The sequence below is a fragment of the Acinetobacter sp. TR11 genome (genome assembly GCF_027105035.1).
GTDB lineage: Bacteria > Pseudomonadota > Gammaproteobacteria > Pseudomonadales > Moraxellaceae > Acinetobacter.
On record NZ_CP114256.1, the window covers coordinates 173,015 to 288,357 of the forward strand.

A 115,343-nucleotide genomic window follows, 5' to 3' on the forward strand; every position below is an offset into this window, starting at 1 on the left:
AAAAACGTTGCTAGGTTCAGACATGTTAACTTCCTTCGAGGTTATCTGCTCATCTTAAGCGTTCATTTTAACTGTTATCAAGGAAGAGATGATAAAGGAACTATTTAAGGACGGTTTCAAGAGGTTTTTTATGCATACGCGTCGTATTTTACTTGCATTCTCACTCGCTGCTTCAGCCGCTTCGGTTGCTTTTGCAGATTATCAAAATATTGGTCAAGCAACAGATGGTGACCGCCTAGAGCAATTATCTAAAACCTTAGCACAAGGTTCTTATAGCCATCCTGATGATATTGATTTGCCTGCCGTATCGAATGTATCAGTTAAATTGCGCGAAAAAACCATTGAATTGAATAATGCTACGATCGAAAGAAAATATGGTCGTTCAGCGATTTCATCGACTGCCGAAGATAATGCACCATCTTTTTCAGCAAATACAGGTTATTCGTGGCTAGTTAATCATCCACTTCAAGAAGGGCGAGTAAGTTCAACATGGGGCAATCGCACCTTATTAGGAACGACACGTCATCATTCGGGTGTTGATTTAGCAGCACCATCAGGTACACCTATTTATTCAACGGGTTCTGGTGTTGTAACCAAATCAGGTTGGGGGTCAGGTTATGGTCAATATGTTGAAATCGATCATGGCAACGGTTATATCACTCGTTATGCACATGCTTCACGCTTAATGGTGAATGCGGGTGATCGCGTTAGTGCAGGCGAACATATTGCCAATGTAGGCTGTACTGGACGTTGTACAGGACCACATTTGCATTTTGAAGTTGTCAAAGATGGTCAACGTAAAAATCCAACAACTTATCTTGCCATGTTGCCTTAAGCTAATTTGTTAACAGTTGTATATTAATTTTTAAAAGAAAGCGCCTTAATTGGCGTTTTTTTATATTTTTTGTTTCATTTAAGTCAATGACTATTTAGCAAGAAAATATTAAGGGATTTTGTATTCATTTGGGGCGATACCTCCATAGCGCCAAAACATGATAAATATATAAGGTCAAAATAACTTAAGGGAAAAGGTGAATTGTATGGCGTTTTATGGCGACTCAGACGCGCAGGAAACCCAAGAATGGCAAGAAGCATTTGATTCAGTATTACAACATATGGGCACGGAACGCGCCGCATTCTTATTAGAAAAACTTTATCAACAGGCTATTGCAAAACATGTTCCGATCCAACGCTTAAATACACCTTATCTCAATACGATTTCTGTTGAAGAACAACCCGCGATGCCAGGCGACCAAGATATGGAACGCCGTATCCGCGCATTGATCCGCTGGAATGCTTTGGCAATGGTATTACGTGCGAATAAAACGGGCGATGACCTCGGTGGTCACCTTGCAAGTTTCGCATCGTCTGCAACCTTATATGATGTTGGTTTTAACCATTTCTTCCGCGCAAACAGTAATAACTTTGGCGGCGACATGATTTATTACCAAGGTCACTGTGCCCCTGGTATCTATGCACGTTCATTCTTGGAAGGACGTTTAACTGAAGATCAATTGAATAATTTCCGCCGTGAAGTCGGTGGTAATGGTCTTCCGAGTTATCCACATCCCTATTTAATGCCGGACTATTGGCAGTTCCCAACCGTGTCCATGGGTTTGGGTCCAATTATGTCGATTTACCAAGCACACATTCAAAAGTACTTGATGAATCGTGGTTTGATTAAAGAAGAAAATCGTAAAGTCTGGGCATATCTGGGCGATGGTGAGATGGATGAGCCAGAAAGTACTGGTGCAATTTCACTTGCTGGTCGTGAAAAACTTGATAACTTGATCTGGGTTGTTAACTGTAACTTACAGCGTCTCGATGGTCCTGTACGTGGTAACGGTAAAATTATTCAAGAATTAGAATCTTTATTCCGTGGTGCGGGCTGGCGCGTGATTAAAGTAGTGTGGGGCCGTCATTGGGATCCATTGCTTGCTCAAGATGCTTCAGGCGCTTTAAAAGCGGTGATGGAAGAAACAGTGGATGGTGAATATCAACGCTATCAAGTGAAAGGTGGTGCATATACCCGTGAAAAATTCTTTGGCAAGTATCCAGAAGCTGCGGAACTGGTAAAAGATTTAAGCGATGAAGACATCGATAATCTTAACCGTGGTGGTCATGATCCGTACAAAGTTTTTGCTGCCTATGCAGAAGCAATGAAAGCCAAAGGTCAACCAACTGTTATCCTTGCAAAAACGGTTAAAGGCTATGGTTTGTCTGAAGAAATTGAAGCGGTGAACAAAACGCATCAAATCAAAAAAATGCAGATCGACTCTTTGAAATATGTACGTGACCGTTTTAATTTGCCATTTACAGATGACAAGTTAGAAGAGCTTCCATTCTATCGCCCAAGTGAAAACTCTCCAGAAATGAAGTACATGAAGGCGCGTCGTGAAGCATTAGGTGGCTACCTACCTGCACGTCGTCGTGAGAGCGAAACTTTAGCGATTCCTGAATTATCAGTATTTGATGCTGTATTAAATGGTTCTGGCGGTAAAGAGCAATCGACCACCATGCTGATGGTTCGTTTAATTGCTGCGTTACTGAAAGAAAAAGCAATTAAAGATCGCGTCGTGCCAATCGTTCCAGATGAAGCACGTACTTTTGGTTTAGAAGGGATGTTCCGTCAGCTTGGTATTTATGCGGCTCACGGTCAAAAATATACCCCAGAAGACCAAGAACAGTTAATGCATTACCGTGAAGCAAGTGATGGTCACATGCTGCAAGAAGGAATTAACGAAGCGGGTGCGATGAGCGCATGGGCTGCGTTGGCAACCAGTTATTCAACCAATAACTTACCAATGATTCCAATGTACATGTACTACTCAATGTTTGGTTTCCAACGTATTGGTGACATTGCATGGGCTGCGGGTGATGCACAAGCACAAGGTTTCTTGCTTGGTGCGACTGCTGGTCGTACCACATTGAACGGTGAAGGTTTACAGCATCAAGATGGTCATTCACATATCTTGGCGAACACGATTCCAAACTGTGTATCTTATGATCCATGTTTTGGCTATGAGTTAGCTGTAATCGTTCATGACGGTTTACAACGTATGTATGTGAACCAAGAGCGTGTGTTCTACTACCTCACTGTAATGAACGAAAACTACGAGCATCCTGCAATGCCAGAAGGCGCTGAGGAAGGCATTAAACGTGGTATGTACTTGTTCGAAAAAGATGAAAAAGCAACTGTTCAATTAATGGGTTCAGGTGTCATTCTTCGTGAGGTGATCAAAGCTGCGAAAATCTTACGTGATGAATATCAAATCCACTCAAATGTTTGGAGTGTAACGAGCTTCAATGAGTTGTCACGTGATGGGATGGCATGTGAAGAATATAACCGCCTACACCCGCTTGCGCTTGCTGAAGAAGTGAAAGAATCTTGGGTATCTAAACAGTTACGTGGTACTGAAGGTATTGTTGTTTCTGCCACAGACCATATGCGTGCGTACAGTGAACAAATCCGTGCATATCTTCCGGATGGTCGTCCATTTGTTGCATTAGGTACAGATGGTTACGGGCGTTCAGATACACGCGCGAACTTACGTAGTTTCTTTGGTGTTGATGCTGCACATATCGTGGTTGCGACTTTGAAAAAACTAGCGGACGAAGGCGAAGTAGATGCACGGTTAGTGAAAGATGCAATTTCTAACTTTGAGTTAGATACGGATCGTCCAGTTGCATGGGTGCCACAAGCGCATCCAGAAGTTCAGGCAGTTGCTGAATACAATGAAACACAAACAGGTGAGGGGAAATAATTATGCAAATCCAAGCACCTGATATTGGCGTAGATAAAGCACTGGTTGCAGAAATTTTGGTGAAAGTCGGCGACCATGTTGCTGTTGACGATAGCATTTTGGTTTTAGAGTCCGATAAAGCAACCGTTGAAGTGCCGAGCACTTCAGCAGGTATTGTGAAAAGTATTTTAGTTCAACAAGGTGATGAAGTGTCCGAAGGGGTTGCTTTGGTTGAACTAGAGCCTGAGTCTGCTACTGAAGCACCTGCGAAAGAAGCACCGAAGTCAGAAGCGCCAAAAGTAGAAACACAAGCTGAGAAAGCTGAAACTCAACCAGCACCGGTTGCAAAACCAGCTGCTACTACTTCGCAAGTTGTGGATGTCAAAGTACCAGATATTGGTGTTGAAAAAGCATTGGTTGCTGAAGTCCTTGTGAAAGTTGGGGATGAAATTGATGCAGAACAAAGTATTGTTGTGGTTGAATCGGACAAAGCGACTGTAGAAGTACCAAGCTCGGTTGCGGGGATTGTTGAATCAATCCAAATCAAAGAAGGTGATAGTGTTAAAGAAGGGGTGGTATTGATTCAGGTCAAGACTGCGAGCGCTGCAACGTCATCTGAACCGCAAGCAGCTCCAGCTCAACCAGAAGCGCCAGTCGCAACTACAGAAGTATCAGCCGCAAGCAATACATCAACAGGTAATGTTGAAATTGAAGTACCTGATCTAGGTGTAGAAAAAGCATTGGTTTCAGAAATTCTGGTCAATGTTGGTGATCGCGTTGAAGCTCAACAAAGCTTATGCGTGGTTGAGTCAGATAAGGCTTCGGTTGAAGTGCCAAGTTCAGTAGCAGGGATTGTGAAAGCGATCCATGTCTCTGCCAATCAAGAAGTGCGTCAAGGCGTGGCTTTGGCTACGATTGAGGTCAGTGGTCAGGCCGGTGCACCAGCATCTGCACCAAAAGCTCAACCAGCTGCTACTCAACCTGCACCAGCAAAACCACAGGCAGTAGCACCAAGTGAACCTGCACAAGCTGAGAAGTTGACTAAACAGCAAGAAGCTGACAATGCGAAAGTCTATGCGGGTCCAGCCGTGCGTAAACTGGCACGTGAGTTAGGTGTGGTTCTTGGACAGGTGAAAGCATCAGGTGAACATGGTCGTGTGATGAAAGACGATGTCTTTGCCTATGTGAAAACACGTCTGACCGCACCACAACCCACCGCTGTACCACAAGCGGCAGCAGTGGCTTCAGGCTTACCGAAGTTACCAGACTTTAGTGCATTTGGTGGCGGTGAAGTGAAAACAATGACGCGTTTACAGCAAGTGTCTGTACCGCAATTGTCATTGAACAATTTCATTCCGCAAGTGACGCAGTTTGACTTGGCGGATATTACCGAGCTTGAAGCATGGCGCGGTGAACTGAAAGATGGCTTTAAAAAGCAAGGTTTGAGCTTAACCATCTTGGCCTTTATTGCTAAGGCGGTTGCGCACTTGTTAAAAGAAGAGCCGTATTTTGCTGGGCATTTGGCGGATGATCAAAAATCGGTATTGTTACGTAACGAAATCCATATGGGAATCGCGGTGGCAACACCAGATGGTTTAACCGTTCCTGTATTGCGTAATCCTGATCAAAAGTCGATTAAGCAAATTGCAGCTGAATTGGCTGAGCTCAGCCAAAAAGCCCGTGATCGTAAATTGTCGCCGAAAGATTTACAAGGCGCTAACTTCACCATTACCAGCTTAGGTAGTATTGGTGGAACTGCATTTACGCCATTGGTGAATTGGCCGCAAGTCGCGATTTTGGGTATTTCACCAGCAACCATGCAACCTGTATGGAATGGTAAAGACTTTGAACCGCGCTTAATGTTGCCATTGTCATTGTCTTATGATCACCGTGTGATTAATGGTGCTGATGCTGCACGTTTTACCAATAAGTTGACCAAGCTTTTAAAAGATATTCGTAGCTTATTGCTTTAGTGCTTTTAAACGATGGAAACCTCGCATATGCGAGGTTTTCTATTTATAGCATTAAAAAATCGACTTTATTTACGCAAGCTTTTGTCTAAAATTAATATAGTTGAAAGAAGTATTTATTTGGAATAAGGAGCAAGGATGTTAATCATTTATCGAGTTGTATTACCGATATTACTTATTATTTTTGTATTAATGGGTTTGTGGGTCAATTTTCTACATTTTGCATCAGATTGGGTGATGTACATCGTCATGGGTTTGGAAGTGTTAGCTGCAACAATTGTGGTTAGCATGGAATATCAAGCCCAAAATGTTGGTGGTGCAAGTGGTTGGGGGATTTTTGGTTTTTTTGGTTTGAGTGTGAATTTAGCTTTGTTATTGGGGGTTGCTCGTTTACTGATTTGGGGTTACCAAAAATTTTGGGCATAGTGATTTAAAAAAATTAAAGAGTTTGATAAACTAATAACACTTCATTGGGGAGTAGCCGCTCTTTACGCAAAGTAAAGAGGTGATGGTCAACATAATTGTTCAACAGAACATGGTCATCATAGCAAAGAACCAAAAACAGCTGTTTAGCTGCGCTTTTGTTGGCAAGACCTTTGATTTACCACTCTGCATCAATCTATTTGATTTTGGCTAGCAGGAGGGGTAGATCATCGGTATATTTTGCTAGCCAGAGCATTCAACTATGTATGAATTCCTCATCTCCACATCAATTGTTGCCCTTGCTGAAATGGGCGATAAAACGCAATTGTTGGCATTATTACTCGCCGCACGTTTCCGTAAACCTGTTCCGATTTTAATTGCAATTTTACTGGCTACTACGATTAATCATGGTATCTCTGCAGTATTAGGTCAGTGGATTACGACCGTCCTGAGTCCTGAAATTCTATTATGGATTTTGGCACTTGGTTTTATCGGTATGGCGATTTGGATGCTCATTCCTGATGAATTAGGGGATGAAACTGAAAGTATTAATAAATGGCAAAAGTTTGGCGTGTTTGGTGCAACTTTTATTCTATTTTTCTTGGCTGAAATTGGTGATAAAACCCAAATTGCTACAGTTGCTTTAGCTGCACGTTTTGACAGTATTTTTTGGGTCATGTGTGGTACAACGCTTGGTATGATGTTAGCGAATGCACCAGCAGTATTTATCGGCGATAAGTTAGCTGATAAGTTACCAATTTCACTTATTCATAAAATTGGTGCTGCCATTTTCTTAGTCGTTGGTATTTCAACCTTGGTACAGCATTATTTCTTCTAATTAAATTTAAATCGCAAAAAAGATCCATCATTTATGCATGGATCTTTTTTTATAAATTATGATAAAAGTACAATATTTGATTGAAACAATAATAAAATCCCATTATTTTATTAAGGAATTAAAATATTTCATATTTAAAGAATTTTTATGGGGTTGATATGAGTTTTGAGCGGACTACATCGCAAATACTATTTGATAATGGTACGCATAAATGCATTAGTTTTACCAGTTTAGTCAAAGGTGAAGGCATTCAAGCCAATCAATTTTTAATTATTGATCACGATCGTGCAGCGGTTCTAGATCCAGGTGGTGATCTGACGTATGTTCCTTTAACAATGGAGCTGAATCGATATACCAAATTGAAAAATTTGGATTATGTGATGGCATCCCATCAAGACCCCGATATTATTACTTCGATGCCGCGTTGGTTAGTTTATACCGATGCGAAAGTAGTGGCGTCTAAATTATGGGCACGCTTTTTACCGCATTTAAACTCAGCATTTATGAGTGATCGAATGAAAGGGAATTGGGAAGACCGCTTAATTGAGCTTGCCGATACGGGACAAGTGATTCCTTTAGGTGAATCAGCAATCGTAGCGATTCCTGCTCACTTTTTGCATTCGGTGGGTAATTTCCAGTTCTACGATCCAACGGCCAAGATTCTATTTTCAGGCGATATGGGCGCATCTATAGTGGATGATGCAAGTCAGCCTATTACCGATTTTGAAGCGCATATTAAAAAGATGAAAGGCTTTCATCAACGTTATATGTGTTCCAACAAAGTCATTCGTTTGTGGGTCAATATGGTTCGTCAAATGGATATTGATATGATCGTGCCTCAGCACGGTACAGCATTTGTCGGTAAAGAGATGATCAAGCAATTTTTGGATTGGATTGAGCAACTAGAGTGCGGCGTAGATTTAATGAATGAATATGTTTTTAGTTGCCCTGCTTAAATTGAAGTTATAGGCAATCAACTTGGGTAAACCCTGATGAGTGAATCAGTGAAGGGACTTCACTTTGGAAAAGTGATGATATTGAGCGATATCAGCACAGCAAACCGAGTATATAAATCATCTGATAGCTTGTCATGGGATCTAATCAAAAGCAGTCATTATTTTGGTCGAGTTCGTTAGAGTAATTTTACCGACGTACATAGAACCTATGTTGTGTAAAACATACTCTAGCGACTTATAAAATTATTTTCATCATAGAAAATGAAAATCACATCGAAATTTGTTTATAATAGCTCACGGAAATTACCAGTGAGATTGTTATGCTGACCATCGTTCAAGAAGCGTTAACCTTCGATGATGTCTTATTACTTCCTGCCTACTCAACTGTTCTCCCAAAAGATGTCTCCTTAAAGACACGTTTAACTCGCGGAATTCAACTTAATATCCCTCTCGTTTCTGCTGCAATGGATACGGTGACTGAGTCTCGTATGGCGATTGCAATGGCGCAAAATGGTGGTATTGGTATTTTGCATAAAAACATGGATATCGCTGCACAAGCCGCGGAAGTACGCCGTGTAAAAAAATTCGAAGCTGGGATGGTGAAAGACCCAATCACAGTAACGCCTGAAACGACAGTACGTGAACTTATTGCAATTACCCAAGCTAATAATATTAGCGGTGTACCTGTTGTAAAAGATGGCAAAGTTGTGGGTATTGTCACAGGTCGTGATACTCGTTTTGAAACCAATCTTGAACAACCAGTAAGCAACATTATGACGGGTCAAGACCGTTTAGTGACTGTTCGTGAAGGTGAGTCGAAAGAAAATATTCAAGCATTGCTACAAAAGCATCGTATTGAAAAAGTTCTAGTTGTTGGTGAACACAATGAACTCAAAGGTTTAATTACAGTCACTGACTTCCGTAAAGCGGAAAGTTATCCAAGCAGCTGTAAAGATGACCTTGGTCGTTTACGTGTTGGTTCCGCAGTTGGTACAGGTGTAGAAACACCAAGCCGTGTGGAAGCATTGGTCGATGCGGGTGTAGATGTGATTGTCGTAGATACGGCACACGGTCACTCAGCGGGTGTGATTGAACGTGTACGTTGGGTAAAAACAAATTATCCTCAAGTTCAAGTGATTGGTGGAAACATTGCAACAGGTGATGCAGCTTTAGCATTGTTAGATGCAGGTGCAGATGCCGTTAAAGTGGGTATTGGACCTGGTTCGATCTGTACGACACGTATTGTGGCAGGTATCGGTATGCCGCAAATTTCGGCAATTGATAGCGTTGCCAATGCACTAAAAGATCAAATTCCATTGATCGCAGATGGTGGTATTCGTTTCTCTGGCGATATGGCGAAAGCGATTGGCGCAGGTGCGAGCACGATCATGGTCGGTTCACTCCTTGCTGGTACTGAAGAAGCGCCAGGTGAAGTTGAATTTTTCCAAGGTCGTTACTATAAAGCGTATCGTGGTATGGGTTCATTGGGCGCGATGGCAGGGGCAACAGGTTCTGCTGACCGTTATTTCCAAGACTCTAAAGCAGGTGCTGAAAAGTTGGTTCCAGAAGGTATCGAAGGTCGTGTTCCATACAAAGGTCCAATGGGCAATATCATCCATCAAATGATGGGTGGTTTGCGTTCTTCTATGGGCTATACAGGTTCATCTGTGATTGAAGATCTTCGTCAAAATGCGAAATTTGTGAAAATTACTTCAGCAGGCATGTCTGAATCACATGTTCATGATGTCACGATCACTAAAGAAGCACCAAACTATCGTGTAGGTTGATCTTTAGTAATTTTGGCAATAAAAAAACCGTCAGTCCACTGACGGTTTTTTTGTTTTGGTGTAAAGTAAAACAGATGAAAAATGGTATGACGATACGTCATATAAAGATAAGAAAGCGAGTAAAGAATGAGCTATTTTGGAACTGATGGAATTCGTGGCAAATTTGGACAAATGCCGATTACCCCTGAATTTGCATTAAAATTAGGATTTGCAGCAGGAAAAGTATTAAAAAGAAATAGTCCCAAAAACAAACCAATTGTGGTTATGGGTAAAGATACGCGTTTATCAGGTTATATTCTAGAAGCAGCTCTTCAAGCAGGTTTAAATGCAGCAGGTGTGTATGTACATTTGTTGGGACCATTACCAACGCCTGCTATAGCGCATTTAACACGTGCTTTACATGCACATGCAGGTATTGTGATTTCAGCATCACATAACCCTTACTTTGATAATGGGATTAAATTTTTCTCAGGTGAAGGTAAAAAACTCCCAGATGCCTTACAAAATGAGATCAATCAAGAATTAGAAAAAGATTTAGTGATTGATGATACGGCTAACCTAGGTAAAAGTGTTCGTGTCAAAGATGCCAATGGCCGATACATCGAATTCTGTAAATCAACATTTCCATACCACTTCGATCTTAGTAATCTCAAAATTGTAGTGGATTGTGCTAACGGCGCAGCATATAGCGTTGGTCCTTCAGTTTTTAGAGAGCTAGGTGCAAAAGTAATCCCGCTTTTTAATGAACCAGATGGTTTAAATATCAATGAAAATTGTGGATCAACCCATCCTGAATTTCTACAAAAGGCTGTGGTTGATCACCAAGCCGATTTAGGTATTGCGTTTGATGGTGATGCAGATCGTGTCGTTATGGTGGATAAAAATGGTCAATTGGTTGATGGTGACCATATCCTGTATATCCTTGCTACTCAGGTTAAAAATAAACCAGCGGGTATTGTTGGAACAGTCATGAGTAATATGGCGCTTGAGTTGGCATTAGCAAAAGCGAACGTTGGTTTTGTTCGTGCTAAAGTTGGCGATCGCTATGTATTACAATCACTTGAAGAAAATAATTGGTCAATTGGTGGTGAGCCTTCAGGTCATATTTTGACTTTGGATAAGAGTACAACAGGTGATGCGATTATTGCGGCATTACAAGTGCTCACGGTGATGGTTGAGCAAGCCAAAGCATTACATGAATTAGTTGCAGACTTTGAATTATTTCCACAGGTGTTAATCAATGTTCGTTTACAGCATATGATTGATCCATATGCTGTTCCTGCTCTTGTTGCTGAATTTGAAAAAGCTGAACAAGAATTGACTGGGCGTGGACGTATTTTGATTCGTAAATCAGGTACTGAACCTGTGATTCGAGTTATGGTAGAAGGAGATCAACAGCAGGAAGTGGATGCCATCGCAAATCATTTAGCCGATGCAGTCAGAGCTCACGCTCAAGCTGCTTAAAGGAGAGTAATAATGAATGATGTCATTAAAGACCTGAGTGAACTTCGTTTAAGTTATGAACAAGGTGAGTTACACGAATCCCAGATGAGTGTAAATCCCCATGAGCAATTCTTGAATTGGTTCAATCATGCACTCACTGCTCAATTACATGAACCGTATGCGATGTCTTTGGCGACAGCAAATACTCAAGGTCGCCCACACGTCCGAACCGTTTTGTTACGTGGTGCGACAGAAGCTGGTTATGATTTTTACACCAATTATGATAGTCAAAAAGGATTAGACCTTGCGGAAAATCCTTATGCTGAACTTTTATTTTACTGGCCGAGTATAGAGCGTCAGGTGCGTATTGGCGGTAAGGTTGTGAAGATTTCTGAACAAGAGTCGACCGATTATTATCACAAGCGCCCACGTGACAGTCAGATCGCAGCGCATATTAGTACGCCGCAAAGTGGCACGATTGAAAGCCGTGAGTTATTACAACAGCGCTTTCAAGATTTACAAGACCAAGTAGGTGAGCAAGCGCAACTTGCGAAACCAGAATTTTGGGGCGGCTATCGCCTAGAAGCGGATTATTACGAGTTCTGGCAAGGGCGACCAAATCGTTTACATGATCGTTTAAGCTATGAAAAACACAATGGACTTTGGATTCTCCAACGCTTGATGCCATAAATGACACAGATTCAAATTCAACAAAGACCATTTTTGACACGCCCTGAACAATTTCAGGGCGTGCCGTCTTTTATGGCAGAAATATTGGCAAGACGTGGTGTTCAGTCTGAGCAAGAACTTGAGCTGAAACTCAAACATATCATGCCACCGCATTTAAAAGGACTGGATGCGGCTGTTGAATTGATTGATCAGGCGATAGATCGACAGCAACAAATCGTTATCATTGGCGACTATGATGCGGATGGTGCGACCAGTACAGCACTCATGATCTTAGTTCTTAAAGAAATGGGGGCGAAAGTTGAATATTTAGTGCCTGATCGCTTTAAGTACGGTTATGGCTTAACCCCTAAAATTGCTGAGCTTGCAAAGCAAAGCTATCAACCTGATGTATTGATTACCGTTGATAATGGTATTTCTAGTCATGCAGGTGTAGAAACTGCACAGGCATTGGGAATGCAAGTGATCATTACGGATCATCACTTAACCACGAAACCCACACCTAATGCTGAAGCGGTGGTGAATCCGAATCAACTCGGTTGTGATTTTCCAAGTAAAGCTCTTGCAGGCGTTGGTGTCGCTTTCTATGTTTTGGCGAAATTGGCAAGTTACCGTACCCAACAAGGCAAAAGCAGCACTAAAGTGACCCAATATTTAGATCTGGTTGCTTTGGGAACCTATGCTGATGTTGCAAGTTTGGACTATAACAATCGTATTTTGATTGATGCGGGGCTCAAGCGAATCCAACAATATCAATGTCGTGCAGGAATCCTCGCATTATTGGATATTGCGAAACGTGATGCTGCGACTTTACGTGCTCAGGATCTAGGCTTTGTTGTTGGACCACGTATCAATGCGGCTGGTCGAATGGAAAGTATGCGGATTGGGATTGAGTGCTTACTCGCAGCGAATATGGCAGAGGCTTATCCAATTGCACAACAGCTCAATCAGTTGAATATTGAACGTCGTCAAGTTGAGACGGAAATGAAGCAGCAAGCCCTCAATGCCTTGCAGCATATTCAATTGGAAACAGAACATCTGCCCGTAGCCTTGGTCATGTTTGATGAACAATGGCATCAGGGGGTGATTGGGATTGTGGCGGGACGTTTAAAAGAACAGTTCCATCGTCCCAGTCTGGTATTTGCCCCTGATGAGGATGGCATTCATATCAAGGGTTCGGCGCGTTCCATTGAGGGTATTCATATTCGCGACACCATTGAACAGGTGGCGGAGCAGTATCCCCATTTGGTCAGCCATTTTGGTGGACATGCCGCTGCCGCTGGCCTTACCCTGAATAAAGCCCATTTTGAGGAATTTAGGCAGATCTTCACCCAATATATTGCTGAAATGGATCAGGAGTTGTTTCAGGCAACCTTGTGGACGGATGGGATATTACCTGATACGGCAGTGAGCCTTAGCACACTGGACCAGATCGAACAACTTGGTCCGTGGGGACAGAAGTTTCCGTTGCCACAGTTTGAGGGAAACTTTAAGGTCATCGACTATCGCTGGTTGAAAGACCAGCATTTAAAGCTAAAACTGGCGCTCGGACAGCAGGTTGTGGATGCCATTGCTTTCAATGCGGCAGACCGTTTTGAGTTCAATCCGATGCTGGGCTATGTCGACCTGGTGTATACGCTGGAACGCAATGTTTTTAATGGTATCACCAGCCTGCAACTTCAGGTTGTATATTTAAGCCAATAAAAAATCCACCCATAAAGGGTGGATTCCTTAGCGTCTGTGAAAGATCAGCAGACCCTATATTCTCTCTGGAGAGAATTAGAAGCGGAATGTACCATTCAGACCGAAAGAATCAGCACCGTCCGTTGTTGTGTAGCTTACGCCAGCAGCAATTTGAGGTGTAAAGAATTTTTTGGCATGAAGACTAAAGATAGTATCTGAGTCTTCAACAGTTGAATCAGCAAATGATACACCTACACCCAAAGTCGGATCGATATAAAGATCAGCACCTAATTTGTATGCAGTTTCATCACCGATTGCTGTTTGAGCTTCAAAGTTAGTATTGAAACCACCAATTTGGGTAACATATTTAGCACGCAAGGTCGCGGCAGTATCTTCACCAACGGTTGTTATATAACCTGCCGAGGTCGCAAAACCATGATTTGCAACAAAGGTAGGATCAAGACTTTCTTTGGATGCGCCAACTGCAAATAGAAGACCATCAATAGGTAAGAAACCTACTTCTACTGCATAGCCAGTATTCTTATCACCCGCGAATTTGACCTGATTTAATGCACCAGATACATAGAATTGAGTATCTGGAATGAAAAATTCACCTGATACACCGTAAACATCAATATCTTCAGGACCATCACCACTCGCATTTGCGTAACCTGCACCGATATTAGAAGCTTTGTTTGAGAATGCAGCTTCAGCTAAGGGCGCATTTTTAGTATTTACTGGATTTAAATAGTATTTACCTGAGACAGTGACTGTATCAAGATCAGCATCTAAACCATCAAAATCAGTATTTTCATAGCTCGCATTAGCTTCAAATTGGTAAGCTTGAGCATTCATGGCAAAAACAGAAGCAAGAAGTGCGGTAGCAAAACTTAATTTTTTCATGGCAAAAACTCCGTAAAGGATTTAAAATATTTTGTTACATAATTTCAGTCTAATGAAAAATAAAACAATGTCAATGGCTAGAACAAAATTAAACCATAAATAAATTATGTTTTTATAAAAATTATATTTATATATTTAATTTTTATAAATAATTTTTAAATGTTTTGATTTATTAAAACTTAGGATATATTGTGTATATTGGTATTTTTCGTGTAATTTTTACTCATTCCTATGAAAAAAACAGATAAATCTCAATTTTAGAACATAAGAAAAACTGTGTTAAAAAGTTATCATTATCAGAGAAACTTGTCGAAATCAGGTAGCTGTGTCGTATAGGGCAGTTATGTTAAAATAGTGAATTGTGTGAAAAATATTGAGAGAAAAGACGCGTGGAAATTAATCCGTATTTAAACCAATTGAAAGACTTAACTGATCGTAGCCAAACACTACGGGGGTATCTTTGACTACGATCTAAAGGCTGAGCGTTTAGAAGAAGTTTTAAGAGAACTAGAAGACCCAACGATTTGGAATGATCAGAGTCGTGCGCAAGCGATTGCGAAAGAAAAGGGCAGTTTAGAAAATACCATTGGCGTATTTGACCGTCTTGCTGAACAGTTAGATGATGCCAAAGCCATGCTTGATCTAGCGGTTGAAGCCGATGATGAAAGTTTGCTTGAAGATGTACAAGCGGAGTTAGATAGTGCTGAAAAGGCATTAGGCGATCTTGAATTCCGCCGTATGTTTAGCAACCCAATGGATCCAAATCCATGCTTCCTTGAAATCCAATCGGGTTCAGGTGGGACAGAAGCACAAGATTGGGCATCGATGTTATTGCGCATGTATTTACGCTGGATCGAGCGCCATGGTTTTAAAGGTGAGTTAATGGAAGTATCAGACGGTGATGTTGCGGGTATTAAATCTGCAACCATCCGTGTTGATGGTGAGTTTGCTTATGGCTGGTTACGTACCGAAAGTGGTGTGCATCGTTTAGTCCGTAAGTCACCATTTGACAGTAATAACAACCGTCATACTTCATTTTCTGCGGTGTTTATCTCACCTGAGATTGATGACAATATCGAAATTGATATTAATCCGTCGGATGTACGTACTGATACTTATCGTGCCTCGGGTGCGGGTGGTCAGCACATTAACAAAACTGATTCTGCAGTTCGTCTCACTCACGCACCAACGGGTATCGTGGTGGCATGTCAGAACCAACGTTCACAGCATGCGAACCGTGATCATGCGTGGAAGCAATTACGTGCCAAACTCTATGAGTTAGAGATGAGCAAACGTAATGAAGCAGCTCAAGCATTGGAAGACTCGAAGTCAGATATTGGTTGGGGAAGTCAGATTCGTTCTTATGTCTTAGATGATTCGCGTATTAAAGATTTGCGTACTGGTATTGAAAACTCAAATACTAAAGCAGTCTTAGATGGTGATTTAGATCGGTTTATTGAAGCAAGTTTGAAACAAGGTCTATAAGTTTCAATTAACTTAAAACGGCAATCTCGTTCAGCATTTGATAGTTAATCGAAAAAATATGATATTAATATCGTAAAATATAGATATTAATATTTATAAAAATCGATATACTGGTTTCAGATGCTGAACAAAGCTTTGCCTGTTGAGAAACGTGGTGAGTCTATGGATATTGATGTTATAAGCAAGGCCTTAGCCAATCCATTACGTCGACAGATTTTGCAATGGCTGAAAGAGCCTGAGCAATTTTTACCGGTGCAGGAATGTGGTGGCAGTTTTGAACGAGGCGTATGTGCAGGTCATATTGAACGTCTAGGCAAAGTTGCACAATCAACCATGTCAAACCATTTGTCTGTGTTACAGCAGGCAGGTTTGATTCAAGTTGAGAAATACGGGCAGTGGTCCTATTTCACCAGAAACGAAGCTTTGATTCAGCAATACATCGAACATTTAAAACAAACACTTTAAATTGATAAGTGTAAGTTGAGGCGATCATGGCTGAACTAAATTCTGCATTACAAGTAGGTGATTTTACGATTAAAAACCGTTTGGTTTTAGCACCTTTGACGAGATCTCGTAGTGGTGCTGAGCGTATTCCGAACGATTTAATGGTGGAATATTATCAACAACGTGCCAATGCAGGCTTAATTATTACCGAAGCGACGGTGATTAGCCCGAAAGCGGTTGGTTATGCCAATACGCCAGGCTTATGGTCGCAAGAGCAAGCTCAAGCATGGAACAAAATTGTTGAAGCTGTACATTCTCAGGGTTCAAAGATTGTTGTTCAGCTCTGGCACGTGGGTCGTATTTCACATCCTGACTTATTGGATGGTGATATTCCAGTTGCACCAAGTGCGATTCAACCTGCGGGTGAAGTGAGTTTACTGCGTCCAAAACGTCCTTTCGTTACCCCTCGTGCTTTATCGCATGAAGAAATCCAAGAAATCGTCGCACAATATAAACATGCGGCTGAATTGGCAAAAGTGGCGGGTTTTGATGGTGTTGAATTGCATGCAGCCAATGGTTATTTGATCGATCAATTTCTACAAAGTACCACCAACCATCGTGATGATGAATATGGTGGTTCGATTGAAAATCGCGCACGTTTATTATTACAAGTGGTCGATGCATTTATAGAAGTTTGGGGTGCTGGGCGTGTGGGTGTCCACCTTGCACCACGTGCAGATTCGCACGATATGGGCGATGCAGATCCATTAGCGACTTTTGGTTATGTGGTTGAACAATTAGATCAACGCAATATTGGTTTTATTTTCACGCGTGAATATGCAGCGGAAGATAGTTTACAGCCGCAACTCCGCCCTAAATTCAAAGGGGTGTGGATTGCTAACGAGAAATTAACACCAGCTTCAGCAAAACAAATTTTAGAAACTGAGCAAGCAGATGCTGTGGCTTTTGGATTAGCTTATATTGCCAATCCAGATCTATTAGAACGTTTGGAACATGATTTGCCTTTAAATCAGGTTCAATTTGACACCTTATATGGTGCAGGTGCAGCGGGTTATACCGATTATCCTGTATTGGAAAAGTTAGAAGCTTAAGTAAAGCAAAAAACCTCCTAGCAGGTTGAATCTGCTAGGAGGTTTTTGACAATTTAAGTTTGGGGTGTCTGGATGGCCTGTTCACTTCTATTTTTGTAGAAATCCAGAATCACATTGGAAAAATCATGCACCATCAATTGTGCAATCTGATTGGCATAAAAATTGACTTCGGTGCTAATTCGATAATCAATTTTTAGCGTGAGCTTAGTTTGCTGATCATTGATGGGTGTCAGTTCAAATGAGGTATATCGAAGATCAAAATATTTTCCTCCAATGCTGACATGATCATCTAGCGCACCTTGAGGAATAGACGTTGGAGAGAAACGATAGGTCCAACTGAGATATTGATTGGGTTTGGATTGTTGAATGATTTCTTCAAAATGAATATTTTTTTGCCATGTTGAATAACGGATCAATCCTTCACTCGTCGGTTGAGTCAGCCCAGAAACAGGATAAGGCACACCAATGCTGTATAACACGCTCGGTTTAAATTCATGTGGTTGAATATTGTCGGCATGATTGAGTTGTTGCCAAATGACCTTGGCAGGGGCATTGATGAGAATACTTTGATCAACATGATCATAATGTAGTTGGGTTTTCTCAGGGAGAGGCAGTAGAATAAATGGTAATAATACGAGGCTGTAAATGCCCTTATTGGGTTTCCATATTTTGTGACACAGCCCTTTCATGAATAACGCGCCCATCAGCATACCGATCAATAAAATCGGGGTCATAATTACAACGCAAATGGCACCTTCACGTAGCACAACAATGGAAAACAATAAGAGAAAAATGAGAAAAATAATAATCACTTTAAAACTATGTATAAATGAAATAGCTTTTCGGTAATTCTGGATATATACAATGAGCGCACCAATAATAAAGGGAACCACAAGTAAAAAACTGGCTTTCATTAATGCGCCTAAGTGACTGGCTAGAAGCGCCCATAAGCAGCACAGTAACGCTAGAATTAAAAAAGGAAGAATAATTTGAAATGGATGACGGGGTAGATATGCTGGTGTCGTTTCTTCAGGAGGTTGCTTTATTTGTTTGAACCAATCAGGTTGCATCGTTTTTCTCAAAATGGATTATTCTTTGTTCTAAGATATCATTTTTCTTTATAAAGAAATATTTAATCAAAGTGCAACATACAATAATCAATTGTCAATGCATAGGAAACTTCCGCATAATGAGCTGAAATCAAATTCTAAATTATGGTCTAGGATGGCGCAGCAAAACGCGGTACAGCAAACACCATTTTGGTATAACTTTTTACTGATATGTCTCAAGCCTTTATATCGCTGGAAAATCAAACAACGGGCTGAAAGCGATGCGCTATTTCAACAAGAATGTCTAGAGCGTTTTGGACCGTTTCAAGCGCCTAAAAATTTAAATACGATTTGGTTTCATGTGGTATCGGTTGGAGAAACCAATGCTGCTCAACCTTTGATTGAGCACTATCTAAAACTTGGACACACAGTTTTAGTGACTAACACCACCAAGACAGGACAAGCCAGAGCCAAGAGCTTATTTTCCCAAAAATATCCTGCACTTTTTCAGGCGGTCTATTTGCCTGTCGATCAAAAGCCATTACTGAAACAATTTTTTGAGCTGTATCAACCGAAACTTCTTGCTCTAGTTGAAACTGAAATTTGGCCAAATTTGATTGCACAAGCCAAGCAGCAACAAATCCCATGTATCTTATTGAATGCTCGTCTTTCAGCAAAATCAGCGAAAGGGTATGGCAAAGTTCGCCGTTTGACACAGCCGATGTTGCAGCAACTCACATGGTTATTGGCTCAAGACATTGCGACACAACAGCGTTATGTGGATTTAGGGTTAGATCAAGCCAAGAGTCAGGTTGTTGGTAATATTAAATTTGATATTGCTGCGCCAGAGCAGTACGAGCAACAAGCACAGCAGTTAAAACAAGATTGGCAATTGGCAGATCGGCAGGTTATCGTACTTGCAAGTACACATGCACCTGAAGAAGAAAGTTTGCTGAAACAATTACAACCACATTTAAATTCAAATCCCAATTTACTCTGCATTGTCGTACCACGTCATCCTGAGCGTTTTGATGAGGTGTATAAAGTCTGCCAAAGTTTAAACTTAAATACGCAACGCCGTAGTCTTAAACAGCCAATTCAAACTGATACACAGGTTTTTCTAGCGGATAGTATGGGCGAAATGTGGCTGTGGTATGCACTCAGCCAAGCTTGTTTTGTTGGTGGTTCATTGAATGAGCCGGGTGGCGGACACAATATTTTAGAACCGATGGTTTTAGATGTACCGACTGTGATTGGTCCACGCTATTTTAATTTCCAAAGTATCGTGGATGAGTTTGTGGCTGAACACGGAATTTTGATTGGAACAGATGCGGCACAAGTGGTACAGCAACTTTTGAGTTGTTTAGATGACCGAATACAGGCTCAGCAATTGATTGAACAGGCCGAATTGGTTCTGCAACGAAATAAAGGCTCTCTCCAAAAGCATATTCAATTGATTAATCATTATTTAGAATTCAAAGCTTTGTCATGAATATTGTTTTACTTGAAGCTAATCACATCACGACAGCGGATGATGTCTGGCAGATTGAAAATCCGCGTCAATTACAACATTTACGACAGCATATTCAGTTGAATTGTGGAGATACTTTAAAAGTCGGCGTGCGTAACGGTCAACGCTATCTTACGGAAGTAATATCTGTTTCTGAACAACAGATTTGCATAAGACCGATTCAACTGGAAGCCATTCCTGAAAAGCTGCCTGTGCATTTAATTCTAGCTTTACCACGTCCTAAAGTATTGCGCCGTATCATCATGGATGCGGTGACTTTAGGCGTGGAACGGATCAGTTTGATTCATAGTTATCGAGTGGATAAAAGCTATTGGCAAAGCCCATTTTTACAGCAGCTTGATGATTATGTGACTTTAGGTTTAGAGCAGGCAGGTGATACGATTGCACCTGAAATTCAATTGTATAAACGCTTTAAACCTTTTGTTGAAGATGTTTTGCCTACATTTATTTCAGATGAAAAACCTGCTTATGTGGCACACCCTTATACAGAACAGCAGATGCCATCTGCGATTCAGCATTCATGTAGTCTGATCGTTGGTCCAGAAGGTGGATTTATTCCGTATGAGGTGGATTTGCTCAAAAAAAATGGCTGCCAAGCAATGAGCTTAGGCAACCGAATTTTACGAACTGAAACGGCGGTATCGCATATTTTAGGGCGATTATTTATCTAGGTTGATCGGCTCTGATTGATCACCACGATAGACTTTAACTTCCTGTACTGGATAAGGAATCGAAATTCCTTTCTCATCGAAGGCGGTCACGACAAGTTCTTGAATTTCACTAATTGATGCAGATGTGGTGGTTTCTGTGGTATTCACCCACCAACGCACGGTTAAATTAATTGAGAAATCTGCAAGTGCGGTGACATTGACCGAGAAGCTGGGTTGACTCAGTACATTAAGATTACGATCAAGAATATCGAGAATAATTTTCTTGGCTTTTTGCATATCATCTTCATAACCAATACCAACGACAAACTCACAACGACGACGCTGATAGGCATTGTTGACTGTCACGGCACTGGTATACACCGTGGCATTTGGAATCACGATACGGCGACCATCAGGTGAGCGTAAAAAGGTTGCACGAATCTGGATATCCTCAACATTGCCTTCAAAACCATTCACAACAATATCATCGCCGATGCGGAAAGGTTCACTGAGTAAAATTAAGATACCTGATAGCAAGTTTTGGAAAATATCTTTGAAAGCGAAACCGATTGCAACAGAACCGATTCCCAATGCTCCTATTAACTGGCTTGGGGTGAAACCTGGAATAGCGATGACCAATGCAATTAAAAAACCAAAGAATAGAATAAAAGTGCTTCCGACACGGTTGAGCACCAATACCAAGTTTTGTCGGGTGTAGCTACGGTTTTCCAAAGTTTTGTGAATAAAGAATTTAAATAACTTAGTCAGTAGCCAAAAAATGACAAATACTGTGATCGCAATACAGATATAGGGTACACGCTCCCAAAAGCTGTCCATGATTTTATCGATGGTGGTATAGGCATCATGATATTTTTCAGTATGTGCCAATACCGTTTGCGTGGTTTTTGCACCTGCTTGATGAATCAATTCACCAGTATCTTTAGCGACCTCAGTTAATGTCGTTTGCTCATTTGCCACGGGAAAATCTCTATTTCGCAACGTAAGGAATTTATTAGGGGAGCTATCATAATGAATTTATGCTGATCATGCATGATAAATTCCGTAACGGTTTTATTTATTGAGTAGTTCAAATTTGGCTGTTCGATAAAGTATTAAAAATACTCAGTTGTATTTTGTAAGATCTGGGTTGGTGTACCCCAGAAGTCAGGGCTAGCAAAATAATAGCTAAAGATAAACATGCCAAATATCATCATTAAACTCAATATAATCATGATCCATGCAAATAGTTTTTCCCATGTGGTGGATGGGCGGACATCGCCATAATCATTGCGATGAGGTGTGCCTGCTGCAAATAAGACATAAAGTGTAAAAAAGAATTGAATGATTGGCACGAGTAATAATAGACATAGCCACCCTGTTTTATTTAGATCGTGTAAACGTCGGATTAAAAAAACGATCTGAAAATAAAAGCCAGCAAACCATAGTGCAATCAGAGCAATTCCTCCGATTCCTGAAAATGCAGATAAGATTGGTTCATGAATCTGTACATTATTTACACTTAGACTCGCCGAAATTGTGGCAATAAGAATGAAAAGAACCGTCCAACTGATACTCAGTAAACCATACCAACCTAGATAGCTTAAGCGATTAAAACGTCCTTTAGCAGATAAAGGGTGATCGTATTGAGGCTGAATTGAGGCAGATAACGTTTGATCGAACATGATGAATTCCTATTTTTTGATTATTAAATCTTTTAAGGTCTTAGCAATGATCAAAATAATCACTTATTTTAAAAGTAAAAAGCATAGACAAGCAGTTCAAATTTAAATTATTTTGAGTAAATTTTTGAAAACAATTTGGTCGTCAAAACATAACATTCTTACGACCAAAGCCGCATTGTTTGCTCTTGTAAATGGTGACCATACTGCAAGAGAAAACAAAACATACCCGAAAAATAGATGTGTATATCTAAGGTATGAAATAAAAAACAAAGGAAGTGAGCTATGAAAGAAATCTACCCAGTGCCTGATAAATTCAAAGAAATGGCAAGAACCTCGGAAGCAGACTATTTCAAACGTTATCAGGATTCAATCGAGCAGCCTGAAGCATTTTGGGCAGCAGAAGCACAAAACATTGACTGGATTAAGCCATTTACACAGGTTAAAAATACAAGTTTTAACGCAGATAATTTCAAAATTGAGTGGTTCGCCGATGGTGAACTGAATGTTTCAGCCAACTGTTTAGATCGTCATCTCAAAGATAATCCTTTAAAGCCCGCGATTATCTGGGAAGGTGATCATCCTTCACGTCATAAAATCATTTCATTTTCTGAACTACACGATGAAGTCTGTCGTTTTGCCAATGTGCTAAAGAACCAAGGTATTCGCAAGGGTGATCGTGTGGTGCTATATATGCCAATGGTGCCTGAAGCAGCAATTGCTATGTTGGCCTGCGCACGAATTGGTGCTGTGCATTGTGTGGTATTTGGTGGGTTTTCACCAGACTCATTGGCCAGTCGTATCGAAGATAGTCAAGCAAAATTAGTGATTACCGCTGACGCAGGCATGCGCGGCGGCAAGCTCATTCCACTGAAAGAAAATGTAGATGCCGCATTAGAAATTGATGGAACCAGTAGTGTCGAAAATGTGATTGTGGTGCATCGTACAGGGAATCCGATTCAGTTCAATGCTGAGCGTGATGTTTGGTATCACCTTGCCATTATGGAAGTAGACGAACACTGCCCACCAGAACCGATGAAAGCAGAAGACCCTTTATTCATTCTGTACACCTCAGGTTCAACAGGTAAACCGAAAGGCGTGTTACATACTACAGGTGGTTATCTGGTTTACGTCAACACCACGTTTAGAGAAGTCTTTGATCTCAAAGAAGATGATGTATATTGGTGTACCGCCGATGTGGGCTGGATTACGGGACATAGTTATTTACTTTATGGTCCGTTGAGTAATGCCACCACTACGGTCATGTTTGAGGGAATTCCACAATATCCAACTTGGGCACGTATTGGTCATGTGATTGATAAACATAACATCACGATTTTATATACTGCACCAACTGCAATTCGCGCCATGATGCGTGAAGGCGATGCCTACGTACGTGAAAGTGATCGCAGTAGCTTACGTTTACTGGGTTCAGTTGGTGAACCGATTAACCCTGAGGCATGGAATTGGTATCACGAGGTCGTAGGTGAAGGCCGTTGTCCAATTGTCGATACATGGTGGCAAACGGAAACAGGTGGCATTTTAATTTCGCCATTGCCGGGTGCAACTGCACTCAAACCGGGTTCAGCAACACGTCCATTCTTTGGAGTACAACCTGCGTTAGTCGATGGCGAAGGCAATGAATTGGATGGAGCAACCGAAGGTAATTTGGTCATTAAAGACTCATGGCCGGGTCAAATGAGAACGATTTGGGGCGATCCAGAGCGCTTTATTGAAGCTTATTTCTCAACTTTTAAAGGCTATTATTTTACTGGCGATGGCGCACGTCGAGATGCTGATGGTTACTATTGGATCACTGGGCGTGTCGATGATGTACTGAACGTTTCAGGGCATCGTTTAGGGACGGCCGAGATTGAAAGTGCCTTGGTCTCGCATGTCGCAGTTGCAGAGGCTGCGGTAGTGGGTATGCCGCATGATATTAAAGGACAGGGGATTTGTACTTTTGTCACTTTACAGGCCGATGTGGCTGAATCTGAGGAGCTACGTAAGGAGTTGGTGAATTGGGTACGTAAAGTACTTGGCCCTGTGGCTACACCTGATGCCTTGCATTGGGCACCTGCTTTGCCAAAAACACGTTCAGGTAAAATCATGCGTCGTATCTTGAGAAAGATTGCGGCTAATGAATTGGATAGCTTAGGCGATACTTCAACACTGGCTGAGCCGGCTGTGGTTGAACATCTGATTGCCACAGTTTATCCAAACCGATAAATCTAATTCAAATTTAAAAAGAGCGTTCGATTCAACGCTCTTTTTTCTGCATGATTTAATTCTGTGCTAAAAAATCAGCAGTGTTTTGTACCGTGGCAAAGAAACTGAGTGCAGATAAAAATGCTGTTTGTACATCGGCTGCTTTGGCGATCTTAGCATCATGTTCAAGATCACGGGTTGCAGTCGCGTCGGCGATCACAATAGGTTGGTAGCCAAGTTCTTTCGCTGCACGTGTACCTGAATCAATACAGACATGGGTCATCATGCCAGTTATCACTAACTGCTCAACTTGATGCTGCTGTAACAACGCCTGAAGATTGGTTTCCAGAAAGCTATTGGGAAAATGTTTTTCAACAATCAGTGAGCGATCTGTGACTTTAAGTTGTGGATGTAATGCAACACCCACAGTATTTTCTTGAAAGAAACTGGCAGAGGCAGGGTTTATGTGTTGAATATAAATAATGGGTAAATTGTTTTGAATAAAATGATCTTCTAATAGATTGGTTTGCGCTAGAGCAAGGTCTGGATTGACCAATTCCATTTTGCCATTTTTAAAATAATCGTTTTGGACATCAATAATCAGTAAGGCTTGTTTCATCATTTTTTCTTCCAGCGTTAAGATAAAACAAGAGTAGGGTGAAATTGAGAAATCAGCTATATTCAGATGAAAGCATTGTTGCTGGTTTTCTTTCGTAATGAAAAATGAATATTGAACTTGATCCGATTGATCTAAGAATTATTGAATTGCTGAAACAAGATTCGCGTTTAAGCCATAAAGAAATAGGACAGCGAGTGCACCGTACTGGGCAAGCTGTTGGAGCGCGGATTGCTCAATTGATGGATACAGGAATCATCAAAAATTACACCGTTGCGATCAACTACGAACATAAGCAGTTTATTCAATTGTTTATGAATGATCAGCAAGCGTTTGTCGAAGTTGAATTACTGGTTAAACAATACGAGCAGGTGGATGAGTGTTTTAAAATTCTCGGCAATGCCTGCTATATGATCGTTAGCCATTTTAATCCATCACAATTAAATGAGTTTATTGAGCAACTGTCGCAGTGGTGCCGATATTCGGTTGAAACGGTCATGCGGGAAATTGAGACTGCTTAAATTAAAAATCCCCAAGCCGAGTCTTGGGGAGAAATATTCAATCGCTTTTATTTTTCTTCTTATCTAATCCCAAGCTTATGCTGATTTTGCCTCCAATTGAATTTCCTGTTGTTGTTCAAGCTGACGAACCAGCGGTAGAACTTTTTCTCCAAAATATTCAACTTCCTCAATAAAGTGAAGAAAGCCTGATAAAACAAGATCAACGCCTACATTTTTTAAGTCCACAATCCGTTCTGCAATTTGCTGTGGTGTACCGATCAGATTGGTTTTAAAACCATCGTTATATTGAACCAGATCATCAAAGGTGGATGTTGCCCAATTACCCGCACGCTCAGGAGCGGCTGCACCTGCTTCACGGGTCGCATCACCGAAGGCATTCACGGCTTCGACATTGGCTTGTGCAATGATGTCATTCAATACGGTTTTGGCTTCTTCCTCAGTATCACGGGCGATAATAAAGGCATTCACGCCAATTTTGACCTGTCGATTGACCAGTCTGGCTTTACTGCGAACATCATCGACTTGTTTTTTAATTTCTTCGACACTATTACCATTGGTAAAATACCAATCTGATACACGTGCAGCCATATCACGTGCGGCACGAGAACTGCCGCCTTGAAACACTTCGATGTAAGGTTTTTGCAAAGGTTTTGGTTTAAGCGTGTAATTCTGGAATTGATAATATTTGCCGCCAAAGCTGTAATTGTCAGTGGTCCAGATGCCTTTGAGAGTACGAATAAATTCTTCTGAACGAACATAACGTTCATCGTGTTCAAGCCAAGGTTCGCCAATGGCATCAAATTCGCCACGGAACCAGCCACTGACCACATTAATCGCAATACGCCCTTGGGTGAGGTAGTCAATGGTTGCCAGCTGTTTGGCCGCAAGCACAGGTTTCCAAGGACCAGGTAGAATGGCTGCAATCACCTTTAGTTTTTCAGTTTTAGCCAAGAGGGCATGGCTAAAACTGACTGATTCATGTTGGTTTTCTGCACCATAGCCTGCGGTAAAACGGATTTGGGTGAGTGCATATTCGAAGCCGTTGCGTTCTGCGGTTTGTGCCAGTCGTACGTTATAGTCATAGCTCCAGTCGGTACGTTGTTCGATATCGCTGACAACGAGACCACCACTTACATTGGGAACCCAGTAGGCAAATTTAATTGCAGATGTTGTTATTGTCATCGTTGTATCCTCCATAACAGATATGGTTTATGCGACGTGGGTTAAATTTTTGGCTGACTTCGGGTGTAAGCGAGATTCAGCTGCATCTAAATCGGGCACAGCCGCCGATGGGAGCACTTCTGCCTGTTCAATCTGTTTGTTAATGCCGAGATTCTGATTCGCTTGTTCAGTTTTTGTTTTAATTGCCGCAGCACGCTGGCCTTTGGCAGGTGCCCATTCCAAAATCGGTAAAGCACGTGCCACAGCTAAGGTCACGCGATCAGACAATTGCTCACTTTTAACCGTATACTCAGGCGTAAAATCACGATCGGTGGCATAGACGCCAATAGGCAAGGTTTGTGCTTGGAAGAAGCTAAATAGTGGGCGTAATTGATGTTCTAGAACCAAAGCATGACGATCACTGCCACCTGAGGCTGCCAGTAAAACGGGTACATCAACCAAAGCTGTTTGCTCAACAAAGTCGAAGAAATGCTTAAATAAGCCTGTAAATGAAGCACGATAAACAGGTGTTCCAACAATTAATGCATCTGCCGCTTCAACCGCAGCCAAATCATCTTGTACCCGTTGTGGCAGCTGATTACGATAAATCGCACCACCCAGTAAAGGCCCAATTTCACTCAGCTTGACGAAATGTACTTTAATATTAATTGCTTCTGAAAGTTCATCAAGAATCGCCTGAACTAAGCTTTCTGTTTTTGATGGGCTGTTTAAACCACCAGATACTGCAACAATATTAAGAGGAGTAGAGAGAGTATTGTGATTGGACATAATAGCGGCCTAAAAGATCATTTCGAATTGCTATGTATTTATCTACACCGCATGCCAAGTTGTAAAATAAGGAAATGCTGCAAGCTTATCTGTTTTGTATATATACCTATAAAGGACTCAGTAGAAAAAATTAAATGAATTTAATACTCTGTTTATATTGGTTATTTCTGTATAGTAGTTATTGATTAGTCTATGTTTTGTGAGTTATATCAATATTTGTATTGTTTTGCATTTATGATGAAATAAACAAGTTTTGATGTCTAACCAACAGTTCATTTAAAAAATAGGCTAAGATAGATTAAATTTGAATAAACACCGTACAGTGACGTACTCGCAGACAGCTCAGCGCTTATGAATATTTTAATTGTAGACGACCACCCTTTATTTAGACATGCTTTAATTCAAGCGGTTCGATATAGTCTTCCTCAAGCACAGATTCAGGAAACTGCGGATGTCGATGAATTCTATGAGCGCTTAGAGCATGGTGCAGAACCTGATCTCGTATTACTTGATCTGAATTTACCCGGCGCATCTGGTTTTTCTGCCTTGGTATACGTACGAGCACAATACCCAGCGATTCCAATCATTGTTGTATCAGCACATGAAGAAGTGTCGATTATTCAACGTGCAATTGCACATGGTGCAATGGGTTATATCCCGAAATCATCACATCCAAGTCATATCGGCGAGGCAATTAAACATGTCTTAGAGGGTGAAATTTGGCTACCGCCGAATTTACCCATGCATCATGGTTTCGATCCAAGAGCTGCGGATGAAACGGCGTTGGCAGAACGCCTGCAATCGCTTACACCTCAACAGTTCCGTGTATTGATGATGGTGGCAGAAGGTCTGCTCAATAAACAAATTGCTTATGAGTTAGATGTATCAGAAGCCACGATCAAAGCGCATGTCACTGCTATTTTCCGTAAGCTAGGTGTACAAAATCGTACGCAGGCAGTTTTAGCAATTAGTGCATTAAATATTGAAGATAAAAAGATGTAAGATATTCAAATGAGACAGCCTAACTTTCATTTAATTCAATATAATAAAAAACCAGTTCTTATGAACTGGTTTTTTATTTTTAGATGTCTTATTAGAACATCGAATAAACGATTAGAAACGTAATTTAGCGTTTAAGCCAATAGTTTGCATATCTGCATCAGTACCTACAGCATTAGCATTTAAATAGCTTGCACCTACAGCAACAGCTGGGGTAATGAAGTAGTTTACATTAACGCCCCAAGCTGAATCAGGTGTATCTGCAAAACTTGATTTAGCGTATGAAACACCTGTGCTAAGTTTAGAGTTTAGGTACAAATCAGTTTTTAACTCGTATGCAGTGTCTTCACCGTAAACGATACCTGTTTCGAAACCAATCGACATAGGCGTGCCATCGATTGCACCAACGTATTTAGTACGTGCAGTAATTGCATCTTGCTTGTCAGCGATAGTTGCTGTTTCATTAAATGCTTTAGCAAAACCGCTGTTTAAGATTTTGAAAGTATCATAAGAGGTTTGTTCTACAACATTTGTATAACCTACCGCTACGAGGAAGTTTGGAGCGATTACAGAACCAAATTCAACAGCCCAACGTTGACCACGATCATCATTTTTGCCATATTTGCCGTCATTATCAGTAGCGCTATAGCTTAAGCTTGCATACGCAGGAACGTAAGGTGTAGGTACATAGGCTTCAGCTTTAACACCTACATTTTGAGATTTAGTATCATCAAGATTAGCAAAGTTATATCCAAGAGCTATATTTGATGCTTGGTTAACAAAAGCTGCTTCTGCTAAAGGACCTTTAGATGCATCTACATTTTTGAAGTAGTAAGTTGCTTGTCCACCAACAGTGTAATGATTAAAATCTCTGCCTTCATCATTAGAGTCTATAGCTTCAGACTGACCTTGGATTTCGAATTGGTAAGCTTGAGCACCGGTCATGGCTAATAATAAAGCAGTGGCTAAACCGAGTTTTTTCATAATAATTTCCAGCTTTTACAGTAAGGAGTAAAGTTGGATTTCATTCTATTGTAACAAAATATGAAGTCAATGTAATAAATTAGCCGTTCCGACAGGTGATCAGTCAATAAATAAGTTTCGGTTAAAAAATGCACAAATGTTTTTTAAAATGTCAAACTTTCATAAAATGAATATCAAACAAATAGATAAATCTGTTTTTCTGATTCAACAGCCACAATTTAGGGTGTTCGAATCACTGGTTTTTGATTGTTTAATCCAATCAATTTAATCGTTTTTTACTGTCAATGGTGTCGCAAAACTGTAATAATTCACCTACAAAAATGTGATTAAAGTCTCTTTTGTGTTGTGGTATGAGATATTATTGTAGTAATATTCTCTGAGAATAAATAACGAGATTAATATGTACTCAGGGATTATTATTTGATTTGAAAAAACGATTAAAATATTAAAAACAATCTATTTAATTTACTTTACATTTTGAGATGCAATTCACATAATATCAAACAAGAGCTATTTAATTTGCATTTAAGTATCTCGTAACATTTTCTCAATATATTGTGTTTTACTAGCTCGACTTTCCCCAAGGTTGAGCTTTTTTTTGCCCCTTTCTTTATCCATTTTTTTAAATATGACCTTTCAATAACATAGAAATTTGTGACAAAGATTTATTCTATTTACAACCATAAGGTGATTTAAATTCTAAACATTTAAAAATATTTTTTTAATCAATCATTAAAATTTATTATTTTATTTTTTGATTAAAATTCAAATCTATTTAGCTTAAAAAGAAGATCTTAATTATTTTTAAAATTATGAAACAAATTTTTCTCTTATATTTTTATCAAATAAGTAATAATTGAATTAAATGGATTTTAATATTAACTTTATTAAAACAATAGATTAGATTAAAAATCACAGCTTAATTGAAAAGTATTTTAAATTTATACTTTATTTAACTGAAAAAGTACCTTGAATTATGACAGTTAGATTTAAAATTCAGGTAAAATTAGCGTTATTTAAAAATCAATCAGGATGGCTTTTTGAGAATAGCAGGATATGTTCATGGAGCGTAGTCAAAAACATACGCAATTACGTTCAGGACATACAAGCCTTCGTCTATTTTTCTGTATGGTCATCATTATTTTCTCTTTTTTATATATTTCCATTCCTCTCATTGTTCATAGTTATGAAGAATACGTCAAAACAAAACAAGTTCTCATCGAAATTACGAGTCTACGGGCTTTGGTGCAAACGGCAAATCAAATTTCTAAAGAAAGAGCACCATCTAATCAGGCAATGTCGAGTCAATCGAATGAGTTATTTATAGATAAAGAAAAGTTGCAACGTCATCGACAGGCTGTAGATACTCAGATTAATCAAACCATTTCAGTATTAAAGCAGAATGGTTTTCAATCTATTGCAGGACATTTGCAGACTGATCTCAAAGTGAAATTAGCGCAGGCACGTCGAGTTGTTGATGTTTATATTGAAACACCGTATTCGCAAAGAAGTTCTCAACAACTGGATCATGCAATTTTAGCGCTTTTCTCTGTGTGGGATGAGAATAGGCTTTGTTTAAAGTTATTAATGACGCAATTAGAAAGTAAAGATAGCGACATGTCGAATTATTTTACTTCTATTCTCATCCTAACAGATATGCGAGATCAGGCTGGGCGTATTGCATCTAACATTATGGCTCCAATCACTTTTGCTGAACCGATTTCTGGTGCAAATAGAGCACGTTCTTTACAGACTCAGCATCAGGCAGAATATCTTTGGTCGTTGGTTGATACGATTCAACCTGAACAGACCAAAACACTAAAATATAAACTTTTGCATGAACGCGTAAAAACGGAGTTCTTAGAGCAAGGGTTACCTTTAATTTCTAAATTACTTGATCAAAGTGAAAATGCTGAACCGTATTTTTTAACAGGGACGCAACTGACCGAGCTGATGGTTGATAAATTTACCACGGTGATGGATTTACAGAACTATATTTTAGATTATAGCTATGAAATCGTTAAGCAGCAGAATCAAGAAGCTCAGCAACAGTTTATTTTTAACTTTGGTATTTCGATTGTTTCATTGCTTACAGCAATTTTCACTATGAGCTATGCCAAGAGACGTGTATTTCAGCCTTTAATTAGAGCAAGAAATATGATTCTGAGCTTATCAAATAGTCCAACAGAACCTTTTACTGGTAAGCAGTCTCGGCAGGAATTCTTTTCTTTATTTGAAGCGATAGAAAGATTAAAAAGTATTTTGAAACAACGTGACATGATGGAGTCGCAGCTTAAGAAAGTTGCGAACTCAGATATATTAACGGGTGTCGCAAATCGTTTGGCTTTGGAAGAATATATCAATGTTTTAGAGTCAAAGCCTGAAGGCCTATCAGAAACCTGTGTCATTGTGATTGATATTGATAATTTTAAATTTGTGAATGATCAATATGGGCATATTGCGGGTGATCAGGTGATTACCATGATTGCAGACCAACTCAAGCATAATGTGCGAGCTTCCGATTTAATCGTTCGTTATGGTGGTGATGAGTTTTTAGTCGTGATCGAAAGTATTGAAATGAAAGCAGCAAAAGCGATTGCTGAAAGTATTCGTTCAGGCATATTAAAACAGAATATTATTATTTCTAGTGTCGGTGAGTTGATTCAGGTTTCGGTCAGTATTGGTGTGGCGATTGGGGCGGAGAGCTGGTTAGAGCTGCTAGAAAAAGCAGATCAGTCAATGTTAAGGGCTAAAGCTAAAGGGAAGAATATTGTAGAGAGTTAGAAATAGGATGTTTAATCGACAAGCCCCTATTTTGTCTATGTTTAGATATATTTTTTAGGAAAGAAATAAGTTCCCTTAAAGCCTGATTCACATATTCTTCTTTAATTATATAAATCGTAGTGATTTGTGCCTTTGACGATGAGTAGGTTTTTCTTTAGATGCTGTTTTATTAAATAATTCATACTCCTTGCGATAAGAGCCAAAATACTTTCTGTTCACTTGTTACCCTCTGGAGGGCTAGATTGGTAAGTATTTTGCTCATTAAGATGAGAATCTAGTCATCAAATTTAAATTTGCGATTGTTAGCCTACGAAACATATTAAAATAGAGTCTTGTCTGTGTTGCCAAAAGACCAAAATAAGTTATTTGAGCTTATCTATTCACTAGATCATTATAAAGAATGGCAAAAGATCGCTAGGGCATCTAAACAATGTGAAGCAAGCGATGTTGCTCAAGAAGCTTTTCTATTTGTGATAGAGAAATGGGTAGGGGAATTTGATTTATCAAGTCTAGAGCATTGGAATGAACTAGAACATAAAATGTGGAATCACTTTGTTCATGGGGCTGATCGGATATTTAAATATGCTTCAAGTTTTGATCAAAGTTCTAGAAATGATCCAGATGAAGCAATTAATCCAATCCTTCTAGGAATATCATCGCCAGTATCCACTGAGCCATTGCAACGGATGCTTGATCAAGTCGATCGACAATTACAACAAAGGAAACAAGCACAGCAAATTAAAGAAAATAGTTTTTCCATGATTCTAGCTTATGTCCAATTATTTGAAAGCTTAAAACCCATATTGTTGAAGTATACTTATTTGAATATTGCCGCATATTTAAAAATGTCTTACTCGTGGCTGAGGAGGTGTTTAAAACGTGCAGAAAAGCTTCAAAAAATTCAACCTTCTTTATTTGATAGGCTTGAGTTACCAAGAGTTGAAGATTTAGGAAGCTGGCGTAAATTTAAGTTGGATAAAATAAAACCGCTTAAATTCACGCCAGTATTAGAAAATCAGCTTGACTTATTTCAACATCGGCTTTAAGAAACGCCCTGTATGTGAAATCTCAACTTCAGCAACTTGCTCAGGGGTTCCTTCGGCAATGATTTGACCACCACCAGAACCACCTTCAGGACCAAGGTCAATTACCCAATCGGCAGTTTTGATCACATCCAAATTATGCTCAATTACCACAATGGTATTACCCTTATTGCGTAGCTCATACAAAATATCGAGTAATTTGGCGATATCATGGAAATGTAAACCTGTGGTTGGCTCATCCAAAATATACAAGGTTTTGCCTGTATCTCGTTTTGCTAACTCACGTGCTAATTTAACCCGTTGCGCCTCACCACCTGATAGAGTCGTTGCGGCTTGACCTAAACGAATATAACCCAGACCCACTTGCATTAAGGTATCTAAACGGCGGTGAATCACAGGAATGGCACTAAAGAATTCAGCAGCATCTTCTACGGTCATTTCTAACACGTCTGAAATGTTCTTGCCTTTGTAACCAACCTCTAAAGTTTCACGGTTATAACGCTTGCCATGACAAGCATCACAAGGCACATACATATCAGGCAGGAAGTGCATTGCCACCTTGATCATGCCATCGCCTTCACAAGCTTCACAACGCCCACCTTTTACGTTAAACGAGAAACGACCTGCGCTGTAACCACGTGCTTTGGCTTCAGGCGTTTGCGCAAACAATTCACGAATTGGGGTAAATAAGCCTGTGTACGTAGCAGGATTTGAACGTGGTGTACGACCAATTGGACTTTGGTCAATATCAACCACTTTATCTAAGTGCTGTAAACCATCAATCGAATCAAACTTTTCTGCGGTCAGTGTGGTTGCACCATTGAGTTGAGTCGCAGCCAAAGGCAATAAGGTACGATTAATCAGCGTTGATTTGCCTGAACCTGAAACCCCAGTCACACAGGTCATAATGCCGAGAGGAATGGTTAAATCGACATTCTGTAAGTTGTGTCCGCTTGCGCCAGACAATTTAATGACTTCATCTGGACGAGGTGATTGAGTACGTTGTTTCGGTACTTCAATCTTCAATTTGCCTGAGAGGTATTGACCTGTAAGGGAATCAGCATGGCTTGCCAGCTCATCATAAGTGCCTTCAGCAATAATTGCACCACCGTGAATACCTGCACCAGGACCAATATCAATAATATGATCCGCAGCACGAATCGCATCTTCATCATGCTCAACCACAAGCACGGTATTGCCGAGATCGCGTAAGCGAATTAAGGTTTGTAATAAGCGATCATTATCACGTTGATGCAAACCAATCGAGGGTTCATCCAGTACATACATCACGCCCATCAAACCTGCACCGATTTGCGAAGCGAGACGAATACGCTGAGCTTCACCGCCTGACAAAGTTTCTGCCGAACGAGCGAGACTGAGATAATTTAAACCGACACTGACCAAGAAATGTAAACGCTCACGAATCTCTTTAAAGATTTTATCGGCAATTTCACCTTTGGCACCTTCAAGATTGAGGTCCTGATAGTAGTTTTCAGCATCACCAATCGACATCTTGGTAATTTGTGCGATGGTCTTGTCTTTCACCCGAACATGGCGTGAAATTTCATTCAGACGTGAACCGTCACAGGCATCACAGGCTGCATTAGACAAATATTGTGCGAGATCATCACGCACATAATTCGATTCTGTTTCGCGGTAGCGACGTTCTAAATGCGGCAAGATTCCTTCAAAGGCTTGTACACGACTGTGTTTACGACCACGTTCATCAATATAACTGAGGTCGATTTTCTCTTTGCCCGTGCCTTGTAAAAATTTCTTTTGGGTGTCTTTATCGAGTGTATTCCAAGGCTGATCGAGATCAATACTGAAATGATCCGCTACTTTTTGCAGCATGGTGTAGTAATACGGGCGTTGTCTGTCCCAACCACGAATCGCCCCTTGGCTGATCGAAACTTCTGGATTTGGAATCAGTTTTTCTGCGCTGAAATGGCTACGTGTGCCTAGACCGTCACAGACAGGGCAAGCACCGAATGGATTATTGAATGAGAACAGACGTGGTTCAAGTTCAGCTACGGCACGGTCACATTCAGGACATGAATGCTTTGCCGAGAACACACGTTCAGGATGTTCGCCATTCATCCATGATAAAACCGCAATATCACTACCTAGACGTAATGCAGTTTCAAACGATTCTGCAATACGATTGCCTAAATCATCACGCACTTTAAAGCGATCGACTACCACTTCGATGGTGTGTTTTTTCTTTTTGTCTAATTCAGGCGGGGTATCAATATCAATGATTTCACCATCGACACGCGCGCGGACAAAACCTTGTCCTTGTAATTGTTCAAACAGTTGGGTGTATTCACCCTTACGCTCGCGCACCACAGGTGCAAGTAGCATCAGGGCAGTGCCTTCTTCAAGTCCTTTTACCGCATCAACCATTTCTGAAATGGTTTGTGCCACCATCGGTAGATCATGTTCAGGACAGTAGGGTGTTCCTACACGTGCGTAAAGTAAACGCAAATAGTCATAGATTTCAGTAATAGTACCGACAGTTGAGCGCGGATTATGGCTGGTTGATTTTTGCTCAATCGCAATCGCAGGCGATAAACCTTCAATCGAATCAACTTCAGGCTTTTCCATTTGTGAAAGGAATTGACGTGCATAAGCTGAAAGTGATTCGACATAGCGACGCTGACCTTCGGCATATAAAGTGTCAAATGCAAGTGATGATTTTCCTGAACCTGAAAGCCCTGTGATCACCACAAATTTGTCACGTGGAATATCGAGTGACACATTCTTTAAATTATGGGTACGTGCGCCTCGAATACGGATATGACTTTGGCTCATGAAAACATCTCAGTAATATGCAAATAGAAGATCAAAATACATTGAACAGCAATCTCATAGATCATTCATTATTTAATTTGAATGTATTGAAAGAAAGCTCAGTACTAATCAATTTAAAATAATTTCTGAGCAGCATTTTGCTGTTGAATGGGTCTTATATGATAGCGCCTTAAAATTGTTCAAGTGGTATAAAAATATTTAAAACGACAAATTGTGACGGTCAGACCACTTTTTCAAACATGATCAGTCTTACCGAGTTGTATTTTTATCATTCCTTTTCTCATTTTACTACTGTAAAGCTGTAGGTAAATAAAAATACATAACTTAACTAGACGACTGGTCTATTATTGATTTATAGTGCGCTTATGAAACGATCAATCAAGAGTGAAGCAACTCGACAACACATTTTGGATACCAGTTTTGAATTGGTATTGCGTAAAGGTTTTGTGGGCGTTGGCTTACAGGAAATTTTAAAAGCTTGTGACGTGCCAAAAGGTTCGTTCTACCACTATTTTGCGTCTAAAGAGGCATTCGGTTGTGCCCTATTAGAACAGTATATGGCTGACTATAAAGTACGAGTCGAACAGCTTTGGCAGCACACTGAACAAAGTGCGTATGCACGTTTGATGGCTTTGTGGCAGGCATGGATTGACGATCCAATTTATGGCAGTTGGGCAGAAAACTGCTTAATTGTAAAACTCGCTGCTGAAGTCTCTGATTTATCAGAAGACATGCGTCAGATTCTCAACTTAGGTGTACATCGACTGACACAAAGTGTGGCTTTATTGCTCAAAGAAGGGCAACAGCAAGGTTCGATTCCAACCCATTTAGACCCTTTAAAAACAGCTCAAGTGATGTATCAGCTTTGGTTAGGTGCAGCTTTGATGACCAAATTGGCACAAGACAAAGCACCATTGCATCTCGCTTTAGAAACCACCAAACAGCTGTTACAACCAATACAGGAATAAATCATGCAAAGTATTATCCATCAACAATTTGGCGAACCTGTAGATGTTTTAGAATTCGGTGATATGCCGAAACCTGAGCCTAAAGCGGGTGAAGTCCGCATTAAAACGATTATGTCTCCTATGCATAATCACGATGTGTGGACGGTGCGTGGTAGTTATGGCTATAAGCCAACTTTACCTGCAATTGGTGGTAGTGAAGCGGTAGGTATCGTCGATGCTGTAGGTGAAGGTGTTGATCAAAGCAAATTAGGACAACGTATTGCTGTTGCTGGTGTACATGGTAGTTGGGCAGAATATTTTATTGCACCTGCGCAAAGCATTATTCCTTTAAATGATGCGATTGACGATGCAACAGCAGCGCAATTGATCGGGATGCCGATTAGTGCCTTGATGTTACTCGACTTTGTGAATGTTCAAACAGGTCAATGGCTAATTCAAAACACAGCCAATGGTGCGGTGGGTAAAACTGTAGCGATGATTGCTCAGGCGCGTGGTTTGCAAGTGATTAATCTCGTGCGTCGGACCGATGCAATTGCCGAAATGCAGGCTTTAGGCATTCAACATATAGTTGCCACGGATCAAGCGGATTGGAAGCAACAAGTCAAAGCGATTCATGCTGATCAACCATTGATTGCAGGCGTGGACTCAATTGGTGGAACGGCCAGTGGTGAAATGCTGAATCTACTGAGTGAAAATAGTGTATTGGTTTCATTTGGCAGTATGACGGGCGAAACCATGCAGATTTCATCGGGTGATTTGATTTTCAAACAGGCCACGGTGAAAGGGTTTTGGGCAAGTGTCGTGAATAAAGAAATGCCAGCAGAGCGTAAAAAGGCATTATTTGTTGAGTTATTAACGCTTGCGACACAAAAGAAACTAGTTTTACCTGTGGAAGGTGTTTTTAGTTTTGATGAGATTAAAACGGCTGCACTCAAAGCAACTCAGGGTGCGCGGCAGGGCAAAGTGTTGTTAAAGCCTTAATTTGGAAAACAGATGACCAGTCGTGAGGCTGGTCTACTTAAATTGAGTCATAAAATAAAAAGGAAAATTATATGATTGGACAACTGCTCATCGGCTTGATTGCTGTCTTACATGTTTATATTTTAGTACTGGAAATGTTTTTATGGGATAAACCAGCAGGATTAAAAGCATTTGCGAATACCCCTGAAAAAGCTCAGCTCACCAAAGTTTTGGCGCAGAACCAAGGTCTTTATAATGGTTTTCTTGCAGCAGGCTTATTTTGGTCGTTAATTGCCCCTGAAACCTATGCAATCGCATTGGCGAATTTCTTTTTAGGTTGTGTGTTAGTGGCTGGTATTTATGGTGGTTTGACGGCGAGCAAAAAAATTATTTATATCCAATCTGTACCTGCATTGCTTGCTTTAATCGCGGTTCACTTTTTTTAAGCAATAAAGGTATTCACTTCAGCTAGTTTATGTTTTAATGCAACCAGTTTGAGATGAGCCTCATACAGTATATCGGACAATACGATATACGACTAAGCCCCCATGAGGGGCTTTTTTATGTCTATGAAAAATGTAAATAAAGATTAGATAAGCGATTAAGCTTGGTCTAAACCTAACCATTGACGTTGCTGATAAGCGCTATCCCAAAATAACCATTCCAGTTTTGCACCCATAGTGTATGCAGCATGCATTTTAGCCAAAGTGTCTTGATCACAACGTGCTGCCACTTTATCTACAGTTGCAATCACATTGCGCACTGCCGTATTAAATTCTTCACCCGCATAGGTATCAATCCATGCTTGGTATGGATTATTTGGAGCGGATTGACTGACAATGTCTTTACCCACTTCTGCATAAATCCAAAAACAAGGCAGCAATGCTGCCAAAATCACAGGGTAGCTTTCTGACCAAGCCGTTGCGGTTAAAAAAGAAGTGTAATGATGGCAAGCTAGCGTCAAAGGTGTATTTTCAAACTCCTCCTTGCTGACGTCAAACTCCTGCATAAAATCACTATGCAGGCTACGTTCTACAATAATCGCAATTTTTGCTGCTTCGGAAAATTGAATTACATCATCTGCTTCATAGGCTTTTGCCGCAGCTACAGCAAGTGCACGACCATAAGCCAGTAAATAGTGTGCATCTTGAATCACATAATGACAAAAAGCTTTACGATCTAAAGTCCCGTTAGCCAGTTCTTGATTAAATGGCAGTGCTAATATTTTTTGATATAAATCTTGATTACGTTGCCAAACATCTTGGGAAAAAGTCATGTATTTGAACCTATGAACAGCTTATAAATTGAAGAATGATAAAACTATAGCAGAGTCTTTATCTCGATCGCTTTTTCTCAAAATAAGTCTAACAATCTTTTTTATTTTCTAGTGCAAACTCACCTACAATAGGCGCATTTTTATCACCCAACGATTTCACATAAAAGGCTGTTCATGAAGCATTTTCGTTTTTCTATATTCTTTACGGTAGTGTGCTTAGCACTATCTGCCTATTGGGGCTACACGCATGGTCCTGAAGCAGGCGTAGCTACGATGCTTAAAGCATTGACGATTACTGCGATCTTGGCAGTAATGGAAGTTTCGCTATCTTTTGATAATGCTGTGGTAAATGCTTCAGTATTACGTAATTGGGATCATTTCTGGAAAATGATTTTCTTAACGGTGGGTATCTTGATCGCTGTATTTGGTATGCGTTTGATTTTCCCTGTAGTCATCGTTGCAGTTACAGCAGATATGGGGATGGTCGAAGTCGCTAAAATGGCATTGAACGATCCAAAGAGCTATTCAGAACGCTTAATGGCACATCATGCTGAAATTTCAGCGTTTGGTGGCACATTCTTATTGCTCGTATTCTTAAATTTCTTCTTCGATGATGGTAAAGAAACACATTGGTTTAAGTGGTTAGAAGCAAAATTGGCAAATTTAGCCAGTGTACCGGCGATGTCAGTTTTCCTTGCCTTGATTGCCATGATTATTATGGCAGCCAATGTTGACGAATCTATTCGCTTAGCGGTGACAATGGCAGGTATTTGGGGCATTGTGGTCTATATTGGCGTGCAAGTTCTCAGTCACTTATTGGGTGGTGAGCCAGAGATTGATGAAAATGGTAATGCCGTTACGCATGATGCAAATGGTGCAGCTTCAGGTGTCGTGAAAGCTGGATTTGGTGGTTTTTTATATCTTGAAGTCTTAGATGCATCGTTCAGTTTTGATGGTGTGATCGGTGCATTCGCGATTACCAGTGATGTTGTCATTATCATGTTAGGTCTTGCGATTGGCGCAATGTTTGTCCGTTCAATGACAATTTATTTGGTGGAAAAAGGCACGTTGGATGCTTATATTTTCCTTGAGCATGGCGCGCACTATGCAATTGGTGCTTTGGCATTCATTATGATCGCAAGTGGTACAGGTTTACATGTACCTGAAGTTGTAACAGGCCTGATCGGGGTTGCCTTTATCGTTTGGGCTGTGATCGCATCTATTCAATATAGCAAGCGAGAACAGCAAGCTTCTTAAGCTTATTTTCAGCTAAGTGGTATATTTTAAATAAAGGAGCACGATTTGCTCCTTTATTTTTTCTCCTAAAGATTGTGTTTTTCATAATCTACTTACAACCTTGTTAAGCGAATCGCTTATAATTCGCTAAGCCAGTTATAGTGTCTTATCAATAATGAATGCTTTAGAACGCCGTTCAACTTTTGCCTTAAGCAGCATTTTTGCCTTACGCATGTTGGGTTTGTTCATGATTATTCCTGTCTTTTCAGTGGCAGGACAATCTTATCAATATGCCACGCCTGCCCTCATTGGTTTAGCTGTAGGGGTCTATGGTTTAACACAAGCAATTTTGCAGATTCCGTTTAGCTTGTTGGCTGATCGTTTTAGTCGTAAACCCTTGGTTGTGCTTGGTTTGCTCTTATTTGCGATTGGTGGTGCGATAGCAGGTTTATCTGACACAATTTATGGTGTGATTATTGGTCGTGCGATTGCAGGTGCTGGTGCAGTTTCAGCCGTAGTCATGGCTTTACTGGCCGATGTGACCCGTGAAGAGCAGCGGACCAAAGCCATGGCAGCGATGGGGATGAGTATTGGCTTGTCTTTCGTGGTGGCATTTAGTTTAGGACCTTGGCTCACTAGCTTAGTCGGTATTTCTGGGCTATTTTTCGTGACAACGATTATGGGATTGGCTGCGATTTTGATGTTATTGCTTGTGCCTAAAGTCACCCGACATCATCGTAATTTCCAACAAGGTTATTTATCGCAGTTGAAACAAGTCATTCAAATGGGCGATCTGAATCGCTTGCATGTCTCTGTTTTTTCTCTGCACTTATTGCTCACGGCAATGTTTATTTATATTCCTTCTCAGTTGATTGAATATGCACAAATTCCACTGGCAAAACATGGTTTGATTTATTTGCCATTATTGGTGCTGAGTCTGTTCTTTGCTTTTCCAAGTATTATTATTGCTGAAAAATATCGCAAAATGCGCGGTATTTTCTTGTCAGCAATTGCTGGAATTATTGTGGGTTTACTGATTCTTATTTTCGGTTATGAATCGAAATATGTATTGCTCACAGGGCTTGGTATTTTCTTTATCGCTTTCAATGTCATGGAAGCGTTATTGCCGTCTTGGTTATCGAAAGTTGCACCTATTCAATCTAAAGCAACTGCGATGGGAATAAATGCCAGTAGCCAATTCTTGGGTGCTTTTTTTGGTGGTACTTTGGGCGGACAGCTTTTGATGTTACAGAATACTGCACTTGGCTGGAGTGTCCTCTCTGGGATTGCTATACTTTGGTTGTTGGTCAGTTTTGGGCTGGCTCAACCTCGATATTTGTCTTCAATTGTGTTGCCTCTACCTCAAATGACACAAACGGATGAATGGACTTCAAAATTGTTGGCAATTCGTGGTATTGAAGAAGTCGTGGTGATGCCTGAACAACAAGTTGCTTATATTAAAGTCGATAAACAGTGTATAGATGATGCTGGGCGACAAGATTTAACGCACTTGATTGGCAAAGAGGTAGCCATTTAAACATAACTCTTATAAAGTAAAACATAGAAATACATAGGATGAAGACAGCTAATGCGTGGTGTAAATAAAGTTATTTTAGTAGGTACTTTGGGTAAAGATCCTGAAACAAAAACTTTTCCAAATGGTGGATCCCTGACTCAATTTTCGATTGCGACAAGTGAATCGTGGACAGATAAAAATACAGGTGAACGAAAAGAACAAACAGAATGGCATCGTATTGTATTACACAACCGTTTAGGTGAAATTGCTCAGCAATATTTGCGTAAAGGCTCAAAGGTGTATATCGAGGGTTCATTACGTACTCGTCAATGGACAGATCAAAATGGTCAAGAGCGTTACAGTACTGAAATTCGTGGCGATCAAATGCAGATGTTAGATACGCGTCAACAAAGTGAACAAGGCGGCGGTGACTTTAATCAACCACGTTTTAATAACAACAATAACCAAGGTGGTGGTTACCAAAATACGGGTTATAACAACAACCAAAATGGTTATGGTCAGGGTGGTGGTTTTGCTGGCGGTAATCAAGGTAATTATGCAGGTAGTCCACAAGCAGGTAATGGTTTTAATACACCAAAATCAGCACCTCAGCCTGCGACAGCCCCTGCGGATTTAGATGACGATTTACCGTTCTAGTTGGTTGGTTTAGGCTATAAAAAAGCCCTGTCTTAAAATTAAGATGGGGCTTTTTTAATGGTTTCTAGAAAAAAAATTGGGTCGCAGTCTGCAAGAACCTTTCAATGAATGAGTAAAAAATAAATCATAGTTTTTATTTAAGTGTTTGATTTGTATTTTATTCAACAAATAATAAATACAGAATTTTTAAATATGGAGTTTTCTTTTAAAAGTAAAGTTCTCCATTTTTGTGCATATTTTTTTCAATTGGCTCTCTCTTTTATTATAAAAATGGCTCTCGTTTCTTCAGAGCCAAAACGACAAATTAAAGCTATAGGAAGTATGCATACGGAAGCGTCGCTTGAGCTATATTTCTTTCATGATGAGAGATGGATTGAGTGACAAAATTTTTAGGAGATATTCAAACAATATCGAGCATTTGAAGTCTTGAGTTGTTTATATCTTCATAGGTTAAGGAAAATGATATGGCAGCACATCAACATGGTTCTGAAGCCAATCTCTCCCAAAATTTAAAACATGGACTTCAATCACGCCATCTCACCATGATTTCAATTGCAGGTGTGATCGGTGGTTCTTTATTTGTCGGTTCAGGCAGCATTATTTACAACACAGGACCAGTGGTGTTTCTCACTTATGCTTTAGGTGGTTTACTGGTTTGGTTCATTATGCGCATGTTAGGTGAAATGGCGGTTTTAAATCCTGACAGTGGTTCATTTTCAACTTATGCCGATCGTGCGATTGGTCGTTGGGCAGGTTTTTCCATCGGTTGGTTATATTGGTGTACCTTAGCAATGCTGATGGGATGGGAAGCCTATGTGGCTGGAAAAATTTTAAATAGCTGGTTTCCGTTTATTCCCATTTGGGCCTACATGGTGCTGGTGATTGTTGGATTAGTCGCTGTAAATTTACAAAACGTAAAAAATTATGGTGAGTTTGAATTTTGGTTTGCACTCATTAAAGTGATTGCGATTGTGATATTCCTTGTGATCGGTAGTTTAGCCATCATGCACTTATGGCCATGGGGAGATGTATCTGCTTCTGGTGTCAGTAATTTAACTGCGCAAGGCTTTATGCCCAATGGTGCATCATCCGTGATTACGGCGTTACTTGGAGTCATGTTTGCTTATATCGGGGCGGAGATTGTCACGGTCGCGGCGGCAGAGTCTGAAAATCCTTCTAAAGAAATTCGTAAAGCCTCTAACTCAGTGGTGTGGCGGATTGTACTGTTTTACGTTGGTTCAATGTTTGTTGCTGTTTGTTTGATTCCACATAATAACGAATTATTAAAAGACTCAACTTGGGGAACCTATAGTGTGACCTTAAATGCACTGGGTATTCCAGAAGCGCGTCATATCGTTAACTTCGTGGTTTTAACTTCAGTATGTAGCTGTTTTAACTCAGCATTGTATACTTGTTCTCGTATGTTATTTTCATTGTCAAAACGCGGTGATGCACCGAAAAGTTTTGGTTCGGTAAATAGTAAGAGCAGCCCTTGGGTTGGGGTGATTGTGTCGTGCTTTTTCTCAGTGGTTGCTGTGATTTTAACGGCTACGGAAAGTATGAATGTCTACGACTTTTTCATGTTAACTACAGGTGCAGCAACACTGTATGTGTATTTGACCATTGCATATTCTCAGCTGCGTATGCGTAAAAAGCTTGAAGCAGAAGGCACGCCTATTGAGTTTAAAATGTGGTTGTTCCCTTATATAACTTATTTGGTGATCTTTGCGATCATCGGTGCAATTCTCACCATGTTGATTGAAGGCACTTATTTCAAAGAAGTCATCTACACTACAGCACTGTTTGGGATTATCGTATTCTTTGGTTTTGTCTCGCAAAAATTGCGTTGGGGAGAAGAGCGTCGAGCCTCTCACTTAAGCCAAATACATGAAGAAAAATTAGTTTAATTTTTGAAAATAAAAGAGCCTCTTTATTATAGAGGCTCTTTTTTATTTAAGATTTAGAGTTGATTGATGATTAATTGAGTGTGGGAACTTTCGCTTCTCGTAAGCATTGTAATAACACACCAAATGCCATCACCATATCTTTTTCATTGACACAAGCAAAGCCCATGAGCAAACCGCGTTGGGCATGTGCATGCGATTGCATAAAGTATTGAGAAAGTGGACGTACTTTGACGCCACGTTCCAGTGCAGTTGCCGCGATAGCAACATCATCACAATGATCTGGTAATTTTAAAACTAAATGTAAACCGGCCGCCTCATCGTATTCATGAATAAACTCAGATCCAAGATAACGTTGAATTAAGCTGACCAAATAATCCCGACGTTTGCCATACAGTAAGCGCATACGTCGAATATGTGCTTCGTAATGACCTTCACGAATAAATTCAGCGAGCGCTTTTTGCTCGAGCAAATGTCCACCACGATAAAGTTCAGCGGCAACGATACGTAAAGGGGAGAACAGAGGTTTAGGTACAACTAAATAACCAATGCGTAAGGATGGATAAATCGTTTTGCTAAAAGTACCCATGTAGAGCACAGGTGCGTTGCTCTCTAAGCCTTGTAGTGAAGGATAAGGCTGACCTGAAAAACGAAATTCACTGTCATAATCATCTTCCACAATCCAGCTATTGTGCTGACGTGCAATCTGGATGAGTTGTCTACGTCGATCTAAACTTAAATGTGAACCCAATGGATATTGGTGAGATGGGGTCACAAAAATTAATTTAGGGGGCTGTTTGGGCTGTTGTTCAGGAATAATACCTTCCGCATCTACGGGCATGGGTTGAATGTGTACGCCATTAATTCGCAACGTGTTCCGCATTCCCCAATAAGCCGGATCTTCAATCCAAACGTGATCACCAATATCGCTGAGTGCGCGAGATACTAAATCAATCGCTTGATGAATGCCCTCAGTAATAATGATTTGGTCTGCATCACATTGCACTGAACGAGCAACACGTAAATAATCAGCCAAGGCACTACGTAGTTCAATGCAGCCACCTGCATTACTATAAATAAGTCGATTGACATCAGGTTCGCGACTTAAACGCGCTTGTATACGACTAAAAATATGATGAGGAAATTCGGTTACATCAGGTGCACCAGGTACAAAGGCTCCCCATTGATGCGGTGATGCAGCAGCATAACCCAATAAGTTTGAGCCGCGTTGTGATAGCACGTATGAGCTTTGAACTTTTGTCAGCTCAGGAGCTTTCTTTTTATTCTTGGTATTTAAGAAACTTTCAGGCAGTTTTTCTGCCACCCATGTGCCATGCCCTGTCCGCGCTTCTAAATAACCTTCAGCTTGTAATTGTTCATACGCCGTTAAAACGGTATTTCGTGAGACGTGAATTTCGCTGGCCAAATCCCGCGAAGCAGGCAACCGTGTCATCGGTTGAACCACGCCATCAATAATGGCAGCGCGTAAACAGCGAAAAAGGCGCTGATGTAGTTTTCCCTCAGTGTCCTGTTGGAGTCTTTGTAGCAAATGATCTCCAAGTAAACTACGCAATTGGCTCTCTCCTAGACTTTAAAAATGGCTCTCGTCACTTGCCTTCAGACGAGCGAAATTACAGCTATAGGCAGTCATTCTATCGCATCCTAAAAATCGACCCTTAGGATGTAAGACTAAAGCTGTAACTGATGATGAAATATGAGGGAATAAAATGGACACTCAACATTCTGCACTTAATGTTCGTAAACAGCAAGCAACCCCACGTGGCGTAGGTGTGATGTGTCAGTGGTATGCAGAAAAAGCCGAAAATGCAACCATTTGGGACAAGGAAGGCAAGCAATATATCGATTTTGCAGGTGGTATTGCAGTACTCAATACAGGGCATCGTCATCCGAAAGTGATCGCTGCGGTAACAGAGCAACTGACGAAATTTACCCATACGGCTTATCAAGTGACACCTTATGAAAGTTATGTGGCTTTGGCTGAACGTATCAATCAGCGTGCACCAATTGAAGGTGCAGCAAAAACAGCATTTTTTACCACAGGTGCAGAAGCAGTTGAAAATGCAGTGAAGATTGCACGTTCATATACAGGTCGTCACGGCATCATTACTTTTGGTAATGGTTTCCATGGTCGCTCATTTATGACGATGGCAATGACAGGTAAAACGGCACCCTACAAACGTGATTTTGGTGTAATGCCAGCAGGCGTATTCCATGCACGTTATCCAGTGCCAGAAAAAGGCATCTCGGTTGCAGCAGCGATTGATAGCGTTGAAGATATTTTTAGCGAAGATATTGCGCCACATGATGTCGCAGCAATTGTACTTGAACCTGTTCAAGGTGAAGGTGGTTTCAACGTTGTACCTGCTGAGTTTTTAAAACGCTTACGTGCACTGTGTGATAAGCACGGTATTTTATTGATCGCAGATGAAGTGCAGTCTGGTTTTGCCCGTACAGGTCAATTATTCGCCATGGATCATTATGATACTAAGGTTGATCTGATCACGATGGCGAAAAGCTTGGGTGGTGGCTTCCCAATCTCTGGTGTAGTGGGGCGTGCTGAAGTGATGGATGCGCCAAATCCAGGCGGTTTAGGGGGGACTTATGCCGGTAGCCCAATCGCAGTTGCTGCTGCGCATGCGGTAATTGATGCAATTGAAGAAGAAAACTTGTGTGAGCGTGCCAACGAGCTGGGTGCAGAGTTGGTTACTGTTTTAAAAGAAATCCAAGATACTTCCAGTGAAATTGTTACTCAAATTCGTGCTTTGGGTTCGATGGTCGCTGCCGAGCTAGAAACAGCTGAACAAGCAAAAGCTGTACAAAGTTTTGCTATGGAACATGGTTTATTGATTCTCACTTGTGGTAAATACGGTAATGTCATTCGTTTCCTATATCCGTTAACCATTCCTGCTGAGCAATTCCGTCAAGGTCTTGATATTTTAAAACAAGGTTTTGCAGCATTAACAGCAGACAGTGCACAAGCAGTGGAGCAATCTGCATGATTCAAAACAATTTGCAGTATTTATTACAGCACCCCGATATTTCACTAGCTGCACCAGCTGCGCATAACGATATCGAAGTGAAAGATGCTGCGACAGGTGAAACACTGGCATGGGTGAAAAGTTATGACCGTGCTGGTGTTGAAGCCGCTATTCATCGTTCAGCCCAAGCGCAAGCTGCATGGAAAAAGCAAACCGCTTTAGTTCGTGCTGATGTACTGTTGGCATGGTATCAATTGATGCTTGAGCATAAAGAAAATCTCGCTCAGATTTTAACTGCCGAGCAAGGTAAACCGTTGGCTGAAGCCCGTGGTGAGATTGGTTATGCCGCTTCATTCATTCGTTGGTTTGCAGAACAAGCTCGTCGTATTGATGGTGAGGTATTAACACCAACATTGCCAAATCAACGTTTGCTTGTGATTAAACAAGCAATTGGGGTAACTGCTGCAATAACGCCGTGGAATTTCCCTGCGGCGATGATCACACGCAAAGCTGCACCAGCAATTGCTGCGGGTTGTTCGATGTTGGTCAAACCAGCTGAACAAACACCTTTAACTGCATATGCACTGGAAGTGTTGGCTCTAAAAGCAGGTTTGCCTGCCGATATCTTGTTAAATATCAGCGGTGATGCGATTGAAGTTGGCAAAACACTGTGCGAGAGCGATATTGTACGTAAGTTAAGCTTTACAGGTTCAACCCAAGTGGGGCGCATTTTAATGCAGCAATGTGCGCCAACCATCAAGAAACTATCGCTCGAATTGGGTGGTAATGCACCTGTGTTGGTGTTTGATGATGCCAATCTCGATCAAGCCGTTCAGGGCATTATGGCGAGCAAATATCGCAATAGTGGTCAGACTTGTGTCTGTGCGAATCGAATTTATGTACAAGATGGTATTTATGATGCTTTGGCAGATCGTTTAGTCGAAGCTGTGTCTAAGCTACAAGTCGGTGATGGTCGTCAGGAAGCATCAACCCAAGGTCCATTGATTGATGAAGATGCAATTGCCAAAGTTCAGTCACATATTGCTGATGCGACTGCAAAAGGCGCGACAGTACGTATTGGTGGTCAGCGTTCAGCATTAGGTGGTACTTTCTTTGAACCAACAGTACTCACCAATGTTACTCAAGACATGAAAGTGTCGAAAGAGGAAACCTTTGGCCCACTTGCGCCGTTATTCCGTTTCAAAACTGAAGATGACGCAGTGGCAATGGCAAATGACACTGAATTTGGTTTGGCGGCTTATGTGTTTACTCAAAGCGCAGCTCGTCAATGGCGAGTGGGTGAAGCGCTTGAATATGGCATGGTTGGAATTAACACGGGAGCAATCTCAAATGAAGTTGCGCCGTTCGGCGGCGTTAAACAATCTGGTTTAGGTCGTGAAGGTTCAAAGTTTGGTATCGATGAATATCTCGAAATGAAGTACTTGTGTATGGATTTATCTGAGTAAATCTTGGGTAATTGAACACCCAAATCTGTTTAATAAAAAACGATCATGCCCATTCATGATCGTTTTTTATTTGTTAGGTCGGGCTATAGCCGTGATGACTTTCAGGCAAACGTCTTAAATTTTCAATCAGCATTTCAAGCAATTTTTCAACCACAAGACGTTGTCCTTTACGGGATGCGTATACCAATTGGACGGTGCCCCGATTTGATTTTCATTCGGGCAGGATATGGATAAGGTGTCCTTTTTGAATATCAGCCTGAACGGTTAAATAAGGCAGGTCTGCGATACCTAAACCATCACGAACCGCATAATAAACGCCTGCCAAATCATTGCTTCGAATCCTCGGTGAATAGGCAACATCAACAGTTTCATCATGATTTATATTGCATAAATGCCAATGATATTGGTTTTTTTGAGTTCCTAAAGCTACACTTGGATAACCTGATAATTCAGAGTAGTGTGTGATTTGTTTACCCTGTAAAAGTTCAGGTGCAGCGACCAAACAATGTTCAGTTTGAATCACATCTCGTATGATTAAACTAGAATCTTCGTTGGGTTCGAAGCTGGTTCTGATTGCAATATCAATATCATCATGTAGAATATCAACGCGGCGGCTCATCAGCTCTAAAGAAATTTCAACTTTTGGATAATCTTTTAAAATTGATTCAGTAATTTTCTGATTTGAAAATGCATCATGAGGGGAGGACAACTTATTTTAACCAGACCTTGTGGTTCACTTTTTTGTTTTAATAAAACATTTTCAGCACATTCAACTTGTGCAATCACCTTACAACATTCTTCATAAAACTCTTGCCCTAATGCGGTCACTTTAAAATGACGTGTTGTTCGTTGAATGAGACTGAGATTAAACTTTGTTTCAAGGTCAATAATACGACGGCTCAATTTAGATTTACTGATATTTTCAGCTTCACTGGCAGCACTAAAACCGCCGTGTTTAACCACGAGATAGAAATAATGAAAATCATCAAATGAATTAATAAAGGTGGGGCGAGTCCTATCACTATGCAAAATTAGAATAGCATTAACGTTCCTAATCTGTAGATGTGGTTTATCTTTTCGAGGTATTTTGAACCGCACTGTTCATCAAGTTGCGATAAGCAGGAGTGTTCTTGATCATGACGTCGTTTGAAGTGTTGTTTTAAATGATGCTAATCAAAATATTCAGATGTCAGAAGTACAAAAAATGAGATGAACAATATTTAAAATAGGATGATGAATGAAAATATGAATTTCAAATACCGATAAACGATAAATTGTCCTATTTATAGAATAATGTGTTGCCAATCCATTTCTATAAGCTCTAATCACTGAAGCGTAAAATGAATCCCAAGAAAAGAATTTCCTGAATAGGAGAAACTAAAATGAAGAAAATTCTTGGGATCTATCAAAATAAACATATGCATTGGGTGGGTGATGGTTTCCCAGTGTACAACTTGTTTTCCTATGATCGTTTGGGACAAATGATTAGCCCATTTCTACTGCTAGATTATGCTGCACCTTACTGCTTTGAGCCGACTACTGCTCAACAAGGGGTGGGTACACATCCGCATCGCGGTTTTGAGACAGTGACGATTGCTTATCAGGGCGAAGTGACACATCAAGATTCAAGTGGCGGTGGTGGCACAATTAAAGCAGGTGATGTGCAATGGATGACGGCTGGAGGTGGAGTCCTACACCAAGAATTTCATTCCCCTGAATTTGCGCATCAAGGTGGTTTATTTGAAATGGTGCAATTATGGGTGAATTTGCCAGCTCATTCGAAAATGACGCCTGCAAAATACCAAGCCATTGAAGCAACAGATATCCAAAGTATTCACTTAGATGATGTCGGGAGTGAATTACGTGTGATTGCTGGGCAATATCAAGAGACAATTGGCGCAGCTACAACGTTCAGTCCTGTCAATGTTTGGGATGGTAAAATTGTGGCGGGTCAAGCACACACATTTTATGTGGCTGAAGGTCATACAACATTGTTGGTGCTACTTTCTGGTGAGGTGATTTTAAATGATGCTCAACACATTGAAGCACCAAGCTTGGTTGTACTGAGCCGTGAAGAAATTGATTTTACGATCAAGGCTGAGCAAGACAGTAAATTCTTGATTTTAACGGGTCAACCTTTGAATGAACCGATTGAAGGTTATGGGCCATTTGTGATGAATAATAAGGCTGAAATCATGGATGCGATCAATGATTTTAATCATGGCAAATTTGGCAGCATGTAAAGCTCAATTTTCCTTATATACAGACATATAAGAAAGCCCATAACTCCTTTAAAGTTATGGGCTTTCGCTATAAGGCTCTCTATTGATTATTTTAATATTAGGTCACTTATTATTGTACAGTTTGTTACGTGACTCGATTCTGATTATTGTTTAATCACAATAGCGCTAAATTTCAGCTTTGCAAAGCCCTTGAGATCGTAAAAATGATGAAATAAAGAATGTTCTGTCTACTGCCCTTGAATAAGTGAACATTATCATTAAGTTAAGAGAAAAATAGAAATCATGCTAAAATGTAACAAGAAATGACCGATGTTGCTAAGACAAAAGTCTAGCTTAAATGCAGAATCTGGTATTTTTTAATACCGTGTTTAAGTTAACTATCAGTCATAATCAAGAAAAATCATCAACTGATGGGACATAATTTTGGATATTGCAATAATCGGCAGTGGAATGGCGGGACTTGCCTCAGCCAGAATCCTACATGATGCAGGGCATAAAGTGACAATATTCGAAGCACTCGCAGGGCGAGGCATGGATAGTCACAGTATTGACTTTGATGGTGGCATAATTGATGCGCCATTACGTGTGATGAATCCCAAGCTTTGGAAAAATACGCTAAGCCTAGCAAGTTACTTAGGCATAGAAACTTTTCCAGTACGCACATTTATGGCCTGTAGTTGGCTATTTGAAGATAAAACAGATACTTGGTTGACCACTTCTCGTAGCCGTATTGGTAATTTCCCAATTATTAATAACCGTAAAGGCATACAGCAATATGGTTGGCGTTTAGTCAAAGGCATGTTGCAATTAAAAACCGCCGTACATCAATTTTTCAAATCAGAGAATCAAGACATCACCTTAGCCGAATTCATGAATCAATATCATATTGAAGAAGTGTTTTGGCATGGGACGGTGATGCCCGTTCTTTATACGATTTGTACATGTCATCCAAAAACGATTGGTGAGTGGCCAGCCAAGCCCCTATTAGAATTTATTCGCCAACTCACAGAAGGTGAAGCCTTATTAAGAATGAAAGGTGGAACACCTGCTTTAGTAAATCGTTTAATTGAGGGTATTACAATCCATAGTGGTTCACCTGTTCATAAAGTTGAGGAACAAGGCGATAAAATTTTGGTAGAAAATGGACAAGGTGAGAGCCAATTATTCGATCGAGTCGTGATCGCAACACCAACGCCTGTGATTGAAAATTTCTTGAAGCAACCACAATTTGCAGATGATCTCGCACTATTGAAAAAGTTCCGTTTTGAACAAGGTGATTTGGTTATTCACACCGATTCAATCGTGATGCCAGAACGCCGCAAAGATTGGGCTGTATTAAGTTATATGATGGATCGGAATTTTAGTCGCCAGCAATTTACCGTGTGGATTAATTCGATCGAACCAAGCTTGGTTGGAAAAAATGCCGTATTCCAAACATGGTGTCCTGTAATTGATATTGACCCTAAGAAAATTATTTCTAAAGTACATCTCACGCGGGCGGTTGTTGATTCAGAAACGGTTGCGTTGAATAAACAAATCCAGCAACGCCATTTAGACTTAAATCGTAAAGTGTTCTATTGCGGTTCATGGTCATGTGATGGTTTGCCAATTTTAGAGTCAGCAGTCACTTCTGCAATGCATATTTCTGAAATTTTAGGCGCACCACTACCTTTCGTTGGGCTTAAACCAAAAGTTACAGTTGCACCTGAACTCGGTTATTAAATATGGCTTACTTCAAGCAAAGATTGATTGAGAAAGTTTTCAGACATAAATATGCAATAGATGCAAAACGTCTAGGAGATGATTCTCTATTTGCTTGGAGTAATTTAGGCTATTGGCAAGACCAGCATCATGATTATCCACAGGCTTGCCAAAGTCTAGCTGATCAAATCGCTGTTTCTGTTCAACTCAAAAAAGACGATAAAGTTTTAGATATTGGTTGTGGGCAAGGTGCGAGTCTATTGCACTGGCTTAAACAGTATCAACTTGAACAGTTAAGTGCAGTTGAATTACAAGCGGATTGCGTCAAACGAATTCAAAAACAACTCCCGCAAGTTCAAATTTACTGTGAAAATTTTTTGAATTTAAACCAACAGCATTTTTTAAATTCATTTGATGTGATTGTCTGTATTGATGCGGCTTATCACAGTGATTTGAATTCATTTCTGAATTCAGTGTCCCCAATTTTAAATTCACAAGGTCGAATCGCATTTCATTATTTAATGTGGTCAGATGCTTGGCAAGAGTGTTCGAATTTAAAAAAGCAACAATATCGTTATTTGCTCAAAAGTGCTGATGTGAATTGGCAAAATTTAATGGATGAACAACAACTGACACAAAAGCTTATACAAAAAGGATTTACCGAGATTGAAATTCAGGATTTTTCCAAACCTGTTTTAAATGGTTTTGCTGTCTATATTGAAAATAAGAGAAAAGAAAGGAAAGATTTTGACTTAGCACAATTAAAAATTGATGTGACAGCAAAGTTATGTAGAAAACTCTATCAAGATGGTTTAGTGCATTATATTCAGGTCAGCGCAGTTAAAAATTAGGCAATAAAAAAGGCTTAATCTTTAAAATTAAGCCTTTTTTGAATTTGATGGTGCCGGCACACGGATTCGAACTGTGGACCTACTGATTACAAGTCAGTTGCTCTACCAACTGAGCTATGCCGGCAACGTGGCGAGAATTGTACAGAATCTATTTAAAAAAACAAGCGAAAAAATGAGCATTTAGATGAATTTAATTCGATTGTGGGATTTTTATCCATTTTTATTTAAGTATTCAGTGCGTATAAATAAGAATCAATCACTTCACCTGTACTTAAATACGCTTTAACAGGGACGCGTTGATAGCCTGCACCTTCGAATTCATCGAGTTCTTGCCAATTTTGTTCTAAATTGTCTGAGAAAAAGACAAAGCCAGAGACTTGATGTTCGCTTTGATCCAACACAATCCCCGGAAAGCCTAGTTCTGCACCCCAACCTTGTTCTTTCAGTGTGCCAAATACATGTGCTTCTGCCCAAGTACCACCAATTTTTTCCATAATATGAGCGTTGGGACGATTTGGTCCTAACGTACCGTAAACAAATAAACTAAGCATAAATAAATGTATAAATTAAAAAGGGTGGTTTAGCAAATAGGATAAATCAAGAATGGGGACTTTTTATTTCATGATTTTTTGATCAAAAATCATTTAAAAATTTGAATGGGATTTTTTAAATATATGTCTTTTGATGTCGCCATCTGTACCATTTCAGCAGTTTCCGTAGAAATTTGGGGGTAAAAAAAATAGGTGTAAATTATTTTAGCCCCAGTTATACCCCCAACTATCTCAGAATTCAATAGGATCAATTGGAAAACATAAGGCAATAAAAAAAGCTTAAACCTAATAGATTCAAGCCTTTGATACTACGGTAAACTACCGTGAAAAACGAATATGGCGAGAGAGGGAATCATATTATTGATATAAGATACTGTTATTTATATTTAATTGTTTTTGATAAATTGACTTATACCAACAAAAATACCAACAAAAAACAAAAGTGCCTATTATTTTTAATTTATTCATGTCTATTTTTTCGTATTTTATCGACATGAGACTTACATCATGTCGATAGCGTAAACATACCAAGATCAGTTTTATTAGATTTAAAATCCGAAAGGGTGAGAGTGAGAATGTTGACATTTAAAACCCTTTGAACCTGACAAAACCTGACTTTTAAACCGTGTAATTGCTAAGAAATCCTAAGGTCAAACATGACATCACAGCCTTATCATTTCTTAACAGTCGATATTTAAACTTTAATCCTATGAAGAACGACATGAGGCTGTAGACGTGTCGATGCTGTAACGGTTTGTGGAGGGGGGAGGTAAAAAGATTTTTTAGGAAATTCTACGGACACCGCCCACCATCTCATTTAAAAAAAATTTCCCTTTTTCATAAAAGTTAAAGGTGTCTCAATTAAACAATCCGCTTTATAGCTTCTTTCTGTTCTTTAAACATTGCATTTGCCTGTTTTACTAGCTCGTTTATGTTTGATGCTATACCGCCCTTGTAGGCGTTACGGCTAACTGTTGCCTTGCCTGCTGCCGTTTTCGCACCTGTAGACTTTAACCAGGGTTTGACTGCGTTGATTCTGTCTCGTTGTTCTTGGCGGCGTTCTTCTGTCCAGTAGTGTTTATTGCTCATATATGCCTCGCACGTGAGAAATATTTTAATTTAAACAAACAAACTATATTGCCTTAACCTTTCTAGCGGTGATTTTTGCATCTGTAACCGTTGGTATGGCTTGCTTTGGTTGTTGCTCAATAGCAGATTGTGCCTGTTGTACTGGTTCGCTTGTTTGCTCACTTTGCACCGTACCTTGTGGGCTATTGTTTACCTGTTGGTTATTGATTTGTTGATTGTGGGCAATGTTGGCGTGCTTAGCGAATATGACAGGGGGATTCTTGATATTGGACAAGGTTTCCAGTGTTGCCCTGCACTGGCTTTGTGCTTTGAGTGCCAGCCTTAGAAGTTTGTCCATATTCGCCACATATTCTTGCCTGTTAGCTCTTTTTGCCATATCACAAAACACGGCGTTAAGACTTTGCGCCTGTGACATTAAAATACGCTCCGCTAGTAACAAGGGAGTGTCGCTTTGTAGTTGTTCGCTGCTTTGCTGCAATGAGTCAATAATGCCGCCAAGTTCTACGCGTTCGCCAAAAAGGTTTCCTTTGAATGAATCAATCACAATGGCGTTGAGTGTTTCGGGATTCTGTAGAAAGTCCTCAATCGCTTTGTCTGAATCACTTTTTTTTGATTTGATTTTGCCGCCTTTATTTATCGCAACTTCGTTTTGATCTGTTTCGTTGGTCATCTCTGTTCACCTTGTTAGATTTTCAGCGTCTAATACAATCTAATTATTATCGTTAGCGTGTAACAAGTCTTGAATGAGACTATTGAACTTGCCGCTTTTATCATTCAATTGCTTTTTGTGTTCGGCTTCGATAAGCCTAACAATAACGTCCTTTCTTGTTTCGTTACCGTATAACGCTATGTGTTCGAGCATGTTGTGAGTGCATATATCTACACGGTATAAGGTTGAAAGTGAATTTAGCTTTTTAATAATCCTTTTAGTTGACTCAAATATTCATTTGCTTTTTGTTGAGCATTTTCTTCTGATAAATTCAAATCGGATTGAATCTTAATGATGCTTTGTTCAAACTGGCTCAATTCCAAATCACTCAATCGTTGTTCATCTTTGTACATATCTATAGTTGCTCGACACAAATGAATGAAGTGTTCTGTTGTTTTGTGCTGATAATTACAACAAGCATGAATGATATTTTTGAGTCGTCTGTGGCGTAGCTCAATATTGATTGGTTTATAAGTTGGATGACTTGCGCTAAAAAATAGTGCCTTATCTATGGCATCACCGCTATACCAACCTTTATCCAAATTTTCTTGTGCTGCTTGAATGTAAATTTCTGCTACTCGCTTCCTGTCAGCCAAAATGTATTTCTCTATTTCAGCTTGGTCAGTTAAAAGCTCAATTGGTTCAAACTGAACTTTAGTGCCGTATCTGTTTTGGGTAGATTGATCATTTACTCGCAGAAAAATGGTTGCACCTATTTCTATATCTGATAGCACGGCATTTTTGACCAGTTGGGCTTGATAATTTTTTACACTGCCGAACAGTTCAGCTTGAATATACTTTGTTCCAATTTTTAAGATACGAAATTGTCCAAATGCTGTCATTTTTTCTTGCTTATTTGGCATCTCACACCAAGCCTAATGATTATCCTGTGATAAATTTTAACATTAAGTCTTTATTCTGAAATAAAAAATTAGTCAGATTTGAAATTTTTGAATATTGCATTTCAAGGTTGAGAAATCTACGTTAATTGCATAACATTTAACTATTGCAAAATAAGGTTGAAAAACAAAATGGCTTCTGCACCAAACAATACTGAATCGACACTGGCAAGTTTTATTTGGAACAATGCAAATGATCTTTGGGGTGATTTCCCACATACAGAGTTCGGCAAAATCATTTTACCCTTTACGGTATTAAGACGTTTGGAATGTGTACTTGAGCCAACGAAAGAAGCTGTTCTCAATACTTATGCGCAATTCAAAGATCAAGGGATGGCGCTTGACGATATTCTTACTAACGTAAGCGGCAATCCATTTTATAACAAATCAACCTATAACCTATCCAATTTAGGCGGTACAAAAACCAAAGCCAACCTTGAAGATTACATCGCCAATTTTTCTGAAAATGTACGTGTCATCTTTGAACAGTTTGATTTCAATACCACGATTAATAAATTAGCCAAAGCCAATCTGTTACTACGTATTTGCAATAATTTCGCTGCCATCGACTTACATCCGAATGTTGTTCCTGACCGCACCATGAGTAATGTCTATGAACATTTGATTGCAAGATTTGGTGCGGAAGTCGGTACGGGGTCTGAGGACTTTATGACTCCGCGCGATATTGTCCATTTGGCAGCGACTTTATTGCTTGAGCCTGATAATGAGCTGTTTGAACAAAAGAATGGTTTAATCAGAACTATCTATGATCAAACGTGCGGTACATCGGGCTTCCTAACCGACATGATGAATTATGTAGACGGTTTTAAAGACCGCTATAAAGTTGCCCCTGTACTTGTACCCCACGGACAGGAATTGCAGCCTGAAACTCATGCGGTCGCATTGGGTTCAATGTTGCTCAAAAAACTGGAATCTGACCCAAGCCGTGATTTATCGCAAAATATTAAATTGGGCAGTACCCTCAGTAATGACTTATTTGCAGGACAGCGTTTCCACTATCAATGTTCTAACCCGCCTTTCGGTATGTCATGGGCGAAAGATGCCAGTGCAGTTCAATTAGAGCATAAAGAAAAAGGCTTAAATGGGCGTTTTGGTGCGGGTTTGCCTAAAGCCAGTGACGGTTCAATGCTGTTTTTACAAAACCTAATTTCTAAGTTAGAACTACCTGAAAATGGCGGTGGTCGTGGTGCGATTGTGCTATCGGGTTCACCATTGTTTAACGGTGGTGCAGGCACAGGCGAGTCAGAAATTAGACGCTTTATTTTAGAAAATGATTATCTCGAAGCGATTGTGGCATTGCCGACAGATATTTTCTTCCGTACAGGTATTGGTACTTACATTTGGTTAATCTCAAACCGTAAACCTGAACAGCGCAAAGGCAAAGTACAACTGATTGATACTACAGGCATGGGTTCACCTATGCGTAAAAACGAAGGTAATAAGCGCAAGTTTATTGACCAAAATTCGATTGATGAAATTAGCCGTATTTATGCCGATTTTGAAGAAAGTTCGGTGAGTAAGATTTTTGACTATACCGACTTTGGCTACCGCCGAGTCAAAGTCTTGCGCCCTCTACGCATTGATCTTCAATTTGATGCGGAAAAACTGGAATCCTTTAAAGCATCGAAAGAGTTTGGCAAGTTATCAGACAGCGACCAAAATGCGGTATCAGCTTATATTGAACAGCAGTTCGGTGAATCGAAAGATTATGCTTGGTTTGAGAATACATTCCTGAAAAATCTACCACTCAGCAAAGTCAGTAAGGGCTTAAAGAATGCTTTGATCGCTGCGTTTGGGGTGCAAAATCCTGATGCCGAAGCCGTTGAAATTAATGGTGAAGTGCAAATGGATAATGACCTGACTGATTATGAAAATATTCCGTTAAATCAGAATATTCAGGATTATATGGCGAAAGAGGTACTTCCTCATGCGCCTGATGCAGTAATTGATACCACTTATACTGATAGCAAAGATGGTCAAGTCGGTGTAGTGGGTTATGAAATTAACTTTAACCGTTATTTCTATGTGTTTGAGCAGCCACGCCATCCGAATGAGATTATGGCTGAGATTAAAGAACTATCTGCCGAAGTCGCACAATTGCTTGGGGAGGTTTAAAGATGCAATTTAAACAATACCCAAGTTATAAAAATAGCGGTGTGGAATGGTTAGGTGATGTACCTGAGCATTGGAATTTAAAAAGGTTTGGTTATCTTTTTGATGAAAACAAAAAGAAAAATATTGGCTTAAAAGAAACTAATGTTTTGTCTTTAAGTTATGGAAATATTAAAGAAAAGAATATTGATGACAATAAAGGTTTATTGCCTGAATCCTTTGAAACTTATCAAATTATTGAACCAAATAATATTGTTTTCCGCTTTACTGATTTGCAAAATGATAAACGTAGTTTAAGAAGTGCTATCTCAAAGTATCACGGAATTATTACGTCTGCATATATTGCTGTCAAAACCAAACAGAATGCAGATTTTTATAATTATTTGTTTCGTGCTTACGACTTACAGAAAGTATTTTATTCGATGGGCGAAGGTATGCGTCAATCTTTAAAGATGGACGAATTAAATAAAATGCCTGTTGTTTTACCAAATAAAGATGAACAAAAACGCATTGTTTCATTTCTCGACACCGAAACTGCCCGAATTGACAACCTCATCGCCAAACAAGAAAAGTTAATCGAACTTTTAGAAGAACAGCGTAAGTCGATTATTTCTCATGCTGTGACTAAAGGTTTAAATCCCAATGCACCCATGAAAGACAGTGGTGTGGAATGGTTGGGGGAAGTGCCTGAGCATTGGGAAGTTATTTCAATCAAATTTTTAGCGCATTGTTCAAGTGGACAAGGAATCAATAGTTTAGAAGTGCTAGATATAGCTGATGATAAAAATAGCTTTCCCGTTATTGGTGGAAATGGAATGATGGGATGGACATCAAAATCAAATTATAAAGAACCTGTTTTATCAATTGGGCGAGTTGGTGCATTATGTGGGAATGTACATTTGATAAACTACCCATCTTGGATTAGTGACAACTCATTGATATTGAAAGTTTATTCAAAAAAAGTGAATTTAGAAATATTACAATATATTTTACTTTCCCGTAATCTAAATAATTTAGCTTCTAAGTCTGCTCAACCATTAATTACAGGTACTCAAGTTAAAAATGAAAAAATCACACTCCCACCACCAAATGAGCAATCCCAAATTTTGCAATATATAATTCAAAACCAATCACGAATAAATAATCTAATTAGTAAACAAAAATCTTTAATCGAAAAACTTAAAGAATATCGTTCTTCGATTATCTCCCATGCAATTACAGGGAAAATTGACGTTCGGGAGTTTGGCGCATGATTTCTTTAGCAAAGTGTAAATTTCGCTTTACTTCAATAGCGACATTTGTCATTATTCTCACCAACATACCTGCCATGCCTAGGTTCAAGTTCGCTTGTTCACGCACAAATCGGCAGGTTTTTTTTGCCTGAGAAATTGCGATGGTTCAATTCACTAAACAGGCAAAAAGCAACCAAGAGCATCTTCAAACTTGGCAAGATCGTGGCTTAATCATTCCTGATCTTGCACGGGCAGACCGCTATTTAAGCTTTATTGGCTACTATCGCCTATCGGCTTATACCATTCCATTTCAGCAAATTGTTACCACGCCTTCAACAGTCTTACATCAATTTAAAGCCAATACCACATTTGATGATGTACTCAACCTATATATCTTTGATCGGGAGTTACGGCTCTTGGTCATGGATGCGATTGAACGTATCGAAGTCGCTATACGGGCACAAATTTGCAATGTGTTGTGTCATCTTTCCAATGATGCTTTTTGGTACACCGATGAACAGCATTTTAATTATGGCTATGCCCACATGCGTTTGCTTGCCAGTATTGAACGACAATTACTGGATGAAAAAAGCCGCTTAGAGCGTGATGAAAAAGCCATTGATCAACGTAAATCTGTATCGCAAGCTGATAAAGATGCTTTAAAAGACAAAGTGCGTAAAGAAAACTTCTTACGCCACTATTTATCTAAATATGACAGCCCGAAATTACCGCCTTCGTGGATGATGATTGAAATGCTGACTTGGGGTGAACTCAGCCATCTTTATGTTGGACTCAAATCGACTCAAGCCAAAAAACAGATTGCTCAAAACTTAGGATTACATGCCGAAGTTTTAGAATCATGGCTGAAAACGCTGAATGATGTACGCAATATTTGCGCCCACCATAGCCGACTATGGAATAAAGAACATGGTCGAAGCATCAAGATTCCAACGTCAAATGCGATTCAATGGCTTCAACAACCAATCATATTAAGTAATACCGCGATTCGCTATGAGAAGCGTACCTATATGCTTTTGGTGGCAATACAAACCTTACTTTATAAGATCAGCCCAAATTCAACATGGGCAAAACGACTCAAAGATTTAATTGAGCAGTATCCAACATTATCCAAAGCCAATATGGGAATGCCTGAGTTATGGCATCAAGACCCGTTTTGGCAACACGCATTACAACAAAATGAAGAATAAGGGGAATAGCATGAATATTTTGGCAGACAAAGCCCATTATGAAAGTCACTTAGAAGCCTATATTGTGCAAAAACTGCAAGCGCAAGGTTGGGTGGTTGGGCAAAGTAAAAATTACCATACCGAATATGCACTGTATCCCGAAGATTTAATCACATGGATTCAAGCCACACAGCCTGAAAAGTGGGAAAAACTGCAAGCCTTGAATGGCAATAATACCGAAAAACGCATCATCGACCGCTTGGATGATGAATTGAATAAGAAAGGCACAATCCATATCTTTCGTAATGGCTTTAGCATGGCGGGCGCAGGCACAATCGACCTCAGTGAAAGCGCACCCGAAGATGGACGCAATCAAGCTGTCATTGACCGCTACAACGCCAATATCCTACGTGTTGTTCCACAACTTAAATACCACCCTTCTAAAGATGCAGGCATTTTGGACCTTGTGTTCTTTATTAACGGCTTGCCAATGGCAACGGTAGAAATTAAGACCGAGTTTAATCAGTCTTTAGAAGATGCCATTGAGCAGTATAAAAATGACCGTAAGCCGATAGACCCTAAAACAAGACGTAAAGAGCCATTGCTGACACCTAAGCGTGGTGCAATTGTGCATTTTGCTTTGTCTGAATCTGAAATTGCCATGACCACGGCTTTAGATGGTGAAAGCACCTATTTCTTGCCGTTTAACAAAGGTAATCAGGGACATGCAGGCAATCCTCCTGCGGATGTGGCTAAAGGTGAAGATTATCCAGTGGCTTACTTTTGGGATTATGTCTGCCAACGTGATAATTGGCTGAAAATATTCCATAACTTTGTCTATGTGGAAAAGAAAAATAAAGTCGATCTATATGGCAACTGGACTGTACAGGAACGCTTGATTTTTCCACGTTACCACCAGTTTGATGCGGTGAATAAAATCATTGCCGATGTGCAAGAAAAAGGCGTAGGACTGAATTATCTGTGTGAACATAGTGCAGGCTCAGGCAAAACCTCTACGATTTCTTGGGTGTGTCATTCACTGGTGCGTTTGCGTCACAATGACGGTAAACCGTTTTATAACTCCGTCATTGTGGTGACAGACCGAACGGTACTGGATGACCAGTTACAGGAAGCGATTCAACAATTAGACCATCAGAAAGGCTTAATTGCTGCGATTAACCGTGAGGACAAAGAACATTCGGGCAAATCGAAAAGCAAACAGCTTGAAGATGCACTGTTGTCCAATAAACAGATCATTATTGTGACCATTCAGACTTTCCCGCATGTGATGGAAGCGATTCTGACCAATACCAGTTTAAGCGACCGTAACTACGGTATTGTGATTGATGAAGCACATACCTCGCAAACAGGCTCAACGGCATCTAAACTGCAAGCGACATTGGCATTGCAGTCGGGTGAAGCAATGGCAAGCCTGACTGTTGAGGAATTGCTTGAGCAAATTCAAAAAGCCCGTGTACAGTCTAAAAACATCAGTCACTTTGCCTTTACTGCAACCCCAAAACACTCGACCAAAATGCTGTTTGGTCGTACCAAAAATGGTGAGCCTGCCAGTGATGATAATTTGCCTGAATCGTTTCACCTGTACCCGCAACGCCAAGCCATTGACGAAGGCTTTATTTTAGATGTATTGCAAGGCTATGTGCCGTACAAGACAGCTTTTAAGCTCGGTGGTGATGCAGTTGATGATGATAAACGAGTCAACTCTAAAGCAGCAAAGAAAGCCTTAGCCCGTTGGATGGCTTTACATGCCACCAACGTCACACAAAAGGTGCAGTTTATTATTCAGCATTTCCACCACAATGTTGCCAATTTGCTTAATGGTCAAGCCAAAGCCATGATCGTGACCAGTTCACGCCCTGCGGCAGCACGATATAAAATTGCCTTGGAAAAATATATTGAAGATAACCCTGAATACAGTGCCTACCGTGTCTTGGTAGCATTTTCAGGTAAGCTCACGGGCAAACAGATTAGTCATGAAGCAGATGGTGATACAGAAAATGGGGTGCTATTTCGAGTTGGTGAAGATGCTGAATTTACCGAAGCCAATATGAATGCCGATACACCTAATTCTGATTTACGCATCGCATTTGACCGCCCTGAATATCGCTTAATGGTAGTGGCGAATAAATTCCAAACAGGCTTTGACCAACCCAAACTCTGCGCCATGTACCTTGATAAAGTCATTGCCAATGAAGTTGAAGTGGTACAAACCTTGTCACGCTTAAACCGTACCACCACAGGCAAAGATCAAACCTTTGTAATTGACTTTGTGAATGACCCTGAATGGATTTTAAAGTGCTTCAAAAAGTACGACAACGGGGCAAAAATGGTGGATGTACAAGACCCGAATGTGGTTTATACCATCAAAGACAATATTGAAGAACTTGATCTGATTACCGAAGATGATTTGGAGAAGTTTAAAGCAGCTCGTTTTAAAACTATCCGCGATATTAGTAATCATGATTTCAAAGAAACTACCCATCCCGACCTGTTTAAAGCAACCGATCGTGTCGCCCGCCTTTTTAACCAAAAACTGAAAATGCTCAAACAGGCGATTGAGCTACAGGAAACTGCATTTGATCAAGCCAAAGCAGACGGTAATGATGAAGGCGCAGAAAAAGCCGAATTTGAGCGCAAGCAATTAGACGTAGAATTACAAACCTTGATGCGCTTTAAGGGCAATTTGGATAAGTTTAGCCGTATTTATTCCTATGTAGCACAGCTTATTGACTTTGGCGATCCTGAACTTGAAAACTTCTCGGCATTTACCAAGCTCTTATCCAAACGATTAAATGGTATGTCTGCTAAAGAAATTGATATTTCAGGCTTGGTACTGACTGGCTTTGGCATCTTTAAAAAGAAACTTAAAACCGATGATACCGATCATCCCGAAGCGGATGAACCTCAACCATTAGCCCCCATCCAAGGTACAGCCAATGGTGATTTACAGCCAACCAAAATGACTTATCTGAAAGAAGTTATTGATCTTATTGCTCAGACTTTTGGCGATATTTCTACCCGTGAAGAACAGGTGGTATACATCAATCATTTAGTAACCATTCTACGAAATAACGATGTAGTTATGGCTCAGATTGAAAATAATCCTGAATCCACAGCCTTGCAAGGTAATTTGCCATCAGCAACGAAAGGCGCAATTATTCAAGCACTGACCTCACATCAAGACTTATCAGCATTGTTGCTCAAGACCGATGCACAAGCGATGCAAAATGTGATCAAGGTGCTGTATAAATTGCTTAAAGATGGTGAAACCATTGATGTGCATCGCCTAACATAACGGAGTATTGGAATGATTGATATTCTGCAACTGGAAGGTGTACAGCCGATAGATTACCGTAATGAAGATGGCTGTATTATGATTACCGTACAGCCAAGCGGTGAGCATTTGCAAACATGCCCTGAATGCGGTGGACGCTTATATAAGCACGGTCAGCGTATCAATCATTTTGCTGATACCCCTTTGCAGATGCAACCAGTAAAAATTGAGGTGATACGTACACGCTATCGCTGTTCTGAATGCAAAAGCATGATTACCCCTCAACTCAGCTTCTTGGATGAAAAACGTAGAGCGACCCATCGGCTGATTCAGCAAGTACGCAAGCGTTGCTTAGATCGAACCTTTACGCAGCTTGCCGAAGATACGGGTGTAGTCGTGAACACCATTAAAAACATTACGCTCGATTTCGTAGAGGAATTAGAGCGAGATATTAAGTTTGAAACGCCAACGATTATGGGTATTGATGAACTTAAATTGATGGGAACATATCGTTGTGTCATCACCAACCTTGCGATGAACAGCTTGTATGACATGCTGCCTGAAAGGACTCAAGATACCTTGCTACCATACTTCGCCAAACTGCCTGATGCAGAAAAAGTAGAATGGATTTGCAGTGATATGTGGCGACCCTTCAAAAAGTCATTTCGTCTGCACCTACCAACTGCCAAGTTGATTATTGATAAGTTTCATGTAGTGAGAATGGCAAGTGAAGCTTTAGACACTGAACGTATAGCTTTACAAAGTAGTTTGGACCGTGATGCCCGACTGAATATGAAAAAACATTTACGGTGGATACTGCTTAAACGACCAAATTCATTAACCGAAGATCAACAAAGAATTTTAGGAAATTTAGAAAAATGGCATCCTGAATTTAAGGAAGCTTATGACCTCAAAGAGCAGTTTTATAATATTTATGAAGCAACAACCAAATACGATGCCATACAAAGGTTTCATGAATGGGAAAGCTGTATTCCCAAATATTTAAAGTCTTTTCGTGATGTTGCTAAAACTGTGAATAATAACTTTGAGGATATATTCACCTATTGGGATGCGCCAATAAGAATTACCAATGCTTATACTGAAGGGCATAATGGTATTACAAGGGTCGCAAATCGAATGGGACGAGGATATACCTTTGAGGTGCTTCGAGCAAAAATGTTATATAACAAAGTGGCTCGATCTATTACAACTTTAACGACTCCATCATCTTCATTAAAACTAAGCAAAGATTATGAAGGCTTAGGTATATTTCCAACCAAACAAGAGAAAATTAAGTTGGAATATGGTGCATATATTCCAACCTTGATTGAATTGTATGGTGGTGATGACGATTTGGATGAAGAACTAATTTCAACCATGTAATGCAAATAGCCAATATTACTTGGATGTACTTAGATGAAATGCAACACTTTTCAAGTTTAGTCTTACGTACACTTACGGTTTAGCATTTTACCTTGACCTACCTTGATAGAATTAAGATATAAAATTATCTATAAATAACCGTTTAAACCTTGTCATATATACGTTATAGCGTGGTTTTAAGTGTGTTTTTTAAAGGGTGTCGTCAGGGTAATAAGTTAGTGATTGTGAGTTTTTTTTCTGTTTTTTCAGCATTTCAAAATGCCCACTACATAAGATTCTTCGTCTATTGGTTGTATTGCTGTTGACCTTAATAGGATTAGGGTCAATAAAGTCAGGAATGTGGATACACATCGCTTTACGGTTCAGGTTATTTAGAGCCTTGATAGACTTCCAGCGAAAATACAAGAATATACTGCCAACCAAAATGGAAAGAGCAGTAACCCCAATTATGATGTGAATGACATTTGTCATGTTGTTCTCTCGTTTAGCTGTATGTATGTGCCTTTTTAGATGGGACGTGTGGGACTTTTGGGACGTGCATAGATAAGATATTGATTATATATAAAAACATACGTCCCACTCTATAATAAATACGTCCAAAATATCAGTATGATACTTGGGACACAATGGGACGTATATTAAATGACGTCCCACACGTCCCATCTATGTCCCACATTTAAAAACCATATAATTTAATTAATGGGACGTTATAATATTTATATATAACAATGTATTACATTAAAATATATTGATAACGTCCCACACGTCCCATCTTAAAAATGCTATTTTAGGATTCATCATCAAAGCTGTGCATGACATCAGCCTTAAAGTGCATCATTCTCGGGCGGCTGCCATCGGGTAATTTTCCGCCCATGCGCTTCACTACTCGGTCATCTTCACCCAGTACAAGCCATCCATTTGCTTTAAGTACCTTTTTGGCGGTGGCTTCATTGATGCCGATACACATTTCCTGTTTAAACATAGTGCTTGATACAAGGTAAATACGCTCATCAGGGTCATAGTAGCCGACACGGTTGTTAATGCGTGGTCTAATCACTTCACCATCAGGATGGCGGATAATGGTTAGGCTTTCAAAACGGCTTGTCCCATGTGCTTCAAAGAATGCCTTGAAATGCTCCAGTATCTTGGTTTCTTCAATATTTCCGCCGTTGCCCAGTGTGCCTAGCCAAGTATTAAAACATTGCCCTACAGCGTCAAAACTTCGCCCTTGCTGCCATCCCGTGATGCCTGCCTGTGTTGCTAGTTCGCCTGCAACTGCCACCAGTGCAAAACGGCGTAATACTCGCACCGCTTGGCTGTTTTTGGTGGCATGTTTGGCTATGAAGTCATCGAGCATGGATTGTGCTTGTAGCATCAAGTCATCTTTATTGGCGGTCAGATATTCAAGCCACTTGATGCCTGCATGTCCGTAGTGTTTGGCGGATAGCTCATTAATGCGGTTACCAACATCACTGGAGCTATTGCCATAATTGATACGCTCAAATACGCCGCATCCTTTGCCTGCATCACTGGGAATATGAGCAAAGCGGAGCAATAACCCTGCATCCATTTCGATGCCGCCACGTCTTAAATGATCTTCTAAAGCAATCTCACCTGTAGAGGTATACATCAGGTTAAAATGCTTGGTGTCTCGATTTTTACCCGATTTACTGCCCCGTGCTTTGCCCTGTGCGCCTGTCAGCATATACACAATATCCGACACGGCTTTCGGGACTGCCTGCCGTAGTTCATCGAGATTGAGATAATTATCATTGCGGAGTTCTGCATCATTTTCCAAAGCGTTGTCAGTCGTGCGCCATGACTTCGACACGTCTTTCGGTCTGCCCCATACGCTACAAGCTGCCTTTGTAATCGTGCTTTTGCCATCGGTTGAAGTACCGTAAATATGAAAGCCGCCGCTTTCTATATCTAGTGGTGTCACCAATTGCCCCGAAAATGCACAGGCAAAGGACAATACAGCAAGGGCATGAGGTTCAATCAATCGGCTTAACTCTTGCCATCCCTCGAGCGTTCCCATTGTGCTGTAAGGGTCTTTCATTTCACTATTGAATAATAGCTGCTCATCGTCTTGGCTGCCGTAGGTGCGGTTGGTGGTGACAAAGGTATTGCCATACCATCCAGTACGATCTACACAACGAAAACGCTTCTCGATGGGGTAGTCTTGAATGTAGTTGATGAATACATTTTTCTTGTAGGTCTGACGTGGCGGCATCAATCCATGACTAGCAATTAACTTTAAAGCGTCTTGAGCTTCACCCATGAAATGCTCATAAGGGATAATCAATGTATGCAAAGTACGATCTTTATCGTGGAACTGAATAACACGTTTCCAGTTGTCATTTTTAAGGCTTCGAGCTTCTCCCAAAATAATCAAAGCATTTGAAATGAGTATTTTGCTTTGCTTGGTTTCGCCGTTCTCGTCCTGTTTTTCCTTGATCTGATATAAACCGCTTTCCAATACATGCAACCAAGAACCATCATCCATTTTGAACGGTTTGGCTAAATGTCCTTTGGGTGGGGCTTTGGCTTGTTCAATTGCCACCTGAATTATGCTATCCAGTTCATCTTGCGACATAGCAAGGTTAGGCGGTTCAGGAATAAATGCTATTTTGACATCGAGGTCAGTATAACGGCGTTGTATGTCGTCCTGTTGATGGACTGGGGCAATCACATATAGATCAGGATGTGCTTTAAACAAAGTTTTGAGTTGGTAGGCTTTGATCTTGCTATCACTATATGGCGCATAGACTGGATATGTCGTTTTAAATGCAATGTGAATATCATCAGTCACGAGCAATGGTAATTCATTCAACTTTGACCGATTGAAATACAAGCCACCATGACCAAAAACAATATCCTTAAATCCCTCAATTGTTGGATTGGTAAATACTGCCCCAGTCGGTTGTAGGTTTTCGTCAAAAAGATCAAAAACCGCCAAGCCATATAGGGCGTTATCATCAGATTCACCATACTGGGTGGCGTTCTCAATCAATGAACGGCGGATTTCTACAGAACAACCGCCCATCATTTTAACCATTGCACCGTGTAGCGGATTGTTGTTAAATAATGGGACTGTATATTCTTCAAGTGCTTCAACAATTGAATCGCTTGCATCATTGCCCACTCGCTCAAGTGGGCTTTGTTGTTTCTGATGGGTAGCATTTGAAATGCCACCCTCAAGCATATCGGGAGCAGTATCCCATGAGGGTTTTATATTCATACATCACCCCCTTTTGTATTCTCCCATTCTTGTTCGTATTGTTCTGACATTTCTGCATGGTAGCTATGATGCTCCTCTGCTAGGTAGCTGTACATCTCCAGTGCGGTTTTTAGTTCATCGAAATGGCATGAATGTATGCCTTGTTGCTGTAAGTCCACACTTAACTTGATGAAGTCACGGTGGACTCGGTTTAGTGCGCTTTGCATCCAGTTCATATCACATGCAGCCAACGACTGAATGACGTGCATGTCGCCAGCATCGTATTTTTTAGGTGCATTTGTAGAATTGATTTGATTAGGCATGATGATTGCCTCCTAGTAATTTTGAGTTTTGAGAAATTTCACCATGTTTAAAACTGGTGAGGGGCATCACTCTCGGTCTACTAGAACCGCCCGACATATTCACCATTGCTGACTTATTTTGTCGTGTCTGCCCCTCATAGAGGGAGTACAGCCTTGTTTGTGTAGCTGAAACACTTGCGCCTGTTTTCTGCACAGCTTGAGAGGCTAGGCAAAAATTAAGCACAATAAAACCACAATGACGTTGTGGGGTGACGCTAGTAGATTTTGAGAGGTCTACAGCATAAGCCGAACGTCCACAGCTTGCAATAAGAAATATCGCCAGTAGCCATATTAGAAGCAATTTAAAAAGGTTTGAATAAAGTTCTTTCATGCGTCAAAACTCCTCTTGAATAATCTCTAGGACTTCAATCATTTGCTCTTTTATCTGTGTCATTGAGAAGTTTTTTCCCTCCTCAATATCAATAATTAAACCGACTGCAATGTCGTAGATATTCGCTAACCGCATTTCGTCATCGGTCATGGGTTGGCTCTCGGTTTGGGTTGCGGATTTAAAATCTATAATTTCGCTCATGCTGCCACCTCTTTTAATTCGTATCGGGCATGTGTGCCTTTGCTGTTCAGGTTCTTTTCGTTATGGGTCACAATGTCATAACCTGCATTTCGTAAACGCTGAATGATTGCGCTCAGGCGATAGCAATCAAAGTGATAGATGGCTTCTGCCTGTGAGAGGGTCTTACCTTGTTTTAAGTGGCTTAAAACTTGGGTTCGATGGGTGATGTCAGCCATAGGTTAAGCCTCCAAGCCTTTGGACTGCATCCATGCTTGGACTTCTGAAAGTCGCCATACGGTAACGCTATCGCTGAGTTTGATAGGAGCAGGGAATAGACCGCGTTTGACCCATTCCCAAATAGTCTTGTCAGATACTCCGATCAAGCCTTTTGAGGCAGGACGTGCATTGATGTTTTTGGTTTTGCCTTTATTGATACCGCTTTTATAAGTGTGAATGGCCGCTTGCTTTTCGGGATAATTGGCAAGGTCTTTGATGCGTAAAAACTGTTCTTGATTGAGAGATGACATATACACCCATCCTATTCATAGATTGAAATAGAAAGCCTTTGCAGTTCGTTGCATTGGCTTGATGGGTGTAGTTTGTTATTTTTATTTGGTTACTAGTTATAGGTAGTTGGTCACTAGATAAAGCTAGATGGTCACCATTTTTGCAAAGTAGTGACCATATCAAAAAAAATGGTCACCATATTAGTGACCAATATCAATAAATGATTATTCAATTATGGTGTTTTACCTTTTTTCACAGTGTTGAAGTGGGCTTTGAATCCAATTGACTTAATGTTTTCGGCAACATCTATTAAATTATTTTCTTCATTATCCTCATTTATAAGATTGCTAATCGGAGAATTGATCATCGTTGTTATTGATTTGATTAAGAGGGAATTTTCTCTATATATTGGATAATGGTCACCGAGGTAAGTTTTAACTTTTTTTGCCGTCCCTTTTTCTCCAGCATAATGACCAAGAATATTGATTCTTCGATGCGCACCAAGAGCAGCCTGTAACATAGGTGGTAATCGCTCCATATCATTTATAATTCTTGGAACTTCCCTTGCGCTGCATTTTTGTAAACCCAGCATATCCTGAAAAGTACTCAAAATATATGCCATCTCATCGGTTTCGGGTTGTGTCACACTATTTGGTATATATGGATATGTCGCTTCAATCATCTTATCAGTAATGGGTAACCCATCATTTTTTAGTTCTAATAATAGTCGCTGTTTAGCAAAGCCAACCATCTCGGTATGCATTTCTAAGCAATGGGGGGATTCATTTAATTTGCGTATAACTTCAAGAGGTGATGGCAAGTTGTAGATATTTTCTTCTGAATATTCAATAATTTCACAATCATTTAAAAATAATAAATATTTTGATTTTTTCAATAATTCTTTTTTACATACAAGCCAACTAACAACCGTCTCTTTATTATTGTTTGGCTGTATTTGTTGCAGCATATTAATAAGATCATCAATAGATATAAACTGGCTATAAAGTCTATTTAAATCACTTTGAATAATATCCAATATGCCTCCCATAGCATTCCCAAAAGGTCACTAGGTCAACATATTGGGTATATGCTTTCGGATGCCTCCTAGACCTAGCAAAATCAATATAGCAAATAATAGGGTAATTGCATGTAATAGATTGTTCCTGAGTATCTTATTCTGTCGCTTAGATTTAAAGGTATCGAATTTGATGGAATTAAAATCTAGGCACGTTTGTTTTTAGGGAAAGGAACAATATTGTTTCTTAACCCATCAATATAGTCTGACCACTCTTGCATCATCTTGATTCTGTAATCTAAGTGCTGAGCATGGTTATAGGCTTGTGATACGGCGTTACCTGTTTTATGTGCCAATTGCACCTCAATAGCATCGTGCATATAGCCTTGTTCATGTAGTGTGGTTGAAGCCAATCCTCTAAAGCCATGACCTGTCATTTTACCTTTATAGCCCATTGTACGAATTGCACATAAAAGGGCATTACTGGATAAAGGTTGTGCCGTACTGTAGTTATAGAAAACGTATTGCTTATGACCTGTAATGGGTCTAATGATTTCAAGAATATCTAAAGCCTGTTGTGATAATGGCACAATGTGAGGTAGAGCCATTTTCATTTTTTCAGCAGGGATGCGCCATAACTTGCTTTCTAGGTCTATCTCTTGCCATTCCATCATTCGCAATTCCGCCGTACGAACAAAAGTTAAGGTCATTAACTGCAAAGCGGATTTCACCAGTAGATTACCGTGATACCTGTCCATACGGTGCAAGAATGCAGGAAATTCGGATATATCCAGTCTAGCCATGTTTTTGGTTTTTCTAGGCTTTAAGGCTTCGTGTAAATGTGGGGTAGGGTCATTCTCAATAATCCCTTGACGAATTGCAAAACGAAAAACTCGCCCTACCAATGGAATAGAACGCTTTGCCATTTCTTGTGCGCCACGTTCTTCGATACGCTTGGCACATTCTAAAATATCTTTGCCCTTGATCTGCTCGATAGGGGTATCACCAAGAAAAGGGAAAATGTCTTTTTCAAATACGGATAAATCCCTTAGATAGGTTGCTTCCTTAATGATGCTTTTTCGATTGTCTAACCATTCATGGGCTAATGTTTTGAATAGGGTACTTTCATCATCTGCCTGTTTGGCATCTTTTTTATTTTGGGATGGGTCAATGCCATTAACCAATAATTGCCTAGCTCTTAGGTGTTCAATTCGAGCCTGAGCAAGGCTTAGGAACTCATAAGAGCCTAAAGTGATGTTCTTCTGCTTTCCATTGAAACGATACGCGTATATCCATGTCATGCGCCCATTAGGGAAAACATGTAACTGTAGTCCGTTCCCATCGCTGTATTTGTCAGGTTTTTTTGCGTTTTGGGGCGGTTTCAAACGCTTTATTTTTGAATCGGTTAGCATGGAAAACTCCCAATTTGTTGGTATTAAATGTTGGTATTGAAAACGATACCAACAATTATACCAACACTATACCAACGATTCGGATAGATTGCACTTCACTGCATAACCCAACAAAAAAAGCTCAATCCCTTTAGAATCAAGCCTTTTGTTGCTGCATCTTTGTGCATTTCTTTGCAATTTGGCGGTGAGAGAGGGATTCGAACCCTCGATACGCGCAAACGTATACACACTTTCCAGGCGTGCTCCTTAAGCCACTCGGACACCTCACCAAGGTGTGCGATAGTAACTAAAAAAAAGCATACTGCCAAGTTGTAGTCGAACAGATTTGCAGAAAAACTTCTTGGCTAATGATAATATTAAGGAATATAACGTTCTATATTGAAGACAATATATGCAAAGTACTGCAAAAAAAGCAGCCTTACCTGCCACTGCATTGGCAGCATTAGGGGTGGTGTTTGGAGACATTGGAACCAGTCCTCTGTACGCTTTGAAAGAATCCTTCCATGCTGCACATGGCTTAGGAATTCAACCTGAAAATGTATTAGGAATCTTGTCGATTATTTTTTGGTGTTTAATGCTGATTATTAGTATTAAATACATCGCTATTGTTATGCGTGCGGATAACAATGGTGAAGGTGGAATCATGGCTCTACTTGCTTTGAATCTACGCAAAGCAAAAATATCCGACAGTAAAAAGATTTATTTAATTGCGATTGGTTTTGTTGGGGCATCGCTATTTTTTGGTGACGGTATTATTACGCCTGCAATCTCAGTACTTTCCGCTGTTGAAGGCCTATCAATTGCCACCAATGTACTTGATCCGTTTATTGTGCCAATTGCAATTGTGATTGTAACGACATTATTTTTAATGCAAAAACACGGAACAGCGTTTGTTGGTAAATTCTTTGGGCCAATTACGTTACTCTGGTTCTTGTCATTGGGGATATTGGGCATCATTAGCGTTGTACAAACACCAATCGTACTCGGTATGGTTAGTCCTCATTGGGCAATTCAGTTTATTTTCACTCATCCTGTACAAGCATTTTTTATTATGGGTGCTGTTGTTTTAACGGTCACAGGTGGTGAAGCCTTATATGCAGATATGGGGCATTTTGGACCGCGTCCAATTCGTTTCGGTTGGTTTAGCGTTGTTTTGCCTTGCCTTGTATTAAATTATGCTGGACAAGGTGCGCTGTTACTTCGTAACCCTTCGGCTATTGAAAATCCATTCTATTTACTAGTCCCAGGTTGGGCTTTGTACCCAATGATTATCTTGGCAACGATGGCAGCTGTGATTGCATCACAGGCTGTTATTTCTGGGGTTTTTTCATTAGCACGTCAAGCAATCCAATTGGGTTATTTACCACGTTTAGGCATTAAACATACTTCTGATTCTGAAGAAGGACAAATTTATGTACCATTTCTGAATTGGTTATTGCTGATCGCGATTGTCATCTTAATTTTAATTTTCAAAACCAGCTCAAACCTTGCAAGTGCTTATGGTTTGGCTGTGACTTTAACCATGTTATGTGACACGATTTTGGTTGCTGTTTTTGTATACTATGCATGGAAATGGAGTTTACCAAAAGTTATGTTTTTGATTATTCCATTTTTTATTTTAGAGTCGGTTTTAGTAGCGGCAGCATCATTAAAAATGTTCTCAGGTGGTTGGGTACCGTTATTGATCGGTGCAGTCGCGGTTATGATCTTGATGACGTGGAAGCGTGGGCGCGAACTGACGTTTGCCAAGCTTGAGCATGACACCTTATCACTCGATTTATTTGTTAAAAGTATTGGAGATAATGTTCATCGAGTACCGGGTGATGCTGTATTCTTAACGGGTACACCGAATGTTGTTCCACATGCGATGCTACATAATATCAAGCACAATAAAGTACTACATGAGCGCAATATTTTAGTAACGGTCGTGATTGAGGATGTTCCATTTGTTCCTCAAGAAGAACGAATCAGTGTCGAAACTTTAAATGCGCATTTTTATCGCATTAAAATCTTCTATGGTTTTAAAGATGAGCCAAATGTGCCAAAAGCATTGGCTCAAGCCTATGAAGAATTAGAGTTTGAATACGATCTTATGCAGATAAGCTTCTTTATCTCACGTGACCGTATTGTGCATACAGTGGGTGATGGGATGTCGCCGTGGCGTGAAAAACTATTTATTTCGATGCAGCGGAATACCAGCCCTGTCAGCGATTTCTACCAAATCCCAACCAACCGTGTTGTGGAGTTGGGGAGTCAGATTGAAATTTAAATAACAGAAAGCGATTCAAAATGGCACTTTAGAGTGCCATTTTTATTATCTGGTGATCAAGTGAACAGTTTTGCGACATAAAGTGTCGTTCTTCGCTTTATCTGAATATACACGTGAGTCTAGAATTGCTAAGCTTCGCGCTCATATTGATTTTGATATAGCTATGGCGAAGAAAACAACTAGAAAGAGTGAAGCACCATTTGCTTTTTTGAGCCAAAATGTTGGAAAGATTGTGCTCGCTTTGATCGCGACGGGAAGTTTTGCGATTGCTTTTGGCAATGAAAAAATTAGTAAATTAATGCCTACAGCATCTAGTCATGATGCTTGTTTACAACAGTTTTATCGAGATGTTCCTCCTTTACTTATAAAAGAAAGTCTAAAAAAAGATAGTTATGCTTTGTGCTTCAATGATTTTAATGTGATGTATTCGGGTATTTCAAAAACACCACTTTGGTCAGCAGAATATCTGACGCCTGAGCGTTTAAGTGTCAAAATTAAACGTGAAGACAGTTTCCATGAGGAAACACGGGTACAGCTTGCGCATCGTGCATTATTAGCGGACTACCGTGGTTCTGGGTACGATCGTGGACATATGGCACCGAATGGCGATATGAATAACACTGCGGCACAACATGATAGCTTTTCTTTAGCCAATATGGTGCCGCAATCACCGAAGAATAATCAGGAAGTTTGGCGTAAACTCGAAGAAGCAGTACGCTCTATTGTGACTAAACAGCATAAAGATGCCTATGTCGTGACTGGACCAATTTTTGAAGCGAAGCGCTTAAAAACCATTGGTAGTGGTGTGATTGTACCGACTGCTGTATATAAGGCAGTGTATTTACCTAAACAGGGGATTATTGGTGCGTACTATGCACCAAATAATGATTCATTACAGGTTAAAGTGGTGAGCATCTGTTATTTAGAAGAAAAGTTAGGAATTAATTTATTTCCACAACTCACAGAACAACAAAAGCGTAATGTTTATCAATTGCCTACATCGGCACAACAAGTTAAAGCCAATAAAGAAATTAGCTATGTGAGTTGGGATAGACAAAGTCAATGTGCTGAAGAAGCAACCACGGCAAGTATTCAAGCGCAACAGCAGCAATTTTCTTCAGGGCAATCACAACCGATTGAAAGTAAGTTACCGCAAGTAGATGAAGAAGCCAAACATGCTTTAATCAAGCAATTAATTGAAGCATTGGTTCAGTTTTTTTTACAATTATTGCGATAATATCGCAGCTATCCTAAAGTGATTATGCTTAACTCAAATAGGCTAAAACAGAAAAGAACAATGAGAGGAAAAGATGTTTAAACCTTTTGAACAAGGCGATCAGTCTTCGGCAATTTATGATCTGACTTTGGAAAATCAAGTGGACTGTGTCAGTTTATATGGCAACTTACAAATTACCAAAGATCAAGCAGGTTTAAAGGCAGCGAAAGCTTTACAAAGTTTTATCAACGAAGTGGTCATTGTGTTAGAAGCAGAGAGCTTGCCTGAACAGATTGAGCGTAAGCCAGAACAAGAAATTGAAAATCCATTTTTATAAAAAACAGCCTCTTGAAAAGGCTGTTTTTTATGGGAATGTGAGCTTAGCTTTTCTCGTTGCCGACCACTTTATAAATAAGCGCCCCAATGATTGCCCCAATAATAGGTGCAACCCAGAATAACCATAATTGGCTCAGTGCTGCTGTCTCAGCAAAAAAGACAACACCTGCACTACGTGCGGGGTTTACTGAGGTATTGGTTACAGGGATACTAATTAAGTGAATCAATGTTAATGCTAAACCGATAGCAATCGGTGCGAAACCAGCAGGCGCACAACGATCTGTTGATCCTAAAATCACAATCAGGAAAAATGCAGTCAGTACCGCTTCAATTAAAAAAAGCGGAGATTAAAGAAAAATGGTTAGGTGATAAATCCCCATAGCCATTACTTGCAAAGCCTGTTTGACCTTGCACAATAATGTAAAGTACCAAGGCTGCGATTGTTCCACCAATCAATTGAGAAATAATATAAGGCGCTAAATCTTTTGCTTCTAAACGTCCACCTACCCATAAGCCTACACTGACAGCAGGGTTAAAGTGACCCCCTGAAATATGACCAAATGCATAAGCACCCGTTAAAACAGTTAGACCAAAAGCAAGTGCCACAGCTAAGAAGCCGATCCCAAGTTCTGGAAATGCAGCGGCAAGCACAGCACTACCACAACCACCAAAAACCAGCTAAAAAGTCCCGAGAAATTCTGCTAAATATTTATTTATTGTTACTACCCGATTCGTTATAAGAATAAAAAAAGTATGCATCCAAGAATTTATTATGGATATGTGTAAGTATTTTGAAAAAATATGAATTAATTCAAATGTATATGCGGGTTTTTGTATTGGTATTATTGAAAAAAATGATCTGTTTTGAAACCTTTAGTGTGTCTTTAGTTTTATTAAGAATTGTAAGTAATGTTGTTGTTTCGCCATTGTTGTGGTGTTTGGTTGGTCCAAATTTTAAATGCACGTTGAAAAGCACTTTGTTCCGAATAGCAAAGTAGCAAGGCAATTTCTTGTAGGCTCAGATGCGGATCTTTTAAGTATTCGGTTGCCAACATAAAGCGAATTTGTTGTACCCGTTCCTGAAAGGTGGTGTTTTGCTGTTGTAAGTGGCGTTGTAATTGTCTTACCGATAATCCTAATTTTTCGGCAATAAAATCGATTTGATATTGGTTTTTCTGTAATCCTGTCAAAATGGCATGTTGCAGACGTTGATCGAGTTGAGTGGAATTGGGAAGCTTATCTAATAAAGCTTGAGCTTGTTGTAGCAACAATTGCTGTAAAGTGTGATCGCCTGTTCGAAGTGGCTTAAAGGCTTCGGTAACAGGTAGAAGTAGCTGAGTTTTAGGCTGATCAAAACGGACTTTACAACGGAAATACTGCTCATAAACCGTAATGTTTTTCGGTGCGGTATTCACAAAATGCACTTCGTGTAGATTGATATCTTCACCTGACATAAATAACTTAAGGAATTGCACCATCAGCGCAATTGCAATTTCATCTGTTAATTGGGTTGGATAGGGTTCTGGAGCTTCCCAGCGGATTGATGCGTAGGGTGGGTTAAATTCAACGACGAGAGGGCTGCCATCATAAATTAAGCGATGAAAATCATGATAACGCGCCAATGCTTCGCCCAAGTTTTCACATGATAGTGCGAGGTAAGCAATAATTCCTAAATGTTTAGGTTGTACATGCTCTGCAATTTCTAAGCCTAAACCTGTCTTGGGATTTAAACGATTAAGGTCTTCAAGTAGGTCTCGCCAAATCACATAATCAAAGCGTTCCAGATTTTGAACTTGTTGTAATTGTTCAGGAACAGCAATATGTTGTGCTTCACAATAGGCTTTTAATAAATGCCCTAATCCGCCATAAACAGAGCCTGTATAGTTCTTGAGTTGGGACATCCTGTCTACTCCTTATTCTGTCGTGTTTTGTCAATATAAATATATCGTATCGTCAATACTTCGCCTACAAAAATTTATATCTTTAATAAAAATAAGGAAACATTTGGAGAAAACTATGATTAAGGGTTTTATTGCAGGTTTGGCCGTTGCAAATGCATTTGAATGGTTTGCTCATAAGTATATTTTGCACGGTGTACATCGTCCGGGTCAGCCACGTTACAGTCCTGTACCAAAAAGTATGGAATCGCATTGGGCACATCATCGTGAAGTTCGTAAGCAAGAGTTTTCTGATGATTGTTATGTTGAAGGTTTGGACAGCTGGCGTACACGTAATGAATTAATGTCACTTGCTGTTGTGGCAGGTGTTGCCAGTGTGGCGTTTTATCCTTTTTCAAAAGGGATGTCGTTGGCAGCAGTTTATAGTGCAGGCAATTATTATTATGTACATCGCCGTGCGCATCTTGAACCTGATTGGGCAAAGCGTACTATTCCTTGGCATTACGATCATCATATGAATTCGAATCAAGATGCGAACTGGTGTGTAACGCGACCATGGTTTGATTATGTCATGGGCACACGCGTGGTTTCATCTGCTGATTTAAAAGAAGCCAATCCACTCGGTCTACCGTTACCTGCGCCACTTTCAAAAGCATTGACCCAAGCGATCGAGTCGTTTTTTCCCGCGAAATGGGTCGAGCAAAAACCAAAGTTAGTGACGTCACCTGTAGCCGATGTGGAGCAACAAGAATCAGTTGCTTAGTGGAAAATGCGAAGTGTGACAATAAAGCACCAAGATTTTGACGAATCACGACAATATTTCAGTTGTTCATGTCGTGAATTGTCAATAAAATCTGTTTTTAATGTCAATATTTTTGTCCAGTTTATGGCTATTTTAATTCAAGCATTTGAAATGCATAGAATTTGCCAAAATGACAAAATTCACAGTTACCCTCTAGCGTTGTATAAACGCAGTTTCCATGCCTTGCTCCGCAAGGTATTTTTTTGTCTGATGAAATGTTGAGTGAATAAAAAAACCTCTCAAACGATGATTTTGAGAGGTTGGTTTTTTGAGTAATACTCGCGTTTAAAGACGCATTTCAATCCCTTGCTCAGCCAAATATTGTTTAGCCTCGGGAATGGTATGTTGACCAAAATGGAAAATAGAGGCAGCCAGTACCGCATCTGCGCCACCTTTCAAAATCCCGTCAGCCAAATGTTGTAAATTGCCCACGCCACCTGATGCAATGGTCGGAATATTGACACGATCATTGATCTGACGCATCAAGGCAATGTCATAACCTGCTTTAGTTCCATCGGCATCCATACTGGTAATCAGCAACTCACCTGCACCGAAGTCAGCCATTTTCACAGCCCATTCAATCGCATCAATTCCTGTCGGCTTACGACCACCGTGAGTGAAAATTTCCCACTTGTTTTCGCCAGTTTTTTTTGCATCAATTGCGACCACAATACATTGTGCGCCAAAACGTTGCGAAGCTTCTTGAACAAACTCAGGCGTAAATACTGCTGCTGAGTTGATACTGACTTTGTCTGCACCTGCATTTAGTAATAAACGAATATCTTCAACTTTACGGACACCACCACCTACAGTTAACGGTACAAATACGCTTTCTGCCATACGTTCTACCGTGCGGTAAGTCGTATCACGTCCATGATGGGTAGCAGTAATATCTAAAAAGGTAATTTCATCGGCGCCTTGTTCGTTATAGCGACGTGCGACTTCGACAGGGTCACCTGCGTCACGAATATCAAGGAATTGAACGCCTTTGACGACTCGACCATTATCAACATCTAAGCAAGGGATAATACGTTTTGCGAGCATAAAATTTTCCAAAAAATCGCCAATAAAGAAAGGGGTGCTACACCTTCATGGAGGGAACAGGTATTCTATCAAACTTCACAGCTATTTTTTGCAGGTTTTCCATGTCGGTTTATACCCCGTTGAGTTTAGAAGAAGTTCAAGCATTCGCTGAGCCTTATGGTTTAGCGGTAATTGGCCTGATTCCAATCCAAGGCGGTATTCAAAACACCAATTATTTTTTGGTGGATCAATCACAGAAACACTATGTTTTAACGGTTTTTGAAGAATTAGATGCTGAGGGGGCAGGTGAACTGGTACCTGTACTGGATTGTTTGGGTAAGGCAGGCGTACCTGTGGCAGTGCCCTTAAAATACAATGGGCAGGCAATTCATAGCATTGCAGATAAACCTGCTCAGATTGCACCTCGTTTGATGGGTGAACATCCTGAAGCAGCCAGTATTAAACAAGTACAGGCGATTGCCCAAGCGCAGGCAAAATTGCATTTGGCTTTGCAGGGCTTTCCTTTGGAACGTGATTTTAATCGCAATCATCAATATTGGTCTGAAGTAGCAAACCAATTACGTCCTCAATTGATTCAAGCAGATCAAGAACTTTTAAATCAGGTCTTTCACTTATTTACAGTGATTACGCAAGCATATCCAAACCGACCAACAGGCTTTATTCATTCTGATTTATTTCGGGATAATACCTTATTTGAGGGTGACCAATTACAAGGCATTCTTGATTTTTATGAACTCAATCAAGATGAGTGGCTGTTTGATATTGCGATTAGTATCAATGACTTCTGTACAGCTTATCCACAAGCCCATTTGGATATAGAAAAAGCTGAGGCATTCTTAGGTGCTTATCAAAGCATTCGCCCACTGACACAAGATGAATTGGCTTGTCTGGATATTTTCCTAGCAATGGCAGCTTGTCGTTTTTGGAGTATGCGTTTACAGGTCGCACAGAAAAATGCAGCAGAAGGGCGGACAGGTGATGATATTTCACAAAAAGACCCTATGGAAATGCGCATGATGTTACAAAACCGTTTACAACAAGTTTTAGGTTTAGGGTAGGAATATGCGAGATCAAGGGCGTTTAGTTGAATGGTTCGATGATAAAGGCTATGGCTTTATTCAACCTCATGATGCACATAAAGATCGTGTTTTTATCCATATCAAAGACTTTGCTCGCACAGGGCCGCGCCCAATTGTGGGGTGTGCCTTGGAATATGTGGTCATTTTGGATGAGCGCGGTCGTTATCGCGCTCAGCAAGCAACTTATTTAAAAGCATCACAAGTAATTGAACATCACAGTAAACCTGCTCAGCCGACATCTGCCAAGCGTTGGTCAGCGATGCAGATTGGTATTGTGATTTATATTGTATTTATGCTGATTGCGAGCCTTAGCAAGTTATTGCCGCCGTATACTTTGCTGTTTGTTAGCTTGATGAATGTCGTTAGTTATTGGTTATATGCGCAAGACAAAGAAGCGGCACAATTGGGGAATCGACGTATTCCAGAGCAGACTTTGCATATCGTGGATTCTTTGGGTGGTTGGTGTGGAGGGTGGTTTGCTCAGCAAAAACTGAGACATAAAACACAAAAACAACCGTTTCGTAAGATTTATTTCTGTACCATAGTCTTTCATATATTGTTGATATGTTGGTTAATTTCTCCACTCAATGTGTTCTATTGATTGGGAGGGGAGTTTTTGGAGATAAATAAAAATGAATTATTCCGTTGATCAAGATCCAAATCGTACTTTGACTTTGGTACTGTATGTACTTTATATCATTGCGATTTTTAGTGGTGGTTTATTGGCGATTATTGCTTTGATTATTAACTATGTAAAACGTAGTGATGTACAAGGTTCGATTTTTGAAAGCCATTTTACTTGGCAGATTCGGACTTTTTGGTGGTATTTGGCTTGGAATATCATTGCATTTATCCCATTTTTCTTTCTGTTTTTTACAGGCGATAATGCCAATGCTTTTGCAGGTGTCGCACTCTCAAGTACTATATTTTGTGGGTTAGTGATTTTTGCTGCATGGGTGTGGATTGTATATCGAGCAATTCGAGGTTTAATTGCATTAAATGATAATAAGCCAATGTATCAATAAATTGGATCAACCATGATTATTGAACATGTACATTTGAATATTAAACCAAATCAAAGTGAAGATTTCGAATTAGCCTTTCAAACTGCGAAAGAGATTATTTATCCAATGGAAGGTTTGAATGCTGTTCAGCTCATTAAACATGTCGAAGACCAGCATCGCTATATTTTGATGGTCTTTTGGGATCATATTGAAAATCATACTGAAGGTTTTAGGAAATCTCCTGAATATCAGCAGTGGAAAGCATTATTACATCCATTTTATGATCCAATGCCTGTAGTAGAATATTATCAACCGCATATATTATTAAAAAGAAAGCACCCTAGGTGATAAAAAGAGAGCTATTCAGCTCTCTTTTTTCTTTTCTAATATTTTGAATTTTAATTCACTGACTAAAACACCAAGCACCACTAAACACCCACCGAATAAAGCCAATAATGGCAATCGCTCGCCTGCGATTCTTCCAAACACACCTGCCCAAACAGGCTCACCTGCATAAATAATTGCAGCACGGGTTGGATCGACCATTCGTTGCGCCCAATTCATTACAAATTGAATCAGTGCACTGGCTAAACCCAAACTAATCACTAGAATGCTTAATTGCCATGAAAAACTAGGAATATTATGTTCGCCAACCAATGGCATACTGGCAAATGATAAGAATGATGCAACAGCCAATTGAATAACTGTGACTCGTCTTAAATTAACTTTTCCTGCGAAATAACCAATCAAAATAATTTCTAGCGCAATCACAAAGGCACAAATTAAGGTCAGTGTTTGTCCATAGCTTAAACTGATATTGGAGATGCCATTTCCAGTTAAAAGCACTAATCCAGTAAAAGCGAGTGCAGTTCCTAACCATGTCATCAGAGAAGGTCTTTTTTGGAAAATAACCCACATTAAAATTGGGACAAGAGGCACATACAGTGCGGTTAAAAAAGCAGATTCACTACTTAAAATCGTTTGTAATGCAATGGTTTGGGTGCCATAACCAATCGCAATCACGATACCAATTGCCGTTCCTGCAAGTATTTCTTTTAAAGTTAATCCACGCATTGATTTGATTGAAATGAGCAAGATGGCTAAAGCTGCAACAGCAAAACGACAACCCACAAAAAACATGGGACTACTAAAATTCAAGACGTATTGCACCGCTAGAAAAGTTCCACCCCAAATCATGGTAATGAAAATAAGTGCAAATTGAGCTGCTTTGGGAGATTGAGATAAAGTTGTCACAACAACAAACCTAATATGGTAGTGCAATATATTGCACATATTGTATTATTTGAGCGTTTTGTGCAATATATTGCACTATAGTTAATTTAATTGCTGATGTAAATGAGCCAAGCTGAAACTGTTCTGCAATATGTAGGAAAAAATATTCGTTATTTCCGAGATCAATCACAACTCAGCCAACAAGAGTTAGCGGATCGTGCTGGTGTGAGTCGGCGTACTATTGCTGCCTTGGAAACAGGCCAAGTGAATATTAGTTTAGCTAAATTAGATGCGATTGCTGCTGTTCTGGCTGTCGATTTTAAACGTATTGTGAGCGCCCCTGAGCTAAGTGAATCGGCTATTGTGGATACGCTTGCTTGGCAAGGAAAAGATCAAGATAGTCACGCTAGGATTTTGGCTGCTGTACCAACACATACCCAAACTGAGTTATGGCGGTGGTCACTTGCAGTGGGAGAGGTGTATTGTGCTGAAGCTGATTCAAAGGATTGGCAAGAACTTATTTATGTTTTAGAGGGTGAATTAAGCCTTGAATTTGAAAATGAAACTCGTGTGATTTGTGCAGGTCAGTCGATTCTTTTTAAAAGTGATGTGCTTTATCGTTATGTTAATCGTGGTACAAGCGTATTAAAATTTATTCGTAATGTTCTGTATTAAAGCGAAAGAAGCCACCTAAAAGATAGCTTCTTTTGCATTAGATTACAGGCGATTGTCATCCAACAAGAGCTGTGCTTCACGAAGGTTTAATGTGCCTTCATAAATTGCACGACCTGTAATTGCACCTAAGATACCTTGCTGACCTTTTAAGTTGCGAACATCATCTAGATTGGTCACACCACCTGAAGCGATCACAGGTAAGCCAGAGTATTGTGCTAAATGAACAGTTTGCTCAACGTTAACACCTTGCATCATGCCATCACGTGCGATATCGGTATAGACAATGCTTGAAACACCAGCATCTGCAAAACGTTTTGCAAGATCAGTTGCCTTCACATCAGTCACATTTGCCCAGCCATCTGTCGCAACCATACCATTGATGGCATCAATACCGACAATGATATGACCTGCAAAGCGTTTGCACGCCTCTTCAACAAACTCAGGCTCTTTTACTGCCTTTGTACCGATAATCACAAAAGATACACCCGCTTCCAAATAGTGCTCAATGGTTTCAAGTGAACGAATACCACCACCAATTTGAATTGGAAGTTCTGGTTGTGCGCGTGCAATCGCTTCCACCACCGGTTTATGAATTGGCGTACCTGCGAAAGCACCATTTAAATCAACTAAATGTAAACGACGTGCGCCTTCATCAACCCAATGTTGTGCAGTTGCGACAGGATCATCAGAGAAAACGGTATCGTCTTCCATACGACCTTGTTTTAAACGAACACATTTACCATCTTTCAGGTCAATTGCAGGGATGATTAGCATGCTTTCGCTCCTAGCGTCATCATAAAGTTTAAATTGGCGATATATTAACAAAGTATTGATCAATCGCTAAGCCTTGTCTGCTGAACCTTGAAGTATTCTTACTATTTGTTGTTGAATTTGAGGAGGTAGTAACTGCTGATGATATAGGTATTGGTATATCAACAATGCAGCATAAGCATCAGCGGCAGCATAATTGATTTGTTGAGGACTTAGCTGTTTGACAGACCAATTCGAGGTGCTGATTTTTTTACTTTTGGCAAAATAGCGTTGGAAAATTAGAGCAATCGCAGTTTGTACACCGACTTGAGCGTTATAACCAAAACTCGAAAAACTTTTAGACAGATCGATCATAGATTGTGGATTGATTTCTTTGCGACGAAAGCTGCTGGCATCATTTTTTAAACCAAAACCAACTTTGAGCTGATGTTCATTTTCTAAAATAGGCTTTAAGAAATTAAGAATGTCGGGCTTCACTTGGAATAGATAGGCTTTTTCATGGGTTGAAAGTTGGATTAAATGGGGGCCTGTAGATTTCTCACCGACTTTGAACGTCGGTTTAGATTCGGTATCAAATCCGAATACAGCAATAGCGTGAAGTTCAGTTTGAATTGCCATGCATTGTTCGAGTGTTTGAATCACTAAAATATTTTCAGCACTTAGGTTTTGAAATGCAGGTAATGTACGGATTTGTTCTTTGCTTAAAAGCGCTGTTGCTTGCTGCATTTCCATTTTCTGAAACTCAAAACTTTTGCTTGAGCTTAAACGGTTTTGTGGCAATGAAAAAGCCAAGTGAGAAAACTTGGCTTTTAAATCTTATAGATTCAGTTTGATTAGACTTTATCTGATCTAGGTTGGTTCATTTTTTGAAAACTAATGAGGAGCAGACATTGATGCCATCCACATTAAAATGTTGGCAACCATACTTAGGGGTAATAAAACGGCACTAATTAAACCTAAAACTTTTTCCCAACCCTTGGTTTCTCGAACTGGTCCAAAATTATTAGGACCTTCTGTACCTTTGGCACATAATAAATAGAGAATAAAAAATAAATTGATGACAGGGACGATGATCAATAATGCCAACCACGCACTTCGATTGCAGTCATGCAGGCGACGAATCATGAAAACAATTGAAAGATAGTAAAAAGTAAGAGTAATTAGACTGAGTGTTAGTATAAAGATTATGCTTACAGTGTTAGCTCCTTCGGATGTATTTTTATCCAACAAGCTTGCTGAAAAAATAAGAGGAATGATCGCAATAATTAAAAAGATAAGCGTCATCATAAATGACCATCCCAAATAGGACAGTCGACTAAAACGACCTAGTGGGCGCAAAGGGTTATCAGCGATTGTTTGTTGAATAGATGAATTCATTGTATATAACCTAAATGAAGTGTTTTTATATGGTTGTTTAAATTTAAAAAATGTATATACAAGAATTATAAAGAAGAAATTAGAAAATGATAGTTGTTCTTATTTGAAACAGATCAAACGGTACACGACGTTTGATCTGTGATCGGAATGGGTTAGATCTTCCACTCAACAAAGTTTTTTAACAACTGTAAACCAGCCGTATGACTTTTCTCAGGATGGAATTGGGTCGCGAACAAATTGTCTTTGTGAATCGCGGTACAGAAATTCACGCCATAATCACAGGTTGCCGCAGTGATGGCAGAATCTTTTGGTTCAACATAATAACTATGCACAAAATAGAAACGCGCATCTTGTTCAATGTTGTTCCACATTGGATGGCTTGGATCTAATTGATGGACTTGATTCCAGCCCATGTGAGGTACTTTTAAGTTTGGAATTTCAGGAAAGTGTTTAACAACACCCTCAAAAATACCCAAAGCATCTACGCCACCATTTTCTTCAGAGCTTTGTAGTAGTGCTTGCATCCCTACGCAAATTGCTAAAACAGGCTTGTTAAATGCTGCTTGACGTACTACTTCATCAATGCCTGCTTCATGCATGCCTTGCATACAATCACGCATTGCACCCACGCCAGGAAATACAATTTTATCTGCTTTGGCGATCAGCTTTGGATCATTGGTTACATCAACTGTTGCACCGACATGCTCTAAAGCTTTTGCTGCAGAGTGCAAATTACCCATACCATAGTCAAGTAAAGCAATACGCGTCATTACAGGCTACCTTTTGTTGAAGCAATGGTATTTTCTGCGCGTGGATCAATCTCACATGCCATACGTAATGCACGAGCCAATGCTTTAAAGACACTTTCAATCTGGTGATGACTATTTTTGCCTTTCAAGTTATCAATATGCAATGTCATTAATGCATGATTGACAAAACCTTGGAAAAACTCTGAAAATAAGTCGACATCGAATGTTCCAATGCGAGCGCGAGTAAATGGAATGTCCATAAACAAGCCTGGGCGACCTGATAGATCAACAACAACACGAGAAAGTGCTTCATCTAATGGTGCATAAAAATGCCCATAACGACGTAAGCCTTTTTTATCACCTAAAGCTTGTGCAAAGGCTTGCCCCAAGGTGATTCCACAATCTTCAACTGTGTGGTGATCATCAATTTCTAGATCGCCATCGCAATGAATATCGATATCAAATAGACCATGGCGCTTGATTTGATCAATCATATGGTCTAAAAATGGAACTCCAGTGTTCAGTGTGCCTTGACCTGTACCATCGAGATTGAGACGAACTCGAATTTTGGTTTCGTTGGTATTTCTTACCACTTCACTGATACGTTGCGTCATGGACACGTTCCTCAAAAAACGTCAAAAATGATTGAATTAAAAACCAATATTTCGCTGTGACGAAAAAGTGACAGCATCATAGTTTGCTCAGGAGGGTTAATCAATGCCTATTACCGTACATGCTTACAGTTCTCTAGATAATCTAGGAATTCGTACTCAGCTCGAGCGACTCTACGATACCAGCCCAGAGTTTGGTGATGGGCAAGATGCAATGGAGCAACTTGCACAAAATCTACAACAATATACCACAGTTTATACTGCTGAATTTAACACCAAAATTATAGGTGCAATTTGGGCAACAGGACAAGGTGAAAGCCGAATTTTGGAATATATTGTGGTACATCCGTCTAACCGTGGACGTGGAGTTGCAGAACGCCTAGTTGAAGAAGTTTGCCGTATGGAAGAGGAACAAGGGGTGAAGCAATTTGAGCCAGGCTGTGGTGCAATTCATCGTTGTTTATCGCATTTGGGCAAAATCTAGAATTAAAGTCTGATGTGTTTGCGATTTGCAGTAAAATTAGACGTTTGATAGAAAAATCCACAAATTTGCTTGACGCACGTGGGTAAACATTGTTTAATACGCCCACTTTGGCGCGATAGCTCAGTCGGTAGAGCAACGGATTGAAAATCCGTGTGTCCCCAGTTCGATCCTGGGTCCCGCCACCATAATTTGTATTTTCAATCCCCGATCCCATCGGGGATTTTTTTTACCCAAAATTGATTGCATGAAAAATGGGCAATCAAATCGAAAGTTCATGATAATTATTGACTATTGGGCTGAGATACGGCTTAATACACTCCATTGGCGCGATAGCTCAGTCGGTAGAGCAACGGATTGAAAATCCGTGTGTCCCCAGTTCGATCCTGGGTCCCGCCACCAAATTTGAAAAACCCTAAACTTTAGTTTAGGGTTTTTTTTATATCTAAAATATTTTGCTATATTTATGCTTAGTCGAAAACTTTAAGAAAAAGCATTATGAAAGACTTATTTTCTGAGCAGAGTGAACTTTATCAACAAGCACGTCCAAGTTATCCCAAACTGATGATTGAAGCTCTATTGGCACAGATCAAAACACCTGTACATGCATGGGATTGTGGCGCAGGCTCAGGACAACTGACGCAGTTGCTTGCACCATATTTTCAAGATGTGATTGCCACAGATCTCAGTCAAAATCAGCTCGATCAAGCTCCTAGATTTGCTAATGTGCAGTATTTACAGCAAGCCGCAGAGGATACGATTTTCCCTAATCAATATTTTGACTTTATTACAGTGGCTCAAGCCATTCATTGGTTCGATTTTGAAAAGTTTTATGCTGAAGTCAAACGAACATTAAAACCAGATGGTATTTTTGCGGTGATTGGTTATGGCTTGTTGCAACTTGAAGATATCGAGCTAAATCAGAAAATCATTCAGCTCTATACCGAGACTTTAAATGGTTTTTGGGATGCTGAGCGAAGCTATATTGATGAGCACTATCAAAGTATTCCATTTCCGTTTGATGAAATCATTATGCCTAGTTTTCAGATCGACCTGGCATGGACAGGGCAGCAATTGTGGGATTATTTAAATACATGGTCTGCGATCAAACATTATCAGAAACAGCTCAATCTGAATCCATTGGACAGTTTAAAGCAGATTATTTTGAGTCAGCACACGATTAATGTTTCATTTCCTATTTTGTTGAGAGTGGGGCGGTTGCCAGCATCGAAATAAACAAATAAAAAAGCATGTCGAAACATGCTTTTTTATTTGGTCAGGTGAAATTAAGCAGATTTAGCAATCGTCTTATTTTCTAACATATGACCAGTTTCTTCAAAGTTAGAATGCCATGACAACGCTTCACGAAGAATATGCGGCGTATGTCCACCACGTTCACATGCACGATCAAAGTAGTCATTGAGTGCAGCTTGATAGAGTGGGTGTACGCAGTTGTCAATAATCACACGTGCACGCTCACGAGGTGCTAAGCCACGTAAATCTGCTAAACCAACTTCAGTTACCAGAATGTCAACATCATGCTCATTGTGATCAACGTGGCTCACCATTGGCACAATTGATGAAATATCACCACCTTTTGCGATTGACTTAGTAACAAAGATAGCTAAGTGCGCATTACGTGCAAAATCACCTGAACCGCCGATACCATTCATCATTTTTGTACCGCAAACATGCGTAGAATTCACGTTGCCGTAAATATCGAATTCGAGTGCTGTATTAATTCCAATAATACCTAAACGACGTACGATTTCAGGATGGTTAGAAATTTCTTGTGGGCGTAATACTAATTTATCTTTGTAGTGTTCAAGATTGCCAAATACGCGCTCGCCACATTGTGCAGAGAGCGTAATTGAGCTACCAGAAGCAAATTTCATTTTGCCAGCATCAATCAATTCAAAAGTACAGTCTTGTAATACTTCAGAATACATGACCAAATCTTCAAAGTTAGAATCTTTAAGACCAGTCAAAACTGCATTTGCAATTGAGCCAATACCTGCCTGTAAAGGACCTAGGTTTTTCGCTAATCGACCTGCAGCAACTTCTTTTTCAAAGAAAGCGATGAGGTGATTTGCAATCCCTTGAGTTTCATCGTCAGGCGCAGTCACAGTTGAAGGTGAGTCTGCCGTATTGTTAAAAACGATGCCTACGATTTTTGCTGGGTCAATTTGGATTGCAGTTGAACCAATACGATCATCGACTTGAGTTAATGGAAGTGGGGTACGTGTTGGACGATATGTTGGAATATAAATATCGTGTAAGCCCTCAAAGTTTTCGCTGAGAGAGGTGTTGATTTCTACAATCACTTTTTCAGCAAAAATTGCGAAACTTGCAGAGTTGCCTACAGAGGTTGTTGGTACGATATGACCATCTTCTGTAATTGCAACGGCTTCAATCACAGCAATGTCAGGACGTTTGAGCTGCTGATTACGCATTTGCTCTACAGTCTCAGATAAATGCTGGTCAATGAACATCACTTCGCCGTTGTTGATTGCACGACGTAATGTGTTATCAACTTGGAATGGCATACGACGAGCAAGTACACCTGCTTCGGTCAATTGTTTGTCTAAGTCGTTACCGAGGCTTGCACCTGTAATTAACGTGATTTTTAACGGATTTTTTTTGGCTTGTTCAACCAGTGCTTGCGGAACAGCTTTTGCTTCTCCAGCACGAGTAAAACCACTCATACCAACCGTCATATCATTTTCAATAAAGCGAGCAGCTTGCTCTGCACTCATCACTTTGTCATGTAGGGTAGCAAGGCGAATACGACTTAAAGACATCATCCATTCTCAATATACTTTTTAGTTAGATATGGATTTTAGCGTCAAAACTTGAAAAGGGAATTGGACTACGGCTAAGGTCTAATATGTGAAATTCGTGATATTTTTTTAGAGATAAAACGAGTTATTTTTCCATCACCAATTGTTCTAAAAATGTCCAGTTATGGTCTGTTTAATTTTATCAATCGCATTCGTTTGAGATTCTTCAAGATTTTCATGGTTGAGTGGAAGTGAAATCACCACTTCTAAACCACCTTGCTCGCGGTTGCGAATGCTAATTTGTCCCTGATGAATGTCAACAATACGTTTTACAATGGCTAAGCCGAGGCCACTTCCTTGAATCGTACGTGCTGAATTACCACGAACAAAGGGTTGCATGAGTTCTTCAACTTGATCGGGTGGAATACCTTCACCATGATCAGCGACGGTAATCAGAATATGATCATCAACATGACTTGCCGATAATTCAATTGGTTCTGCGCCATAACGTTTGGCGTTGTTGACTAAATTCGCAATCAAACGTTTTAAGGATAGGCTTCGCGCAGGGATGATGGGGAGCTCTTGTGCTTCAAAACGAATATCTAAAGGCTTAAATTGTACAGCGACTTCTTGAAGCAATGTATTGATATTGGTTTGTGATAGTTCTTCATCAGATCCATCTCGCATATACGAAATAAATTGATTCAGAATCGCATCCATATCATCTACATCGTAAATTAGACCTTCGCGGAAAAACTCGTCTGGGAGCATTTCTGCAGTAAGGCGAATACGCGTCAGTGGCGTACGTAAATCATGTGAAATCCCTGCTAGCATGATTTGTCGATCGCGTTCAGTTTGCTCAAGCGTATATACCATATGGTTGAATGCTTGGTTTACTTGACGTATTTCGAGTGGGCCATGATTGGTGTCAAGATAAGGTGCTTTACCAGTTTTACTATAATTGTTGGCAGCATTCTGTAATCGACGTAATGGTCGATTCATTTGTCGGACAAGCGTTAAAATAATAATTGAAGAAATAATTGGAACGCCAAATAACCATGCTGCAATCAGTTCCACACTGTAGTTGGTATATGTTTTTAGTGGTTCACGCACCCAGTTACCTTGCATTTCAGGCGTTTGAATCCAAATACGTGGTATCGGTTTGAATTTGAAGTAAACGGTAACTTGCTGAACTCCTAACTCTTTGGCGAGTTTGGTTTCAATTTGATCAGTAAATAGTTCAGCAAGGAATTTATTTTCGATTACAGGAAATTCTTTGGGATCGGTAATGTATTCAATCCCAATTCGATTTTTGAGCCATGTATCGACATCAACTTCTGTATCACGATGTAAAATACGGATATCTGGATTATTGACTAATTCAAGTTCAATTGCGAGATAACGCGCATGTTGTTGTAATTCTGGTAAATATAAAGTTCGCCAAAAGAACCACAAGGACATAAACAAGCTAAAAACGACCGTGAACAATACCAAGATCGTGGTACGCATAGCCGCAGAACGTGGTTTAATTTTATCTAAAAAACGTTCCCATTTTGTTCGCGGTCTTTCTGAATAAGTCGCGAAATCTGTAAATGCTTGTGGATCAATTGGTTCAAGTTTCAATGAAGAATTTCCTAAGCTTACTCTGCACCATCTGGAACAAATACGTAACCTACACCCCAAACGGTTTGAATATAACGGGCACGCGCAGGATTATCTTCGATTAAACGACGTAGACGAGAGACTTGGACATCAATAGAGCGTTCCATCGCACCCCATTCACGACCACGTGCCAAATTCATCAATTTATCACGAGTTAAAGGTTCGCGAGGATGTTGAACCAAAGCTTTTAATACTGCAAATTCACCTGTCGTTAACGTGACCACCTGACCTTCACGCGTTAAAGTACGTGTAGAAAGGTCGAGCGACCATGGACCAAAACTTACGACTTCAACTTGTTGACTTGGTGCACCTGGTACTTCACGGACTTGGCGACGTAAAACGGCACGAATTCGTGCTAATAGTTCATTTGGGTTGAATGGTTTTGGTAAATAATCATCTGCACCCGCTTCAAGACCCGCAATACGGTCAGAATCACTACCACGTGCAGTGAGCATAATAATAGGTGTGTCGATATTAGATTGGCGTAAACGACGGCAAATACTTAAACCATCTTCAACAGGCAACATAAAATCTAAAACGATAAGCGAAAATAACTCACGTTGTAGTAAACGATCCATTTGCGTTGCATCATGGGCTGTTTTCACCACGAAGCCTTTATCTTCTAAAAAGCGTTGTAATAGGGTACGCAGACGCACATCATCATCGACCACTAAAATGCGTTCGACGCGATCTGTCTCATGATGTACGGTTTCCGTCGATTCGGCAGGTACAACTAAACTCATGATGTGCTCCTTTATCGTTTATTGTCATCGTCTTTATGCAATGCTAGGGAGTATACGATTCATTGCACAGTTTTGGCTATGTTATAAAGCAACAAATATTGCCAATAAAATCAAGAGATAGATACCAAATGTATACAGGTAAAATTATGACAATCGATCTATTTTTCAATATTTAGGCGAAAAATTCTTAGTATTTTATAAGTATTTATCAATTAGCATAATCTACTCTAAAAATATTCAAAAAAACAATAGTGGATTTTATAGTCACGGACTTTATAATCAGTGCTTTTAGAATTAACCCTTGTGGAATCAATCACGATGACTGACTTAGTTCAGCAGTTGGCAAATGAACTTGCCGTACGTCCAAACCAAGTAGAAGCTGCTATTCGTTTAATTGATGAAGGCGCTAGCGTTCCTTTTATTGCACGTTACCGTAAAGAAGTCACGCAGGGCTTAGACGATACGCAATTACGCCAACTCGACACACGTTTAACTTATCTACGTGATTTATACGAGCGTCGTGAAAAGGTGATTCAATCTTTACAAGAACAAGATAAATTAAGCGATGATTTATTAGCACGTGTAAATGCGGCTGAAACGAAAAATGCATTAGAAGAAATTTATGCACCGTACCGTCCAAAACGCACCAGCAAATCATTTAAAGCAAAAGAAGCTGGTTTAGGTCCAATAGCTGAAAAAATTATTGCCGATCAAGTTGATCCGACTGATGCATTGGCAGGTTTTAGTCATGAAGATTACCCAGATATCGAAAGCCAACTTGATGCAATTCAGCACATCTTGATTGATGATTGGGCACAAAATATTGGATTAATCACTGAATTAAAACAAATTTTTTCTAAAACAGCAGTTCTTAAGAGCGCGGTTGCTTCTGAAGAGAAAAAAGAAGTCGGTAAAAAATTCCGTGATTATTTTGAGTTTTCTGAAAACCTAAATAAATTACCTTCTCATCGTTTATTGGCGATGTTACGTGGTCGTCAAGAAAATGTATTGGGTTTAAAAGTGGACGGCGAAGATGATACGCTGTTAGCTCGTATTGAAACTGAATATAATCTTGATCAAATTCAACCACAAAGCCGTCAAGATTATTTAAAACAAACTGCAAAATTATTTTGGCTTGGTAAGATTCGTCCGCAAATCGAACATTCATTATTGACTGATAAGCGCTTGGCTGCTGAAGCTGAAGCAATGGATGTGTTTGCTGAAAATTTACGTCATTTACTCCTTTCTGCACCAGCAGGTGGTCGTACCACTTTAGGTGTTGATCCTGGTATCCGTACAGGCGTGAAGCTTGCGGTTGTGAGTGATGCAGGCGATGTTCTAGCACATAGCACAATTTACCCATTTGCACCGAAAGAAGATAAACAAGGCTCAATTACAGAGTTAGCTCGTTTATGCAGAGAGTTCCACGTGGAACTGATTGCGATTGGTAATGGTACAGCAAGCCGTGAAACTGAAGCCGTTGTTGCAGAAATGATGGTGGCCAATGCTGACTTGAAACTGACGCGTATTACAGTCAGTGAAGCAGGTGCATCAGTTTATTCAGCAAGTGAATTGGCTTCACAAGAGTTGCCAGAGTTAGATGTTTCAATTCGCGGTGCGGTTTCAATTGCACGCCGTTTACAAGATCCATTGGCCGAGCTTGTTAAAATTGATCCGAAATCAATTGGTGTGGGTCAATATCAGCATGATGTGAATCAAACTGGTTTGGCTAAAACACTGGATGCGGTAGTTGAAGACTGTGTAAATGCGGTGGGTGTGGATGTGAATACCGCATCTCCAGCGATCTTGGCATATATTGCAGGTTTAAATAAATCGATTGCACAGCAAATCGTTGAATATCGTAAAGAACATGGTCGTTTCGACAACCGTCAAGCCTTGAAAAAAGTGCCACGATTAGGTGAGCGTACTTTTGAGCAATCAGCAGGCTTCTTACGTGTTCAAAATGGTTCTGAACCATTGGACGCATCAGCAGTTCACCCAGAAAGTTATGGCGTGGTTGAAAAGATTGTTGCAGCAAAAGCGACAACGGTAAAAGATATTATTGGTAATACTGAAATCATTCGCCAAGTCAAAGCCGATGAGTTTGTTGATGACAAGTTTGGTTTGCCGACGATTCAAGATATTTTAGCTGAACTTGAAAAGCCTGCTCGTGATCCACGCCCAGAGTTTCGTACTGCCAAATTCCGTGAAGACATTAAAGAAGTTGCTCAACTCACTGAAGGCATGCAGCTCGAAGGTGTAGTGACCAATGTGACCAACTTCGGCGCATTTGTGGATGTAGGTGTGCATCAAGATGGTTTAGTGCATATTTCTGAACTTGCGAATGAATTTGTTTCTGATCCGCATAAAGTGGTGAAACCAGGTCAAATTGTGCAAGTGCGTGTGATGCAAGTGGATGTGGAACGTAATCGTGTGAACTTAAGTATGCGTGCAGAAGGTTCTGCACCTGCTAAAGCGCCACGTCAACAACAGCGTCCACAGCAAGAGCGAACTGAACGTTCAGAGCGTAAGCCTCAAGGTCAACGTCCACCACGCAAAGAAGGTGACTTTAAGCGCCCGCAAAATAACAAGCCAAAAACTGAAAAACCACAAGAGCAAAAAATTGGTGGTTTAGGTGCTTTGTTATTACAAGCAGGGCTTAAGGGTTCTAAATAATTTCAAATTCGTTTAAAAAAACCTCCCTTCTGGGAGGTTTTTTCTTTTTGCTCAAAGATGATTTAATAAAGTGATTGAGTTATAAAAAAGCAATTTTGTTCTATAAATCTATCTAAATCGCGTTAACCTGAAATGATGCATACATGCCTTAGGAGGTCGTGATGTCGCGCAGACCTCGAGAACAAGTCGATTACTTACACCTTGAAGAATTGGGTGGTTTGGAAATGTTGAAAGCCAGTTACTTTCAGCAGGAGTTTTCACGACACGTTCATGAAGGATTTTGTATCGGTGTGATCGAAGAAGGAGCACAGCGGTTCTATCGCACAGGTGGGAATCATGTTGCGCCACAAGGCGATATTATTTTAGTGAATGCCGATGAAGTGCATACAGGCTCATCTGCCGTAGAAACCGGTTGGCGTTACCGCGCGATTTATCCGACTCCTGAAATTTTCCATGAATTAACCCGTGATCTCACTACAGTACACGGCACAGCACCGTGGTTTAGAGAAGCGGTCTTGCATGATGAAGGCTTGGCACAGCAATTTCGTTTACTCTTTGATTTGTTAGAGCAACCTAACAATACCTTACTCAAACAAACTTTATTTCTGTCAACAATTGCTTGGCTCGTATCAAAGTACAGTCAAGTCAAGCCACTCGCAACAGATCTCAGCCATGCCAAACAACGTATTCTAAATATTAAAGAATTGATGGCGAGTATGCCTGAACAAGAGTTTTCTTTGGTTCAATTGGCAGAAATCGCCAATCTGAGTCAGTGGCATTTTTTACGTCAATTTAAAAAGCATGTTGGACTCTCACCGCATGCATGGCTCATTCAAGCACGTTTACAGAAGTCACAAAGATTATTAAGACAAGGATTGAACTTATCTGAGGTTTCACAACAGTGTGGTTTCTCGGATCAAAGTCATTTTAGTCGGCATTTTCGTCAAGCTTTTGGCATTACCCCAGGCGGTTATATCGCTTATCTCAAATAAAATAGCAATTTTATACAATCTTCATTTAGCAATTTTTGGCATAGTCTATTTTCTTTAATGAATAATTGTGATGTTGATGTTAGGTGAAAGCACAGATGACACTCCGATGACCGAATCACGGGCATTTTTAAATGGAGTGATCAAAATACTGCCATTGTGTTTTGCGGTGTTGCCGTGGGGTTTACTCGCAGGCTCAATGGCGATTCAAGCGGGGCTAACGACTTTACAAGCGATTGGGATGTCAGCACTGGTCTTTGCTGGTGCAGCACAATTAATGACCTTAGGTTTAGTCATGGCAGGAACGCCTGCGCTCACAATTATTATTTCTGTTTTTCTGATTACCACACAGCATTATTTATATGCATTGTATTTACGCGAAGATATTTCCAAACAACCATTAAAATATCGGTTGATGCTAGGTTTCTTGCTGACCGATGAATTATTTGCCGTCAGTATTAAAAAGCAACAGCATTATATTCACTATCTGTTAGGCGCAGGACTTTGCTTTTATTTATGTTGGGTTCTGTTTAGTGCTTGTGGAGTCTTTCTTGCCTCAGCCGTTCCTAATTTAGATCAATATCATCTCGATTTTTCGATTGTTGCGACATTTATCGCAATTGTGGTTCCATTTATTAAAAACTTAAATACTTTGGTTGGGGTATTGGTTTCAGTGATTCTCACTGTTGTTTTTCTAAGCTTAGGTTTTAAAAGTGCCGCGATTATGGCAGGTGTGATTGGGATGTTGGCAGCCACTTGCTTGCAGAATTTTAGGGAGCGTACAGCATGACTTGGTTTCTCCTGATTATTCTCGCAATTGTGGTGTTTATGAATCGCTATATCTTGCTTGAACCTAATCTTCCTTTGCGCTTACCCAAATGGTTTCAGCGGTCTTTGCAATATTCTGCGCCGTGTTTACTGACGGCTATTGCAACACCGATTGTGTTTATGGATGAGCAGGGGGCATTTCGTTCGACTTTACTGAATCCTTATTTTCTTGCCACGATTTTAACGATTTTGATTGCATATAAAGTCCGCCACACCTTGTTGACGATTATTTTGAGTTTGGCTTGTTTTTATGGATTGGTGTTTGTATTGAAATGAATAGATGAAATGACGTGCGTGTTGAAGTTATTGTGAAATCCTATATCAACAAAACTACAGTTGAGAAAGACAATGTAGTTTTGTTGATACTCGATTTATTTAGTGATCATGTTCCAAATATTCAGGTTTTTTCGGTAGCGCCAAGCTACACAAGAAACAAATAATCAGCATAAAAATGACATAGATAAAGAAGATATTTTCAATGCCTGCATCTTTAAATATGAGGGCACCAATATTGGTGAGATAGGTCTTTGAATAAACTGTCACCACATAAAAGGTCAGTGAACCTGCTGAGGTATAACCGACCACAAAGAGAAAGGTTTTCCAATGCTGCTTTAATAGAGCAATTAAGCTTCCTGATTCTTCGCGTTGAGCATCTTCATGGGAAAGATTTCTTCTAAGCGACTTCGTGCAGCAAGAGAAAGCAAGGCAGCAACACCGCCAATCCCAAATGGAATACGCCAACCGCCGTCATTTAATTGTTGCTCCGTCATAAACCCGAGCAAAATCACCCCAAGTAAACTGGCAAGAAGTTGTCCACCAGATAGCGTGACATATTGAAATGATGCGAAGAATCCACGCTGCCCTTTTAAGCCTAGCTCACTCATATAGGTGGCAACAGCACCATATTCACCGCCAACAGATAGACCTTGTAATAAACGAACCATGAGGAGTAGAAAAGAAGCAAACATTCCAACTTGTTCATAAGTCGGTAATGCAGCAAAAAGAAAAGAACTGAGCGCCATAAGGCAAATTGAAATCACCATAAATTGCTTTCGACCATGTCGATCCGCAATAAGACCAACCAACCAACTGCCTATTGGTCGCATAAAGAAACTCGCCGCAAATACTCCCTAGACATAAATGGCTTTAGTGGTTGGATCCATATCTGGAGCAGTCAATGCATGAGTAAAATAAGCAGCAAAAACTGCATAAATATAAAAATCGAACCATTCAATGAGATTCCCTGATGCTGCACCGACAATGCCTTTAATACGGCTGGGTCTTTCTTCCTTACTATATGTTTGGTTCATTCCTATTCCTTTTTTTATCCAATCAGGTCTTTTTTATTTAGCTTTTAATCAATGTTATATACCGCTGAAAAAAATGAAAATGACACTATTTTGTATGCTTTTTATAGCGATATTTTAAATAAAAAGAAATTTTAAGGAGGCAGGAATGAAACTAAAATTAAACTTGGACTCTAATATTTTGAAAAATAATTAATTTATATCAGGAATAGGGCAATCTGCTCTGAGTGGGCATGCCTCACCTTGTGTAAATCGGCTTAACATGGTTTTGATATTCATCAACTGTTCAATTTTTTCATCAATCATATTTAGTTTGTCTTGGAAAATGTCTTGTACTTGAATGGCTGGAATTTCCCCTTGTGTGGTCAGTGCTAAAATTTGTTTAATTTCATTGAGTGAAAACCCTAGATTTTTTGCAGTTCGTATTAAGTGTAATTGTTGTAAGGTTTGTTCAGGATAATCTTTATATCCGTTATTACGAGTGATGGACTGAATCAGCTGCATTTTTTCATAGAAACGGATGGTATCCCGACTGAGTTCGGTTTGTTTTGCGAGTTGTCCAATTAACATCATAGTACCTTTATTGTTATATAAAATTTGATTAGAAATGCCTTGACCATTGAGTGTACTCCATCCTTTAGCCTATTCCTATCTTGAAAAATAAGGCATGTACAATGGAAAATAAGCAAACAAAATCTCATCAACAACAGGTTGCTTTGGTTGCAGGCGCAACAGGATTTGTCGGTCGATTTTTAATTGCCGAATTATTAAAAAGAGGGCATCACGTTTTTGCCTTATTGCGTAATCCAATACAGCAGCAAGCTATTTTAGAACAGTGGTTGAGTCTCAAGCAGGTCTCGATTCAAAGGTTGAGCTTTATTCAAGGTGATGTGACTAAGCCTAGGCTCGGAATGAGCGAACAAGATTGGGAAAAATTAAGTTCAGTGAATACGCTGTATAACAGTAGCGCGCTTTTTGCATGGAACCTGAGTATGCAACAAGCTCGTGCTGTGAATGTCGATGGTGCATTAAACTTACTTCGTTGTGTAGCACAACATTGTGATCTACAGCGTGCAGTACATGTTTCAGGTTATATGCTGACGATTCTCTCGCATTTGCAACAGGCGGGTGTGTGTTTAGAACAACCTGATCGAACCAATTGGTCATCTGTGTATCAACAGTTGGGAGCGTATGAAGCTTCCAAAATAGAGGCTCATTACGCTTGGATAGAATGTGCTGAAAAGCTTTCGATTGATTGGACGATTATTCATCCTGCTACAGTCTGTGGTGATGCTTTATCGGGTGAAATCCCTCACAATCAACCGATTGCTCAAATGATTGATTTATTAAAGCGCCGTAAAATGAGTGCAATTCCTGCAACACCAAAACATTATCTGCCTTTGGTGAGCGTAGATGATCTATGCCAAGTGATGGTGCGAGCTGCAACAGATTTAGGTTTAGTGAACCAGTCCTTATTAGTTGCCTCAGAACAGAACATTCCTTTGTCTGAATTGACGCAAATGATTGCTCAACAATTAAATGTCTCAGCACCGAAACAACATGTGCCGCTGGTTATTTTACGATTAATTTTGAAATGGACATGGTTGGCAAAGCAATTAGAAATGTCGGCTGAGATGTTAAGTTTTTTGAGGACTGAACAACTAGATTTAGAACCGCTTAAACAATTTAGACAACGTTGGGATATACAGACAGGGAATTTAGCGGATGCCATTACAAAAACAACAGATTGGATGAAACAAACAACATCCACACAAATTGTTTAAATCATAAAAAAACAGCGTATCTAGAGATACGCTGTTTTTTAAAATCGGAATCACAAGATTACCAGTGTTCACCTGGGAACAAACGCGCATAGGCACGTTGTACAAGATTTAATTTCTCTTGCTCGCCTACAGATGCCGTAGAACTTGGGAATAAGTTGAAGCCGATTGACATCAAAATATTATTTACATCTGGTGCAATCGCATAAGTAATTGATGCGAGACGACCTAAGTTGGTTGCAATCTTTTTCGGACGTTTCACAATCGCATAAGCAATCAAGTCTGCTGCTTGTTCAGGAGAAAGCGTCGGTACATATTTATAGATTTTAGTTGGTGCAATCATTGGTGTACGCACTAACGGCATGTAAATCGAAGTGATTGCAATTTTGTGCGAGTGAACTTCAGCAGATAAACAACGGCTAAATGCATCCAATGCCGCTTTAGATGCTACATAAGCTGAGAAGCGAGTTGCATTTGCAAGTACGCCAATTGAGCTGATGTTAATGATTTGACCGTCTTTACGTTGCATCATGTGTGGCAAGATATTCAATACCAAACGTACTGCACCGAAGTAATTTAATTGCATTGTACGTTCGAAATCATGGAAACGATCAACAGACTCATGTACAGCACGACGAATTGAACGACCTGCGTTATTAACCAAAATATCGATGTGATCAACAGCAGCTAAAATTTCTTTTGAAACTGCATCAATTGATTCCATGTCGTTAAGGTCACATGGAAAAACAGAAGCTTTTCCACCCTCAGCTTCAATCTCGGCTTTGACTTCGTCTAATTTTTCTTTAGTACGAGCAAGCAACAAGACATGAGCACCTGCCTGAGCGAGGTATTTTGATACCGTTAAACCAATGCCACTTGATGCACCAGTGACAACAATAGTTTTCCCGTCGACTTTTTGTTGAAAAAGTTTTTTGAGTTTTGCGTTCATGTAAGTTACCTACATTAATCAAGCTGTTGTTTGCAATGCTTTTTTATTGCGATTAAACATTGCACTTTATTTTGTATTAATATTAACCGATTTTTTCTGTTTGTCTAGTGTAAATATTTGAAATATAATAAATTTTTTAGAGTAAAAACTCTAAAAATAAATATAGGGATAGTTGAAAGGGAAATAAGTTTTAGTTTATTAAATCAAACAGCCTCTACAAGAGAGGCTGTTTGATTTAATGGCGTTTAAACATGAGCGAGTGCTTGATCTAGATCTGCAAGCAAATCATCAATATGTTCGATACCGATCGAAAGGCGAACTAGATCTTCGCTGACACCAGCAGATTTAAGTTCTTCAGCATTGAGTTGGCGATGGGTTGTGGTAGCAGGGTGACATGCCAAACTTTTGGCATCACCAATATTGACCAAACGTGTAAACAGTTGTAATGCATCGATAAAACGAGTACCGCCTTCTAAGCCATCTTGTACGCCAAAAGAAAGAATCGCTGAAGGTTTACCTTTCACATACTTTTGTGCCAAATTATGCTGTGGATGGTCACTTAAACCTGCATAATTGACCCACTTTACTTTTGGATGTTGTTTCAAATAATTTGCAACTTTTAGTGCATTCTCCGTATGGCGCTCCATACGAAGGCTTAAAGTTTCTAAACCTTGTAAGATCAAAAACACACTCAGTGGACTAATCGCAGCCCCTGTATTGCGTAGCGGAACAACGCGTGCACGTGCGATATAAGCAGCTTCCCCTAGAACTTCAACATAATTCACGCCGTGGTAGCTTGGATCTGGTGTATTCAACGCTTTAAAACGTTCAGGATATTTGCCCCAAGGGAATTTACCACTATCAATAATGACACCACCAATGCTATTGCCATGTCCGCCAATGTATTTTGTCAGAGAATGAACCACGATATCCGCACCAAATTCAAATGGTTTCAATAAAGCAGGAGTTGCAACAGTATTATCTACAATGACAGGGACACCATATTCATGGGCAATTTTGGAGATTGCTTCTAGGTCGATGATATTCCCAAGCGGATTACCAATTGATTCAACAAAGACTAACTTGGTCTTATCATCAATAATAGAGCGTAACGCTTCGGGATTCTGATAATCAAAGAAACGAACTTCAATCCCTTGTTTCGGCAATGTATGCGCAAATAGGTTATAAGTACCACCGTATAAAGTGGATACAGATGCAATATTGTCACCTGCTTCAGCAATTGTTTGAATCGAATAGGTGATCGCTGCCATACCTGAGGCTAGAGCCAATGCACCAATACCACCTTCGAGTGCTGCGAGGCGTTGTTCGAGTACGGCAGTGGTTGGATTCATAATACGGGTGTAAATATTGCCCTGAACTTTTAAATCGAATAAGTCAGCACCATGTTGTGTATTATCAAATGCATAAGACGTGGTTTGATAAATAGGTACAGCAACAGCCTTTGTAGTGGCTTCTGGTGAATATCCCGCATGAATGGCTAAAGTTTCATCTTTATAGGTCATGATTACATCATCTATGTGAGTTAAATACTGATCGAGTGTAGCCGAAAAGCTATTCAAAATGGTGCATAATTTATGCGATTTATTGCGTTTTTATTCATATGAATAGAATGTCGGTCTATTTTTATGTGTCATTATGACCATATGCCTGATGGTGTAATCTCTTGAAAAAGAAAATCCTTTGATTGGATGAAACAAAGATGATCTTAACTTCATGTTAATCCCGTTTTCAGCGTATAATACGTGCGATTATTTTTCGCTTTTTGCGATTTATTGGTTTTTCAATTGAGGAGTCCTGCGTGGCCCAATATATTTATACGATGAATCGAGTGTCGAAAATGGTTCCGCCAAAGCGCGAAATCTTAAAAGACATCTCTTTATCATTTTTCCCAGGCGCAAAAATTGGTGTGCTTGGTTTGAACGGTGCAGGTAAATCTACCTTACTCCGTATTATGGCTGGCGTAGATAAAGATTTCTCAGGTGAAGCACGCGCACAACCAGGAATCAAAATCGGTTACTTAGAACAAGAGCCGCCATTAGATCCAACCAAAGACGTTCGTGGTAACGTTGAAGATGGTGTACGTGAAGCACTTGATGCTTTAGCACGTCTTGATCAAGTTTTTGCTGAATATGCTGAGCCTGATGCAGATTTTGATGCGCTTGCAAAAGAGCAAGAAAAATTAGAATCAATCATCCATGCTTGGGATGCACATAATCTGAATAATCAGCTTGAAATTGCTGCGGATGCATTGAATCTTCCAGCTTGGGATGCAGATGTATCATTGCTTTCAGGTGGTGAGCGCCGTCGTGTTGCATTATGTCGTTTGTTGCTGTCTAAGCCAGACATGTTACTTCTTGACGAACCAACGAACCATTTAGATGCTGAATCAGTGTCTTGGTTAGAGCGTTTCTTGAAAGATTTCCCTGGTACGATCGTTGCGATTACGCATGACCGTTATTTCTTGGATAACGTGGCTGAGTGGATTCTTGAACTTGACCGTGGCATGGGGATTCCTTATCAAGGTAACTACTCTTCTTGGTTAGAACAAAAGAATGCTCGCCTAGAGCAAGAGAACAAACAAGAAGAATCTTTTGCGAAAGCATTGAAAAAAGAACTTGAATGGGTTCGTTCAAATGCCAAAGGTCAGCAGAAGAAAAACAAAGCGCGTATGGAGCGTTTTGAAGAACTTAACTCACGTGAATTCCAACAGCGTAACGAAACTTCTGAAATTTATATTCCACCTGGCCCACGTCTAGGCAATAAAGTTGTAGAAGTTGAAGGCATCAGTAAATCATTTGATGGCCGTTTACTTTACGAAAACTTAACATTTACTGTACCGCCTACAGCGATTGTGGGTATCGTGGGTCCAAACGGTGCGGGTAAAACCACGCTATTCCGTATGATGACTGGCGAACAGCAACCTGATACAGGTACAGTGACTTTAGGTGAGTCAGTTAAAGTTGCGTATGTGGGCCAGATCCGTGACACCTTAGATAACAACAAAACCGTTTGGGAAGAAGTTTCTGGTGGTTTAGATATCTTAAAAATTGGTGATTACGAAATTGCATCACGTGCTTATATCGGTCGCTTTAACTTTAAAGGTCAAGATCAGCAAAAACGTGTAGGTGAATTGTCTGGTGGTGAGCGTAACCGCTTACAACTTGCCAAGATCTTACAGTTAGGTGCAAACGTTATCTTACTGGATGAGCCATCGAACGACTTGGATATCGAAACTTTACGTGCGCTTGAGGATGCAATTCTTGTATTCCCAGGTACTGTGATGGTGGTATCGCATGACCGTTGGTTCCTTGACCGTATTGCAACGCACATCTTGTCATTCGAGAATGAACAGCCAGAATTCTACACAGGTAACTATGCAGAATATGAAGCATACCGTCAGTCTCGTTTAGGGGATACAGCAGCAACTAAACGTACAAAGTATAAAAAGATTACAGGTTAATTTCCTGTCTAAAAAAACCAGCTTTCGAGCTGGTTTTTTTTATTTGCAGAAATTATAAATACAAATCAAGGATTGTGCTATAAAGCCAACTTTCAGGACGATCTTGTTTTAGTTTGTTTAATGTAATTTTATTACATGTACTTTACTTGCTATAGTGACCCAAATTTTGAACAGTTGGTGTAACGTGCAACGTTCTGCTGTATTTATGACACTCTTGCTGAGTTTGTTCATGTTCCAAAGTTTTTGGAATGTGGCGGCAGCTTTTTGTGCGCATGAACAGCCGACTGAATATCGTACGTTAAATCATTTTGGGCATCATATTCCTGAAAATTTAGATGTTTCTGAAAAACATGCAGTAGTTGCAGATCAAGATGCTTCTGATTTACCCATGCCGTTAAGTTTGCAAGATCATCATGATCATTTGCCATCTTGTTTTCATGTCGTTGTGACCGAAGCGCAACAGCAGTTGAATGAACCAATTTTACAGACGCATGAAATAGAACAAAAATATTACTGGTCTAATTTATACCAGTCGCCACATTTATCACAACTCACCCCGCCACCTGTATTCACCCCGCTATAGGTGGGGTAGCCGAAAAATAGCCCACCGCAACCTTATTAATTTGCGGGGCTCTCTATGTCTTTAAGTTTAAATCAGCGTATCTGTGCATTTAAAAAGCGTACGCTTAGAAATCATCTGCTTTTATCAGCATTAAAATGGTCAATTTTGAGTATTGGCTTATCAGTGGGAGTTTTAGCTCAAGCAGTTTCAGCTGAGTCCTTACTCAATGTGAATCAATCGCCAACAACTGTTGCGCAGCGAAATAGTAACTTTGAACAAATTCTTGAGCAAATTCGTGCTTATCAAGCCAACCAATCCAATTGGCAAACCCAACAGCAGATGGCAAATGCAAGGCTACAACAAAGTGGTCTATGGGCAAATCCAAGTCTCTCGATTGAGCAAACGGGTCTGCAAAATGATCAAGATCGAGAGTTAGCGATTGGAATCTCCCAGTCATTAGACTTATTTGGTCAACGTCGTGCAGCACAAAAAGTTGCTCAGCTTTCAGCAACTCAAGTTGATTTAGAACAGCAACGCTACAATGCTGAACTTGAATTGATTGTGCAATATGCATGGTCACAAGTGGCATTATTCCAATTGGAAAAGTCTTTGATTGCAGAGCAATTACAAGTCAGCCAAGAAAATTTAGACGCAACGATGAAGCGTTATCAAGCTGGCAATATAGCTCAAGTTGATGTTGAGCGAGTTCGTATTGCACATTTAGAAAATCAGCGTATTGATCAACAAGCAGATCTACAACTTCGAGTTGCACAGCAGCAATTAGCAAGTTTTTGGGGCAGTGACCTGAATCAATTTGTGATTGCTCCAAGTGTCAATGAGCTTTGGTCTCGTGCCACAGTCGTAAAAACAGACAGACAAGATATAGAGAATTTATTTGAGCGAGGTTTGCAATTAGAAACTCAGCGTCAACAAGCCAATATTGATCAGCTCAAAGCAAAATCGCGCCCACAACCGATTATGACTTTTGGTGTGAATCGAACTCGTTCGGCAGATCAAAATACTGAAAATCAAATTCGTTTAGGGGTGGAGATTCCGCTTAATATTTTTAACTCACAAAAATACGGTATCCAGATTGCGGAAGTGAAGCAAACACTGATTCAGCAACAACAACGTTTTTATCGTCAGCAAAATCAGTTGGATATTGATGTTCGTCTTGTTGAACTACGTGGATTACAAACGCAATTTAAACAGTTAAATGACCAACAAGTACCTTTAGCGATACAGGTTCAGCAAAAGACTTTGCAAGGTTTTCGTTTAGGTAAATTTGCTGTTACGGATGTACAACAAGCCACAACTCAGTTACAGGATGTCCGTTTACGTAAAGTTCAACTCCTTAAACAAGCTTGGCAATTGAATGTGGAAGTACAAAGTGCACGTATGGGGCTTCCAGTAGAGCAGATCACAGCGAAAGATGCCTTAATGCAATTAAATCAACGCGTTTGGCAACAAATTAACGCTTTTCCAAGCCAAGTAGGAGAATAAGAGATGGATATGAAACAAAAAACACGTTCTCAATGGCTTTGGATCGCTGTGATTGCGGTACTCACAATCGTTTTGGCAGTAGGACTATTATGGAATAAAAAAACCAAGACTTCTGAAACTGCCGCACAAGGTGAGCAGGAACATGCCCATCAAGAAAATGAAAAAGATGAACCTAAACATGATGAAAAGGATGAGGAACATGAGGCTGAAGAAAGCCTCAGCCTAACAGCAGAGCAGATGCAACAGCATAGTGTCAAATTGGCACAAGTGGCTTTGGGTGAAGTGAATCAGGTTCAAACTTTTCCTGCAAAATTAGTGGTGAATACAGATCGCCAAGCGCATGTTTCACCAAGTTTTGCTGGTCGTGTTGAATCCGTTTATGTTGAATTAGGTCAGCAAGTGAAACGTGGTCAGGCTTTGGCAAACTTATTAGTACCAGACTTAGTGGATCAGCAAGCGAATCTACAAATTGCTCAAACAAATTTGGATTTAGCCCAGCAGGATTATGAGCGTGAACGTAGTTTATGGTCGCAAGGGATTTCTGCCAAACAAGACTATCAGCGTGCTTATAATGCTTATCGTCAAGCACAGATTCAGGTCCAAGCAGCACGTTCACGTCTTAGCGCCTTTGGTGCAGCTTCTGGCTCAAGTGGCCGCTATACGCTAACTGCACCGATCAATGGTGTGATTAGTAATAAAGACATTGTTATTGGTGAAAATGTTCAACTTGCAGATCAACTATTTACCATTGATCAGTTAGATCAACTTTGGTTGGAATTTGTATTACCAACCTTAGCGAGTATCAATGTACAGCCCAATCAGCAGATTCGATTTAAATCACTGCAAACAGGCAATCTCTTTAATGCCCAAGTTCAAAGTTTAACGACTGAAGCTGATGCACAAACAGGTCGTTTACAGATTCGTGCCAAAGTGCTGTCAAATGCAACTGAATTACGTCCAAACTTGATGGTGAATGTTGAATTACAAGCAGGTTCAAAAACGTCTGCAATTCGCGTAAGTTCTGAAGCGATTCAGCAGGTGGACGGTAAAGATGTCGTTTTCGTTGCTCAAGCGAATCAGAAAAAGGGTTTTGATTTCAAAGCGATTCCTGTTCAGATCGGTCAACGTACCCAAGATGGACAATGGGTCGAAATTACCCAAGGTTTGAGTGCGGGCCAGTCTTATGTAGCAACAGGTAGTTTCTTGTTGAAATCAGAACTGGAAAAAGGGGAGGCTGAACATGGGCATTAACTCTCCTCAATTCCCCAAGCCTGAAGGTTTATTTGATCGATTGATTCAATTTTCGATTCGTAATGCCATTTGGGTGATGCTATTTGTGATGACGTGGATTGCAGTTGGTATTTGGAGCTATCAAAAGCTTCCGATAGATGCAGTTCCTGATATTACCAATACTCAAGTACAAATTAATACCCAAGCGAATGGTTATACCGCTTTGGAGGTAGAACAGCGGATTACCTATCCGATCGAAACAGCGATGGCAGGTATTCCAGATCTAGAACAAACCCGTTCGATTTCTCGTTATGGCTTATCGCAAGTCACCATTATTTTTAAAGATGGCACGGATATTTACTGGGCAAGGCAGTTAATTAATCAACGTTTGCAAGAGGCAGATGGACAATTGCCAGATGCGGTTGATCCTGTGATGTCACCGATCTCTACGGGGCTTGGAGAGATTTACCAATGGGTGATTAAAGCTAAACCCGATGCAAAAAAAGAAGATGGAACGCCGTATAGTGCGATGGATCTACGAGAAATCCAAGATTGGATTGTGCGTCCACAATTACAGCGTGTTAAAGGTGTGGCTGAAATTAATAGTATTGGCGGCTACAACAAAACCTATATTGTTTCACCTGATTTAAAGCGTTTACAGCAGCTTCAAATCTCCTTGTCAGCGTTCCAAGCTGCATTGCAAGAGAACAATGAAAACCGAGGCGCAGGTTTTATTGAGGAAAATGGACAACAACTAACGGTACGTGTGCCGGGTATGCTCAGTACAGTTGAGGATATTCAAAACATTACTGTCTCGGTTAAAAATGGTCTACCCATTCGTGTTGCAGATGTGGCTTCAGTAGCGATCGGACATGATTTGCGTACAGGTGCTGCCACATATAATGGCGAGGAAACCGTGCTTGGTATCGCTATGATGATGATGGGTGAAAATAGCCGTACAGTTGCCCAAGCGGTTGATAGCAAGATCAAGGAAATTCAGCTGACTTTACCCAAAGGCGTTGAAATTGAAACGGTGTATGACCGTACGAGCTTAGTAAATAAAGCCATTAAAACGGTTCAGAAAAACTTAGTAGAAGGCGCGATTTTAGTCATCGTGATTCTATTTATTTTCTTGGGCAACTTCCGTGCTGCTTTGATTACTGCCTGTGTGATTCCGTTGTCAATGTTGTTCACCTTAACGGGTATGGCTGAACAAAATATCAGTGCCAATTTAATGAGTTTAGGTGCATTAGATTTTGGGATCATCGTCGATGGTGCAGTGGTCATTGTTGAAAACTGTATTCGACGGCTGGCGGAGGCACAGCATCATGCTGGACGCTTACTCACACGACAGGAACGCTTTAAAGAAGTCTTTTTGGCAGCCAAGCAAGCACGGAAACCACTCCTATTTGGTCAGGCCATTATTATGGTGGTGTATTTACCCATCTTTGCTTTGACAGGTGTAGAAGCGAAAATGTTCCATCCAATGGCAATGACGGTGGTAATGGCATTGTTGGGTGCGATGATTTTGTCGGTAACATTTGTACCCGCTGCGGTTGCATTGTTTATTACAGGTGAAGTCAAAGAAAAAGAATCTCGTTGGATGCAAGGCTTAAAACGTAAATACCAACAGATTCTCGATTGGGCATATCAATTCAAAATGGTGGTAGTGGCTTTAGCCCTAAGTATTTTGGTACTGAGTGGCGTACTGACGACCCAAATTGGCAGTGAATTTGCGCCACAACTGAGTGAAGGAGATTTCGCCTTACAACAAATGCGTTCGCCAAGCACAGGCTTGGAGCAGTCTTTACGTATGCAGGAAAATACTGAAAAGTTAATTATGAAGAATTTTTCAGAAGTCAAAGCGGTATTTGCTAGAACGGGGACTGCTGAGGTTGCGACCGATGTGATGCCGCCGAATATCTCAGATGCCGTGATTTTGTTAAAACCGCGTGATCAATGGGAAAATCCAAAAGAAACCATTGATGAATTGCGTAGCCGTATGCAGGTATTTTTGGAAACCATCCCAGGTAATAACAGTGAATTTTCACAACCAATTGAACTCCGTTTTAATGAATTGATCTCAGGTGTACGTAGTGATGTCGGGATCAAAGTCTTTGGTGATGATATGAATGTGCTGAACACTCAAGCACAGGCGATTGCACAAAAAGTACAGAAAATTTCGGGTGCGACTGCGGTCAAAGTAGAACAAACCACAGGTTTACCAGTACTTAATGTGGATATCAATCATGCATTAGCTGCGCAATATGGCCTGTCGGTAAAAACCATTCAGGATGTGGTTGCAGCGAGCGTGGGTGGTCAAAATGTTGGACAGATTTTGCAAGGTGATCGTCGTTTTGATTTTGAAATTCGTTTGCCTGATGCACAACGTACAGCACAGAACTTAGCGCAGTTACCTATTCAATTGCCGAATGGTGGTTTGATTCAGTTGCAAGATGTTGCCAAAGTGGAAACGATTTCAGGGATGAGCCAAGTTGGTCGTGAAAATGGTAAACGCCGTGTCATTGTCACCGCAAATGTTGAAGGGCGTGACTTGGGTTCATTTGTGCAGGAGTTACAAGCGACATTAAAACAACAACCTCTGCCAGCAGGTTATTGGCTAGAGTTTGGTGGACAATTTGAAAATCTGGCTTCTGCGGCGGCTCGTATGCAAATTGTGATTCCACTGGCATTGATTACCATCTTTATTTTATTGATGGCAGTGTTTCATAACTTTAAGGAAAGCCTGTTGGTATTCAGTGGTGTGCCATTTGCGTTGTCAGGTGGTTTGGTTGCGCTTTGGCTGCGTGATATTCCATTGTCGATGTCAGCAGGTGTTGGGTTCATTGCGCTCTCTGGTGTCGCAGTACTCAACGGTTTAGTGATGCTGAGTTTCATCAAAGAGCTTCGTGAGCAGTTTAATGTACATAAAGCGACATGGCAGGGAGCGATTCTCCGATTACGCCCCGTTCTGATGACTGCCTTCGTGGCATCGTTGGGTTTTATTCCGATGGCAATTGCCACAGGCACAGGTGCAGAAGTACAACGCCCATTAGCGACAGTTGTGATAGGTGGGATTATTTCTTCTACTTTACTAACATTGCTGATTTTGCCTGTAGTTTATCGCTGGATGAATGAGAAAGTTTCTGATTAGTGTCATTTAGAGGAATCTAAATCAGTATTCGCTATTGTGATAGGCGGCATGGATGCCGCCTGTAGGGCTGCGGTAGCATGGATGTACCGTCAGACCTACAAAGGATTTTGCCTACTTTGATCCTTTAAAGTAGGAAGATGCCTATACACATACCATTTGATTTAGGCTTTAATTCGAGGCAGTGTAAGCAAGATAAAAGAAGCTTCTTACTTATAAAATGATAAGGAGTCCAACATGAGTGGACATCAAGGGCATGATCATAGTCATGCTGCTGTTACAGAAGGCAATGCAAAAAAACTAACGATTGCGCTAATACTGACCACGACTTTTTTAGTCATCGAATTTATCGCAGGTATCATCACACAGAGTTTGGCATTACTTTCCGATGCTGCACATATGTTTACTGATGCCGCTGCATTAGCGATTGCTTTAGCAGCGATTAAAATTGCCAAACGCCCTGCTGATGATAAGCGTACCTTCGGTTATCAGCGTTTCGAGATTTTGGCGGCATTATTTAATGCATCTATGCTATTTTTTGTGGCGATGTATATTCTTTACGAAGCCTATCAACGTTTTACCCAACCGCCCGAAATTCAAAGTATAGGCATGTTGGTGGTCGCATCAATTGGATTAATCATTAATTTGATTTCAATGAAAATTTTGATGTCGAGTGCGACTGAAAGTTTGAACATGAAAGGTGCTTATTTAGAAGTGCTGAGTGATGCATTAGGTTCTGTGGGCGTCATTATTGGTGCTGTGATTATTTATTACACCAACTGGTATTGGGTTGATACTATTATTGCGGTCGCGATCGGTTTTTGGGTCTTACCAAGAACATGGATTTTGCTCAGACAAAGTATCAATATTTTATTAGAGGGTGTACCTGAAGAGGTTGATATTGAAAAGTTGCGCACTGATCTGTTGGGTTTAGATGGTGTTGAGAGTATCCACCAATTAAAGGTCTGGGCAATTACATCGAAGAATATTCATCTTACCGTACATTTGTTTGCACCGAATGTTGATCGTAATCAGTTGCATCGTGCTGCAATTGAAATGTTATCGCATGAACATGGTATTGCCGAAGTGACTTTACAGATCGAAGATGATGCTGAAATGAATTGTCAGCATACTCATCAACATGTTGAAGATGAACAACACACTCATTCACATCAGCACTGAGCTGATGTGAATTGGAATTTAGAGCAACGTGTTAGTTTTGCCATTCGTGATTACAGTCACGACATTTCCAATGCTTTTGCGCTTGCATAAAAGCCTGCATTGAAATTTTGAAATCAGGTAAATCTCGCCAAAATAAGATGCCCGCGATGACACAGACAATAAATACTGCAACGGTCGCAATTTGCAGGCCTTGACCAGCGCCATGCCCAAAAATCCACATTGCAACACTAATTAACACCAACACCAGTAAAATAAAAATAGCAGGAACTAAAAGCACCAAGCTTTTAGGCACATTAGGGCGAGGGCTATTTGTACCCTGACTGACAGGCATAATTTTAACGCTTTGGCATTTAGGGCAACGATATTGCATAAAGATTTCCTATAGTATTTTGCTTATTTTAGCGAAAATTATGCAAAAGCTAAAATCCTACGTTGTTCAAATACATAAACTTACTTATTTTATACTATCTTTAAAATATTAAGTTGATTCGAGCAATCCATATCGGTCGCAGCTCGTCTAAACCTGTTCGCTAAAATAATATCAGTCATGCTAATTTGTGAACTGAATGTGTTGAATAATGCGCAAGGACTCGCATGCTGCCTACCAAACTTCTAAAATTACGATTAGCTCGCATCGAAAAGGGCGAAGGTCATCTTTCGACCCAAGACAAGCTAATGTTGGTTAGCATGGAGAGTCCTGATTTAAGTGCAAATTTCTTTTTAAAATTGTTTAAAGTCTCGTTACCAAAGCAATGGAAATTCCAGCATGAGACAGATGAAGATATTCTATATACATCACAACTCATCAAATTAATTGAAAACGAATTTATTCCAAGTTATGAATCTCATGCCAGAAAACATGCATGGTATGAACAATGTTTGGTTTATCAGCTCAATTTTGTTGTGCCTCAACCGACACAGCCACAAATCAATCTTTATTTACGTCAGCTAGATAAATGTTTAGATCAACAACCTAAGATTGATTTATTGCTCTATTTTCAACAGCAATATCCAAGTGCAAAACATGCGGTGGCTTTAGCAAAAGCCTATGCAGGCGCAGAACAATATACTGAAGCGATCAAACAGTATGAATGGGCTTCACAGCAGTCTATACAGCGGAGTGAAATTGCTTTTTATGCATATATAGCGTGTTTAGTAAATCGCAACCAGTCTGAGTACATGCCTAATGTAAGCGATGTTGAATATGCAATTGATTTACTCTCTAAATTTGAAAAACCAGTTGATCAAAAAACCTATCTAAAAACGTTGAAATCTGCGGTAAATGCTTTGTTGCCAGCAGTGATATTGCAAACGCAAGCGATAGAAACGAATATTTTGGCAGATGTTGGGCGTAGCTTAAATTCACTGGGCAAGTCAATCGGCGGAATGC

Annotated in this window: 99 protein-coding genes, 4 tRNA genes, 3 pseudogenes and 1 riboswitch (2 of these 107 running past the window's edge); of the genes and pseudogenes, 62 read left to right on the forward strand and 44 right to left on the reverse strand. The window is 40.1% G+C overall.

The features are described 5' to 3' along the window. Positions 1 to 24, reverse strand: partial view of a hypothetical protein gene (locus tag O1450_RS00785; RefSeq protein ID WP_004659883.1) — the start only. 417 nt of this gene lie to the left of the window's left edge; the window shows 24 of its 441 coding nt (coding positions 1–24); it begins with the start codon at positions 22 to 24; the stop codon falls past the left edge of the window. A 106-nt stretch (positions 25 to 130) separates the two neighbouring features. Here O1450_RS00785 and O1450_RS00790 point away from each other — a divergent pair, with 106 nt between their 5' ends. The 10 genes from O1450_RS00790 to recJ all read left to right on the forward strand — a co-directional run bounded on the left by O1450_RS00790 (position 131) and on the right by recJ (position 13,551). Further along, the gene (locus O1450_RS00790) at positions 131 to 835 is read left to right on the forward strand and encodes a M23 family metallopeptidase (RefSeq protein WP_005219268.1); all 705 of its coding nucleotides are present in this window, start codon (positions 131 to 133) and stop codon (positions 833 to 835) included. 205 nt (positions 836 to 1,040) lie between these two features. Continuing rightward, positions 1,041 to 3,764, forward strand: coding sequence for a pyruvate dehydrogenase (acetyl-transferring), homodimeric type (gene aceE, locus O1450_RS00795; protein WP_269229350.1), 2,724 nt, complete (start codon positions 1,041 to 1,043; stop codon positions 3,762 to 3,764). 2 nt (positions 3,765 to 3,766) lie between these two features. Beyond that, entirely contained in the window at positions 3,767 to 5,716 is a 1,950-nt protein-coding gene (locus O1450_RS00800; RefSeq protein WP_269229351.1) for a 2-oxo acid dehydrogenase subunit E2, read from the forward strand. A gap of 135 nt (positions 5,717 to 5,851) precedes the next feature. Continuing rightward, a complete protein-coding gene (locus tag O1450_RS00805) occupies positions 5,852 to 6,139 on the forward strand; it encodes a hypothetical protein (RefSeq protein WP_269229352.1) in 288 nt (95 codons plus the stop codon). Positions 6,140 to 6,173: 34 nt separating this feature from the next. Beyond that, a riboswitch (yybP-ykoY riboswitch) is annotated at positions 6,174 to 6,315 on the forward strand. An 83-nt stretch (positions 6,316 to 6,398) separates the two neighbouring features. Further along, positions 6,399 to 6,974 carry a TMEM165/GDT1 family protein gene (locus O1450_RS00810; RefSeq protein WP_087537048.1) on the forward strand — a complete coding sequence of 192 codons (576 nt, stop codon included), beginning with the start codon at positions 6,399 to 6,401 and terminating at the stop codon, positions 6,972 to 6,974. Positions 6,975 to 7,132: 158 nt separating this feature from the next. Further along, on the forward strand, positions 7,133 to 7,930 hold the full coding sequence (locus tag O1450_RS00815; RefSeq protein ID WP_269229353.1) for an MBL fold metallo-hydrolase: 798 nt from the start codon (positions 7,133 to 7,135) through the stop codon (positions 7,928 to 7,930). Positions 7,931 to 8,250: 320 nt separating this feature from the next. After that, positions 8,251 to 9,717 carry an IMP dehydrogenase gene (guaB, locus tag O1450_RS00820; RefSeq protein WP_269229354.1) on the forward strand — a complete coding sequence of 489 codons (1,467 nt, stop codon included), beginning with the start codon at positions 8,251 to 8,253 and terminating at the stop codon, positions 9,715 to 9,717. Positions 9,718 to 9,843: 126 nt separating this feature from the next. Then, complete coding sequence (gene glmM / locus O1450_RS00825; RefSeq protein WP_269229355.1) at positions 9,844 to 11,181, forward strand: phosphoglucosamine mutase; 1,338 nt, start codon at positions 9,844 to 9,846, stop codon at positions 11,179 to 11,181. 12 nt (positions 11,182 to 11,193) lie between these two features. After that, on the forward strand, positions 11,194 to 11,850 hold the full coding sequence (pdxH, locus tag O1450_RS00830; protein ID WP_269229356.1) for a pyridoxamine 5'-phosphate oxidase: 657 nt from the start codon (positions 11,194 to 11,196) through the stop codon (positions 11,848 to 11,850). Beyond that, complete coding sequence (gene recJ, locus O1450_RS00835; protein WP_269229357.1) at positions 11,851 to 13,551, forward strand: single-stranded-DNA-specific exonuclease RecJ; 1,701 nt, start codon at positions 11,851 to 11,853, stop codon at positions 13,549 to 13,551. Between the two features lie 75 nt (positions 13,552 to 13,626). Here recJ and O1450_RS00840 read toward each other — a convergent pair whose 3' ends face one another. Then, positions 13,627 to 14,433 carry a putative porin gene (locus O1450_RS00840; RefSeq protein ID WP_005156830.1) on the reverse strand — a complete coding sequence of 269 codons (807 nt, stop codon included), beginning with the start codon at positions 14,431 to 14,433 and terminating at the stop codon, positions 13,627 to 13,629. A gap of 389 nt (positions 14,434 to 14,822) precedes the next feature. Between O1450_RS00840 and prfB the strand changes: the two genes are divergently transcribed. From prfB to O1450_RS00855, 3 genes are all read left to right on the forward strand, one after another. Beyond that, positions 14,823 to 15,918, forward strand: a protein-coding gene (gene prfB, locus O1450_RS00845; RefSeq protein WP_269229358.1) for a peptide chain release factor 2 whose coding sequence is annotated in 2 segments (ribosomal slippage) — positions 14,823 to 14,894 and positions 14,896 to 15,918 — 1,095 coding nt in all. Because the reading frame shifts where the segments join, the coding sequence is not laid out codon by codon here. A gap of 162 nt (positions 15,919 to 16,080) precedes the next feature. Beyond that, positions 16,081 to 16,383, forward strand: a complete 303-nt coding sequence (locus O1450_RS00850; protein WP_034601002.1) for an ArsR/SmtB family transcription factor — start codon at positions 16,081 to 16,083, stop codon at positions 16,381 to 16,383. Positions 16,384 to 16,409: 26 nt separating this feature from the next. Further along, the gene (locus O1450_RS00855) at positions 16,410 to 17,474 is read left to right on the forward strand and encodes an alkene reductase (protein ID WP_269229359.1); all 1,065 of its coding nucleotides are present in this window, start codon (positions 16,410 to 16,412) and stop codon (positions 17,472 to 17,474) included. 53 nt (positions 17,475 to 17,527) lie between these two features. Here O1450_RS00855 and O1450_RS00860 read toward each other — a convergent pair whose 3' ends face one another. Further along, positions 17,528 to 18,544 (reverse strand): hypothetical protein, encoded by a 1,017-nt coding sequence (locus O1450_RS00860; RefSeq protein WP_269229360.1) that lies wholly within the window; start codon positions 18,542 to 18,544, stop codon positions 17,528 to 17,530. Between the two features lie 154 nt (positions 18,545 to 18,698). Here O1450_RS00860 and O1450_RS00865 point away from each other — a divergent pair, with 154 nt between their 5' ends. Beyond that, positions 18,699 to 20,015, forward strand: coding sequence for a 3-deoxy-D-manno-octulosonic acid transferase (locus O1450_RS00865; RefSeq protein ID WP_269229361.1), 1,317 nt, complete (start codon positions 18,699 to 18,701; stop codon positions 20,013 to 20,015). Further along, positions 20,012 to 20,725: a 16S rRNA (uracil(1498)-N(3))-methyltransferase gene (locus tag O1450_RS00870; RefSeq protein ID WP_269229362.1), complete on the forward strand. Its 714-nt coding sequence runs from the start codon at positions 20,012 to 20,014 to the stop codon at positions 20,723 to 20,725. Before O1450_RS00865 ends, O1450_RS00870 begins: the two co-directional genes overlap by 4 nt. Here the strand turns inward: O1450_RS00870 and O1450_RS00875 are convergent. Together O1450_RS00875 and O1450_RS00880 are read right to left on the reverse strand one after the other, a co-directional pair. After that, on the reverse strand, positions 20,714 to 21,682 hold the full coding sequence (locus O1450_RS00875; RefSeq protein ID WP_269229363.1) for a mechanosensitive ion channel family protein: 969 nt from the start codon (positions 21,680 to 21,682) through the stop codon (positions 20,714 to 20,716). The two genes, O1450_RS00870 and O1450_RS00875, sit on opposite strands and share 12 nt — an antisense overlap. Before the next feature lie 134 nt (positions 21,683 to 21,816). Further along, positions 21,817 to 22,386: a DUF805 domain-containing protein gene (locus O1450_RS00880; protein ID WP_269229364.1), complete on the reverse strand. Its 570-nt coding sequence runs from the start codon at positions 22,384 to 22,386 to the stop codon at positions 21,817 to 21,819. 282 nt (positions 22,387 to 22,668) lie between these two features. Here O1450_RS00880 and acs point away from each other — a divergent pair, with 282 nt between their 5' ends. Next, positions 22,669 to 24,612: an acetate--CoA ligase gene (gene acs / locus O1450_RS00885; RefSeq protein ID WP_269229365.1), complete on the forward strand. Its 1,944-nt coding sequence runs from the start codon at positions 22,669 to 22,671 to the stop codon at positions 24,610 to 24,612. 55 nt (positions 24,613 to 24,667) lie between these two features. Here acs and O1450_RS00890 read toward each other — a convergent pair whose 3' ends face one another. After that, complete coding sequence (locus tag O1450_RS00890) at positions 24,668 to 25,210, reverse strand: cysteine hydrolase family protein (protein WP_269230385.1); 543 nt, start codon at positions 25,208 to 25,210, stop codon at positions 24,668 to 24,670. Positions 25,211 to 25,314: 104 nt separating this feature from the next. On the opposite strand from O1450_RS00890, the gene O1450_RS00895 reads away from it, so the two are divergent. After that, entirely contained in the window at positions 25,315 to 25,728 is a 414-nt protein-coding gene (locus O1450_RS00895; RefSeq protein ID WP_269229366.1) for a winged helix-turn-helix transcriptional regulator, read from the forward strand. Between the two features lie 75 nt (positions 25,729 to 25,803). On the opposite strand, the gene sfnG is transcribed toward O1450_RS00895, so the two are convergent. Then, positions 25,804 to 26,910: a dimethylsulfone monooxygenase SfnG gene (gene sfnG, locus O1450_RS00900; protein WP_269229367.1), complete on the reverse strand. Its 1,107-nt coding sequence runs from the start codon at positions 26,908 to 26,910 to the stop codon at positions 25,804 to 25,806. A gap of 27 nt (positions 26,911 to 26,937) precedes the next feature. Further along, positions 26,938 to 27,678, reverse strand: a complete 741-nt coding sequence (gene msuE, locus O1450_RS00905; RefSeq protein WP_269229368.1) for an FMN reductase — start codon at positions 27,676 to 27,678, stop codon at positions 26,938 to 26,940. Between the two features lie 351 nt (positions 27,679 to 28,029). On the opposite strand from msuE, the gene O1450_RS00910 reads away from it, so the two are divergent. Beyond that, positions 28,030 to 28,680, forward strand: coding sequence for a response regulator transcription factor (locus O1450_RS00910; protein ID WP_004659931.1), 651 nt, complete (start codon positions 28,030 to 28,032; stop codon positions 28,678 to 28,680). A 111-nt stretch (positions 28,681 to 28,791) separates the two neighbouring features. Here the strand turns inward: O1450_RS00910 and omp33-36 are convergent, their stop codons facing one another. Further along, positions 28,792 to 29,661 carry a porin Omp33-36 gene (gene omp33-36, locus O1450_RS00915; RefSeq protein ID WP_269229369.1) on the reverse strand — a complete coding sequence of 290 codons (870 nt, stop codon included), beginning with the start codon at positions 29,659 to 29,661 and terminating at the stop codon, positions 28,792 to 28,794. Between the two features lie 1,062 nt (positions 29,662 to 30,723). Between omp33-36 and O1450_RS00920 the strand changes: the two genes are divergently transcribed. Next, positions 30,724 to 32,445, forward strand: a complete 1,722-nt coding sequence (locus O1450_RS00920) for a GGDEF domain-containing protein (RefSeq protein ID WP_269229370.1) — start codon at positions 30,724 to 30,726, stop codon at positions 32,443 to 32,445. A 338-nt stretch (positions 32,446 to 32,783) separates the two neighbouring features. Continuing rightward, entirely contained in the window at positions 32,784 to 33,491 is a 708-nt protein-coding gene (locus O1450_RS00925; RefSeq protein ID WP_269229371.1) for a hypothetical protein, read from the forward strand. Here the strand turns inward: O1450_RS00925 and uvrA are convergent. Next, a complete protein-coding gene (gene uvrA / locus O1450_RS00930; RefSeq protein WP_269229372.1) occupies positions 33,471 to 36,302 on the reverse strand; it encodes an excinuclease ABC subunit UvrA in 2,832 nt (943 codons plus the stop codon). The genes O1450_RS00925 and uvrA overlap by 21 nt on opposite strands. Positions 36,303 to 36,667: 365 nt before the next feature. Between uvrA and O1450_RS00935 the strand changes: the two genes are divergently transcribed. The 3 genes from O1450_RS00935 (at position 36,668) to O1450_RS00945 (ending at position 38,676) form a co-directional block, all read left to right on the forward strand. After that, entirely contained in the window at positions 36,668 to 37,270 is a 603-nt protein-coding gene (locus tag O1450_RS00935; RefSeq protein ID WP_269229373.1) for a TetR/AcrR family transcriptional regulator, read from the forward strand. Positions 37,271 to 37,273: 3 nt separating this feature from the next. Then, positions 37,274 to 38,251, forward strand: coding sequence for a zinc-binding dehydrogenase (locus O1450_RS00940; RefSeq protein ID WP_269229374.1), 978 nt, complete (start codon positions 37,274 to 37,276; stop codon positions 38,249 to 38,251). A 71-nt stretch (positions 38,252 to 38,322) separates the two neighbouring features. Beyond that, entirely contained in the window at positions 38,323 to 38,676 is a 354-nt protein-coding gene (locus O1450_RS00945) for a DUF1304 domain-containing protein (RefSeq protein WP_269229375.1), read from the forward strand. Between the two features lie 155 nt (positions 38,677 to 38,831). Here O1450_RS00945 and tenA read toward each other — a convergent pair whose 3' ends face one another. Beyond that, positions 38,832 to 39,506 (reverse strand): thiaminase II, encoded by a 675-nt coding sequence (tenA, locus tag O1450_RS00950; RefSeq protein WP_269229376.1) that lies wholly within the window; start codon positions 39,504 to 39,506, stop codon positions 38,832 to 38,834. Positions 39,507 to 39,680: 174 nt separating this feature from the next. On the opposite strand from tenA, the gene O1450_RS00955 reads away from it, so the two are divergent. From O1450_RS00955 to O1450_RS00970, 4 genes are all read left to right on the forward strand, one after another. Next, positions 39,681 to 40,763, forward strand: a complete 1,083-nt coding sequence (locus O1450_RS00955) for a DUF475 domain-containing protein (RefSeq protein ID WP_269229377.1) — start codon at positions 39,681 to 39,683, stop codon at positions 40,761 to 40,763. Positions 40,764 to 40,914: 151 nt separating this feature from the next. Further along, positions 40,915 to 42,279, forward strand: coding sequence for an MFS transporter (locus tag O1450_RS00960; RefSeq protein WP_269230386.1), 1,365 nt, complete (start codon positions 40,915 to 40,917; stop codon positions 42,277 to 42,279). Positions 42,280 to 42,330: 51 nt separating this feature from the next. After that, entirely contained in the window at positions 42,331 to 42,915 is a 585-nt protein-coding gene (ssb, locus tag O1450_RS00965) for a single-stranded DNA-binding protein (protein ID WP_005156773.1), read from the forward strand. A gap of 464 nt (positions 42,916 to 43,379) precedes the next feature. After that, positions 43,380 to 44,822 (forward strand): amino acid permease, encoded by a 1,443-nt coding sequence (locus O1450_RS00970; protein ID WP_269229378.1) that lies wholly within the window; start codon positions 43,380 to 43,382, stop codon positions 44,820 to 44,822. A 70-nt stretch (positions 44,823 to 44,892) separates the two neighbouring features. Here O1450_RS00970 and pdxR read toward each other — a convergent pair whose 3' ends face one another. After that, positions 44,893 to 46,392 (reverse strand): MocR-like pyridoxine biosynthesis transcription factor PdxR, encoded by a 1,500-nt coding sequence (pdxR, locus tag O1450_RS00975; protein ID WP_269229379.1) that lies wholly within the window; start codon positions 46,390 to 46,392, stop codon positions 44,893 to 44,895. A 154-nt stretch (positions 46,393 to 46,546) separates the two neighbouring features. Between pdxR and gabT the strand changes: the two genes are divergently transcribed. Both gabT and O1450_RS00985 read left to right on the forward strand, forming a co-directional pair. Next, a complete protein-coding gene (gene gabT / locus O1450_RS00980) occupies positions 46,547 to 47,839 on the forward strand; it encodes a 4-aminobutyrate--2-oxoglutarate transaminase (RefSeq protein WP_269229380.1) in 1,293 nt (430 codons plus the stop codon). Continuing rightward, a complete protein-coding gene (locus tag O1450_RS00985) occupies positions 47,836 to 49,284 on the forward strand; it encodes an NAD-dependent succinate-semialdehyde dehydrogenase (protein WP_269229381.1) in 1,449 nt (482 codons plus the stop codon). The genes gabT and O1450_RS00985 overlap by 4 nt, the downstream gene beginning before the upstream one ends. A 73-nt stretch (positions 49,285 to 49,357) precedes the next feature. Here O1450_RS00985 and O1450_RS00990 read toward each other — a convergent pair. Then, a pseudogene (locus O1450_RS00990) lies at positions 49,358 to 50,322 on the reverse strand (LysR substrate-binding domain-containing protein). Positions 50,323 to 50,666: 344 nt separating this feature from the next. Here O1450_RS00990 and O1450_RS00995 point away from each other — a divergent pair. From O1450_RS00995 to O1450_RS01005, 3 genes are all read left to right on the forward strand, one after another. After that, entirely contained in the window at positions 50,667 to 51,527 is an 861-nt protein-coding gene (locus O1450_RS00995) for a pirin family protein (protein ID WP_269229382.1), read from the forward strand. Positions 51,528 to 51,950: 423 nt separating this feature from the next. Further along, entirely contained in the window at positions 51,951 to 53,249 is a 1,299-nt protein-coding gene (locus O1450_RS01000) for an FAD-dependent oxidoreductase (protein ID WP_269229383.1), read from the forward strand. A 2-nt stretch (positions 53,250 to 53,251) separates the two neighbouring features. Further along, complete coding sequence (locus O1450_RS01005; protein ID WP_269229384.1) at positions 53,252 to 54,079, forward strand: SAM-dependent methyltransferase; 828 nt, start codon at positions 53,252 to 53,254, stop codon at positions 54,077 to 54,079. 48 nt (positions 54,080 to 54,127) lie between these two features. Here O1450_RS01005 and O1450_RS01010 read toward each other — a convergent pair. The 5 genes from O1450_RS01010 to O1450_RS01030 form a co-directional block, all read right to left on the reverse strand. Further along, a tRNA-Thr gene (locus O1450_RS01010) sits at positions 54,128 to 54,203 on the reverse strand. Positions 54,204 to 54,303: 100 nt separating this feature from the next. Continuing rightward, positions 54,304 to 54,630, reverse strand: a complete 327-nt coding sequence (locus tag O1450_RS01015; RefSeq protein WP_269229385.1) for a gamma-glutamylcyclotransferase — start codon at positions 54,628 to 54,630, stop codon at positions 54,304 to 54,306. 861 nt (positions 54,631 to 55,491) lie between these two features. Then, complete coding sequence (locus tag O1450_RS01020) at positions 55,492 to 55,719, reverse strand: hypothetical protein (RefSeq protein WP_151835370.1); 228 nt, start codon at positions 55,717 to 55,719, stop codon at positions 55,492 to 55,494. A gap of 43 nt (positions 55,720 to 55,762) precedes the next feature. Beyond that, positions 55,763 to 56,389, reverse strand: coding sequence for a hypothetical protein (locus O1450_RS01025; RefSeq protein WP_269229386.1), 627 nt, complete (start codon positions 56,387 to 56,389; stop codon positions 55,763 to 55,765). 236 nt (positions 56,390 to 56,625) lie between these two features. Continuing rightward, the gene (locus O1450_RS01030) at positions 56,626 to 57,291 is read right to left on the reverse strand and encodes a hypothetical protein (protein ID WP_269229387.1); all 666 of its coding nucleotides are present in this window, start codon (positions 57,289 to 57,291) and stop codon (positions 56,626 to 56,628) included. A gap of 168 nt (positions 57,292 to 57,459) precedes the next feature. On the opposite strand from O1450_RS01030, the gene O1450_RS01035 reads away from it, so the two are divergent. The 5 genes from O1450_RS01035 (at position 57,460) to O1450_RS01055 (ending at position 66,557) form a co-directional block, all read left to right on the forward strand. Next, complete coding sequence (locus tag O1450_RS01035; RefSeq protein ID WP_269229388.1) at positions 57,460 to 59,463, forward strand: type I restriction-modification system subunit M; 2,004 nt, start codon at positions 57,460 to 57,462, stop codon at positions 59,461 to 59,463. Positions 59,464 to 59,465: 2 nt separating this feature from the next. Then, complete coding sequence (locus O1450_RS01040; RefSeq protein ID WP_269229389.1) at positions 59,466 to 60,713, forward strand: restriction endonuclease subunit S; 1,248 nt, start codon at positions 59,466 to 59,468, stop codon at positions 60,711 to 60,713. Positions 60,714 to 60,853: 140 nt separating this feature from the next. Continuing rightward, positions 60,854 to 61,900, forward strand: a complete 1,047-nt coding sequence (locus O1450_RS01045) for an Abi family protein (protein WP_269229390.1) — start codon at positions 60,854 to 60,856, stop codon at positions 61,898 to 61,900. A 10-nt stretch (positions 61,901 to 61,910) separates the two neighbouring features. Then, positions 61,911 to 65,195 carry a type I restriction endonuclease subunit R gene (locus tag O1450_RS01050; RefSeq protein ID WP_269229391.1) on the forward strand — a complete coding sequence of 1,095 codons (3,285 nt, stop codon included), beginning with the start codon at positions 61,911 to 61,913 and terminating at the stop codon, positions 65,193 to 65,195. A gap of 12 nt (positions 65,196 to 65,207) precedes the next feature. Continuing rightward, on the forward strand, positions 65,208 to 66,557 hold the full coding sequence (locus O1450_RS01055; protein WP_269229392.1) for an ISL3 family transposase: 1,350 nt from the start codon (positions 65,208 to 65,210) through the stop codon (positions 66,555 to 66,557). A gap of 787 nt (positions 66,558 to 67,344) precedes the next feature. Here the strand turns inward: O1450_RS01055 and O1450_RS01060 are convergent. The 9 genes from O1450_RS01060 to O1450_RS01100 all read right to left on the reverse strand — a co-directional run bounded on the left by O1450_RS01060 (position 67,345) and on the right by O1450_RS01100 (position 73,853). Continuing rightward, the gene (locus tag O1450_RS01060; RefSeq protein WP_269229393.1) at positions 67,345 to 69,798 is read right to left on the reverse strand and encodes a DUF927 domain-containing protein; all 2,454 of its coding nucleotides are present in this window, start codon (positions 69,796 to 69,798) and stop codon (positions 67,345 to 67,347) included. Beyond that, a complete protein-coding gene (locus O1450_RS01065) occupies positions 69,795 to 70,100 on the reverse strand; it encodes a hypothetical protein (protein ID WP_269229394.1) in 306 nt (101 codons plus the stop codon). The genes O1450_RS01060 and O1450_RS01065 overlap by 4 nt, the downstream gene beginning before the upstream one ends. Next, the gene (locus O1450_RS01070; protein ID WP_269229395.1) at positions 70,093 to 70,470 is read right to left on the reverse strand and encodes a hypothetical protein; all 378 of its coding nucleotides are present in this window, start codon (positions 70,468 to 70,470) and stop codon (positions 70,093 to 70,095) included. The genes O1450_RS01065 and O1450_RS01070 overlap by 8 nt, the downstream gene beginning before the upstream one ends. A 3-nt stretch (positions 70,471 to 70,473) precedes the next feature. Next, the gene (locus tag O1450_RS01075; RefSeq protein WP_269229396.1) at positions 70,474 to 70,671 is read right to left on the reverse strand and encodes a hypothetical protein; all 198 of its coding nucleotides are present in this window, start codon (positions 70,669 to 70,671) and stop codon (positions 70,474 to 70,476) included. Further along, positions 70,668 to 70,886 carry a helix-turn-helix domain-containing protein gene (locus O1450_RS01080; RefSeq protein WP_269229397.1) on the reverse strand — a complete coding sequence of 73 codons (219 nt, stop codon included), beginning with the start codon at positions 70,884 to 70,886 and terminating at the stop codon, positions 70,668 to 70,670. The genes O1450_RS01075 and O1450_RS01080 overlap by 4 nt, the downstream gene beginning before the upstream one ends. Positions 70,887 to 70,889: 3 nt before the next feature. Continuing rightward, positions 70,890 to 71,177: a helix-turn-helix transcriptional regulator gene (locus tag O1450_RS01085; protein ID WP_269229398.1), complete on the reverse strand. Its 288-nt coding sequence runs from the start codon at positions 71,175 to 71,177 to the stop codon at positions 70,890 to 70,892. A gap of 212 nt (positions 71,178 to 71,389) precedes the next feature. Further along, positions 71,390 to 72,193 carry a hypothetical protein gene (locus O1450_RS01090; RefSeq protein ID WP_269229399.1) on the reverse strand — a complete coding sequence of 268 codons (804 nt, stop codon included), beginning with the start codon at positions 72,191 to 72,193 and terminating at the stop codon, positions 71,390 to 71,392. 185 nt (positions 72,194 to 72,378) lie between these two features. Next, positions 72,379 to 73,584 carry a tyrosine-type recombinase/integrase gene (locus tag O1450_RS01095; RefSeq protein WP_269229400.1) on the reverse strand — a complete coding sequence of 402 codons (1,206 nt, stop codon included), beginning with the start codon at positions 73,582 to 73,584 and terminating at the stop codon, positions 72,379 to 72,381. A gap of 179 nt (positions 73,585 to 73,763) precedes the next feature. Next, positions 73,764 to 73,853: transfer RNA gene (locus O1450_RS01100), tRNA-Ser, on the reverse strand. 122 nt (positions 73,854 to 73,975) lie between these two features. Between O1450_RS01100 and O1450_RS01105 the strand changes: the two genes are divergently transcribed. The 3 genes from O1450_RS01105 to O1450_RS01115 all read left to right on the forward strand — a co-directional run bounded on the left by O1450_RS01105 (position 73,976) and on the right by O1450_RS01115 (position 77,406). Next, positions 73,976 to 75,853, forward strand: coding sequence for a potassium transporter Kup (locus O1450_RS01105; protein WP_269229401.1), 1,878 nt, complete (start codon positions 73,976 to 73,978; stop codon positions 75,851 to 75,853). A gap of 163 nt (positions 75,854 to 76,016) precedes the next feature. Then, complete coding sequence (locus O1450_RS01110) at positions 76,017 to 77,090, forward strand: DNA/RNA non-specific endonuclease (RefSeq protein ID WP_269229402.1); 1,074 nt, start codon at positions 76,017 to 76,019, stop codon at positions 77,088 to 77,090. Positions 77,091 to 77,163: 73 nt separating this feature from the next. Next, positions 77,164 to 77,406 (forward strand): hypothetical protein, encoded by a 243-nt coding sequence (locus tag O1450_RS01115; protein WP_269229403.1) that lies wholly within the window; start codon positions 77,164 to 77,166, stop codon positions 77,404 to 77,406. 43 nt (positions 77,407 to 77,449) lie between these two features. Here O1450_RS01115 and aqpZ read toward each other — a convergent pair. Continuing rightward, positions 77,450 to 78,083, reverse strand: a pseudogene (aqpZ, locus tag O1450_RS01120) (aquaporin Z). Between the two features lie 215 nt (positions 78,084 to 78,298). Then, complete coding sequence (locus O1450_RS01125) at positions 78,299 to 79,306, reverse strand: AraC family transcriptional regulator (RefSeq protein ID WP_269229404.1); 1,008 nt, start codon at positions 79,304 to 79,306, stop codon at positions 78,299 to 78,301. 115 nt (positions 79,307 to 79,421) lie between these two features. Between O1450_RS01125 and O1450_RS01130 the strand changes: the two genes are divergently transcribed. Further along, positions 79,422 to 80,066 (forward strand): sterol desaturase family protein, encoded by a 645-nt coding sequence (locus O1450_RS01130; protein ID WP_269229405.1) that lies wholly within the window; start codon positions 79,422 to 79,424, stop codon positions 80,064 to 80,066. Between the two features lie 324 nt (positions 80,067 to 80,390). Here O1450_RS01130 and hisF read toward each other — a convergent pair whose 3' ends face one another. Next, complete coding sequence (gene hisF / locus O1450_RS01135) at positions 80,391 to 81,149, reverse strand: imidazole glycerol phosphate synthase subunit HisF (RefSeq protein ID WP_004659983.1); 759 nt, start codon at positions 81,147 to 81,149, stop codon at positions 80,391 to 80,393. A gap of 101 nt (positions 81,150 to 81,250) precedes the next feature. Here hisF and O1450_RS01140 point away from each other — a divergent pair, with 101 nt between their 5' ends. From O1450_RS01140 to O1450_RS01155, 4 genes are read left to right on the forward strand one after another with little or no spacing between them, the layout of a single operon-like run. After that, complete coding sequence (locus tag O1450_RS01140) at positions 81,251 to 82,207, forward strand: homoserine kinase (RefSeq protein ID WP_269229406.1); 957 nt, start codon at positions 81,251 to 81,253, stop codon at positions 82,205 to 82,207. Between the two features lie 4 nt (positions 82,208 to 82,211). Then, the gene (locus O1450_RS01145) at positions 82,212 to 82,829 is read left to right on the forward strand and encodes a DUF1294 domain-containing protein (RefSeq protein ID WP_269229407.1); all 618 of its coding nucleotides are present in this window, start codon (positions 82,212 to 82,214) and stop codon (positions 82,827 to 82,829) included. Between the two features lie 31 nt (positions 82,830 to 82,860). After that, positions 82,861 to 83,253: a DUF4870 family protein gene (locus tag O1450_RS01150; protein WP_046739924.1), complete on the forward strand. Its 393-nt coding sequence runs from the start codon at positions 82,861 to 82,863 to the stop codon at positions 83,251 to 83,253. A gap of 12 nt (positions 83,254 to 83,265) precedes the next feature. Then, on the forward strand, positions 83,266 to 83,580 hold the full coding sequence (locus O1450_RS01155; RefSeq protein WP_046739925.1) for an antibiotic biosynthesis monooxygenase family protein: 315 nt from the start codon (positions 83,266 to 83,268) through the stop codon (positions 83,578 to 83,580). Positions 83,581 to 83,595: 15 nt separating this feature from the next. On the opposite strand, the gene O1450_RS01160 is transcribed toward O1450_RS01155, so the two are convergent. Next, positions 83,596 to 84,525, reverse strand: coding sequence for a DMT family transporter (locus O1450_RS01160; RefSeq protein WP_442865272.1), 930 nt, complete (start codon positions 84,523 to 84,525; stop codon positions 83,596 to 83,598). Positions 84,526 to 84,588: 63 nt separating this feature from the next. Between O1450_RS01160 and O1450_RS01165 the strand changes: the two genes are divergently transcribed. Further along, positions 84,589 to 85,140 carry a helix-turn-helix domain-containing protein gene (locus O1450_RS01165; protein ID WP_269229409.1) on the forward strand — a complete coding sequence of 184 codons (552 nt, stop codon included), beginning with the start codon at positions 84,589 to 84,591 and terminating at the stop codon, positions 85,138 to 85,140. 42 nt (positions 85,141 to 85,182) lie between these two features. On the opposite strand, the gene hisA is transcribed toward O1450_RS01165, so the two are convergent. The 5 genes from hisA to hisB all read right to left on the reverse strand — a co-directional run bounded on the left by hisA (position 85,183) and on the right by hisB (position 88,651). Next, entirely contained in the window at positions 85,183 to 85,914 is a 732-nt protein-coding gene (gene hisA / locus O1450_RS01170) for a 1-(5-phosphoribosyl)-5-[(5-phosphoribosylamino)methylideneamino]imidazole-4-carboxamide isomerase (RefSeq protein WP_004659990.1), read from the reverse strand. A 66-nt stretch (positions 85,915 to 85,980) separates the two neighbouring features. Continuing rightward, positions 85,981 to 86,643, reverse strand: a complete 663-nt coding sequence (locus O1450_RS01175; protein WP_269229410.1) for a 3'-5' exonuclease — start codon at positions 86,641 to 86,643, stop codon at positions 85,981 to 85,983. 141 nt (positions 86,644 to 86,784) lie between these two features. Further along, entirely contained in the window at positions 86,785 to 87,288 is a 504-nt protein-coding gene (locus O1450_RS01180; RefSeq protein ID WP_269229411.1) for a DUF805 domain-containing protein, read from the reverse strand. Positions 87,289 to 87,440: 152 nt separating this feature from the next. Then, on the reverse strand, positions 87,441 to 88,058 hold the full coding sequence (gene hisH, locus O1450_RS01185; protein WP_269229412.1) for an imidazole glycerol phosphate synthase subunit HisH: 618 nt from the start codon (positions 88,056 to 88,058) through the stop codon (positions 87,441 to 87,443). Then, a complete protein-coding gene (gene hisB / locus O1450_RS01190; protein ID WP_000194096.1) occupies positions 88,058 to 88,651 on the reverse strand; it encodes an imidazoleglycerol-phosphate dehydratase HisB in 594 nt (197 codons plus the stop codon). The genes hisH and hisB overlap by 1 nt, the downstream gene beginning before the upstream one ends. A gap of 103 nt (positions 88,652 to 88,754) precedes the next feature. Between hisB and O1450_RS01195 the strand changes: the two genes are divergently transcribed. From O1450_RS01195 to O1450_RS01210, 4 genes are all read left to right on the forward strand, one after another. Continuing rightward, complete coding sequence (locus O1450_RS01195; protein WP_269229413.1) at positions 88,755 to 89,132, forward strand: GNAT family N-acetyltransferase; 378 nt, start codon at positions 88,755 to 88,757, stop codon at positions 89,130 to 89,132. A gap of 109 nt (positions 89,133 to 89,241) precedes the next feature. Continuing rightward, positions 89,242 to 89,317: transfer RNA gene (locus O1450_RS01200), tRNA-Phe, on the forward strand. A gap of 138 nt (positions 89,318 to 89,455) precedes the next feature. Further along, positions 89,456 to 89,531, forward strand: a tRNA-Phe gene (locus tag O1450_RS01205). Between the two features lie 96 nt (positions 89,532 to 89,627). Further along, positions 89,628 to 90,365, forward strand: a complete 738-nt coding sequence (locus tag O1450_RS01210) for a class I SAM-dependent methyltransferase (RefSeq protein WP_269229414.1) — start codon at positions 89,628 to 89,630, stop codon at positions 90,363 to 90,365. A 50-nt stretch (positions 90,366 to 90,415) separates the two neighbouring features. On the opposite strand, the gene O1450_RS01215 is transcribed toward O1450_RS01210, so the two are convergent. The 3 genes from O1450_RS01215 to ompR all read right to left on the reverse strand — a co-directional run bounded on the left by O1450_RS01215 (position 90,416) and on the right by ompR (position 94,314). Continuing rightward, the gene (locus O1450_RS01215) at positions 90,416 to 91,930 is read right to left on the reverse strand and encodes an acetyl-CoA hydrolase/transferase family protein (protein ID WP_269230387.1); all 1,515 of its coding nucleotides are present in this window, start codon (positions 91,928 to 91,930) and stop codon (positions 90,416 to 90,418) included. 147 nt (positions 91,931 to 92,077) lie between these two features. Beyond that, on the reverse strand, positions 92,078 to 93,532 hold the full coding sequence (locus O1450_RS01220; RefSeq protein ID WP_269229415.1) for an ATP-binding protein: 1,455 nt from the start codon (positions 93,530 to 93,532) through the stop codon (positions 92,078 to 92,080). A 17-nt stretch (positions 93,533 to 93,549) separates the two neighbouring features. Beyond that, positions 93,550 to 94,314 carry an osmolarity response regulator transcription factor OmpR gene (gene ompR, locus O1450_RS01225; RefSeq protein WP_004657337.1) on the reverse strand — a complete coding sequence of 255 codons (765 nt, stop codon included), beginning with the start codon at positions 94,312 to 94,314 and terminating at the stop codon, positions 93,550 to 93,552. Between the two features lie 318 nt (positions 94,315 to 94,632). On the opposite strand from ompR, the gene O1450_RS01230 reads away from it, so the two are divergent. From O1450_RS01230 to O1450_RS01245, 4 genes are all read left to right on the forward strand, one after another. Beyond that, complete coding sequence (locus tag O1450_RS01230) at positions 94,633 to 96,990, forward strand: Tex family protein (protein WP_269229416.1); 2,358 nt, start codon at positions 94,633 to 94,635, stop codon at positions 96,988 to 96,990. 161 nt (positions 96,991 to 97,151) lie between these two features. After that, entirely contained in the window at positions 97,152 to 97,982 is an 831-nt protein-coding gene (locus tag O1450_RS01235; RefSeq protein ID WP_269229417.1) for an AraC family transcriptional regulator, read from the forward strand. 76 nt (positions 97,983 to 98,058) lie between these two features. Beyond that, the gene (locus O1450_RS01240; RefSeq protein WP_269230388.1) at positions 98,059 to 98,769 is read left to right on the forward strand and encodes an AzlC family ABC transporter permease; all 711 of its coding nucleotides are present in this window, start codon (positions 98,059 to 98,061) and stop codon (positions 98,767 to 98,769) included. Next, positions 98,766 to 99,083: an AzlD domain-containing protein gene (locus O1450_RS01245; protein ID WP_269229418.1), complete on the forward strand. Its 318-nt coding sequence runs from the start codon at positions 98,766 to 98,768 to the stop codon at positions 99,081 to 99,083. The genes O1450_RS01240 and O1450_RS01245 overlap by 4 nt, the downstream gene beginning before the upstream one ends. Before the next feature lie 99 nt (positions 99,084 to 99,182). Here the strand turns inward: O1450_RS01245 and O1450_RS01250 are convergent. Both O1450_RS01250 and O1450_RS01255 read right to left on the reverse strand, forming a co-directional pair. Beyond that, positions 99,183 to 100,117, reverse strand: a pseudogene (locus tag O1450_RS01250) (MFS transporter). 189 nt (positions 100,118 to 100,306) lie between these two features. After that, positions 100,307 to 100,684 (reverse strand): heavy metal-responsive transcriptional regulator, encoded by a 378-nt coding sequence (locus O1450_RS01255; protein ID WP_269230389.1) that lies wholly within the window; start codon positions 100,682 to 100,684, stop codon positions 100,307 to 100,309. A 104-nt stretch (positions 100,685 to 100,788) separates the two neighbouring features. Here O1450_RS01255 and O1450_RS01260 point away from each other — a divergent pair, with 104 nt between their 5' ends. Beyond that, positions 100,789 to 101,898 carry an SDR family oxidoreductase gene (locus O1450_RS01260; RefSeq protein ID WP_269229419.1) on the forward strand — a complete coding sequence of 370 codons (1,110 nt, stop codon included), beginning with the start codon at positions 100,789 to 100,791 and terminating at the stop codon, positions 101,896 to 101,898. Between the two features lie 58 nt (positions 101,899 to 101,956). Here the strand turns inward: O1450_RS01260 and O1450_RS01265 are convergent, their stop codons facing one another. Both O1450_RS01265 and O1450_RS01270 read right to left on the reverse strand, forming a co-directional pair. Further along, the gene (locus tag O1450_RS01265; RefSeq protein WP_269229420.1) at positions 101,957 to 102,844 is read right to left on the reverse strand and encodes an SDR family NAD(P)-dependent oxidoreductase; all 888 of its coding nucleotides are present in this window, start codon (positions 102,842 to 102,844) and stop codon (positions 101,957 to 101,959) included. Between the two features lie 245 nt (positions 102,845 to 103,089). Next, on the reverse strand, positions 103,090 to 104,367 hold the full coding sequence (locus O1450_RS01270) for an O-acetylhomoserine aminocarboxypropyltransferase/cysteine synthase family protein (RefSeq protein ID WP_005219416.1): 1,278 nt from the start codon (positions 104,365 to 104,367) through the stop codon (positions 103,090 to 103,092). 296 nt (positions 104,368 to 104,663) lie between these two features. Between O1450_RS01270 and ettA the strand changes: the two genes are divergently transcribed. The 6 genes from ettA to O1450_RS01300 all read left to right on the forward strand — a co-directional run bounded on the left by ettA (position 104,664) and on the right by O1450_RS01300 (position 113,953). Beyond that, positions 104,664 to 106,325 carry an energy-dependent translational throttle protein EttA gene (ettA, locus tag O1450_RS01275; RefSeq protein WP_269229421.1) on the forward strand — a complete coding sequence of 554 codons (1,662 nt, stop codon included), beginning with the start codon at positions 104,664 to 104,666 and terminating at the stop codon, positions 106,323 to 106,325. A gap of 184 nt (positions 106,326 to 106,509) precedes the next feature. Beyond that, a complete protein-coding gene (locus O1450_RS01280; RefSeq protein WP_269229422.1) occupies positions 106,510 to 106,908 on the forward strand; it encodes a cation efflux protein, CzcI-like in 399 nt (132 codons plus the stop codon). Positions 106,909 to 106,962: 54 nt separating this feature from the next. Further along, positions 106,963 to 108,390, forward strand: a complete 1,428-nt coding sequence (locus tag O1450_RS01285) for a TolC family protein (RefSeq protein WP_269229423.1) — start codon at positions 106,963 to 106,965, stop codon at positions 108,388 to 108,390. 3 nt (positions 108,391 to 108,393) lie between these two features. Further along, positions 108,394 to 109,641: an efflux RND transporter periplasmic adaptor subunit gene (locus O1450_RS01290; protein ID WP_269229424.1), complete on the forward strand. Its 1,248-nt coding sequence runs from the start codon at positions 108,394 to 108,396 to the stop codon at positions 109,639 to 109,641. Further along, positions 109,631 to 112,774: an efflux RND transporter permease subunit gene (locus tag O1450_RS01295; protein ID WP_269229425.1), complete on the forward strand. Its 3,144-nt coding sequence runs from the start codon at positions 109,631 to 109,633 to the stop codon at positions 112,772 to 112,774. The genes O1450_RS01290 and O1450_RS01295 overlap by 11 nt, the downstream gene beginning before the upstream one ends. 234 nt (positions 112,775 to 113,008) lie before the next feature. Beyond that, positions 113,009 to 113,953 (forward strand): cation diffusion facilitator family transporter, encoded by a 945-nt coding sequence (locus O1450_RS01300; RefSeq protein ID WP_034600869.1) that lies wholly within the window; start codon positions 113,009 to 113,011, stop codon positions 113,951 to 113,953. 31 nt (positions 113,954 to 113,984) lie between these two features. Here O1450_RS01300 and O1450_RS01305 read toward each other — a convergent pair whose 3' ends face one another. Then, positions 113,985 to 114,323: a hypothetical protein gene (locus O1450_RS01305; RefSeq protein ID WP_004660100.1), complete on the reverse strand. Its 339-nt coding sequence runs from the start codon at positions 114,321 to 114,323 to the stop codon at positions 113,985 to 113,987. 224 nt (positions 114,324 to 114,547) lie between these two features. Here O1450_RS01305 and O1450_RS01310 point away from each other — a divergent pair, with 224 nt between their 5' ends. Then, positions 114,548 to 115,343 carry the 5' portion of a hypothetical protein gene (locus O1450_RS01310; RefSeq protein ID WP_269229426.1) on the forward strand. 815 nt of this gene lie beyond the right edge of the window, so only the first 796 of its 1,611 coding nucleotides appear in the window; the start codon lies at positions 114,548 to 114,550; its stop codon lies beyond the right edge, outside the window.

What these genes read in the sequence shown, in the direction of transcription:
- O1450_RS00790 (WP_005219268.1), top strand. Translation starts at nt 131, where the DNA reads ATGCATACGCGTCGTATTTTACTTGCATTCTCACTCGCTGCTTCAGCC.
- aceE (WP_269229350.1), top strand. Translation starts at nt 1,041, where the DNA reads ATGGCGTTTTATGGCGACTCAGACGCGCAGGAAACCCAAGAATGGCAA.
- O1450_RS00800 (WP_269229351.1), top strand. Translation starts at nt 3,767, where the DNA reads ATGCAAATCCAAGCACCTGATATTGGCGTAGATAAAGCACTGGTTGCA.
- O1450_RS00805 (WP_269229352.1), top strand. Translation starts at nt 5,852, where the DNA reads ATGTTAATCATTTATCGAGTTGTATTACCGATATTACTTATTATTTTT.
- O1450_RS00810 (WP_087537048.1), top strand. Translation starts at nt 6,399, where the DNA reads ATGTATGAATTCCTCATCTCCACATCAATTGTTGCCCTTGCTGAAATG.
- O1450_RS00815 (WP_269229353.1), top strand. Translation starts at nt 7,133, where the DNA reads ATGAGTTTTGAGCGGACTACATCGCAAATACTATTTGATAATGGTACG.
- guaB (WP_269229354.1), top strand. Translation starts at nt 8,251, where the DNA reads ATGCTGACCATCGTTCAAGAAGCGTTAACCTTCGATGATGTCTTATTA.
- glmM (WP_269229355.1), top strand. Translation starts at nt 9,844, where the DNA reads ATGAGCTATTTTGGAACTGATGGAATTCGTGGCAAATTTGGACAAATG.
- pdxH (WP_269229356.1), top strand. Translation starts at nt 11,194, where the DNA reads ATGAATGATGTCATTAAAGACCTGAGTGAACTTCGTTTAAGTTATGAA.
- recJ (WP_269229357.1), top strand. Translation starts at nt 11,851, where the DNA reads ATGACACAGATTCAAATTCAACAAAGACCATTTTTGACACGCCCTGAA.
- O1450_RS00840 (WP_005156830.1), bottom strand. Translation starts at nt 14,433, where the DNA reads ATGAAAAAATTAAGTTTTGCTACCGCACTTCTTGCTTCTGTTTTTGCC.
- O1450_RS00850 (WP_034601002.1), top strand. Translation starts at nt 16,081, where the DNA reads ATGGATATTGATGTTATAAGCAAGGCCTTAGCCAATCCATTACGTCGA.
- O1450_RS00855 (WP_269229359.1), top strand. Translation starts at nt 16,410, where the DNA reads ATGGCTGAACTAAATTCTGCATTACAAGTAGGTGATTTTACGATTAAA.
- O1450_RS00860 (WP_269229360.1), bottom strand. Translation starts at nt 18,544, where the DNA reads ATGCAACCTGATTGGTTCAAACAAATAAAGCAACCTCCTGAAGAAACG.
- O1450_RS00865 (WP_269229361.1), top strand. Translation starts at nt 18,699, where the DNA reads ATGGCGCAGCAAAACGCGGTACAGCAAACACCATTTTGGTATAACTTT.
- O1450_RS00870 (WP_269229362.1), top strand. Translation starts at nt 20,012, where the DNA reads ATGAATATTGTTTTACTTGAAGCTAATCACATCACGACAGCGGATGAT.
- O1450_RS00880 (WP_269229364.1), bottom strand. Translation starts at nt 22,386, where the DNA reads ATGTTCGATCAAACGTTATCTGCCTCAATTCAGCCTCAATACGATCAC.
- acs (WP_269229365.1), top strand. Translation starts at nt 22,669, where the DNA reads ATGAAAGAAATCTACCCAGTGCCTGATAAATTCAAAGAAATGGCAAGA.
- O1450_RS00890 (WP_269230385.1), bottom strand. Translation starts at nt 25,210, where the DNA reads ATGAAACAAGCCTTACTGATTATTGATGTCCAAAACGATTATTTTAAA.
- O1450_RS00895 (WP_269229366.1), top strand. Translation starts at nt 25,315, where the DNA reads ATGAATATTGAACTTGATCCGATTGATCTAAGAATTATTGAATTGCTG.
- sfnG (WP_269229367.1), bottom strand. Translation starts at nt 26,910, where the DNA reads ATGACAATAACAACATCTGCAATTAAATTTGCCTACTGGGTTCCCAAT.
- msuE (WP_269229368.1), bottom strand. Translation starts at nt 27,678, where the DNA reads ATGTCCAATCACAATACTCTCTCTACTCCTCTTAATATTGTTGCAGTA.
- O1450_RS00910 (WP_004659931.1), top strand. Translation starts at nt 28,030, where the DNA reads ATGAATATTTTAATTGTAGACGACCACCCTTTATTTAGACATGCTTTA.
- omp33-36 (WP_269229369.1), bottom strand. Translation starts at nt 29,661, where the DNA reads ATGAAAAAACTCGGTTTAGCCACTGCTTTATTATTAGCCATGACCGGT.
- O1450_RS00920 (WP_269229370.1), top strand. Translation starts at nt 30,724, where the DNA reads ATGGAGCGTAGTCAAAAACATACGCAATTACGTTCAGGACATACAAGC.
- uvrA (WP_269229372.1), bottom strand. Translation starts at nt 36,302, where the DNA reads ATGAGCCAAAGTCATATCCGTATTCGAGGCGCACGTACCCATAATTTA.
- O1450_RS00935 (WP_269229373.1), top strand. Translation starts at nt 36,668, where the DNA reads ATGAAACGATCAATCAAGAGTGAAGCAACTCGACAACACATTTTGGAT.
- O1450_RS00940 (WP_269229374.1), top strand. Translation starts at nt 37,274, where the DNA reads ATGCAAAGTATTATCCATCAACAATTTGGCGAACCTGTAGATGTTTTA.
- O1450_RS00945 (WP_269229375.1), top strand. Translation starts at nt 38,323, where the DNA reads ATGATTGGACAACTGCTCATCGGCTTGATTGCTGTCTTACATGTTTAT.
- tenA (WP_269229376.1), bottom strand. Translation starts at nt 39,506, where the DNA reads ATGACTTTTTCCCAAGATGTTTGGCAACGTAATCAAGATTTATATCAA.
- O1450_RS00955 (WP_269229377.1), top strand. Translation starts at nt 39,681, where the DNA reads ATGAAGCATTTTCGTTTTTCTATATTCTTTACGGTAGTGTGCTTAGCA.
- ssb (WP_005156773.1), top strand. Translation starts at nt 42,331, where the DNA reads ATGCGTGGTGTAAATAAAGTTATTTTAGTAGGTACTTTGGGTAAAGAT.
- O1450_RS00970 (WP_269229378.1), top strand. Translation starts at nt 43,380, where the DNA reads ATGGCAGCACATCAACATGGTTCTGAAGCCAATCTCTCCCAAAATTTA.
- gabT (WP_269229380.1), top strand. Translation starts at nt 46,547, where the DNA reads ATGGACACTCAACATTCTGCACTTAATGTTCGTAAACAGCAAGCAACC.
- O1450_RS00985 (WP_269229381.1), top strand. Translation starts at nt 47,836, where the DNA reads ATGATTCAAAACAATTTGCAGTATTTATTACAGCACCCCGATATTTCA.
- O1450_RS00995 (WP_269229382.1), top strand. Translation starts at nt 50,667, where the DNA reads ATGAAGAAAATTCTTGGGATCTATCAAAATAAACATATGCATTGGGTG.
- O1450_RS01005 (WP_269229384.1), top strand. Translation starts at nt 53,252, where the DNA reads ATGGCTTACTTCAAGCAAAGATTGATTGAGAAAGTTTTCAGACATAAA.
- O1450_RS01015 (WP_269229385.1), bottom strand. Translation starts at nt 54,630, where the DNA reads ATGCTTAGTTTATTTGTTTACGGTACGTTAGGACCAAATCGTCCCAAC.
- O1450_RS01020 (WP_151835370.1), bottom strand. Translation starts at nt 55,719, where the DNA reads ATGAGCAATAAACACTACTGGACAGAAGAACGCCGCCAAGAACAACGA.
- O1450_RS01025 (WP_269229386.1), bottom strand. Translation starts at nt 56,389, where the DNA reads ATGACCAACGAAACAGATCAAAACGAAGTTGCGATAAATAAAGGCGGC.
- O1450_RS01030 (WP_269229387.1), bottom strand. Translation starts at nt 57,291, where the DNA reads ATGCCAAATAAGCAAGAAAAAATGACAGCATTTGGACAATTTCGTATC.
- O1450_RS01035 (WP_269229388.1), top strand. Translation starts at nt 57,460, where the DNA reads ATGGCTTCTGCACCAAACAATACTGAATCGACACTGGCAAGTTTTATT.
- O1450_RS01040 (WP_269229389.1), top strand. Translation starts at nt 59,466, where the DNA reads ATGCAATTTAAACAATACCCAAGTTATAAAAATAGCGGTGTGGAATGG.
- O1450_RS01045 (WP_269229390.1), top strand. Translation starts at nt 60,854, where the DNA reads ATGGTTCAATTCACTAAACAGGCAAAAAGCAACCAAGAGCATCTTCAA.
- O1450_RS01050 (WP_269229391.1), top strand. Translation starts at nt 61,911, where the DNA reads ATGAATATTTTGGCAGACAAAGCCCATTATGAAAGTCACTTAGAAGCC.
- O1450_RS01055 (WP_269229392.1), top strand. Translation starts at nt 65,208, where the DNA reads ATGATTGATATTCTGCAACTGGAAGGTGTACAGCCGATAGATTACCGT.
- O1450_RS01060 (WP_269229393.1), bottom strand. Translation starts at nt 69,798, where the DNA reads ATGAATATAAAACCCTCATGGGATACTGCTCCCGATATGCTTGAGGGT.
- O1450_RS01065 (WP_269229394.1), bottom strand. Translation starts at nt 70,100, where the DNA reads ATGCCTAATCAAATCAATTCTACAAATGCACCTAAAAAATACGATGCT.
- O1450_RS01070 (WP_269229395.1), bottom strand. Translation starts at nt 70,470, where the DNA reads ATGAAAGAACTTTATTCAAACCTTTTTAAATTGCTTCTAATATGGCTA.
- O1450_RS01075 (WP_269229396.1), bottom strand. Translation starts at nt 70,671, where the DNA reads ATGAGCGAAATTATAGATTTTAAATCCGCAACCCAAACCGAGAGCCAA.
- O1450_RS01080 (WP_269229397.1), bottom strand. Translation starts at nt 70,886, where the DNA reads ATGGCTGACATCACCCATCGAACCCAAGTTTTAAGCCACTTAAAACAA.
- O1450_RS01085 (WP_269229398.1), bottom strand. Translation starts at nt 71,177, where the DNA reads ATGTCATCTCTCAATCAAGAACAGTTTTTACGCATCAAAGACCTTGCC.
- O1450_RS01095 (WP_269229400.1), bottom strand. Translation starts at nt 73,584, where the DNA reads ATGCTAACCGATTCAAAAATAAAGCGTTTGAAACCGCCCCAAAACGCA.
- O1450_RS01105 (WP_269229401.1), top strand. Translation starts at nt 73,976, where the DNA reads ATGCAAAGTACTGCAAAAAAAGCAGCCTTACCTGCCACTGCATTGGCA.
- O1450_RS01110 (WP_269229402.1), top strand. Translation starts at nt 76,017, where the DNA reads ATGGCGAAGAAAACAACTAGAAAGAGTGAAGCACCATTTGCTTTTTTG.
- O1450_RS01115 (WP_269229403.1), top strand. Translation starts at nt 77,164, where the DNA reads ATGTTTAAACCTTTTGAACAAGGCGATCAGTCTTCGGCAATTTATGAT.
- O1450_RS01125 (WP_269229404.1), bottom strand. Translation starts at nt 79,306, where the DNA reads ATGTCCCAACTCAAGAACTATACAGGCTCTGTTTATGGCGGATTAGGG.
- O1450_RS01130 (WP_269229405.1), top strand. Translation starts at nt 79,422, where the DNA reads ATGATTAAGGGTTTTATTGCAGGTTTGGCCGTTGCAAATGCATTTGAA.
- hisF (WP_004659983.1), bottom strand. Translation starts at nt 81,149, where the DNA reads ATGCTCGCAAAACGTATTATCCCTTGCTTAGATGTTGATAATGGTCGA.
- O1450_RS01140 (WP_269229406.1), top strand. Translation starts at nt 81,251, where the DNA reads ATGTCGGTTTATACCCCGTTGAGTTTAGAAGAAGTTCAAGCATTCGCT.
- O1450_RS01145 (WP_269229407.1), top strand. Translation starts at nt 82,212, where the DNA reads ATGCGAGATCAAGGGCGTTTAGTTGAATGGTTCGATGATAAAGGCTAT.
- O1450_RS01150 (WP_046739924.1), top strand. Translation starts at nt 82,861, where the DNA reads ATGAATTATTCCGTTGATCAAGATCCAAATCGTACTTTGACTTTGGTA.
- O1450_RS01155 (WP_046739925.1), top strand. Translation starts at nt 83,266, where the DNA reads ATGATTATTGAACATGTACATTTGAATATTAAACCAAATCAAAGTGAA.
- O1450_RS01160 (WP_442865272.1), bottom strand. Translation starts at nt 84,525, where the DNA reads ATGTGCAATATATTGCACTACCATATTAGGTTTGTTGTTGTGACAACT.
- O1450_RS01165 (WP_269229409.1), top strand. Translation starts at nt 84,589, where the DNA reads ATGAGCCAAGCTGAAACTGTTCTGCAATATGTAGGAAAAAATATTCGT.
- hisA (WP_004659990.1), bottom strand. Translation starts at nt 85,914, where the DNA reads ATGCTAATCATCCCTGCAATTGACCTGAAAGATGGTAAATGTGTTCGT.
- O1450_RS01175 (WP_269229410.1), bottom strand. Translation starts at nt 86,643, where the DNA reads ATGGAAATGCAGCAAGCAACAGCGCTTTTAAGCAAAGAACAAATCCGT.
- O1450_RS01180 (WP_269229411.1), bottom strand. Translation starts at nt 87,288, where the DNA reads ATGAATTCATCTATTCAACAAACAATCGCTGATAACCCTTTGCGCCCA.
- hisH (WP_269229412.1), bottom strand. Translation starts at nt 88,058, where the DNA reads ATGACGCGTATTGCTTTACTTGACTATGGTATGGGTAATTTGCACTCT.
- hisB (WP_000194096.1), bottom strand. Translation starts at nt 88,651, where the DNA reads ATGACGCAACGTATCAGTGAAGTGGTAAGAAATACCAACGAAACCAAA.
- O1450_RS01195 (WP_269229413.1), top strand. Translation starts at nt 88,755, where the DNA reads ATGCCTATTACCGTACATGCTTACAGTTCTCTAGATAATCTAGGAATT.
- O1450_RS01210 (WP_269229414.1), top strand. Translation starts at nt 89,628, where the DNA reads ATGAAAGACTTATTTTCTGAGCAGAGTGAACTTTATCAACAAGCACGT.
- O1450_RS01215 (WP_269230387.1), bottom strand. Translation starts at nt 91,930, where the DNA reads ATGTCTTTAAGTCGTATTCGCCTTGCTACCCTACATGACAAAGTGATG.
- ompR (WP_004657337.1), bottom strand. Translation starts at nt 94,314, where the DNA reads ATGAGTTTAGTTGTACCTGCCGAATCGACGGAAACCGTACATCATGAG.
- O1450_RS01230 (WP_269229416.1), top strand. Translation starts at nt 94,633, where the DNA reads ATGACTGACTTAGTTCAGCAGTTGGCAAATGAACTTGCCGTACGTCCA.
- O1450_RS01235 (WP_269229417.1), top strand. Translation starts at nt 97,152, where the DNA reads ATGTCGCGCAGACCTCGAGAACAAGTCGATTACTTACACCTTGAAGAA.
- O1450_RS01240 (WP_269230388.1), top strand. Translation starts at nt 98,059, where the DNA reads ATGTTAGGTGAAAGCACAGATGACACTCCGATGACCGAATCACGGGCA.
- O1450_RS01245 (WP_269229418.1), top strand. Translation starts at nt 98,766, where the DNA reads ATGACTTGGTTTCTCCTGATTATTCTCGCAATTGTGGTGTTTATGAAT.
- O1450_RS01255 (WP_269230389.1), bottom strand. Translation starts at nt 100,684, where the DNA reads ATGTTAATTGGACAACTCGCAAAACAAACCGAACTCAGTCGGGATACC.
- O1450_RS01260 (WP_269229419.1), top strand. Translation starts at nt 100,789, where the DNA reads ATGGAAAATAAGCAAACAAAATCTCATCAACAACAGGTTGCTTTGGTT.
- O1450_RS01265 (WP_269229420.1), bottom strand. Translation starts at nt 102,844, where the DNA reads ATGAACGCAAAACTCAAAAAACTTTTTCAACAAAAAGTCGACGGGAAA.
- O1450_RS01270 (WP_005219416.1), bottom strand. Translation starts at nt 104,367, where the DNA reads ATGACCTATAAAGATGAAACTTTAGCCATTCATGCGGGATATTCACCA.
- O1450_RS01285 (WP_269229423.1), top strand. Translation starts at nt 106,963, where the DNA reads ATGTCTTTAAGTTTAAATCAGCGTATCTGTGCATTTAAAAAGCGTACG.
- O1450_RS01290 (WP_269229424.1), top strand. Translation starts at nt 108,394, where the DNA reads ATGGATATGAAACAAAAAACACGTTCTCAATGGCTTTGGATCGCTGTG.
- O1450_RS01295 (WP_269229425.1), top strand. Translation starts at nt 109,631, where the DNA reads ATGGGCATTAACTCTCCTCAATTCCCCAAGCCTGAAGGTTTATTTGAT.
- O1450_RS01300 (WP_034600869.1), top strand. Translation starts at nt 113,009, where the DNA reads ATGAGTGGACATCAAGGGCATGATCATAGTCATGCTGCTGTTACAGAA.
- O1450_RS01305 (WP_004660100.1), bottom strand. Translation starts at nt 114,323, where the DNA reads ATGCAATATCGTTGCCCTAAATGCCAAAGCGTTAAAATTATGCCTGTC.